Below are 115343 nucleotides of genomic sequence, written 5' to 3'. Positions count from 1 at the left end.
TCGCCGCGATCGCGTTCGCGGCGTCCTTCGGCTGGGGGGTGGCCGCCAGCGCGCTGACGGTCGTCACCGTGCAGGGCGGGCTCACCGTGCTGGGCCTGCTGCTCGGCGACGTCCTGCCTCCGCCGCACCTAGCGGCGCTGACCGCCACCGGTGGTCTCCTGCTGGTGGGTGTCGCGCTGCGGCTGCTGCGGGTCCGGGAGATCCCCGTCGCGGACCTGCTGCCCGCACTGGTGCTCGCCCCGCTGCTGACCCAGCTGGCGGCGTGGCTTCATTGACGTAACGGTTCGGTCACGACAGCGTGCGCTGTGACCCTGCTCACCAGTGCCGGTCCTACCGTGACAGGGCCAGCCCACCCCTCGGGGGACAGGGGGGCGGTGAAGTGCACCCTCCACGCGAGAAGAAAGGTTCACCAGAGTGAATCGATCAACAACCGCCACGTGGGCGAGGCTGGCGGCAGGAACCGCTGCCCTCGGCCTGGCCCTGACCGCCTGCGGGTCCAGCGACTCCAACAACAACGCCTCCGCGAAGTCCTCGGACACCCCGGCGGCCGGGTCGACCTCCGGCAGCGAGAATTTCACGAACGACAAGTGCTCCGGCAGCCAGACCAGCGCCGACTCGCTGCGCGTCGGTGGCATCCTGCCGCTGACCGGCAACCTGGCCTACCTCGGTCCCCCGGAGATCGCGGGCGTCGGCCTGGCCGTCTCCGACATCAACGCCGCGGGCGGCGTGGACGGAGCCAAGGCCTGCCACGACATCCAGGACTCCGGCGACTCCACCGACATGTCGGTCTCGACCGCCTCCGCCGGCAGCCTCGTGGCCAGCAACCCGTCGGTGGTCATCGGCGCGGCCTCGTCGTCGGTGTCGCTGAACGTCGTCGACACCTTCGCCTCGAACAAGATCGTCGAGGTCTCCCCCGCCAACACCGCGGTCGACCTCAGCGGCTACTCGCCGTACTACTTCCGCACCGCTCCCCCGGACGGCATCCAGGGCAACGCGCTCGGCACGCTGATCAGCACCGACGGCTACCAGAAGGTCGCCTTCATCGTGTTCAACGACACCTACGGCACCGGCCTGCGCAACGCCGTCCAGCAGACCATCGAGAGCTCCGGCGGCCAGTGCACCTACGGGTGCAAGGGCCAGGGCGACGAGTTCCCGGCCGGCCAGACGACGTTCTCCTCCGAGGTCGGCGCCGCGCTGGCGACCAAGCCGGACGCGATCGTGGTCCTCGCCTTCGACGAGACCAAGCAGATCATCCCCGAGCTGAAGTCGCAGGGCTGGGACATGTCGAAGGTCTACCTGTCCGACGGCAACACCGCCGACTACAGCAAGGACTTCGAGAAGGGCACCATGGAGGGCGCCCAGGGCACCATCCCCGGCGCCGACCCGGACCAGTCCTTCAAGGACCGGCTCTCCGGCTGGGCCGAGGTGGGTGAGGGCAAGCCGCTCGCCGACTACGCCTACGGCGCAGAGTCCTACGACGCCACCATCCTCGCCGCGCTCGCGGCGGTGAAGGGCGGCGCCACCGACCCGCAGACCATCCAGAAGAACTTCGCGGCGGTCTCCGGCGCGACCGGCGGCGAGGAGTGCAAGACCTACGCCGACTGCGTCAAGCTGCTCAAGGACGGCAAGGAGATCCGCTACGCCGGCCCGTCGGGCATCGGGCCGATCAACAAGCAGAACGACCCGTCCTCGGCGTTCATCGGCATCTTCAAGTACAACGCCGACAACAAGAACGAGCTGAGCACCACCGTCCAGGGCTCCTCGTCCTGACCGCACGGCTCCGCTGACGACGATCCCCCCTGCCCATGGGCAGGGGGGATCGTCGTCAGTGCTGCGGGTGCTCCGACTCGACGTCCTTGGCCAGCGTGCCGAGGTAGAGCTCGATCACCTTGGGGTCGTCGGCCAGCTCGCGGCCGGTGCCCGTGTAGGCGTCGCGTCCCTGGTCCAGGACGTAGCCGCGGTCGCAGATCTGCAGGCAGCGGCGGGCGTTCTGCTCCACCATGACCACGCACACGCCGGTCTTGTTGATCCGGCGGGTCCGGATGAACGTCTCGTCCTGGCGCACCGGCGACAGGCCGGCCGACGGCTCGTCGAGCAGCAGCACCGAGGGCTCCATCATCAGCGCCCGGGCCATGGCGAGGGACTGCCGCTCCCCGCCGGACAGCGCGCCGGCGCGCTGGTTGCGGCGGTCGTGGAGCACCGGGAAGAGGTCCCACATCGCGGCGAGCCGCTCGCCGACCTTCTTCGGCCGCATGAACAACCCCATGCGGAGGTTCTCCTCGATCGTCAGCGTCGGGAAGACGTTGTTGGTCTGCGGCACGAAGCCGACGCCCATCTCCACGAGACGGTTCGTCTTGGCGTTCGTGATGTCCCGGTCGCCCAGGACCACGCTGCCGGAGTGCACCTTCACCAGACCGAAGATGGCCTTCAGCAACGTCGACTTGCCGGCACCGTTCGGGCCGATGATGCCGATCATCTCGCCGGGGTAGGCCACCAGGCTGCACCCGTTCAGGATGTTCACTCCGGGCAGGTAGCCGGCGACGACGTCCCTGGCCTCGATGACGGCGTCGCGGGCTCCCGGGCCCGTCCCCGACTGTGTGCTGGTCTGGGTCTGGGCGCTCACGACTGCTCCTCCTCGCGGTGGGCCTGTTCCTCGGCCGCTTCCTCCGACAGCTGGTCCATGGTGTCGTCGCTCAGCAACCGGTCGTCCCCGAGGTCGGTGTCGTGGTGGGCGCCGAGGTAGGCGTCGATCACCGCGGTGTCCGACATGACGGTGTCGGCCGGGCCCTCCGCGACCAGCCGGCCCTCGGCCATCACCGCGACCCAGTCGGAGATGTGGCGCACGACGTGCATGTCGTGCTCGACGAACAGCACGGTCATGCCGTCGTCGCGCAGGCTCTGGACGTGGCCGAGCAGCGACTGCGTGAGGGCCGGGTTCACCCCGGCCATCGGCTCGTCGAGCATGATCATCTTCGGGTCGCTCATCAGCGCACGCGCCATCTCCAGCAGCTTGCGCTGGCCGCCGGAGAGGCTGCCGGCGTAGTCGTCCTTCTTCTCGAGCAGCTTGAACCGCTGGAGCAGCTCCTTGGCCTTCTCCTCGATCTCGCGCTCCTGGTTGCGCCACAGCGGCTTGAACACGCACTTGAGGAGGTTCTCCCCGGTCTGCCCCTGGGCGCCCAGCAGCATGTTCTCCATGACCGTCATCCGGCTCAGCGCCTTGGTGAGCTGGAAGGTGCGGACCATGCCGGCCCTGGCGACGCTCGAGGCCGAGGTCTTGTTCAGCTTCGCGCCGTCGAAGGACCAGTTCGCCCCCGTCCGCGCCGAGGTGGGCCGGTCGAAGCCGGTGATCAGGTTGAAGAACGTCGTCTTGCCGGCACCGTTGGGCCCGATCAGCGCGGTGATCACCCCCCGCTGGACCTCGAGGTGGCCGACGTCGACGGCGGTCATGCCGCCGAACGCGCGGACGATGTTGTCGACGACGAGGATCGGGTCGGGCTTGGCCGAGCCGGGGGTCGTGGCCACGCCGGCCATCAGCGCCCGCCGGGCGGCGGGGTCCGCGAGACCGGCGGTCGTCGTACTGGTGTCAGACATTGAACCGGAGCTCCCTCTTGTTGCCGAGAATCCCCTGCGGACGGAAGATCACGATCAGCATCAGTGCGACGCCGACGACGATGTAGGAGAACTGCTCGGTCTGCTGGCCGTTCATGATGCTGTCGGGCACGTAGGCGCCGGCGGCGACCTTGATCACGATCCGCGCGCCGTAGAAGATCACGGCGCCGAGCACCGGGCCGAAGATCGACGCCGCACCACCGATCAGCAGGGCGGTGTAGCAGAAGAACGTCAGCGAGCGGCCCATCGAGTCCGGCTGCACCGAGGAGGCCAGCACGTAGACCATGCCGCCCAGGGCGCCGAAGACGCCGCCGATGATCAGCGCCTGCATCTTGATCGCGAAGACGTTCTTGCCGAGGCTGCGGATCGCGTCCTCGTCCTCGCGGATGCCGCGCAGCAGGCGACCCCAGGGGCTGCGGACCAGCAGCCAGACCACGACCACCGAGACCGCGACCAGCACCCAGGCGGCGAAGCGCACCCACCAGCCGCTGACGCCGGTGTTCTGGTAGGTGGTCGGCACCAGGAAGAAGACCACCAGCACGCCCAGCACGCCGAGCAGCACGATGGCCGCGCCGCGCACCGCCGGGGAGAGCCCCGCGGGGGCAGCGGCGTCGGCGCCGAGGTCGACGCGCTCCTCGGTCGTCGCGGTGACCTCGGGCCGCCGGCCGGGCCCGCGGACCGCCCGGCGCACGCGGGGAGGACGCTTGGCGCTGCGGACCAGCACCACGATGCCCGCGACACACGCGATGACGAGCAGCCAGCCGAGGAGGCGGACCCACACCGCACCGCCGGCCACGTCGTGGTAGCTGAACGGGCTCAGCGTCGTGGTGCCGTCCCCGAAGAACGACAGGTTGACGAACGGGCCTCGGAAGGTCGCGCCGCTCAGGCCCTGGGCCGCGCCGGTGAAGTCGGTCAGCAGGGCTGAGCGCCCGACGTACCGCAGGATCTCCGCGGCCGAGATGGTCACGATCGCGAGGTAGTCGCCGCGCAGCTTCAGGGTCGGCGCTCCGAGCACCAGCGCGAAGACCAGGGCGGCCGCGAAGCCGATGAGCACGCCGACGATCAGCGGCAGCCCGTGGCCGACCGAGATCGCCAGGCCGTAGGCGCCGAGCAGCATGAAGCCGGACTGGCCGATGTTGATCAGGCCGGTGTAGCCGAAGTGGATGTTCAGGCCGATGGCGGCGATGGCCACGGCCGCGGTCTGCGGCGAGATGGCCTCGCGCACCATGGCGTTGAGGATCGCCTGGATGGTGTCCATGCCCGTTCCTTCCTTAACCGACCCGCTCGGGGCGGCCGAGCAGACCCTGCGGCCGCACCAGCAGCAGCAGGATCAGGATCAGCAGCGCGGTGGCGTACTTGAAGTCGCCGGGCATCCCGAGGACCGGCGAGAGCTCCACGACGAGGCCGATGATGATCGACCCGACGAGTGCCCCGAAGGCCGTACCGAGGCCGCCGAGGGTGACCGCGGCGAAGAGCAGCAGCAGGATCTGCATGCCGGAGTCCCACTTGATGCCGTTGGTGACCAGCGCGTAGAGCAGGCCCGACAGGCCGGCGAGCGCCATCGAGACGGTCCAGACCAGCCGGATCACCTTGTCGACGTCGATGCCGGAGGCCGCCGCCAGCGCGGGGTTGTCGGACACCGCCCGGGTCGCCCGGCCGACGCGGGTCCGCAGCAGCGCGTAGCCGACCGCCGCGAGGACCAGGATCGAGATGCCCATCGCGATGAACGACTGGTTGGTCATCGTGATCGGACCGACGGTGCTGACCGTCGGGTTGTCCTTCACGACCCGCACGGTGCGGGCCCCGACGAAGTACTGGAAGCAGTACTGCATGGCCAGCGAGAGGCCGATGGTGACGATCATCAGCTGCGTCAGGCCGAGCCCCCGACGCCGCAAGGGCTGCCACATCACCCGGTCCTGGAACCAGCCGGTGAAGCCGCACAGCACCATCACCAGCAGACCGCCCACCCACAGGTTCAGGCCGTGCACGTTGATCAGGAAGTAGCCCAGGATGCCGCCAAGGCCGACCTGCTCGGCGTGCGCGAAGTTCGACAGGCCGGTGGTGCCGTAGATCAGCGACAGCCCGACCGAGGCCAGCGCGAGCAGCAGGCCGAGCCGCAGGCCGTTGGCGCTGCTCTGCAGCAGGTGGTCCCAGTAGCTCTCGCTGGCCTGGTAGTCCGCGGTGCGGATCGGGATCAGCGCCGGAGCGGTCGCCTTGAACTTGGCGTCCACGGTGACCTCACCGGAGGTGGCCAGGTTCTTGGGGAGCGTGGTGTCGTCGATCTTGACGGTGTACTCGCCCTCCTTGGTCACCTGGACGTTCCATCGCCCGTCGTCCCCCGTCGTGGCTTCGGTCGCCTGCCCGTCCGGGCCGGTGACCGTGATCTTCACGCCCGGCAGGACGTCCTTCTCGGTGCGCAGCGTGCCCGCGATGCAGGCGGTGGTGTCCGACGGCAGGCACAGCGTGCCGACGGCACTCGCCGGCTGGGCGGAGAACAGGAGCGCGAGCGGCGCCAGGAGCAGGAGCACGAGGACGCCGGCGATCCCGGCTCGTGGTCCCACTCCCGGCCTGCTCGCTCGGCATTCGGGTCGCGACGTCAAGGCGGTCCTCCCTCTAGGCCCCCGGGCGATTGCTGCCCGGCAGTCTAGGGGTCAGAGACGTGACCCGGGCCACAACGCCGGGCCGCTCCGCGTCCAGTGAGCCAGGCTTTATCGAGTCGTGACCTGAGCGAGACGGAGTCGTGTCGCGATCAACCGGCGAGCCCGGGACCGTGGGTCACCACGCCCTCGGCCACCTGCCGCATCGACAGCCGCAGGTCCATGGCGGTCTTCTGGATCCAGCGGAACGCCTCGGGCTCGGAGAGCTCCAGCTGCTTCTGCAGGATGCTCTTGGCCCGGTCGACGGCCTTGCGGGTCTCGAGGCGGTCGTGCAGGTCGGCCACCTCCTGCTCGAGGACGGCGAGCTCGGAGAACCGGCTCACGGCCATCTCGATCGCCGGCACCAGGTCGCTCTTGGAGAACGGCTTGACCAGGTAGGCCATCGCCCCCGCCTCGCGCGCCCGGTCGACCAGGTCGCGCTGGGAGAACGCGGTCAGGATCACCACGGGGGCGATCCGTTGGCCCGCGATCCGCTCCGCCGCGGCGATCCCGTCGAGGACCGGCATCTTCACGTCCAGGATGACCAGGTCCGGCCGGAGCTCCTCGGCGAGCTCGACGGCCCTGGCGCCGTCGCCGGCCTGGCCCACCACGTCGTAGCCCTCCTCGGTCAGCATCTCGGCGAGGTCCATCCGGATCAGGGCCTCGTCCTCGGCGATGACGACGGTGCGCGTGGGCGCGGCGGTGGGATCGGTCACGCGGCCTAGGGTATCGAGCGTGCTGATCGGGGGCCGCGGGACATCGGCTAGGCTCGACGCCCGCCGGCCCCGATATTCCAACCGGTAGAGAAAATCGGCTCAAACCCGATCCAGTGTGGGTTCGAATCCCACTCGGGGCACTGTCGGCGCGTCCTACGAGGGTGTACTCATGTACCCCGAGCGCGTGCGACGAGAGGCCCTCACCCGGTTGGCGCGCGGTCAGACACTCTCGGAGGTCAGCAGGGGACTCCGGATCAGCCGTGCGGCGCTGCGCGATTGGCGAACGAATCCACGGAGCGCTCCGGCGGACAGGTGCCCTCGGTGCCACGACGGCGACCTCGAGCCCAAGGTGTACGCAGCCCTGCTCGGGTACTACCTGGGCGACGGCTGCCTCAGCGTGGTCAAGAGGTACGCCGTGCTCAGGATCTCCTGCGACACCGCGTGGCGGCTCGACGAGCTGATCGGCCTGAAGTCCTGACCGTCCGCGCTCGGCTCAGTCCCGCCGGTAGGCGGGCGCGACCTCGTTGATCGCGTCGCCCATCCGGTGGATACGCAGCGCGTTGGTGGAGCCGGGGATGCCGGGCGGGCTGCCGGCGATGAGCACCACGAGGTCACCGACCTCGACGCGGCCGATGCGCAGCAGCTGCTCGTCGACCTGGCGGACCATCTCGTCGGTGTGGTTGACCGGCTCGGTGCGGAACGTCTCCACGCCCCAGCTCAGAGCGAGCTGCGAGCGCACCACGTTCTCCGGGGTGAACGCGAGGATCGGGATCGGACCACGCAGCCGGGACATCCGGCGCGCGGAGTCACCGCTCTGGGTGAAGGCCACGACGTACTTCGCGCCCACCCGCTCGGCGACCTCCTCGGCGGCCTTGGCGATCACGCCGCCGCGGGTGTGCGGGTCCCAGTCGATCTCGGCCACCTGACCGAGGTGGTCGCCGTCCACCGCATGCGTCTCGGTGGCGGTGATGATCCGGGCCATGGTCTCGACCGTGTGGACGGGGTACTCCCCCACGCTGGTCTCGCCCGAGAGCATCACCGCGTCCGCGCCGTCGAGCACCGCGTTGGCCACGTCGGAGGCCTCGGCGCGCGTCGGGGCCGGGTTCGAGATCATCGACTCCAGCATCTGGGTGGCCACGATGACCGGCTTGGCGTTCAGCCGGGCCTTCTCGATGACCTGCTTCTGGAGGAACGGCACGTCCTCGAGCGGACACTCCACGCCCAGGTCCCCGCGGGCGACCATGAAGCCGTCGAACGCGGCCATCACCTCGTCGAGGTTCTCGATCGCCTGCGGCTTCTCGATCTTGGCGATCACCGGGAGGTGCACGCCCTCCTCGTCCATGATCTTCCGCACGTCGTCGGCGTCCTTGGCGTCGCGCACGAAGCTCAGCGCGATGAAGTCGACCGTCAGGTGCAGCGCGAAGCGCAGGTCCTCGATGTCCTTCTCCGACAGCGCCGGCACCGACACCGCCACGCCGGGCAGGTTGATGCCCTTGTGGTTGGAGACCTTGCCGCCGACCTGCACCTCGCAGTGCACGTCGGTGTCCTCCACCGCGGTCACCCGCAGTCGCACCTTGCCGTCGTCGATGAGGATCGGGTCGCCGGCCTGCACGTCGCCCGGCAGCCCGGCGTACGTCGTGCCCGCCACCTTGTCGTCCCCGGGGACGTCGCGGGTGGTGATCGTCCACTCCTGGCCGCGACGCAGGGTCACCGGGCCGTCCGCGAACGTCGACAGGCGGATCTTCGGACCCTGCAGGTCGGCGAAGATCCCCACGCCGTGCCCGCTCGCGTCCGAGGCCTGCCGGACCAGCCGGTAGGACTCGGCGTGATCGGCATGGCTGCCGTGGCTCATGTTCAGCCGGGCGACGTCCATGCCGGCGTACACCAGCTCACGGATGCGCCGTGCGGATGAGGTTGCCGGGCCGAGGGTGCAGATGATCTTGGCTCTACGCACGCGCCTACCCTAGCGGCTCTTTGAACGATCCAACACTCGCACCACGCCCCGATCGCCCAGGTGGGTCACACGACCAGGGGACGCTCGGTCGGCAGGATCGGCGCGGGCAGCGTCGTGGAGCCGGCGAGGTGGCGGTCCACCGACGCGGCTGCGGAGCGGCCCTCGGCGATCGCCCAGACGATCAGCGACTGGCCGCGACCGGCGTCACCGGCGACGAAGACGCCCGGCACCGAGGTCATGTACGACGCGTCGCGCGCGACGTTGCCGCGCTCGTCGAGATCGACCCCGAGCTGCTCGACCAGGCCGGACCGCTGCGGGCCGGTGAAGCCCATCGCGAAGAGGACCAGCTGAGCCGGGATCTCCCGCTCGGTGCCCTCGATCTCGACCAGCTTGCCGTCCTCGAACTTCACGTCGACCAGGCGCAGCGCCCGCACGGCACCGTCCTCGTCGCCGAGGAACTCCTTGGTCGAGACGGCGTAGACCCGACTCCCGACCTCGGTCTCGTCGGCCTCCTCGTGCGCGGAGGAGACCCGGAAGACCATCGGATAGGTGGGCCACGGCTGGCCCGCCGGCCGCTCGACCGGCGGCTCGGGCATGATCTCCAGCTGCGTGACCGACAGCGCGCCCTGGCGGGTGGAGGTGCCCAGGCAGTCCGCGCCGGTGTCGCCGCCGCCGATGATCACGACGTGCTTGCCCTCGGCGGTGATCTGCTGCTGGCCCTCGGGCAGCGGCACGTCCTCGCCGAGCGAGCTGCGGTTGGCCTGCGGCAGGAACTCCATGGCCTGGTGGATGCCGGAGAGCTCGCGCCCGGCGATCGGCAGGTCGCGGGCCTCGGTGGCCCCGATGGCCAGCACGACCGCGTCGTAGCGGTCCTTGAGGTCCCGGCCGGCGAGGTCCGCGCCCACGTCGACGCCGGCCCGGAACACCGTGCCCTCGCGCCGCATCTGGTCCAGGCGCCGGTCGAGGTGCTGCTTCTCCATCTTGAACTCGGGGATGCCGTAGCGCAGCAGCCCGCCGATCTTGTCGGCGCGCTCGTAGACCGCGACGGTGTGGCCGGCGCGGGTCAACTGCTGGGCGGCCGCGAGGCCCGCCGGGCCGGAGCCCACCACCGCGACGGTGCGGCCCGAGAGCCACTCCGGCGGCTGGGGCCGGACGAACCCGGACTCCCACGCCTTGTCGATGATCGAGACCTCGACGTTCTTGATCGTCACCGGGTCCTGGTTGATGCCGAGCACGCAGGCGGTCTCGCAGGGCGCCGGGCAGAGGCGACCGGTGAACTCCGGGAAGTTGTTGGTCGCGTGCAGGCGCTCGATCGCGCCCTCCCAGTCGTCACGCCACACCAGGTCGTTCCACTCGGGGATGATGTTGCCCAGTGGACAGCCCTGGTGGCAGAACGGGATGCCGCAGTCCATGCAGCGCCCGGCCTGCTCGGTGATGATGGGCAGCAGCGCCCGGCCGGCGGACCCGGGGTAGACCTCGTTCCAGTCGTGGACCCGCTCCTGGACCGGCCGCCGCTCGGCGACCTTCCGGCCGCTCTTGAGGAATCCCTTCGGGTCAGCCATGAAGCACCTCCATGATGCGCGCGTCGGCCTCGTCGTCGCCGAGACCGTCCTCGACAGCCTCGGCGCGGGCCTCCAGGACCCGCTTGTAGTCACTGGGCATGACCTCGGTGAACCGGGCCACGGCGGCGGGCCAGTCGGCCAGCAGCTGCTCGGCCACCGTCGAGCCGGTCTCCTCGAGGTGCCGGGACACCAGGGCGTGCAGCTCCTCGGCGGCGTCGCCCTCGACCTTGTTCAGGTCCACCAGGTCGTGGTTGACCCGGCGCTCGTCGAGGTCGAGCACGAAGGCGTAGCCGCCGGACATGCCCGCGGCGAAGTTGCGCCCGGTCCGGCCGAGCACGACCACGATGCCGCCGGTCATGTACTCACAGCCGTGGTCGCCGACACCCTCGACGACCGCGTGGGCACCGGAGTTGCGGACGCAGAAGCGCTCGCCGACGATCCCTCGCAGGAAGATCTCCCCCGAGGTCGCGCCGTAGCCGATCACGTTGCCGGCGATGATCTGCTCGTGGGCGTCGAACGAGGCGGCCCGGTCGGGGCGCACCACGATCCGGCCGCCGGAGAGGCCCTTGCCGACGTAGTCGTTGGCGTCGCCCTCGAGCCGCAGCGTCATGCCCCGCGGCACGAACGCGCCGAAGGACTGGCCGGCCGACCCGGTGAAGGTCAGGTCGATGGTGCCGTCGGGCAACCCCTCCGCGCCGTACCGCTTGGTGACCTCGTGGCCGAGGATCGTGCCGACGGTGCGGTTGACGTTGCGGATCTCGACCTGTCCGCGCACCGGCTCGCCCCGCTCGAGGGCGGCCGCCGCCAGCGGGACAAGGGTGGTCACGTCGAGCGCCTTGGCGAGGCCGTGGTCCTGGGCGCGGACATTGCGCAGCGCCGCGCTCGTCCCGTCCTGGCTGGGCAGCTCGGGCTTGTGCAGGATCGGCGAGAGGTCCAGCCCGGCGGCCTTCCAGTGGTCCACCGCCTCCGCCACGTCGAGCACGTCGGCCTGGCCGACCGCCTCGTCGATGCTGCGGAACCCGAGCTGGGCGAGCAGCTCGCGGACCTCCTCGGCGATGTACTCGAAGAAGTTGATCACGAACTCCGGCTTGCCCGAGAAGCGCTCGCGCAGCACCGGGTTCTGCGTCGCGACGCCGACCGGGCAGGTGTCCAGGTGGCAGACCCGCATCATGATGCAGCCCGAGACCACCAGCGGCGCGGTGGCGAAGCCGAACTCCTCCGCACCCAGCAGCGCGGCGATCACGACGTCACGGCCGGTCTTGAGCTGGCCGTCGGTCTGCACGACGATCCGGTCGCGCAGCCCGTTGAGCAGCAGCGTCTGCTGGGTCTCGGCCAGACCGAGCTCCCACGGACCACCGGCGTGCTTGAGCGAGGTCAGCGGCGAGGCGCCGGTGCCGCCGTCGTGCCCGGAGATCAGCACCACGTCGGCGTGCGCCTTGGAGACACCGGTCGCGACCGTGCCGACGCCGACCTCGGAGACCAGCTTCACGTGCACGCGGGCCGCCGGGTTGGCGTTCTTCAGGTCGTGGATCAGCTGCGCCAGGTCCTCGATCGAGTAGATGTCGTGGTGCGGCGGCGGGCTGATCAGGCCCACGCCCGGCGTGGAGTGCCGGGTCTTGGCCACCCACGGGTAGACCTTGTGGCCGGGCAGCTGACCGCCCTCGCCGGGCTTGGCGCCCTGGGCCATCTTGATCTGGATGTCGTCGGCGTTGGTGAGGTACTCCGCGGTGACGCCGAAGCGGCCCGACGCGACCTGCTTGATCGCGCTGCGGCGCTCGGGGTCCAGGAGCCGGTCGGAGTCCTCCCCGCCCTCACCGGTGTTGGACTTCGCGCCCAGCCGGTTCATCGCGATCGCGAGGGTCTCGTGCGCCTCCTGGCTGATCGACCCGTAGGACATGGCGCCGGTCGAGAACCGCTTGACGATCTCGGAGACCGGCTCGACCTCCTCGATCGGGACCGGACGGCGTCCGCTGGCCTCCCCGTCCTTGAACCGGAACAGCCCACGCAGCGTCATCAGCCGCATCGACTGCTCGTCGACGCGGGCGGTGTACTGCTTGAACACGTCGTAGCGCCCGGTGCGGGTGGCGTGCTGAAGCCGGAAGACCGTCTCGGGGTCGAACAGGTGTGGCTCGCCCTCGCGACGCCACTGGTACTCCCCGCCGATGGCCAGCTCGCGGTGGGCCGGGGCGATGCCGCGGGAGGGGTACGCCGTGGCGTGCCGGCGAGCCACCTCCTCGGCGATCGTGTCGAGCTCGATCCCGCCCAGCTTGGAGGTGGTGCCGGTGAAGTACCGGTCGACGACCGCCTGCGAGAGGCCGAGCGCCTCGAAGATCTGGGCGCCGGTGTAGGAGGCCACGGTGGAGACGCCCATCTTGGACATCACCTTCAGCACGCCCTTGCCGAGCGCCTTGACCAGGTTGGCCACCGCCTGCTCCGGCTCGGCCTTGACGTAGTAGCCCTCGCGGGCGAGGTCCTCGACGGACTCCATCGCGAGGTAGGGGTTGACCGCGGCCGCGCCGTAGCCGACCAGCAGCGCCACGTGGTGGACCTCGCGCACGTCGCCGGCCTCGACCAGCAGCCCGACCTGGGTGCGGGTCTTCTCGCGCACCAGGTGGTGGTGGACCGCGCCGGTGAGCAGCAGCGACGGGATCGGCGCCAGCTCGGCGGTGGCGTGCCGGTCGGACAGCACGATGATCCGGGCGCCGTCCGCGATCGCCTCGCTGACCTCGGCGCAGATCTCGTCGAGGCGCGCGGCCATCGCGGCGCCGCCCCCCTCGACGTCGTAGAGGCCTCGGGAGACGTGGGTGATGAAGCCCGGCATGTCGCCGTCGCGGTTGACGTGGCGGATCTTGGCCAGGTCGTCGTTGGAGATCACCGGGAACGGCAGCACCACCTGGCGGCAGGAGGCCGGCGCCGGCTCCAGCAGGTTGGACTCCGGGCCGATGGTGCCGTTCAGCGAGGTGACGAGCTCCTCGCGGATGGCGTCCAGCGGCGGGTTGGTGACCTGCGCGAACAGCTGGGTGAAGTAGTCGAAGATCAGCCGCGGCTTGTCGCTCAGCACCGCGAGCGGGGTGTCGGTGCCCATCGAGCCGATCGGCTCGGCACCCGTGTTGGCCATCGGGGTCAGCAGGACCCGCAGCTCCTCCTCGGTGTACCCGAAGACCTGCTGGCGCCGGGACACCGAGGCGTGGGTGTGCACGACGTGCTCGCGCTCGGGGATGTCGTCGAGGTGGATCAGGCCGGCGTGCAGCCACTCGTCGTACGGGTGCTCGGCGGCGAGCTCGTCCTTGACCTCCTCGTCCTCGATGATGCGGTGCTCGTCGGTGTCCACGAGGAACATCCGGCCCGGCTGGAGCCGGCCCTTGCGGACGACCTTCGCGGGGTCGATGTCGAGCACGCCGACCTCGGAGGCCAGCACCACGAGTCCGTCGTCGGTCACCCAGTAGCGCGAGGGGCGCAGGCCGTTGCGGTCCAGGACCGCACCGATCTGGGAGCCGTCGGTGAACACCACGCAGGCCGGGCCGTCCCAGGGCTCCATCATGGTGGAGTGGAACTCGTAGAACGCGCGGCGGGCCGAGTCCATCTCGGCGTGGTTCTCCCACGCCTCGGGGATCATCATCAGCACCGAGTGCGGCAGTGAGCGGCCGCCCATGTGCAGCAGCTCGAGCACCTCGTCGAACGACGCCGAGTCCGACGCGCCCGGGGTGCAGACCGGGTAGAGCCGCTCGAGGTCGCCCGGGATCAGGTCGGAGGCCAGCAGCGCCTCGCGGGCGCGCATCCAGTTGCGGTTGCCCATGACCGTGTTGATCTCGCCGTTGTGGGCGATGAACCGGAACGGGTGGGCCAGCGGCCAGCTGGGGAAGGTGTTGGTGGAGAAGCGCGAGTGCACCACCGCGATCGCCGAGGCCATCCGCTCGTCACGCAGGTCCGGGAAGACCTCGTCGAGCTGGGCGGGCGTCAGCATGCCCTTGTAGACCAGGGTGCGGGAGGACATCGACGGGAAGTAGGCGTCGGTCTCCCGCTCGGCCCGCTTGCGCAGGCAGAACGCCAGCCGCTCCAGCGCCATCCCGGTCACCCGCGAGCCGGCTCCGGCCACGAACAGCTGGCTGAAGCTCGGCATCACCTCGAGCGCGGTGCGGCCCAGGGAGGAGGGGTCGACCGGCACGTCGCGCCACCCGAGGACCGCGAGGCCCTCCTCGGCGGCGATCTCCTCGATCCGGCGGCGGGCCTTGGTGACGGTCTCGGCGTCGCCGGGCAGGAAGGCGGTGCCGACCGCGTAGGAGTGCTGCGGCGGGAGGTCGAACCCCGCGTCCTTGGCCACGTCGCGCAGGAACGCGTCGGGGACCTGGATCAGGATGCCCGCGCCGTCACCGGAGTTCGGCTCAGCGCCCGCGGCGCCGCGGTGGTCGAGGTTCAGCAGGGCGGTGAGGCCCTGCTGGACGATGTCGTGACTGGCAACGCCGGTCAGGGTCGCGACGAACGCCACGCCACACGCGTCGTGCTCGTGGCGAGGGTCGTAGAGCCCCTGGGGCGGCGGGAATGCGTGCGAACGAGGCACCGGGCATTCTCCCGTCGTCGTCGTGCCGGCCGCCCCGGCCGGACCGGGTGCGCGCCGACGGATCGGCCATGCAATGTGAGTCGGCGTGGGAGCCGACCGAGTTGTCAGTCGGCTACCGCCGACCAGGCAGGGGACGACATTGGCCCTAGCGGAGAGCTCAGGCTACCACCCGGTCGGGGTCCTCCTCCGAGCCGTCCGGCCCGTGACCGGGGCGGTAGACCTCCTCCTCGCGACCGGGTCGACGCCGGCTGCTCACCACGAAGTACACCGCAGCGGCGACGAACATGACCATCGAGGTCCACACGTTGAAACGCAGCCCGCCGACGTCCTTGAGCTCGACGTTGTCGATGCGCAGCATCTCGATCCAGCCGCGTCCGGCGGTGTAGGCCATCACGTAGATCGCGACCACCCGCCCGTGGCCCAGGCGCAGCCGGCGGTCCAGCCAGATCACCAGCGCGAACGCCCCGAGATCCCAGAGGCACTCGTAGAGGAAGGTCGGGTGGAACAACGTCCCCGGGGGGTAGCCCACGTCGGCCGCGGTCGACGGGCTCACGCTCAGGCCCCAGGGCAGGTCGGTGGGCTTGCCGAACAGCTCCTGGTTGAACCAGTTCCCCCACCGGCCGAGTGCCTGCGCGACCAGCACCCCGGGCGCCAGCGCGTCGAGCATGGGAGGCACCCGGATGCCCATCCGCCGGGCGCCGATCCAGACGCCGACCCCGCCGAGCGCGATCGCCCCCCAGATGCCGAGGCCACCGCGCCAGATGTAGAGCGCCTCGATCGGGTGCTTGCCCGCGCCGAAGTAGAGGTCGTGGTCGGTCAGAACGTGGTAGAGCCGGCCGCCGACCAGCCCGAACGGCACCGCCCACACCGCCAGGTCGCTGACCTCGCCGGGCCGGCCGCCGCGCGCCACCCAGCGCCGCTCACCGATCCAGATCGCGAGCACGATCCCGGCGATGATGCACAGCGCGTAGCCGCGGATCGGCAGCGGCCCGAGGTGCCAGACCCCCTGCGAAGGGCTCGGGATGGACAGCAGGGTGAGGCTCATGGGTCAGCTCGACTTCTGCAGGAGGGTGTGGATGTCATCGGCGAACTCTGCCGGCGAGGTGTCCCTCGTCCACAGCACGTGCGACAGGTCGTCGCTGCCGATCGCGGTGACCTGGGTGCTGTGGCTGTTCAGGTCGTAGCCGCCGGTGGGCAGCTTCTGGCCCTGGGCGACGTAGACCGCCAGCGACTTGCCGATCGCCGCGATCGTCTTCAGGTCGCCGGTCAGGCCGATGAACGAGGGGTCGTAGCGGTCGAGGTAGCGGCGCAGCGCGGCGGGCGTGTCCCGGGCCGGGTCGGTGGTGACGAAGACGACGTCGACCGCGGCGCGATCGTCGTCGTCGAGGCGCTGCATGGCCACCGCCAGGGAGCTCATCACGGTCTGGCAGATGTCCGGGCAGTGCGAGTAGCCGAAGAACACCAGCGTCAGCGGCTTGTCGGTGTCGCGCACCAGTGAGAACGGCTGGCCGTCGGTGTCGGTCAGGGGCGTGGCCGGGACCCGGTAGGCGGCATGGGTGACCCCGTGCAGCCCGCCCCCGCTGCCCGACGCGTCGCCGCCGCAGCCGGCCAGCACCCCGGCCGCCAGCACCCCGGCCGCCAACCGCCCGGCGAGCCCGACCCGCTCACGCACGCCGGACACCGCCGGCGAGGTCCTCCGTCAGCACCGTCAGGGCCCGCAGGCCGGCCGCCCGGTCGTCGGGGTGGTCGAGCAGGCAGCGCACGAACGCCGAGCCCACGATCACGCCGTCGGCGTACGACGCCACCTCGGCGGCCTGGTCCCCGTTGCTCACGCCGAGGCCGACCCCGATCGGCAGCCCGCTGCCCTGCTGCCGCACCGCGGCGCGGACCCGGCCGACCAGCGGCCCGGCCAGGTCGCTGGTGGTGGCTCGGGCACCGGTGACGCCCATGACCGCGGTGGCGTAGACGAACCCGCGGCAGGCGGCGGTGGTCATCGCGATCCGCTCCTCGGTCGAGGAGGGCGCGACCAGGAAGACCTTGTCGAGGTCGTGCTCGTCCGCCGCGGCGATCCACGCCCCGGCGACGTCCGGGTCGGGCGTCAGGTCGGGGGTGATCAGCCCCGCTCCCCCGGCGTCGGCGAGCTCCGCCGCGAAGCGGGCGACGCCGTGGCGCTCCACCGGGTTCCAGTAGGTCATCACCACGGTGGGCGTGCCGGTGGCCGCGACCGCCTCGACGGTGCGCAGCACGTCGCTGGTGCGCACCCCGCGCTCGAGGGCCTGCTGGGCGGCGGCCTGGATGGTGGGCCCGTCCATGACCGGGTCGCTGTAGGGCAGCCCGACCTCGATCACGTCACAGCCGGCGTCGACCATGGCCCGCAGCGCCTCGATCCCGCCCGCGACGTCGGGGAAGCCGGCGGGGAGGTAGCCGACGAGCGCGGCGCGCTGCTCGCCCCGCGCCTTGTCGAACGCGACCGAGACGCTCATCCGCGCTCTCCCTGCAGGTCCTCGCCGGGCTCGCCGACCGGTTCCTCGGTCACCTTGTCGGGGTCGCCCAGGCCGAAGTACTCGATGGCGGTGCCCATGTCCTTGTCGCCGCGGCCCGAGAGGTTGATCAGCACCGTCGCCTCCGGTCCGCGCTCCTCGCCCAGCCGCCGCGCGACCTCGAGGGCCCCAGCGACGGCATGGGCGGACTCGATGGCCGGGATGATGCCCTCGGTCCGGCTCAGCAGCGCCATCGCCGCCATCGCCTCGTCGTCGGTGACGGGCAGGTAGGTCGCCCGCCCGGTCGCGGCGAGGTGGGCGTGCTGCGGGCCGACGCCGGGGTAATCCAGGCCGGCCGAGATCGAGTGCGACTCGATCGTCTGCCCGTCCGCGTCCTGCAGCACGTAGGTGCGGGCGCCGTGCAGCACGCCCTTGGCACCGGCGTGGATGGTGGCGGCGTGCCGGGGGGTGTCGACCCCCTCGCCGCCGGGCTCGAAGCCGTAGACGGCGACCTCGGCGTCGTCGAGGAACGCGGTGAACAGCCCGATGGCGTTCGAGCCGCCGCCCACGCACGCGGCGATCGCGTCGGGCAATCGGCCCCAGCGCTCCAGGCACTGCTGGCGCGCCTCGTCACCGATGCCGCGGGTGAAGTCGCGGACCATGCTGGGGAACGGGTGCGGCCCCGCCGCGGTGCCGAACAGGTAGGCGGTCCGGTCGACCGAGGCGACCCAGTCGCGCATCGCCTCGTTGATCGCGTCCTTGAGGGTGGCGCTGCCGGACGCCACCGGCACCACCTTGGCGCCCAGCAGGTGCATGCGGGCGACGTTGAGGGCCTGGCGACGGGTGTCGACCGCGCCCATGTAGACGGTGCAGTCGAGACCGAAGTACGCCGCGGCCGTCGCGCTGGCCACGCCGTGCTGGCCGGCCCCGGTCTCGGCGATGACCCGCGTCTTGCCCATCCGCTTGGTCAGCAGCGCCTGGCCGAGCACGTTGCGGATCTTGTGGGCCCCGGTGTGGTTGAGGTCCTCGCGCTTGAGCAGGATCCGGGCGCCGACCTTCTGCGAGAGCCGTTCGGCGTGGTAGAGCGGGCTCGGCATGCCGGCGTACTCGCGCAGGATCGTGTCGAACTCGGCCACGAACGAGGGATCGGCCATCGCGTCCTGCCACGCGGCCGTGAGCTCGTCGAGCGCGGCGACCAGCGCCTCCGGCATGAACCGGCCGCCCCAGCCCGTCTCGGGGCCGCCGAACCAGCCCCGCTCGTCGGCGTCGTAGGAGGTGGGGCGCTCGACGTGGGTGCTCATCCGTGGACTCCTGTCAGGCTGCGGACGGCCCGCTGCGGGTCCCCGTCCTTGACGAGGGCCTCGCCGACCAGCACCGCCCGGGCGCCCTGCGCGACGAAGCGGCGGACGTCGTCGGGACCGAAGATGCCGGACTCGGCGACCTTGACCCGGTCGTCGGGGACCAGCGGGGCGAGGCGACCGAAGGTGTCGCCATCGACGGCGAGGGTCTTCAGGTTGCGGGCGTTGACACCCACCAGCTCGGCACCGAGCTCGACGGCCCGCTCGGTCTCGGCCTCGTCGTGGACCTCGACCAGCACGGTCAGGCCGAGCTCACCGGCGACGTCGTGGAGCCGTCGCAGCTGGTCGTCGTCGAGGGCGGCGACGATGAGCAGGGCCAGGTCGGCGCCCGCGGCCCGGGCCTCGAGCAGCTGGTACTCGGTGACGATGAAGTCCTTGCGCAGGATCGGCGTGTCCACCGCCGCGCGGACCGCGCGCAGGTCGGCCAGGCTCCCGCCGAAGCGGCGCTGCTCGGTCAGCACGCTGATCGCGGCGGCCCCGCCGGCGGCGTACTCCCGGGCGAGGACCGCGGGGTCCGGGATCTCGGCCAGGTCGCCCTTGCTGGGGCTGCGGCGCTTGACCTCGGCGATGACGCTGGAGCCGGGGGCCCGGAAGTGCGGCATCGGGTCGCGCGGCGGCTCGACGTCGGCCAGCGCGGCGCGCAGGTCGGCCGCGGTCATGGCGGCCTCGCGGACCTCGAGGTCGGCCCGCACGCCGGCGACGATGTCGTCGAGCACGGACATGACGGACCTCCTGGGCCAGCGGGGTGGGTTCGAGGCCAAGCCTCTCATCCGGTCGGTGAGGCCCGGTGCGCGGCTCCGACTGCCGGACGGGGCGTCAGTGGGACGAGCCCATGCCCATCTTGCCCATGACGGCGTAGACGAGGCCCGCGGCCACGACCAGCGCGATGCCGACCCAGAAGACGGTGTAGTTGATCGGCGAGAGCATGAGGCCAACGGCACCGACCACGAAGCCGACCAGCCCGAGCGTGACCGCGCTCCAGGCCGCGGGGGTGTTGCCGTGGTTGTCAGACATGCATGGCTCCTTGCCGAACAGGGGTGTACGTCGCACGCCGCGCGCGCCGGTGCGGGCACCAGTCTATTCAGCCGGGCCGGACGTGGGGTCACGGCCCTCGTCCATCGCCTTCCAGAGGTCCAGGCTCGACCGGTCCGCGGGGTCCACCAGGTCGGCCGCCGCGGCGCCCCCGCCGGCCGTCGGCGCGTCGTACCTGCTGCCCATCTCCGGCCAGCCCGGCGCCCACCGGACCGCGAGCACGGTGGCGGCCAGCGACGCCAGCGCGCCGAGCCCCGCCAGCCAGAGCCACACCGTGTGGTCGACGGCGCCGACCGTCCCGACCTCGGTGAGGTCGGCACGCAGCCCGGTGACCGCCGAGGACCAGCCGGTGACGACCACCACGAGGACGCCCAGCGAGGCGACCACGCCGAGGGCGGCCACGGCCCGGCGGACCCGCCCACGGGTCACCAGCACCACCCCCCAGCACGCCAGCACCACCAGCGCGATCGCGCCGGCGGCGGGGACCTTGCCGGCCTCGTCCGCCAACGGCATGCCCGCGAGGCGGTCGGCCGCCTGGCCGTGGCCCTGGGCCCACGGCTGGTTGCCGGCGACGGCCGTCAGCGTGGCGGCGGCGAGCCCGAGCAGCACCACCGGCCCGAAGGTCCGGCGCCGGGGGTCCCGCCCGGGAGCCGCGGGGTCAGCCACGACGCGCAGACAGCGGGTCGGCGTCGAAGCAGGTGCGGTCGCCGGTGTGGCAGGCCACCCCCTCCTGGTCGACCTTGACCAGGAGGGTGTCGCCGTCGCAGTCCAGCCGGACCTCCTTGACCCACTGGGGGTTGCCAGAGGTCTCGCCCTTGACCCAGTACTCCTGCCGCGACCGGCTCCAGTACGTCGCGCGGCCGCTGCTCAGCGTGCGGGCCAGCGCCTCGTCGTCCATCCAGCCGAGCATCAGCACCTCGCCGGTGTCGTGCTGCTGGACCACCGCCGGCACCAAGCCGTCGGCGGTGCGCCGGAGCCGGGCGGCCACGGCCGGGTCGAGGTCGCTGCTGGTCACACGGTCGCTGGCACTCACGGCTCGATTGTCTCAGCCCCCTGGGGGGAGACCACCCAGCGGTCGGGGGTGGGCAGGCTGCGGACCTCCCGGCTGGTGACCAGCGGAACGACCGAGAGCAGGATCAGCGCCGCCGCGGCCAGGATCGCGTCCCGTCCTCCGAACGCGGCCAGCGCCGCGCCGCCGGCAACCCCGGTGAGCGGGGTGAACAGCGTGACGGAGAACTGCATGGCCGCGGTGGCCCGGCCCTGCAGGTGGTCGGGGGTGGTCGCGACCCGGTAGGCGCCGATGCTGGCGTTGCTGGCCGGGTTGAGGAACAGCGCGAGCGCGAACAGGCCGCCCACGACGAGGGGGCTGTCGGTGAACGCGATCGGCAGCACGGCCAGCGTGAGCACGACCCCGGCCAGGATCGTGAGCCGACCGGTCGGGATCCGCTTCACCAGGGCCGGCGCCGCGAGTGAGCCCAGGAGGCCGGAGACCGCGCCCATCGTGTCGATCAGACCGATGGTCGCGGGATGCACGCCGCTGCGCAGCAGCTTGAGGTTGACCACCAAGAAGAGCATGTTGACCGCGAAGTTCACGATGCACGCCCACATCAGGATCGCCCGCAGGAACCCGTGGCCCCGGATGAAGCGCAGCCCCTCCCGAGTGCCGGCGAGGACGCCGCGCAGGCCGGTGCCGGAGCCGCCGGGTGGCGCGGCCAGCGGCGTGCGGAGCCGGGTGAGCGCGACCGCGGAGACCAGGTAGGTCACGCCGTCCGCGGCGAACGGCAGCCAGGTCCGCAGCGACAGCAGCGCGCCGCCCAGCGGCGGCCCGACCAGGGTCGCCACGTGCCGTCGGGCCTGGTTCTGGCTCAGCGCGGAGGGCATCTGCTCGCCGGGCACCACCTCGCGCAGCGCCGCGGTCTCGGCCGGGCTGAAGAAGCAGCCGACGACACCGCTGCCGAGCGCGACCAGGACGAGATGGGTCATCGTGAGCGCGTGCAGCAGCCCGGCCACGCCGAGGCTGAGGTAGAGGGCGCCGCCCACGGCGTTGCTCGTCACCAGCACGCGTCGCCGGCTCCAGCGGTCCACCAGCACGCCGGCGGGCAGCCGCATCAGCAGCGCGCCGAGCGCGTACGCGCTCCCGGCGAGCGCGGCCCGCGTGGTGGACCCGGTGAGCGCGTAGCCGACGAGCGGGAAGACGAAGAAGCTCATCGAGCTGCCGAGGCTCGACACGGTCTCCCCGGTCCACAGCAGCATGAAGTCATGGCTGCGCCACAGCGACCTGTGCTGCGCCGTACCCGTATCGGCACGTCCCCCGAGCTCGTGCATGGGCGAACTGTCGCACTTATGGCGGCCCCAGGGCCACCATGCGGCGGGCGTGGCGCGTCAGCTGTGAGCCTGCTGTGCGACCCACGAGGCGTGCAGCCCGGCGTACACGCTGTCCTCGTGCGCCACCAGCTCGCGGTGCGGTCCGCGCTGGACGATCCTGCCCCGGTCCACCACCACGACCTCGTCGGCGTTCTCCGCCGTGGAGAGGCGGTGGGCGATCGTGACCGAGGTGCGACCGCGCATCAGCCGCTCGAGCGCCCGGCCGATGCGCATCTCCAGGGCCGGGTCGACCGCGCTGGTGGCCTCGTCGAGCACGAGCAGGTCGGGATCGGCGAGGTGGGCGCGAAGCAGCGCGACGAGCTGGCGCTCCCCCGCCGAGAGCGACTCGCCGCGCTGGCCCACCTGGGTGGCCAGGCCGTGCGGCAGGCCGGCCAGCCAGTCGCCGAGGCCGAGCGCCACCGCGCTCGCGGTCACGTCGGCCTCGGTGGCGTCGAGCCGGCCGTATCGCGCGTTGGCCAGGAGGGAGTCGTCGAAGAGGAAGCCCTCCTGCGGCACCAGGACCACGCTCCTGCGCAGCGAGGCGTGGGAGATCGTGCTGACGTCGAGGCCGTCCAGCAGGACCCGGCCCTCGCTCGGGTCCATCAGCCGGGTGAGCAGCTTGGCGAAGGTCGACTTGCCCGACCCCGTCTCCCCCACGATCGCGACCCGGGTGCCGGGCGCGATGTCCAGCGTGACCTCCCGCAGCACCGGGGGGCCGCCGGGGTAGGCGAAGGTCACGTCCTCGAACCGGACGTCGATCGGGCCCCGGGGCAGCGCGGCGCCGTCCGGACCGGGGTCGACGAGGTCGGCCGGGGTGTCCAGGATGCCGATCACCCGGCGCCAGCCGGCGATGGCGTTCTGGGCGTCGGTCAGGACCTGGGTCCCGATCTGCACCGGCCCGACGAAGAGCGAGACCAGGAACGCGAAGGCCAGCACCTTGCCCGCGGTGATGTCGCCGGCGAAGCCGAGCTCCACCCCGACGATGAGCACGCCCGCGTTCGCGAGGCCGGCGGAGACGCCGCCCAGGGAGAACGAGAACGCGGTGAAGCCCTGGGCGCGGGTGCTGGCGGACTTGTACTCGTCGATCGCCTGGTCGATGCGCTGCTGGGTGCGGGCCTCGATGGCATAGGAGCGGACGACGGCCGCCCCCACGACCGGCTCGGCGATCGCGGACAGCAGCAGGCCGACCTGGCGGCGGACCACGCCGTACGCCGCCGAGAGCTTGCGCTGGAAGTAGCGCAGGGACAAGAACAGCGGCGCGAAGCAGACCCAGACCACGATCGCGAGCTGCCAGCTGTAGACGAGCATCAAGATGGTGGCGACCAGGATCTGGCCGATGCTGACGACGAAGATCAGCCCGCCGAAGACCAGGAACTGGCTGACCTGGTCGACGTCGCTGGTCACCCGGGAGACCAGCGCCCCGCGACGCTCGGTGCTCTGGGTCAGCAGCGGCAGGTCGTGGACGTGGCGGAACGCCTTGATCCGCAGCGTGGCCAGCCCCTTCTCCGAGGCCGTGAACAGCCGGCTGGTCATGGCGTACGACGCCCAGCTGGTCACCCCGATCGCCAGCGCGGCGACCACGCCCATGAGCGCGGTGAACCGGACGTCCGGCCCCCCGGGGCCGCCCAGGCCGTGGTCGAGGGTCTGCTGCACCGCGATCGGCACCACCACCTGGCCGACGGCGGCGAGCACGGCGAGGAGCAGGGTCCGGCCGATGCCCTCCTTCAGCTCCGGGGAGAAGCGGACACCGCGGCGGATGGTCTCGAGGGCGGGGATCTCCTCGCCGGTGTCCATCCGGGTGCCGCTGCTGCGCCCCGGCGTCCGGTCGGCGGTGGAGTCGGCGGTGGTCGCGGTCACGAGGCCTCCCCCTGCTCGTAGGCGTTGACCAGGGAGGCGTACGACGGGCTCCGCGAGAGCAGCTCGGCATGGGTGCCACGGGCGGCGATCCGCCCGTCCTCGAGGTGGACCACCTCGTCGGCCAGCCCGATGGTCGCCTTGCGGTAGGCGACCACGACCAGGGTCGGTGCGGCCGCGCCGTCGGCGGAGGCCGAGCGGAGCGCCCGGAGGATGCGGGCCTCGACCTCCGGGTCGACCGCGGAGGTGGCGTCGTCGAGGATCAGCAGGCGGGGCCGCCGGACCAGGGCCCGGGCCAGCGAGATCCGTTGCCGCTGGCCGCCGGACAGCGAGGTGCCGCGCTCGCCCAGCCGGGTGTCGAGCCCCTGCGGCAGGGCGGCGACGAACCCGTCCGCCTGGGCGGCCCGGAGCGCGGCCCACACCTCGTCGTCGGGGATCTCGGCACCGAGCGTGACGTTGCCCCGCACGGTGTCGTCGAAGAGGAAGGCGCTCTGGGGCACGATCGCGACCGAGCCGGCCAGCTCGCCCCGGGCCAGGTCGCGCAGGTCGAGGCCGTCGAGCAGGATGCGGCCGCCGTCGGGGTCCAGGAGGCGGGTCATCAGCGTGGTCAGCGTGCTCTTGCCGGACGCGGTGGCGCCGACCAGGGCGACGGTGCGGCCGGGGGCGACGTCGAAGGTGACGTCGTCGAGCAGCGGCCGGCCGGCGTCGTGGGCGTAGGACAGCTGCTCCACCTCCAGCCGGGCGCCCGGACCGGTGGCGGGCAGCGAGCGCTCGCCGTACCGCATCTCGCCGGTCGCGGTGAGGACCGCGGAGACCCGGCGGAAGCCGACCACGCTGCGCGGGAACTCCCCCAGCAGCCAGCCGATCGAGCGGATCGGGAACGCCACGATCGTGAGCAGGTAGGCGATCGTCACCACGTCGCCGGCGTCGGTGCCGCCGCTGAGCACCCGCGAGACGCCGACGGCCAGGACCACCAGGACGCCGAGGTTGGGCAGCGCCGCCAGCACCGGGTCGAAGGCCGCCCGCACCCGGCCCGCCCGGATGTTGACGTCGCGCAGCTCGTGGGCGCGCGCGGCGAAGCGCTGCATCTCCTCCTCCTCGCGGCCCAGGGTCTTCACGACCAGGGCGCCGTCGAAGGACTCGTGCGCGATCTCGCTGACCTCGGCGCGCAGCTGCTGGGCCCGGGTCATCAGCGGCGAGGCGAGCCGCTGGTAGGCCAGGTTGGCGACCACCACCGCGGGGAAGACCAGCAGGCCCACCACGGCCAGGACCACGTCGGCGAGGAACATCTGCACGATCGCGATCGCCATCATCGCCAGCGTGCCGACGGCCATCGGCAGCGGCGCGATCGGCCCCCAGGCCGCCTCGACGTCGGCGTTGGCGTTGGAGAGCAGCTGGCCGGTCGGGTGCCGCTGGTGCCACTCCATCGGCAGCGAGAGGTACTGCCGGGTGACCTCGCGGCGGCTGTGGGCCTGCATGCGGTACTGCATGACGCCGGCGCCGAGTCGGCGCGCCACGATGCCGACCGCGCGCAGGATCGCCACGCCCAGGAACAGGGCGAGGACCGCCCAGAGCAGCCGGGGGCTGATGGTGCCGGTCCGGAAGGCCGGGAGCACGACGTGGTCGGTCGACCAGCCCAGCACCCAGGCGTCGGCGACGGTCAGCGCTCCGAAGAGCAGGCTGCCGATCGTGGAGAGCGTGAAGATCCACGGCTCGCGCCGGATGGCCACGCCGAGGACGGCGAAGCCCTCCCGGGTCGTCGACCGTCGCTGCTGCTCGCTCACCGGCGCCGTGCCCTCCCGTCCACCACGAGGGTTCAGGCTATGCCGTGGCGCCGACCCCGCCCCAATCGCGCAGGCTCGGCCGAGGTGCATGTTCCCGTTGAGCGGGTGTCATTCCTGCCGGATGAGGTCTGCTGAGATCCGCGGGCTGGACGCGATCACCGTCAGCCCGCCGACCAGCGCCGAGCCGAGGGTGGCCAGTCCAGCGAGCACCAGCGCTTGCGCCCAGGGGCCGGGACGACTCGCGCTGTCAAGGCTCAGGTAGGTCTCGCCGGCGAGCAGCCCCAAGCCGATCGCCAGGCAGCAGCCGAGCGCGAGTGGGACCGCGGCCTCCACCCATTGGGTGCGGCGCAACACCGACCGCGGCACGCCGACCACCTGCAGGGCGGTCACCTCGCGGCGCCGGTTCACCGCGCGGTCGACGGCGGCCACGGCGAAGGCCAGGAGCCCGATGCTCAGGATCACCGCGGCGATCGACCAGACCAGCGCGCGCAGCCGGGCCACGAAGTCGTACGTGTCGAAATCGGCGCCCGAGCTCACGTCGACACCAGCGGCCGCCAACCGGTCGGCGAGATCGCGTCCCGGTGCACCGATGGCGACGAGCATGCTCTGCGACGTGCTCGCCAGCTCTCGCACACCCGGCGCGTCCGGTGGCACGATCAGGTCGGCGGACAACGCCTGGAGTGCCTGCTCGTCGGCCCCGCTCCACGGGTGGGTGGGGCGTGCCGGCGCCGTGAGCGCGACCGGGGAAGAGGGCCGGTGGCCGCGGGCACGGTTCACCGCCCGCAAGCCGGGCAGCGGCGACCCTGGCGCGATCCCGTACTGGGCGAGGTCGAGCAGCGCGAAGGGCTGGCCCTCTCGACAGCCTCTGAGGGCGGGCGAGACGGCGTGCAGCTCGGCACACGTCCCGACCAGGGCGTTGACACACGGGTCGGTGCCCCTGCACGACGAGGACAGGCGTGCGAAGGAGACGACGCGGCGCACACCCTCGGTGTGCCGGGCCAGTCGCACCTGGTCGGCGAGGTCGTGAGGCGACGCTTCGACGGTCACCACTTGCTGTCCATGGATCTGCCTGTCAGCGGTCTCGTACTGCGGCGTGCTCTCGAAGGCGACGACCACCGAGCGCGCCCCGACGACGAGGAACAGCCCGATCAGCAGGCCGCTGATCACCCGGGACACCCCGGCCGGCTGCGCCTGCAGCCGACGGGCGGCGATGGTGAACGTCGGCCGTCGGGTGACACGCATCGTCAGGTCGGCCACCAACCGCACGAAGACGGGCACGACCAGGATCAGGCCGACACCCAGCAGGATGATGCCGCCGAAGAGGACAGCGATCATGCCGCCCGACGCCTGGTCGGCATCCGAGAGGTGGCTCTCGATGAGGTAGCTGCACAGCGCCACCCCGATCGCCAGCGGCACGACCCGCCACCATGCCGGCCGTCGGGAGTCGGCGCGGCGCGCCCGCGCGAGTGCGTCGGCCATCTTCAGCCGTTGCGGCACGGCGGCGACCGCCATCACCACCGCAGGCAGCAGCAGGACGACGGCGACGTAGGTCCACGCCGGCGGCCAGAGTGTGGGCGCCGGCCAGCCGTGCCCGGCGACCCGCACGTGGGACATCGGCTGTCGCACCGCCAGGAAGCCGGGGATTCCCAGCAGCGCGCCGGCGAACGCCGCCGCGCCGGTCTCCACGGCGGCGACCAGCCGGACCGAGAGCCTGCCCATGCCGAGCAGCCGCAGGTTCGCCATCCGCCGGTCGCGCAGCCCCGCCGAGAGCCGCCCGACGGTCGCGGCGAGCACCAGTACCGGGAACAGGATCGAGGCGATCACCGCGGCCAGCAGCCGCTGATTGTCCGCTTCCTGGTAGGCGAACGGCTGCTGCACCCGCTGGGAGTGTGTGATCGCCGCGGTCGACAGCAGCACCACCGCACCGACGAAGACCGCAACGAGCACCGAGGCCGCCCGCAGCCGCTGGTCTCGCGCGGAGCCCAGCGCGAGCCGCAGCCCCAGCCGGACGGCCGCCGTCACGCACCCACCCCCGCAGGTTGCGTGACCCGGCCGTCCCGCATCGTCACCAGCCGGTCGAGGTGGGCAGCGACCTGGTGGTCGTGGGTCACCACGACCAGGGCCGCTCCCGAACGTCCGGTCAGATCGACCAGCGCGTCGAGCACCAGCTCGGCGTTGACGGTGTCCAAGGATCCGGTGGGCTCGTCCGCGTAGACGACCGCCGGCTCGTGCACGATCGCGCGTGCCACCGCGGCCCGCTGCGCCTGGCCACCGGAGACCGTGCCCGCGCGCCGGTGCGCGACGTCTGCGACACCGAGCTCGTCCAGCAGGGCCAGCGCCCGCGATCGGGCCCGAGCGGAGGACATGCCGAGGAGCTGCGCCGGGAGCATCACGTTCTCGGCCAGCGACAGCTCGGGCACCAGGTCGCCGAACTGGAAGACCACGCCCATCCGCTCCAGCCGCAACCGGCTGCGCCGGGACTCCGAGAGCGGCACCACGTCGACCCCGTCGAACATCACGGTGCCCGCGTCCGGGCGCAGCACGCCGGCCAGGCAGTGCAGCAGCGTCGACTTCCCGGACCCCGACGGGCCCATCATCGCCACCCGTTCCCCCGCCTCGACGCTCAGCGAGCAGCCGTCCAGCGCGGGGGTGTCGCCGTAGGACAACCGCAGGTCGTGCGCCGCGACCAGGCTCATGACTTCCCCTTCTCCGCGGCCGGCCGCCGGCCGGCCTGCTCGATCCACTTCAGGTCCGCGTCGAGGTGGGCCAGCTCGTAGGTGACCGCGAGCAGGTCACTGCCGCGCGCCGTACGCCTTTGCGCCTGCAGCTCACGCATCCGCTCCAAGTGCGACTCGCGCTGAGTGTCCAGCACCTGCTGCGGGTCGCGGCCGGACAGCAGTGCGACCGTCACGCGCGCGAACAGTGTGCTGGTGGAGAACACCCCCGGCTCTTGCGCGGTGTAGACCCAGTCGGTCACCAGCTGTGCCCCCTCCGGCGTGATCCGGTAGCGCTTGCGCTCCGGCCCCTCCCCCGTCTCGACGTCGACCATCTCGGCCAGGCCCTGCCTCTCGAACCGGGCCAGCGAGGCGTACACCTGCCCGAAGGCCAGCGGTCGCTTCTGGGCGAACCGCCCGTCGTACTTCTGCTTCAGCGTGTAGCCGTGCGCGGGCTCCTGCTCCAGCAGCGCGAGCAGCACCGTCGAGGTGGACATGGCGCAACTATACACACGATGTATATAGCCGGTGAGCACTTCTCCGGGCCTGTCACCCGATGCCTGGCCGGAGAGCCTCGCCGCTGTGACGCAGACCGCTGGGTCGGGACGGACCGCCCGGGCCGCTCGCCGGGACGGGGGTGGCTGCGGGAAGGTGTCCCCATGACAGCAGCAGACGGTGCGCCGGCCGACCCGTCGAAGGCCGAGCTCGGCGAGCGCCTGGCGACGTGGCTGGAAGGGCTCGGACTGGAGTCGCACCTGGCCACCGCCGGACTGCCCACCTACGTCCGTGACGAGCAGGGCCGAGCCCGATGGACCGACCCGGGGACCGGTGAGCCGCTGACCAGGGCCCAGCTCGGGCAGCTCGACCAGCTGCTGCACGGGGAGGGCTCGGAGCCGGAGCACGCCGTACCGGTGTCGCTGGTGCTGATCGCCCGGCACGCGCGGCTGCGCACGGAGCTGCTGGCCGGCCCCTGGTTCAGCTACGAGACGCTGGCCGAGCTCCGGGGGGCCTCGGTCGAGGCGACCCGCTTCTCGGTGCACAAGGCCGGCAACGAGCGCCGGCTGCTGGTCGTGCCGTCGGGCGACCGGAGCATCGTGCCGGCGTTCCAGATCGACGCCGACGGCGAGCCGAGGGCGGACCTGGCCGCCGTCCTCGAACCGCTGCTGGCCGCCGGCATGGACCCCTGGCGGGCCTGGGCCTGGCTGACCCAGCCGGCGGCGCTGCTCGGCGGCGAGGTGCCCGAGCGGGCCGCTGCGGACCCCGCGAGCGCCGGCCTCGTGGCCCTCGCCGCGGCCCGGCTGGCGGAGCGGGTCGCCGACCGCGGCTGAGCCACCGCCCGCCCGGCCCCCTGTCTCAGCGCACCGGGTGGCCGGCCGCGGCGAGGGACGCCTTGACGTCGGCGATCCGCAGCGTGCCGAAGTGGAAGACCGTGGCGGCGAGCACCGCATCGGCCCCGGCGTCGACCGCGGGCGGGAAGTGCTCGACCCTCCCCGCGCCACCGGAGGCGATGACGGGGATCGTGACCTCGCGGCGCACGGCGCGGATCAGCTCGAGGTCGAAGCCGTCCTGGGTGCCGTCGGCGTCCATGGCGTTGAGCAGGATCTCCCCCGCCCCGAGCTCGGCGGCCCGCGCGGCCCACTCGACCGCGTCCAGCCCGGCCGACTTCCGGCCGCCGTGCGTGGTGACCTCGAACCCGGAGGGACACTCGCCGGTCGAGCCCGGCGGGACCCGCCGGGCGTCGACCGACAGCACGAGCACCTGGTTGCCGAACCGGTCGGCGATCTCGGCGACCAGCTCGGGCCGGTTGATCGCCGCCGTGTTCACCGCGACCTTGTCGGCGCCGGCGCGCAGCAGCCGGTCGACGTCGGCGACGCTGGAGACGCCCCCGCCGACGGTCAGCGGGATGAAGACCTCCTCGGCGGTGCGCGAGACGATCTCCATCGTCGTCGCCCGGCCCTCGTGGGAGGCGGAGATGTCGAGGAAGGTCAGCTCATCGGCGCCCTCGGCGTCGTAGGTGCGGGCCAGCTCGACCGGGTCACCGGCGTCGCGGAGCTCCTTGAAGTTGATCCCCTTGACCACCCGGCCGCCGTCGACGTCCAGGCACGGGATCACGCGGACGGCGAGGCTCACGCCCCACCGCCGCGGGTGAGCGCCAGCGCGTCCTCCAGGGTGAACCGGCCCTCGTAGAGCGCCGTGCCGGCGATCGCCCCCTCGACGCCGCCCGGCGACCCGGCGGGACGCACCAGCGTCATCAGCGCCTCGATGTCGGCCAGCGTGGTCACGCCCCCGGACGCCACCACGGGTCGGTCGGTGGCCGCGCAGACGTCGCGGAGCAGCTCCAGGTTCGGGCCCTGCAGCATGCCGTCCTTGTTGACGTCGGTGACCACGTAGCGCGTGCACCCCTCGGCGTCGAGCCGGGCCAGCACCTCGTAGAGGTCCCCGCCGTCGCGGGTCCAGCCGCGGGCGGCCAGGGTGCGGCCGCGGACGTCGAGACCGATCGCGATCCGGTCGCCGTGCTCGGCGATCACCTTCGCGCACCACTCCGGCTGCTCGAGCGCGGCGGTGCCGATGTTGACGCGGGTGCAGCCGGTGGCCAGCGCCGCCGCGAGCGACTCGTCGTCGCGGATGCCGCCGCTCATCTCGACCTTGATGTCGAGGGCGCCGACGATCTCGGCCTGCAGCTCGCGGTTGGTGCCGCGGCCGAACGCCGCGTCGAGGTCGACGAGGTGCAGCCACTCCGCGCCGGCGTCCTGCCAGCGGCGCGCGGCGGCCACCGGGTCGCCGTACACCCGCTCGGAGCCCGCGACGCCCTGCGCGAGCTGGACGGCGCGGCCCTCGGTGATGTCGACGGCGGGCAGCAGCTCGAGGTACTCAGGCATGGGGACGATCCTAGGTTCGCAGAACGGGTACGACGGACCGGGTCTCAGCGGCGGCGGAACAGCAGCGTGTGCACCACCGGGGCCACCAGCAGGGTGACCAGCAGCGCCAGGATCCGCAGCCCCCACTCCGGCCGGGTGACCCAGACCAGCAGGTTGACGGCCAGCAGCAGGCAGACGGTCACGGTGGTCTCGCGGCGGCGCCGCTGCGCCAGCAGCCCGGGAGCGCGCCGCGGGGCCGGCAGCCAGCGGGTCACCGCCTGCCGGCGCGCGGCCGACCGGCGGCGGCGCTCCGCCGCGCGGGCGCGGGCCGCGGCCCGGACCGCCGCCTCGCGCTCACGCTCGGCGCGGCGGACCTGCCGCTGCTTGCTCACAGCCCGGTGACCCAGTTGCGCAGCAGCGCGGCACCGGCGTCGCCGGACTTCTCGGGGTGGAACTGGGTGGCGCTCAGCGGGCCGTTCTCCACCGCCGCCACGAACCGGTCCCCGCCGCGGTCGGCGTCGCCGGTCTCGGCCCAGGTGACCAGCGGCGCCCGGGTGCGGTTGTTGGTGCGCAGCGTCCAGTCGCGCACGCCGTAGGAGTGCACGAAGTAGAACCGCTCGTCCTCGACGCCGGCGAACAGCCGCGACCCCTCGGGCACCTCCACGGTGTTCCAGCCCATGTGCGGGACCACCGGCGCCTGCAGCCGCTCCACGACCCCCGGCCACTCGTCGCAGCCCTCGGTCTCCACGCCGTGCTCGACGCCGCGGGCGAAGAGCACCTGCATGCCCACGCAGATCCCGAGGACCGGACGCCCACCGGCGAGCCGGCGGCCGATGATCCGGTCGCCCTTGATCGCGCGCAGCCCGGCCATGCAGGCGGCGTAGGCGCCCACCCCGGGCACGACCAGGCCGTCGGCCGCGAGCGCGGTGTCGAAGTCGCCGGTGAGGGTGACCTCGGCGCCGGCGCGCTCCACGGCGCGCACGGCCGAGCGGAGGTTGCCCGAGCCGTAGTCGAGGACGACGACGCGCGGACTCCCCCCGGCGGTCAGAGGGTCCCCTTGGTGGACGGGACCCCGGTCTCCCGCGGGTCCAGGGCCACCGCGTCGCGGAAGGCCCGGGCGAACGCCTTGAACTGGGTCTCCACCAGGTGGTGCGGGTCGCGTCCCGCCAGCACCCGCACGTGCAGCGCGAGGTGGGCGTGGAACGCGATGGTCTCGAAGACGTGGCGGGTCAGCGAGCCCTGGTACGCCGGCCCGTGGTCGCCGCCGATGGCGACGTAGGCCTGGGCGTCCGGCTCGCCTGTGTGCACGCAGTAGGGCCGGCCGGAGACGTCGACGACCGCCTGCACCAGCGCCTCGTCCAGCGGCACCGTGGCGTCGCCGAAGCGACGGATCCCCGCCTTGTCGCCGAGCGCCTCGCGCAGCGCCTGGCCGAGCACGATCGCGGTGTCCTCGACGGTGTGGTGGGCGTCGATGTGGGTGTCGCCCTCGGTCTGGACGGTCAGGTCCACCAGGGAGTGCCTCGCGAACGCGGTGAGCATGTGGTCGTAGAAGCCGACCCCGGTGGAGATGTCGTGGCGGCCGGAGCCGTCGAGGTCGACCTCGACGAGCACCTTCGACTCGCTGGTCTGCCGCTTGATGCAGGCTGTCCTGCTCATGACTGACTCGCTTCCTGTGCCAGCACCGCGGTGAGTGCCTGCCTGAATGCTGCCATCTCGCCGGCGGTGCCGATGGAGACGCGCAGCCAGCCGTCGGGACCGACCTCGCGGATCAGCACGCCCTGGTCCAGCAGCCCCTGCCAGACGGCGTGCCGGTCGGGGAAGGTGCCGAACAGCACGAAGTTCGCGTCGCTGTCGGCCACCTGGTGGCCCCGCTCACGCAGCCAGGCCACCGTGGCGTCCCGCTCGACGCGCAGCTCGTCGACCCGGCCGAGCAGCTCGGGGGCGTGCCGCAGCGCGGCGAGCGCGACCGCCTGGGTCACCGCCGAGAGGTGGTAGGGCAGCCGCACGACCCGGATCGCGTCGCAGATCTCCGGCGCCGCGGCCAGGTAGCCCAGCCGGGCCCCGGCCAGCGCGAAGGCCTTGCTCATGGTCCGGGAGACCACCAGGTTGCGGTGCCGCGGCAGCAGCTCCAGCGCGCTGGGCGTCCCCGCGCGCCGGAACTCGCCGTACGCCTCGTCGACGACCACCACGCCGTCGTCGCCGACCGCCTCGCACAGCGCGGTGACGGCCTCGGGGGGCAGGGCGGTGCCGGTGGGGTTGTTCGGCGAGGGCAGCAGCACCACGCTCGGCCGCTCCTTCTCGACCAGCTCGCGCGCGTGGTCGAGGTCGAGGCCGAAGTCGGTCTCCCGGCGCCCGGCGACCCAGGCGGTCATCGAGTCGCGGGCGTACTCGGGATACATCGAGTACGTCGGGGCGAAGCTGACCGCGGTGCGCCCGGGACCGCCGAAGGCCTGGAGCAGCTGCAGCATCACCTCGTTGGAGCCGTTGGCCGCCCAGACCTGGTCCGGCGTGATCGCGAAGCCGCGCGTCGGCTCGGTGTCCCGGGAGAGGTAGGCCGCCAGGGCCGTGCGCAGCTCGGTGAACTCGCGGTCGGGGTAGCGGTTCAGCGAGCCGGCGGCCGAGGCGACCGCCTCGGCGATGTCGGCGACGCAGGCGGGAGAGGGTCCGTAGGGGTTCTCGTTGACGTTGAGCTGGACGGGCACGTCGAGCTGCGGCGCGCCGTAGGGCTCGAGGCCGCGGAGCTCCTCGCGGAGCGGCGGGGTGTAGGTCATCGGCTCAGGCCTCGCCGTCGGCGAAGCGCACGCGCACCGAGTCGCCGTGGCCGGGCAGGTCCTCGGCCTCGGCGAGGGTCACGACGTGGCCGGCGACCGCCGCCAGGCCCTCGCGGGAGTAGTCCACGACGTGCACCGACTTGGTGAACGACCGCACCGAGAGGCCGCTGCTGTGGCAGGCGCAGCCGCCCGTCGGCAGCACGTGGTTGGACCCCGCGCAGTAGTCGCCCAGCGCCGTGGGCGCGTAGGGCCCGACGAAGATCGCGCCGGCGTTGCGGATCCGGGCGGCGACGGCGGCCGCCTCCCGCGTGTGCACCTCGAGGTGCTCGGCGGCGTAGGCGTCGGCGACCTCGACGCCCTGGTCGAGGTCGTCGACCAGGACGATCCCGGACTGCGCCCCGCCCAGCGCGACCCGCACCCGCTCGGCGTGGCCGGTCGCCGCGACCTGCTTGTCCAGCTGGGCCTCCACCTCGGCGGCCAGCGCCTCGGAGTCGGTGATCAGCACCGCCGCGGCGAGCGGATCGTGCTCGGCCTCGGCGATGAGGTCGGCGGCGACGAAGCCGGCGTCGGCGGAGTCGTCGGCCAGGACCGCGACCTCGGTCGGACCGGCCTCGGAGTCGATGCCGACCTCCCCCTTGACCAGCCGCTTGGCGGTGGCGACGTAGATGTTGCCGGGGCCGGTGACCATGTCGACGCGGCGGCACGGGCCGGTGCCGTAGGCGAACATCGCGATCGCCTGCGCACCGCCGACGGCGTACACCTCCTCGACACCGAGCAGCGCGCACGCCGCCAGGATGGACGGGTGCGGCAGCCCGTCGAACTCCGCCTGCGGCGGGCTCGCCAGCGCCAGCGAGCGGACCCCGGCCACCTGGGCGGGGACGACGTTCATCAGCACCGTGGAGACCAGCGGGGCCAGGCCACCGGGCACGTAGAGGCCCACGCGGTCCACCGGCACCTTGCGCTGGACCACCCGGGCGCCCGGGCCGAGCTGGGTGACCACGTCGGCCTCGAGCTCCTGCTCGCTGGCCGCGCGCAGCCGCGCGATCGACTCCTCGAGGCCGGCCCGGATCGCCGGGTCGAGCTCCTCCAGCGCCTGCCGGCACGCCGCGGGCGGCACGACGACGTCGGTCTGCGTGACGCCGTCGAACCGGGCGGAGAGCTCCAGGATCGCCTCGAGGCCCCGCTCGCGCACGGCGTCGAGGATGGGGCGGACGGCATGCGTCGCGGCCTCGACGTCGAACTCGGCGCGCGGCACCACCGCGCGGTAGTCGAGCGGCGTCGCGCTCTGCGCTGCGACGCCTCTCAGGTCGATCCGGCGAATCATGGGCCGATTCTACGAGTGATGGACCGGCCGGCCCGAACCCGCGACGCCGGCCGGACGGCTGGCCCGGCGCGGGACCCCGGCCGCGTCCACCTAGCCACTAGGGTCGAGCCGTGACGTCCACGCTGCCGATGTTCCCGCTCAACGCGGTGCTGTTCCCCGGCGTGAGCGTCCCCCTGACGATCTTCGAGGACCGCTACCGCGCGCTGGTCCACCACCTGCTGCGGGTCGAGGACCCCGCCGAGCGGGTCTTCGGCTCGGTGGGGATCCGCGAGGGCTACGAGATCGGCGACCACGGGGCGCAGTCGCTCTACCGCGTGGGGTGCAAGGTGCAGCTGACCGAGGTCGACGCGCACGCCGACGGCACCTTCGACGTCGTGGCGGTCGGCCTGGACCGCATCGAGCTCGAGCGGCTGGACGCCAGCGGCCCGTTCCCCGTCGGCCACGTCCACGACCGCCCCGAGCCCGACCTGCCGGTCCCCGAGCAGGTCCTCGAGACCGCCCGGGCGACGTTCACGGCCTACCGGATGGCGCTGGCCGGCATCCGCAGCGACCCCTACGAGGGCGCGCTCCCCCGCGACCCGTCGTACCTCTCCTGGACGCTGGCCGCGGTGGCGCCGCTGCCGATGCCCGACCGGCAGGCGCTGCTCGAGGCCGCCGACGCCGCCGAGCGGCTGATCATGGTCACCGACCTGCTGCGCACCGAGCTGCGGGCGATGAACGTGATCCCGTCCCTGCCCGCCACCGAGGTGGCGCGCACCCGCTGGTCGCCGAACTGAGGAGAAGTCATTGGCCAGGAAGAGTGCCGGCGGCACGCCGGCGACCGCGACCCTGACCGGGGCGGGGGTGCCGTTCTCCCTGCACGAGTACGAGCACGACCCGCGCGCCGAGAGCTTCGGGCTCGAGGCGGCCGACGCCCTGGGAGTCGACCCGGACCGGGTCTTCAAGACCCTGCTCGCGTCGGTGGACGGCCGGCTCGCGGTCGCCGTCGTGCCGGTGTCGGGCCAGCTCGACCTGAAGGCGCTGGCCCGCGCCCTGGGCGGGAGCAGGGCGGTGATGGCCGACCCGGCGGACGCGGAGCGCGCGACCGGCTACGTCGTCGGCGGCATCTCGCCGATCGGCCAGAAGCGGCTGCACCCCACGGTCGTCGACGACACCGCGCTCGGCCACGAGACGGTGTTCGTCTCCGGGGGCCGCCGCGGCCTCGACCTCGAGCTCACGCCCGACGACCTGGTCCGCGTCACCGAGGCGGTCGTCGCCCCCGTGGGCCGGGCCGCGGCGGACCGCCGCGCCACCTGACGACCGGCTCCCTTTCAGTCGGTCGTCAGCTTCACCAGCAGGCGGGAGACCCCGCCGTCCACCCAGGCGCTGACGCCGAGGGACCGGAGGGGCTTGACGTTGGCGACGAGCTCCGGGCTGTCCGCCCCGAGCTTGGAGACCAGGCCGTCGAAGGCGTCGAAGCTGACGTAGTAGACGACGCTGGCCTTGGCGGCCTCGGGGACCACGTCCTTGAAGGCCGCGGTGTCGCCGAGGCCCCCGTGCTCCAGCACCTGGGACCGGTAGTCGGCGTCGGGTCCGATCGCGATCATGTCGCCGGACCGGTCGGACTCCAGCGCGCTCGCCGCGCTCCCCATCCTGGGTGCGAGCTTCCCGAGGACGCCGTCGATCGCGTCGGGGTCGCCCTTGATCTTCACCGCCACCGGGAGGTTGCTGCCGTCGGAGGAGTTCATGATGGTCTCCGGGTCGATGTTGCCGCCCACCGCCAGCGCCATCGAGTCGCCGGCGAGCGTCTCGGCGTCCGCGGGCAGGTCGAGGCCGCTGCTCTGCGACATCTGGTCCATCAGGTCCGAGCCGGTCATCCCGGAGTACGACGCGAACCGGTCGACCAGCTTGGCGAACCATCCGTCCTCGAAGCCGAACCCCATCGCGGCTGCCGTGTCCGACGGCAGCGTGGCCAGCACGTCGTCCCCGCCCTCGCCGGTGCCGAGCTGGCCGGAGGTCGCGGTCTCGCCCGGGTCGGCGGCACCTTCGAGCTCGAGGGCACCGTCGTTGAAGCGGACCGTGGCGGCCATGCCCTTGAACTGCTTCAGGGCGTCGGCGACGTCGCTGGGGACGCTGCCGTTGCTGCTCATGCCGGTGTCGCCGCAGAACGAGCCGCCGGAGGAGTCCGAGAACGGGTCGGCGGAGGCGACGCACGAGCCCGACGACCCGCCGAACATGTTCTCCATCTGCGAGAGGTTGTCGGCCATCCAGCCGCCGGCCGCCGGGGCGGCGTACATGCTGAGCACGCCCGGGTCGCCGAGCTCGCCGGTCCACCTCTGGTAGGACTCGTCGTCGGCGAGCGAGTCGGCGGCCGCCGCGTCGGCGACCTTCTTCGCGGTGGCGTCGGACTCGGCGACGACGGCCCAGTCGCCGTCGATCGACCAGCCGCCGGTGCCCGTGTCACTGCCCGGGTCGCTACCCGTGTCACTGCCGGAGCTGGTGTCGGCCCCGGAGTCGCAGGCCTGCAGCTTCGCGAGCCCGGCGTCGGCCGCGGCCTCGTCCGTGACCTGGAGCACGACGACGGGCTGCGGCTGCTTCTCGCCGGTGTCGACGGCTGCGACCGCCATCCGGTCGCCGAGCCACGGCGCGATGTCCTTGTCGTAGTCGAGGCTCTTGCAGTCCCCGCTCTTCTGGATCTCCTCGAAGATCCGCCGGCGGATGTCGTCGTCGGCGTTGAGGTGGAGCTGGTCCTTGATCGCCGGGAACTTGTTGAGCGTCTTCAGTGCCTCGATCTTCTGCTGGCCGCTGGGATCGAGGTCGATCGAGACGTAGCCGAGGGTCGAGGCGGGGAGCGCCTCGGCAGGCTGCGGCCCGCTGCCGAGGTACCAGGTGGCGGCCCAGACACCACCACCCACCACCAGCAGCGCCGCGATGGCGCCACCGGCGACCAGCGTGGGCCGGCGGCTACGGGAGCGGCGCCGTGGCGGCCGGGGCGGGAGCGGGGCGCCGCCGCCCTGCTCGAGGTACTCGGGGCCCTGCGGCCCACCGGGCGGGAAGGAGCTGGACACGGGGTACCCCCAGACGGTGCCGCCGGACGACCGCCGCCCGATCCTGCGCGGCGAGATCCTAGCTGCTCGGGCGGGGGTTTCGGGCGCGCTTCGACGCAAGTCCGAGCCAGACCACCACGAGGCCCGCCAGCGCGCCCCCCGGGAACACCCGCCAGACGCTCGCGCCGGAGACCACCAGCCGGCCGGGCAGCTCGGTGCCGTCGGTCGTCGTGGCGGCGAGCTTGTGGGGATCGGCCGGCCCGAGGGCCACGCCGACCCGGTGCATCAGCCAGCCGGCCAGCACCGACCCGACGAGCACGGCGACGAGCGTGACCAGCTCCGCCCCGTCGAGGACGGCCGCGAGGACGGCGGCGACCACGGCCCCGGCGATCAGCGCGACCACGACGTAGGTCCCGGTCCCGGAGAAGTCCCCCCGCAGGCCCGTCTCGTCCTGCAGCCACTGGTGGTGGGCCACGATGCCCGGCGGCGGCGTCCACCACCACTCCCACACCACGCCCGCCAGGGCGCCCGCGGCGGCGAACACGGCGATCACCAGGAGCGCGCGGACCAGGAGGCGCACGGGGGTGCGCCGGTCTGCGGCGGCGCCCTCGGGGCCGCTCGTGGTGGGCTCGGTCAGTTGTTGCTCAGACATCCAGGTCCCAGGAGGTGCTTGAGGTCGGCGAACAGGGCGGAGCTCGGCGTGACCCGCAGGCGGTCGTCGAGCTTCATCAGCGTGGTCGACCCGCGGGTGAGCAGGCGCAGCCGCACCTCGGTGAGGCCCGGGTGGGCGCCCAGCACGTCGCGCAGCTGCTCCACGACCGGGGCGGTGCACCGGGTGGACGGCATGCTGATCACCACCGGCCCGGACGGGCCGTCGGAGAGGTCGGGCAGCGTCACCTCCTGGCCCATGATCTCGGGCTGGTCCTTGCTGCGCGAGAGCCGGCCCTTGACCATGACGATCGCGTCCTCGGAGATCAGGTGCCCGCACAGCTGCCAGGAGCTCGGGAACAGCAGCACGTCGATGGCGCCGTCGAGGTCCTCCACGGTGACCAGCGCCCACGCGTCGCCGCGCTTGGTGATCTTGCGCTGCACCGAGGTGACCAGGCCGCTGATCGTGATCGGGGTCCCGTCGGGCCGGTCCTCGTCGAGCATGAGCTGGCCGATGGTGCAGTCGGTGCCGTTGGAGAGCACGTGCTCGAGGCCGAGCAGCGGGTGGTCGGAGACGTAGAGCCCGAGCATCTCCCGCTCGTGGCCCAGCAGGGTGGTCTTGTCCCACTCCTCGATGTCGGGGATCGTCACCGAGATCCCGAACCCGCCGCCGGCCTCCTCGTCGAGGCCGCCGAACAGGGAGTCCTGGCCGATCGCCTCGTTCCGCTTGATGTCGACGTACTGGTCGACCGCGGTCTCGTGGATGGCCACCAGCGCCCGCCGCCGGTGCTTCATGTCGTCGAAGGCGCCGGCCTTGACCAGCGACTCGATCACCCGCTTGTTGCACACGTGGGCGGGGACCTTCTCCATGAAGTCGTTGAAGTCGGCGTACCGGCCCTTCTCCTCGCGGCCGGCGACGATGCCGTCCACGACGTTGCCGCCGACGTTGCGCACGGCGGTGAGGCCGAACCGGATGTCGCGGCCCACCGGGGTGAAGTTCGACGCGGACTCGTTGACGTCGGGGGGCAGCACCTGGATCTTCATGCGGCGACACTCGTTGAGGTAGATCGCCATCTTGTCCTTGTCGTCCTTGACCGAGGTCAGGAGCGCCGCCATGTACTCGGCCGGGTAGTTGGCCTTGAGGTAGGCCGTCCAGTAGGAGACCAGGCCGTACGCCGCGGAGTGGGCCTTGTTGAAGGCGTAGTCGGAGAAGGGCAGCAGGATGTCCCAGAGCGTCTTGACCGCGGCGTCGGAGTAGCCGCGCTCCTTCATGCCGCCCGAGAAGCCGGCGAACTGCTTGTCCAGCTCCTCCTTCTTCTTCTTGCCCATCGCCCGGCGCAGGATGTCGGCCTGGCCCAGCGTGTAGCCCGCGAGCTTCTGGGCGATCGCCATGACCTGTTCCTGGTAGACGATCAGGCCGTAGGTCTCGCCGAGCACGTCCTCGAGGGCCTCGGCGAGCTCGGGGTGGATGGGCTCCACGGGCTCGCGGCCGGTCTTGCGGCGGGCGTACTTGTTGTGGGAGTCCGCACCCATCGGCCCGGGCCGGTAGAGCGCACCGACCGCGGAGATGTCGGCGAAGGTGTCGGGGCGCATGCTGCGCAGCAGCGCGCGCATCGGCCCGCCGTCGAGCTGGAAGACGCCGAGAGTGTCGCCGCGCTGCAGGAGGCCGTAGGTCGTCTCGTCGGTGAGCGGCAGCTCCTCGAGGACGATCTCCTCGTCGCGGTTGGCCTTGATGTTCTTGACCGCGTCGTCGAGGACCGTGAGGTTGCGAAGCCCCAGGAAGTCCATCTTGATCAGGCCGAGGGTCTCGCAGGTGGGGTAGTCGAACTGCGTGATCATCGCGCCGTCGGCGGGCCGCTTGAGCATCGGGATGATGTCGAGCAGCGGCTCGCTCGACATGATGACGCCGGCCGCGTGCACGCCCCACTGGCGCTTGAGGCCCTCGATGCCGATCGCGGTGTCCACCACGCGCTTGACGTCGTTGTCGCCGTCGTAGAGCGCCCGGAACTCGCCGCCCTCGCCGTACCGCTTGTGGTCGGCGTCGAAGATGTCCTGCAGCGGGACGTCCTTGCCCATCACCGCCGCCGGCATCGCCTTGGTGATCCGGTCGCCCATCGCGAAGGGGTAGCCGAGGATCCGAGAGGAGTCCTTGACCGCCTGCTTGGCCTTGATGGTGCCGTAGGTGACGATGTAGGAGACCCGGTCGTCGCCGTACTTCTCGGTGACGTACCTGATCACCTCGCTGCGCCGGCGCTCGTCGAAGTCGATGTCGAAGTCGGGCATCGACACGCGGTCGGGGTTGAGGAACCGCTCGAAGATCAGGCCGTGCTCGAGCGGGTCGAGGTCGGTGATCCGCATCGCGTAGGCCACCATCGAGCCGGCGCCGGACCCGCGCCCGGGGCCGACGCGGATGCCGTTGTCCTTGGCCCAGTTGATGAAGTCGGCGACCACGAGGAAGTAGCCGGAGAAGCCCATCTGGGTGATCACGCCGAGCTCGTACTCGGCCTGCTTGCGCACGTGGTCGGGCACGCTGCCCCGATAGCGGAAGTCGAGGCCCTGCTCGACCTCCTTGACCAGCCAGGAGTCCTCGTTCTCGCCCTCGGGGCAGGGGTACTTCGGCATGTACTTGCCGACGCCCTCGGAGAACTGCACGTCGCAGCGCTCGGCGATCAGCAGCGTGTTGTCGCAGGCCTCGCGCAGGGAGTACTTGTCGGCCCACAGGGCCCGCATCTCCTCGGCGGACTTCAGGTAGTAGCCGTCACCGCTGAACGCGAAGCGCTGGCCCGGCCCGTCGCCGGCGGGGATGTCCATCGTCGAGCCGGAGTTGATGCACAGCAGGTGCTCCTGGGAGGGGGCGTCCTCGCGCATGACGTAGTGGGAGTCGTTGGTGGCCAGCAGCGGGATCTGCAGGTCCTTGCCGAGGCGGAGCAGCCCGTCACGCACCCGGCTCTCGATCGACAGGCCGTGGTCCATGAGCTCGAGGAAGTAGTTCTCCCGGCCCAGGATGTCCTGGAACTCCCCCGCGACCTGCCGGGCCGCGTCGTAGTTGCCGTAGCGCAGGTGGACCTGCACCTCACCGGACGGGCAGCCGGTGGTGCCGATGATGCCCTTGCCGTGCTGGGCCAGCAGCTCGCGGTCCATGCGGGGCTGCTTGAAGAACCCGTCGCGCCAGGCGCCGGTGGAGAGCCGGAACAGGTTGTGCATGCCCTCGGTGGACTCCGAGAGCAGGGTCATGTGCGTGTAGGCGCCGCGGGCGGAGACGTCGTCGGAGCCGCCGTCGTAGAAGTTGACGCCCTTGCGCTCGAACCGGGAGATGTTCGGGGTGAAGTAGGCCTCGATGCCGATGATCGGCTTGACCCCGGCGGCCCTCGCCTTCTTGTAGAACTCATAGGCCCCGAACACGTTGCCGTGGTCGGTCATCGCGACCGCCGGCATGCCCAGCTCCGCCGCCCGCTCGGTCAGCGCTCCCAGCCGAGCCGCACCGTCGAGCATGGAGTACTCGGTGTGGACGTGCAGGTGGACGAAGGAGTCGGAGGTCGGCATGGTCTCGGGGGTGCTCCTCGCCGGTTGTTCGGACATGCGCCACCCGGCCTCGGCGGGTCGCCGGGCAGCAGGTGGGGGAAGGACGCCAGACTACGCGACCCGCCGAGCTCAGCGTGGCAGCACGCACCGACAGCCCGTACCGACGGCCCGCACCGAGAGCCCGCTCAGCCGGTCGCGCCGGGCCAGGCCATGTGGATGTCCGGCTCGCGCTCCTCGTTGCCCGCGCCGTCGGTGCGGGTGACCTCGACCAGTCCGTGGTGCCGGTAGAAGCCGATGGCGCGGGTGTTGCTGACGAAGACCCACAGCCCGAACCCACCGGGACGACGCGCCCTGACCAGGTCCAGCAGCGCGCTGCCGACGCCCTGGCCGGCCGCGTCGGGGTCGACGTAGAGGTCCTCGAGCCAGTCCTCGTGGATCCGGGCGTACCCGACCGGCGCCCGGGCCGCCTCGGCGACCCACACCTCACTGTGGAGGAGGTCCCAGCCGGCCACCCACGCGGTCACGTCGGCGTCGTCGTGCACCCGGCGGGGCATGAGCGGGTACGCCGCGTCGCGGACCCGCAGGTGCAGGGCGGCGAGCGCGGGCAGGTCCTCGGCCGTGCCCGGCCTCAGCAGCAGGTCCTGCGGCATCAGTGTGCGCCGCGGACGACCTCGAGGGCGTGCGCGAGGTCGTCGGGGTAGCTCGAGTCGTACTGGACCTGCTCCCCGGTGCCGGGGTGCTCGAAGCCGAGGCGGACGGCGTGCAGCCACTGCCGCTCGAGCCCGACCCGCCGGGCCAGCGCCGGGTCGGCGCCGTAGGTGAGGTCCCCGACGCACGGGTGCTTCAGCGCCGCCATGTGCACCCGGATCTGGTGGGTCCGCCCGGTCTCGAGATGGATCTCGAGCAGGCTCGCGAACCGGTGCGCCTCGAGGGTCTCGTAGTGGGTGATGCTGTGCCGACCGTCGGCCATCACCGCGAACTTGTAGTCGGCCTTCGGGTGCCGTCCGATCGGCGCGTCCACGGTGCCCTCGAGCGGGTCGGGATGGCCCTGCACGAGCGCGTGGTAGGTCTTGTCGACCGTGCGCTGCCGGAAGGCGTCCTTGAGCACCGAGTAGGCCCGCTCGGACTTGGCGATGACCATCACCCCCGAGGTGCCGACGTCGAGCCGCTGGACGATCCCCTGTCGCTCGGACGCACCGCTGGTGGCGATCCGGAACCCGGCGCCGACGAGGTGGCCCACGACCGTCGGCCCGGACCATCCCGGGGAGGGGTGGACGGCCACACCGACGGGCTTGTCGATCACCACGATCTCGTCGTCGTCGTGGATGATCTTGATGCCCTCGACGACCTCCGGCACGACGGTCAGCGGGTTGACGACGGGGGGAAGGCTCACCTCGAGCAGCGACCCGGGCAGCACCCGGTGGCTCTTGCCGACCCCGGCGCCGTCCACGAGGACGTGGCCCTCGGCGATCAGCTCGGCGGACCGGGTCCGGGACAGGCCGAACATCCGGGCCAGCGCCGCGTCCACCCGCTCCCCCGCCAGCCCCTCGGGGACCGGGAGCGTGCGGTGCTCGGCCGCCGCCATCAGGCGGTCTTCCGGCGGTCGTCGGTCGGAGCGCCGGAGATCCGAACCCCCCGGAAGGCCTGCACCAGGATCAGCGCGGCGGCGACGTTGATGCACATGTCGGCGACGTTGAAGACCGGCCAGTGCGGGAGCATCAAGAAGTCGATGACGTGGCCGTGCAGCGGGCCCGGCTCGCGGAAGAGCCGGTCGGTGAGGTTGCCGCAGATCCCCGCCAGCAGCAGGCCGAGGGCGAGCGCCCACAACAGGCTGCCCACGCGCCGGCTGAGGTAGACCACGACCAGGGCCGCCGCCACGGCCAGGCACGAGAGCAGCACGGTGTACTCGGTGCCGGTGCTGAACGCCGCGCCGGGGTTGCGCGTGAGGTGGAGGACCAGCAGGTCTCCGACCACGCGGACGTCGTGTCCGTCGCTGAGGTGGGAGACCGCCCAGAGCTTGCTCAGCAGGTCGACGGCGTAGGCCGCCACTGCGACACCTGCGAAGAGCAGGAGGCACCGGCCTCGTCGGCGGCCGGTGGGACGGGTCGGTCCGGGGGCTTCGGCGTCGCTCAGCGACGTTCCTCGCGCTGCTTGCATGTCAGGCACAGTGTGGCACGCGGGAAAGCCATCAACCGCATCTTGCCGATGGGGTTGCCGCAGGACTCGCACTGTCCGTAGCTGCCGTCGTCGATGCGCAGCAGCGCGCGCTCGATCTGGGCGAGCTTGTCGCGCTCGATGTTGAGCACGGTGAGCTCGTGGTCGCGCTCGAAGCTGGTGGCCCCGAGGTCCGCCTGGTCGTGGCCGGCGCCGTCGCCGGCGTCGCGCATCAGCCCGGAGAGCTCGGCCTCCTGGGCGGCGACGATCCCGGCGCTGTGCGCCTGCTGCTCATGCAGCTCGGTCAGCACCTCGGCGAGCTCGGCCTTGGTCCACGCCTCCTCGTCGGCCTTGACGACCAGGGAGCTCACGGGCGCCTTCTTGGTCGGAGCCGCCTTCTTGGCCGGAGCCGCCTTCTTCGCGGCCGCGGTGGCCTTCTTGGCCGGAGCCGCCTTCTTCGCGGCGGGGGCGGCCTTCTTGGCCGGAGCCGCCTTCTTCGCGGCGGGGGCGGCCTTCTTGGCCGGAGCCGCCTTCTTCGCGGCGGGGGCGGCCTTCTTGGCGGGAGCCTTCTTCACGGGAGCCTTCTTCGCGGTGGTCCGGCGGGCCGGAGGCGTGGTCTCCTCGGGGTCGTCGGCGGCCGGCCGGCGCCCGACGATCTTGCGGGCCGCGGACGCAGCCTGCCCGGCGAGCGACGTGCGAGTGCTGCGTGCCATGTCGGGCCTCCCTCGGGCCAAGGAACCTGTGGTGAGAGCCACAGTGTGGACGGAGGGTAGCCGGTGGGTCGGTCGGTCTCAAACCGCCACACCGGGGAGAAGCGGCACGGCCGGCCCCCGTGGCGGGGGCCGGCCGTGACGATTCGGTCAGGATGCCGGGTGGCGGCGGAGGGTCAGCCCTCGTCCTCGCCCAGGATCGAGCGCAGCCGCTTGGGCGCGGGGTGCGACTCGGTGGGCGCGGCGGTCTCGGCGGAGCCGTTGAGCGCCTCGAGCTGCTGGGTGAAGTAGCTCTTCAGGCGAGAGCGGTACTCCCGCTCGAAGGACCGGAGGTTCTCCACCTCGGAGTTGAGCTTGTCGCGCTCCTTCTCCAGGTCGCCGAACATCTGCTGGCGGCGCTCGGCGGTCTCCGAGTCCAGCATCTGGGCGCGGGTGCGGGCGTCGGCCTCCATCCGGTCGGCCTTGCCCTTCGACTCCGACTCGAGCCGCTCGGCCTTGGTGCGGGCCTCGCCGACGATCTTGTCGGCCTCGTTCTTGGCCTCGTCGACCAGCTCGTCGGCGTTGCGGGTCGCGATCTCCAGGAGGCGCGCGGCCGCGTTCGACGCCTGCGGCACCGTCTCGACCCGGATCGTCTCCAGCGGACCGGTGGTCGCGGCGGCGGCCGGGGCGGGCGCGGGTGCCGGCGCCGGGGCGGGGGTCGGCTCGGGGGCCTTCTCCACCTTCGCCGGCTCGGGCGCACGCTCGACGGGAGCGGGGCCACCCTGCTGGGCCGCGGAGAGCTTGGACCGGAGGTCCTCGTTCTCCTTCGTGAGCCGCGCGAGCTCGGCCTCCACCTCGTCGAGGAACTGGTCGACCTCCCCCATGTCGTAGCCCTCACGGAGCCGGACGGGAGTAAAGCGCTTGTTGCTCACGTCCTCAGGCGTCAGCGGCATGACCTCACCCATTCTTGTCGCAGTAGAAGAAAACTCATCGGTCGAACAATAGCGCCCTGCAGGATCACAGAAGGATCCTGTCATTGATGGTCAGCAGCACGTAGGCAGCGATCATCACGATCAGGAAGCTCAGATCCAGGGCGACGCTACCGAGTCGCAGCGGCGGGATCACCCGCCGCAACGCCCGGATCGGCGGATCGGTGACGGAATAGACCGCTTCGAGCAGCACGAGCAGCGGTCCGCGCGGCGTCCAGGAGCGCGCGAAGACCTGCACCCAGTCCACAACGAACCGGATCCACAGCAGCGCGAGGAACAGCCACAGCAGGACATGGATGACCAGGCCGACGACATGCACGTAGGGAGTGTCCTAGCTCTGGTTGAAGAAGCCGCCCTCGGCGATCCGCTGCTTGTCCTCGGCGGCCACCGTCACGTTCGGCGGGGAGAGCAGGAACACCTTGTTGGTCACCCGCTCGATGGTGCCACGCGTGGCGAAGACCAGGCCGGCGGCGAAGTCGACCAGGCGCTTGGCGTCGTTGTCGTCCATCTCCGAGAGGTTCATGATCACCGGGGTGCCGTCGCGGAAGTTCTCCCCGACGGTGCGCGCCTCGTTGTAGGTGCGCGGGTGCAGGGTGGTGATCCGGGAGAGCTCGGCCACCACCCCGGCCGGGGCGGGGGCCGGGCGCCGACGCTCGGCGAGGTCGGCCACCGGGGCAGGACGAGGCTCGCGCACCTTGGCCGCGCGGGCCGGCGGCACGGTCGGGACGTCCTGGGTCTCGTACTCGCCGTCGTACTCGTCGTACCGACCGGTGTCCTCGAGCAGGCCGAGGTACTCGCCGATCTTGCGCATCGCGCCGCTCATGACTGTTGTCCTCCGCTCACAAGCCCCCGGGGACCGGGGGCTGTCCTGATGTTGGTGACACTACTTGACACGCGACCTCGATCCGAGGACCGCACTGCCGACACGCACGTGTGTCGCACCGGCCCGGACGGCCTCTTCCAGGTCGCCGCTCATGCCCGCCGAGAGCCACCCCGCGTCGGGGTGGTCGGCGAGGAAGTCCCGCCTGAGGGCGGCGAGCCGACCGAAGGCCGCGGCCGGGTCCTCCCCCAACGGCGCCACGGCCATCAGCCCCCGCAGCCGCAGCGGCGCGGCCTGCTCGACCTCGCGGGCGAGGGCCTCGAGGTCCTCGGGGTCGGCTCCGGCGCGCCCGGCCCGGTCCGGAGGGTCCAGGCTGACCTGCAGCAGGCAGTCCAGCGGCCCGGACCGCTCGTGGGCGCCCCGGGCGAGGGGCGCGACCAGCCTGCGTCGGTCCAGCGACTGCACGACGTCGGCGTAGGAGGCCACCGCGGCCGCCTTGTTGCTCTGGAGCGCACCGATGAAGTGCCACCGCAGCGGCAGGTCCGCGCACTGGGCGATCTTGTCGCGGGCCTCCTGGTGGCGGTTCTCCCCCACGTCGGTCACCCCGAGGTCGGCGAGCAGCCGCACGTCGGAGGCCCCGAAGTTCTTGGTGACCACGACCAGCCGCACCTCGTCGGGGTCCCGGCCGGCCTCGCCGCAGGCGGACGCGATCCTGGCCCGGACCCGGGCCAGCCCGGCCGCCACCTCGTCGCTGCGGCTCACCGCACGACTCCCGGAACGACTCCCGGGGCGACTCCCGGGGCGTGCAGCCGGACCAGGCCGGCGAGACGTCCGGATCCGGCCCCGTCGCGGCGGTAGGAGTAGAGGTCCTCGGACTCGCGGGTGCAGCGGGCGACGTCGACGACCTCGACGCCGCTGCGCGCCAGCTGGGCGCGCACGCCGGCACCGATGTCGAGCGCGGGGGTGCCCCACGAGGTGGTGGCCCGGCTCGCCGGCTCCAGGGCGACGACCTGCTCCCGCATCGCCTCCGGCACCTCGTAGCAGGAGCCGCACACGTGCGGGCCCACCCACGCGGTGAGGCTCCTCGCGCCCAGGTCCCGCATCGCCTGCACGGTGCGCAGCACGACTCCTGCCGCGAGCCCCGGACGGCCGGCGTGGGCGGCCCCCACGACACCGGCCACCGGGTCGGCGAGCAGCACCGGCACACAGTCGGCCGCGCGCACCATGAGCACCAGGTCCGGCTGGTCGGTCACGAGCCCGTCCGCCTCCGGCGGAGAGCCGGCCGGCGGCTCCTCCACGACGACCACCCGGTCGCCGTGCACCTGCTGCAGGCCGGCCAGGCCGGCGCCCGGCGCGAAGTCGTCCAGCACCCGGCGCAGGTTCTCGGCGCGGGAGCCGTCGTCGTCGGGCCCGGTGCTCGCCAGGTTCAGCGAGTCGAACGGCGCCGCGCTGACCCCGCCGTACCTGTCGGTGAAGGCCAGCTCGACGGGGCCGACCCGCTCGCGGTGGAGGTACACGCCGCCTTACTTCAGGAAGTCCGGGACGTCCAGGTCGTCGTCGTCGAACTGGACGGGACGGGGCTGGCGGGCCGGGGCGGGGGCCGACGGACGCGGGTCCTGACGCGGGTCCTGACGCGGCTCGGCCGGCCGGGACTGCTCGGGAGCGGCGGCCGGGGCGGGCTCGGCGGGACGGCTCGGCGCCGCGACCTGCTCGGGCTCGCGCCGGGTGGCCAGCTGCTGGGCGGTCGCCCGCGTCTGCTCCTGGGTCTGCTGCGGGCGGGGCTCGCGGCGCAGGACCGTGCCCTCGTCACGCTTCTTGGGCTGTCCGCCGTCGAAGCCGGCGGCGATCACGGTCACCCGGACCTCGTCGCCGAGGGCGTCGTCGATGGTGGCGCCGAAGATGATGTTGGCCTCCTCGTGGGCCGCCTGGGCGACCAGCGCGGCGGCCTCGTTGATCTCGAACAGGCCGAGGTCGGAGCCTCCGGCGATCGAGAGCAGCACGCCGTACGCACCGTCGATGGAGGCCTCCAGCAGCGGGCTCGAGACCGCCATCTCGGCGGCTGCGACCGCACGGTCCTCGCCGCGAGCCGAGCCGATGCCCATCAGCGCGGAGCCGGCGTTGGCCATCACCGACTTCACGTCGGCGAAGTCGAGGTTGATCAGGCCGGGCGTGGTGATCAGGTCGGTGATGCCGGAGACACCCTGGAGGAGCACCTGGTCGGCCTGCTTGAACGCGTCGAGCACCGAGACGTTGCGGTCGCTGATCGAGAGCAGCCGGTCGTTGGGGATGACGATGAGGGTGTCGACCTCCTCGCGCAGCCGGGCGATGCCCTCCTCGGCGGAGTTGGCCCGGCGGCGGCCCTCGAAGGCGAACGGCCGGGTCACCACACCGATGGTCAGCGCTCCCAGGGAGCGGGCGATCCGGGCCACGACCGGCGCGCCACCGGTGCCGGTGCCGCCGCCCTCGCCGGCGGTCACGAAGACCATGTCGGCGCCCTTGATGACCTCTTCGATCTCGTCGGAGTGGTCCTCGGCGGCCTGGGCCCCGACGTCGGGGTTGGCGCCGGCTCCCAGCCCGCGGGTGAGCTCGCGCCCGATGTCGAGCTTGACGTCGGCGTCGCTCATGAGGAGTGCCTGGGCGTCGGTGTTGATGGCGATGAACTCGACGCCCTTGAGGCCGACCTCGATCATCCGGTTGACGGCGTTGACACCGCCACCACCGATGCCCACGACCTTGATGATGGCCAGGTAGTTCTGCGCTGCTGCCACGGCGGACTCGCCTCTCGCTGATCGTGTCCGGTTCCTCGGACGAAGGTGTGCTGTCGGTGGGGAAGCGACGAGGTTGCCTGACCCTCAACCCTGACCCTCAGGCTGAGGGTTATAGTTATGTCAACCTCGTCGTTGCGACGACACTAGGCGCCCGGCTCGCGCGTGCCGCGCAGACACGCCGTCGATCCGGACTTCTTGCTCGCGTCGTCGCCGGTCGGGAGGCGGGGCGGTTGGGGAATGGCGCCATTCCGCAGCTCCTGGCGCCGGACTCCTGCGGTTGGTCGCCAATCCGCAGATCACCGGGGCTCCTCGTCCTCACGCGTGAGCCTCAAGCGCCGACCATCCGGGCAGCACCGAATGGCGACAGACCGCAATCCAGGGCCCCGGTTTTCTGCGGTCTGTCGCCATTCCGCAGCCGCCCGCGCCCGCAACCGGCCGCGGCCAGCCCCGCCCGGCTCCCCCCGCCCGGCTCCCCCGGCCCGGGTCAGGTCAGGTCAGGTCAGGCCGGGTCAGCGCACGGTCGGCTGGCCCGGCACGGTCACGTCGTACTCCTGCCCGGGCTGGTGCAGCAGGGCGGCGACCACCTCGGCCTTGAGGTCGGACTGCTCGGCGCTGCCCCACTTGACCACGCGCCCGTCGCGCAGCACGAGGGTGATCTGGTCCACGGTCTCGACCTCGACGTGGTCGACCTTCGCGGCGAGGTCGGAGGGCAGGGCGGCGACCACCTTGGCGCCCTCGGCGAGTGCCTCGGCCCGGGTGCCGGCCGAGGTCTGGATGTGCGGGAGCTGCGGGGGCGCGTGCCGGTAGCTCCGGAACACCACGCCGTCGGCGTCCATGCCGCGCAGCTGGCCGCCGATCTCCACGACCGCCACGGCGGTGCGTTCGCGGACCTTGATCAGCACCTGGTCGGGCCACTGCCGCGAGACGTCGGCGGAGCGCACCGCGGCCAGCGCCTGCACCCGGGAGCGGATCTGGGCCAGGTCGACCTTGGCCAGCGGCTCCCCGGTGGGCACCGCGGCGGCGGCGCGGATCCGCGCCGCGCCGACGGTGTCGGCGCCGGTGACCTCCACGCCGCTGACCGCGAGGAACGAGGAGAAGTAGACGGCCCAGACACCGGCGAGGACCAGGCCGAGCAGCAGCAGGACGGCGAGCACGGCCTTCCACCGCAGCCAGCGGCGCGCCCACTGGCGGCGCGCGAACCGGCTGCGGGTGCGGCGCAGGCTCTGCTCGGTGTCGGTCACCGACGGCTGGTCGCGGCGGTTCCTACGCATCGCCGCCCCGGGCGGCCAGCAGCTCGAGGACCCGGGGGCCGAGGTCGGTGACGCTCCCGGCTCCGAGCGTGAGCACGAGGTCGCCGGGGCGGGCCCGGGCCACCAGCTCGGCGGGCGCGTCGGCGAGGTCGGGCACGTAGGCGACCCGCCCGGACGGCAGCGGCACCGCCTCGGCGACCACGGCCCCGGTCACCTCGGGGTCGGCGTCCTCGCGGGCCAGGTAGACGTCGAGCACGACGACCTCGTCCGCAGCCCCGAGCGCCTCGCCCATCGCGGTCCCGAACAGCCGGGTGCGCGAGACCAGGTGCGGCTGGAACGCGACCAGCACCCGCCCCTCCCCCGCGACCGCCCGGGCGGCCTGCAGGTCGCCGGCGATCTCGACGGGGTGGTGGGCGTAGCTGTCGTAGACGCGTACGCCGGCGACCTCGCCCTTGGCCTCCATCCGGCGGCGCGAGCCGGTGAAGCCCGCCAGCCCGGTCCGCAGCCCCTCGAAGGGCAGGCCGAGCCGCAGCCCGGCGGCCAGCGCCGCCAGCGCGTCGAGCACGTAGTGCCGCCCCGGGATCTGCAGGGCCACCTCCCCGAGCCGCTCGCGGCCCCGCACCACGGTGAAGCGCGAGCTGGCGCCCTCGAAGCGCAGGTCGGTCGCGCGGACGTCGGCGTCCGCGCCCTCCCCCACCGCGACGACCTCGAGCCCCCGCTCGCGCGCCGTCCGCGCGAGCTCGGCGGCGCCGGCGTCGTCGGTGCAGCAGACGAGGAACCCGCTCGGGTCGATCCGGTCGAGGAAGTCCACGAAGGCCTGTCGGTAGGCCTCCTCCGTGCCCCACACGTCGAGGTGGTCGGCCTCCACGTTGGTGACCACGGCCGCGTGCGGCGTGTAGACGAGGAAGGCGCCGTCGCTCTCGTCGGCCTCGGCGACGAACAGCTCCCCCTCGCCGGCGTCGGCGTTGCGCCCGGTCGCCGACAGCACTCCCCCGACGGCGTACGACGGGTCCGCGTCACAGGCGAGCAGCGCGCTGGTGAGCAGCGAGGTGGTGGTGGTCTTGCCGTGGGTGCCCGCGACCGCGACGACCCGGCGGCCGAGCATCACCGACTGCAGGCCCGCCGAGCGGGGCAGCAGCCGCAGCCCGCGGCGCCGGGCCTCGAGCACCTCGGGGTTGTCCTCGCGGGCCGCGGTGGTGACGACCACGGTGTCGGCGTCGGCGACGTGCTCGGCGGCGTACCCGAGGTGGCAGGGCACGCCCAGCTCGCGCAGCGACGGCAGGAACGGCGTGTCCTGGTCGTCGCTGCCGGTCACCGGGACACCTCGCGCGGCCATGATCCGCGCGATCGCCGAGAGCCCGGCGCCGCCGATGCCCACGAAGTGCACGCGGCCCAGCCGCTCGGCCGGCAGGATCTCGTCGGGGACGGGCAGCTTCACCGGGCGCCTCCTGCGGCGGTCTCGAGGACGAGCCGGGCCAGTCTCTCGTCGGCGTCGCGCGGGATCAGCCCGGCTGCGGCGGCCCCCATCGCGGCCAGCCGCGGCCCGTCGGTGACGAGCCCGGGGACGGTCGCGGCCACCCACTCCGGGGTCACCGCCGCATCGGCCACCAGCAGCGCTCCGCCCGCGTCGACCACGGGTCGCGCGTTGAGCTCCTGCTCGCCGTTGCCGATCGGCAGCGGCACGAAGATCGCCGGCAGCCCGGTCGCCGCGGCCTCGGTCACGGTGTTCGCGCCGGCACGGCACACCACCAGGTCGGAGGCGGCGTAGGCGAGGTCCATGCGGTCGCAGTAGTCCAGGACGACGTACGGCGTGCGCGTGGCCTCCGGCTCGGCCCCGCCGTGCTTGCCCTGGACGTGCAGCACCTGCACGCCGGCGTCGCTCAGCGTGCGGGCCGCCGCCGAGACGGCGCGGTTGAGCTTCTGGGCCCCCTGCGAGCCCCCGGTGACCAGCAGCGTCGGGAGGTCGGGGTCGAGCCCGAAGAACGCGCGCGCCTCGGCCCGGACCGCCTGGCGGTCCAGCGTCGAGATCATCCGGCGGATCGGCAGCCCGATGTACTCCGCCTTGGGCAGCGGCGTGTCGGGGAAGGAGACCGCGACCCGGGTCGCGAGACGGGCGCCGGCCCGGTTGGCCAGCCCGGGCAGCGCGTTCTGCTCGTGGACGACGACCGGCAGGCGGCGCCGGCGGGCCGCGAGGTAGGCCGGCATCGAGACGTAGCCCCCGTAGCCCACGACCACGTCGGGCCGGACCCGGTCGAGCACCGCCGAGGTCGCCCGGACCGCGGCCCGCAGCCGGGCGGGCACCTTGAGCAGGTCGGCGCCGGGGCGGCGCGGCAGCGGCACCGGCGGGACCAGCTCCAGCGGGTAGCCCGCCTCCGGGACGACCCGGGTCTCCAGGCCGCGGGGGGTGCCCAGGCAGGTGATCTCGACGTCGGGGTCCAGCCGGCGCAGGGCGTCGGCGGTGGCGAGCAGGGGCGAGGTGTGGCCGGCGGTGCCACCGCCGGCGAGGAGTACGCGCATCGCAGGAGAACCTAGCGCCGACCTCAGCGGCCCTGCCCCGGGACCCGTCCGGCGGCGAGCCCGGCGGAGCGCGCACGGCGCTTCTGGGCCAGCGCGCGGGCGGCCTCGGGCTCCCGGCGGGCGAACCCGATGACCAGGCCGAGCGCGGCCAGGGTCGGCACCAGGGAGGAGCCGCCGTAGGACACCAGGGGAAGAGGGATGCCGATGACGGGGAGCAGCGCGAGCACCATGCCGATGTTGATCATCATCTGGCCCATCAGCCACACCACGATGCCGAAGGTCGCGTAGCGCACGAACGGATCCTTGGTGTCCCGCGCGACCCGGATCGCGGCGAACGCGATCGTGAGGAACAGCGCGATCACCAGCAGCGTGCCCACCAGGCCCAGCTCCTCCCCCAGCACGGCGAAGATGAAGTCGGTGTGCGCCTCGGGCAGGTCCCCCCACTTCTGCTGGCTGGCGCCGATGCCCTGCCCGAACCAGCCGCCGGTGGAGAGCGCGTAGAGGCCGTGGGCGGGCTGCCAGCCGGTGTCGTGGAAGTCCTTGAAGGGGTCGGCGAAGTTCGTGATGCGGGCCAGCCGCTCGGGGCTCGTGGAGGCCAGGAAGATCACGACCACGCCCACGATCGAGAGGCACAGCCCGAAGAACCGCGCCGGGGCGCCGACCACCCACAGCATGCCGAGCATGATCGCGAACAGCACGAGCGCGGTGCCCAGGTCGTGGCCCAGCACGACGAGGCCGGTGGCCAGGAGCATGCCCGGCACCACCGGCATCAGCACGTGGTGCAGGTCGCCGAGGCGGCGGTCCTTGCGGGCGTAGACGTGGGCGGCCCACAGGATCAGCGCCACCTTGGCGATCTCCGCGGGCTGGATCACGACCGGCCCGAGCGGCAGCCAGTTCTTGTTGCCGTTGATGTCCACGCCGAACTTCGCGGTGAGCACCAGCAGCACGAGCGAGACGACGTAGCCGGGCCACACCAGCCGCCGGAAGAAGCGCTGGGGCAGCCGGCTGACCAGCCACGCGGTCGGGAGCCCGATCGCGACCCACAGCAGCTGGCGCTTGACCACGGTGTAGGAGTCGCCGGTGTTCTCGAACGAGTACACGCTGGAGGCGCTGAGCACCATGATCAGGCCGATGGTCAGCAGCAGCGCCGAGGCGCCCAGCAGCAGGTAGTACGACGTCAGCGGGCGGTCCAGGGCCTCCCGGAGCACGGTGAACCAACCCGGGGCCGTGCTGCGTCCGGCGGTGCGGGACTGCTCGGGGTTCGCGGTGGTCATCGCTCGCCCCTCCCTCTGCTAGTGCTGCCGTCGGTGGACCGCCGCGGCGAACGCGTCGCCCCGCTCGGCATAGTTGGTGAACATGTCCATGGAGGCGCATCCCGGAGCCAGCAGGACCGTGTCGCCCGGACGGGCCAACGTGGCCGCCGCCTCCACGACGCGCTCCATGGAGCCATGTTGTCGATCAGTACCGTCGGGACCAGTCTCGTCGTCGTCGACGACGATGACCGGCACATCCGGCGCGTGTCGTGAAAGCGCCTGCCGGATGAGGTCACGGTCACGTCCGAGCAGCACCACGCCGCGCAGCCGGGACCGCACGGCCCGCACCAGCTCGTCGAACGACGCACCCTTGGCGAGCCCGCCCGCGACCCAGACGACCGGGTCGTAGGCCTGCAACGAGGACTGCGCGGCGTGCGGGTTGGTGGCCTTGGAGTCGTCGACCCAGGTGACCCCGCCGACCTCCGCGACGGTCGCGATCCGGTGCCCGTCGGGACGGAAGGCGCGCAGCCCGTCGCGGACCGCCGCCTGGGAGACGCCGTGGGAGCGCGCCAGCGCGGCCGCGGCAAGGGCGTTGGCGACGAAGTGGGGCGCGGGCGAGGCCAGGTCGGCGATCGTGCACAGCTCGGCGGCACTGGTCTCGCGCTGCTCGATGAAGGCCCGGTCGGCGAGGATGTCCTCCACCACGCCCACCATCCCGACGCCCGGCATGCCGAGGGTGAAGCCGATCGCGCGGGCGCCCTCGACGACGTCGGCCTCGCGCACCAGCCGCTCGGTCTCCGGGTCGGCCGCGTTGTAGACGCAGGCGCGCCGGACCCGCTCGTAGATCCGGCCCTTGTCCGCGGCGTAGTCGGCCATGCCGGTGGGGCCGGCGTACCAGTCGAGGTGGTCCTCGGCGATGTTGAGCACCGCGGCGGACTCCGCGCTCATCGAGTCGGTGTAGTGCAGCTGGAAGCTGGAGAGCTCGACCGCGAGCACGTCGTACGGCTCGGGGTCCATGACCGCCTCGACCAGCGGCAGGCCGACGTTGCCCGCCGCCACCGAGCGCAGGCCCGCGGCGCGCAGGATCGCGTCCAGCATCTGCACGGTCGTGGTCTTGCCGTTGGTGCCGGTGACCGCGAGCCAGGGGGGCCGGTGGTTCGGGTCGCGCAGCCGCCACGCGAGCTCCACCTCGCCCCAGACCGGGATCCCACGGTCGCGGGCCTGGGCGAGCAGCGGCGCCGAGGGCTTCCAGCCCGGGGACGCGATAACCAGGTCGACGTCACCGGGGAGCGCCGCGGTCGCGCCCTCGCCCAGACGGACGGTGGCGCCGAGCACCTCGAGCAGCTCGGCCTTCTCCCGGCGGTCGCTGTCCGCCCCGCCGTCGGACTCGTCGAGGGCCGTCACGGAGGCGCCGAGGTGGTTGAGGTTGTCGGCGGCGGCGAAGCCGGACACGCCGAAGCCGGCGACGACCGCGCGGACGCCCTCCCAGGAGTCGTGCCGCCCGAGGCTCTGGGGGTCCCTCACGATCCGGCCACCCACTCCGCGTAGAAGACGCCCAGGCCGGCGGCCACGCACAGGCCGGTGATGATCCAGAAGCGGATCACGACGGTGACCTGCTCCCAGCCGAGCATCTCGAAGTGGTGGTGGATCGGCGCGATGCGGAAGAGCCTCCGGCCGGTGCCGGTCAACCTCTTGGTGACCTTGAAGCAGGTGACCTGGAGCATCACCGACACCGTCTCCATCAAGAAGAGCCCACCGAGGATGATCAGCAGCAGCTCGGTGCGGGTCATGATCGCCAGCCCGCCCACCGCGGCACCCAGCGAGAGCGACCCGGTGTCGCCCATGAAGATCGCCGCCGGCGAGGCGTTCCACCACAGGAAGCCGAAGCACGCCCCGGTGATCGCCGCGGCGACCACCGCCAGGTCGAGCGGGTCGCGCACCTCGTAGCAGCTCGGGCCGGGGCTGAGCTGGCAGGACTGGTTGTTCTGCCAGATGTTCACCAGCGTGTAGGCCGCGAACACCATCGCCGACGCGCCCGTCGCCAGCCCGTCGAGCCCGTCGGTGAGGTTCACCGCGTTGCTGGTGCCGGTGATGATCAGCCAGATCAGCAGGATCAGCAGGATCGCGGGCAGCGTGAAAGCCCCGTAGTCACGGATGAAGGAGATGTGCGGCGAGGCCGGTGTCTCGCCCCGGAAGTCCGCGAGCGAGTGCGAGATCGCGAGCACGCCGAAGACCACGCCGACCACGGTCTGGCCGACCATCTTGGCCTTGCTGCGCAGCCCGAGGCTGCGCTGCTTGGAGATCTTGATGAAGTCGTCGAGGAAGCCCACCACGCCCATCCCCACGAAGAGGAACAGCAGCAGCAGCGCCGACGCCGAGGGCATGGTCTGGGTGATCAGCTTCGCGGCGAAGTAGCCGATGACCGTGGCCAGGATGATGACCACCCCGCCCATCGTGGGGGTGCCCCGCTTCGTGTGGTGGCTGGTCGGCCCGTCGTCGCGGATCTCCTGGCCGTAGCCCCACTGCGTGAAGTAGTTGATCGCCACCCGGGTCCCGAGCAGGGAGATGAGCAGCGCCAGCCCGCCGCCGAGAAGGACTGCTCTCATGGCTGCTGCACCTCGGGCTTCACCTCTGGGTTCTCAGGGGGGTTCTTCACGGCGGGGTTCTGCTCGGGGGGCTGCTGCTCGGGAGCGGGACCGGGTCCCTGGAGCAGGGACTCGGCGACGACCTCGAGCGCGGCGCCACGGGACGCCTTGACCAGCACGACGTCGCGGGCCGAGACATTCTGTCGCACCCACGCCAGCGCCTCGTCGCGCCCCGCCGTGCGGACCACCAGGCCCGGCCAGCCGGGCACGTCCTCGGCCCCCTCGGCGATGCCGACGGCCTCCTCGCCCACCGTCACCAGCACGTCGACGCCGGCGCCGGCGGCCGCGCGGCCGACCCCCCGGTGGTCCTCGAGCGCGCCGCTGCCGAGCTCCCTCATCTCGCCCAGGACCGCGACGGTACGGCGTCCGCCGCGCTCCCCGATCGCCACCAGCGAGTCCAGCGCGGCCACCATCGAGGCCGGGTTGGCGTTGTAGGCGTCGTTGACCACGACGAGCCCGTCGGCGCGCTCGGTCAGCTCCATCCGCCAGCGTGAGGCCGGCCGGGCGGCGGTGAGCCCTTCGGCCACCCGGTCCAGCGGGACGCCCACCGCCAGCGCCATGGCCGCGGCGGCGGCCGCGTTCGCGACCTGGTGCTCCCCCGGCAGCGCCAGGCGGACCGGGTGCCAGGACCCGGCGTACCCGAGCTCGAAGGACGGGCGTCCGAGGTCGTCGAGCCCGACGGCTCGCCAGGCGACGTCGCCGGCCCGGCCGAACGTGAGCGTCCGCGCGCGGGTGCGTGCCGCCATCGCGGCGACGAGCTCGTCGTCGGCGTTGAGCACCGCGGTCCCGCCGCCGGACAGGGACTCGACGATCTCGCCCTTCGCCTGCGCGATCGCCTCCCGGCTCCCGAACTCGCCGATGTGGGCGGTGCCCACGTTGAGCACGGCCGCGACCGACGGCGGCGCGATGCCACACAGGTAGGCGATGTGACCGAGCCCGCGGGCGCCCATCTCGACCACGAGGTAGGCCGTGCCCGCGTCGGCTCGCAGCACGGTCATCGGCACGCCGAGCTCGTTGTTGTTGTTGCCGGCCGTGGCCACGGTCGGGCCGGCCGCCCCCAGCACCTGGGCGAGGTAGTCCTTGGTGCCGGTCTTGCCCTGGGAGCCGGTGAGGGCGAGCACGGTCACGTCGAGCCGGGTGAGCACGTGCCGGGCGAGCCGGCCGAGCGCGTCGACCGGGTCCTCGACCAGCACCGAGGGCGCGCCCGTCGGGCGGCTCGCGAGCACCGCGGCGGCACCGGCCTCGTGGGCGCGCAGCGCGAAGTCGTGCCCGTCGACGCGGTCGCCCGCGACGGCCACGAACAGCCCGCCGGGGACGATCTGGCGGCTGTCGAAGGTGGCCGGGCCGGTGACGAGGACCGCCGGGTCCCCCGCGACGGCTCCGTCGACGGCCGTCGCGACCTCCTGCAGCGTCATGGGGATCATCGGACGGCCCGCCCCTCCCCCAGGCACGCCTCGACGACCTCGCGGTCGACGAACGGGTGCACCACCCCGGCGACCTCCTGGCCGGTCTCGTGGCCCTTGCCGGCGACCAGCACGATGTCGCCGGGCCGGGCCAGGCCCAGCGCCTCGCGGATCGCGGAGCGCCGGTCGCCGATCTCCAGCACGTCCGCCGGCCCGCCGGAGGCGCCGGCGAGCAGGGCGGCCCGGATCGCGGCCGGGTCCTCCGAGCGCGGGTTGTCGTCGGTCACGACCAGCACGTCGGCGAGCCGGGCGGCGATCTCGCCCATGATCGGCCGCTTGCCGGGGTCGCGGTCGCCGCCGGCTCCCAGGACGACCAGCAGCCGGCCCTCGGTCAGTGGCCGCAGGGTCTGCAGTGCGGCCTCGACGGCGTCCGGCTTGTGGGCGTAGTCGACGATGACGGTGAAGTCCTGTCCGGCGTCGACCCGCTCCAGTCGTCCGGGCACGCCGCCCCCGGCGGCCAGGGCGCGGGCGACCCGGTCGGGGGCGAAGCCGGCCTCGGCGCAGGCCGCGACGGCCGCGAGGGCGTTCGCGACGTTGAAGTCACCGGGCAGCGGGACGCCTGCCGCGACGGCCCGGCCGTCGGGGCCGACGACCGTGAACCGCGAGCCGGTCGGGCCCATCTCGACGTCCACGGCCCGCCAGTCCGCATCCCGGCCGCCGGCCGAGAAGGTCCGGACCGGGACCCCGGCCTCCGCGACCAGGCGTCGGCCGTGCTCGTCGTCCACGTTGACCAGGCCCCGCCGCGAGCGCTGCGGAGTGAACAGCGACGCCTTCGCGGCGAAGTAGTCCTCGACCGTCTCGTGGAAGTCCAGGTGGTCACGGCCGAGGTTGGTGAACACCGCCACGTCGAACACCACGCCGTCGACGCGGCCCATGACGAGCGCGTGGCTGGAGACCTCCATCGCACACGCGACCACGTGCTGCTCGCGCATCCTCGCGAAGAGTCCGTGCAGGTCCGGCGCCTCGGGCGTGGTGAGCGCGGTGCGCACGTCCGTGCCGGCCACGCGGGTGCCGACGGTGCCGATGACCGCCGAGCGCACCCCGGCCCGCTCCAGCGCCCCCTCGGCCAGCCGGGTGGTGGTGGTCTTGCCCTGGGTGCCGGTCACGCCGATCATCCGCAGCCCGGTCGCCGGGTCGCCGTAGACGTGCGCGGCGAGCCGGCCGAGCAGCTCGCGCGGGCGCTCGACGACCAGCTGCGGGACACCGCAGGCCGCGGCCTCGCGGTCGGCACCGGCCGGGTCGGTGAGGAGCGCCACCGCACCCGCGGCGACGGCTGCGGCCGCGAAGTCGACTCCGTGGGCGCGGGCCCCGGGCAGGGCGGCGTACAGGTCGCCGGGCCGGATCCGCTGCGAGCTGAGCGAGACGCCGGTCACGCCCACACCGTCCAGGTCACCGCGGGTGCTCGAGGTGCCCGCGGACGCGGACTCGAGCCAGGCGGCGAGCTCCGCGAGCGGGGTCGTCCGGGGGTGGCGGGGACGGGTGGCCAGCACGAGGTCGTCGCTCACGTCGCGAGGCTATCGCCCTGTCGCCCCGGGCTCCGGCGCCCCTGCAGCCGGGAGGAGACGTTCACCACGTGGTGGGCAGCTTCGAGGGGTGGGTCCCGGTCGGGGGGACGCCGTACCGGCGCAGCGCGTAGCCCATGATCTTGGAGAACGCCGGGCCGCCGACCGAGCCGCCACCGCCCCCGTTGCCGGGGTTCTGGACGACGACGTAGATCGTGAAGCGCGGGTCGTCGGCCGGGGCGAACCCCGCGAACGAGACCGTGAAGGTGCCGTCGTAGCAGCCGCAGTCGGGGTTGACCCGCTGGGCGGTCCCGGTCTTGCCGGCCACCCGGTAGCCCGGCACCGCGGCGGCCGGCGCGACGCCGACGCCGGGGGCGACCACCCGCTCCATCATGTGCATCGTGCCGCGGGCCGCCTTCGCGCTGACGACGCGGTGGGTCGTGGTGTGGTCGGTGCCGACCACGGAGCCGTCGTCGGTGGTCGCCGAGCCCTCGATGATGCTCGGGTCGACGCGCACGCCCCCGTTGGCGATGGTGTTGACCGCGGCCGCCATCTGCACGGCGTTGACCGAGAGGGACTGGCCGAAGGCGATCCGGTCCTGCAGCGGGCTGGTCCAGGTGTCCTTGTCCGGCAGGATGCCCGGCGACTCGCCCCGGATCCCGATGTCGGTGCTGCTGCCCAGGCCGAACCTGCGCAGGTAGTCGTAGAGCTGGCCGGGGGCGAACTTCTCCGACGCGAGCACCGTGCCGATGTTGGAGGACTGCGCGATCACCCCGGCGAGGGTCAGGTGGATCAGGCCGTGGGTGAACCAGTCGTGGATCGGGTGGCCCGCGCCGTCCTCGAGGACGCCGGGCACCTTGAGCCGGGTGTGCGGGGTGACCTTGCCGAGGTCGATGAGGGAGCTGATCGTCAGCACCTTCTCGACCGAGCCCGGCTCGTAGGGATCGCTCATCGCCCGGGACCCGAGGTCCTCCTTCGGCGACTGGAGCGGCTTGTTGGCGTCGAAGGTCGGGTCGTCGGCCAGCGCCAGCAGCTCGCCGGTCCGGCTGTCCATGACCACCGCGAACCCGGACTCCGCCCTCGCGTCCTCGACGGTCTGGCGCAGCACCCGCTGGGTGTACCACTGCAGGTCCTGGTCGATGGTCGTGTGCAGGTCGGAGCCGTCGACCGCCGGGGTGATCGTGCTCTCCCCCAGCGGGATGCGGGTGCCACCGCCGATCTCGTAGCGGGCCTCCCCGTCCTTGCCGGAGAGCAGGCCGTCGAACGTGCGCTCGAAGCCGGCGAGCGGCTCGTCGGTGCCCATGAAGCCGACCAGGTTGGCGGCCACGTCCCCGCCGGGGTACTGGCGGATCGGGTCGCGGCGGGTGTCCAGTCCCTTGAAGCCCCGGTTCTCGGCGGCGTCCACCACGTGCGTGGCGATGGTCGCCGGCACCCGGCGCGCGATGTACTCGAAGCGGCTGCCCGACGCGCGCAGCTTGGTCAGCGTCGAGAAGTAGTCCAGGTGGAGGTGGCGGGCCAGGAAGCGCGCGAGCTCCGGCGCCTGGTCGGAGGTCAGGTAGGGGTCGGCGACGATCATCATCCCGTCGACGGACTCCGCCAGCGGCTGGCCGTTGCGGTCGAGGATGTCGCCCCGCTCGGCCGGCAGCACGACCTGGACCATGCCCTCCTTCGCGGCCATCTCGGCGTAGGAGTTCGGGTCGATGCCCTGCAGCTGCACCAGCCGGCCCCCGAAGACCGAGAGCACCATCGCGATGAACACGAACCCGAGGCGCAGCCGCAGGTGGGCCTGCCCGCGCAGGCTGCCCCGGGGGCGCCGCGGGGGACGGGTGGGTCGCACGGGTGCCTCCGTCTGTCAGGACCGTCGCTCGGCGCAGGTGCTACTGGTTCGCCCGGGACTGGTGGTGCTTGTGTGACTGCTGGTCAGTTCTACCCCCGTGACCGCCCCCGTGCGTCGTGGACGCGCCGTCGTTCGCGGAGGAGTCCGTGGCCGGGGCGTCGACGTACTTCGGCGCGGGGTCCAGCACCGCGGGCAGCTTGGGCGCCGGCGGGAAGATCCGGACGTTCTGGGCGGGGTCGGGGACCGTGGGCTGTCCGAGCACCTTGCCGTCGGAGAGGCGCAGGAAGACCGGCGCGCCGGCGGTGACCATGCCCATCTTCCGTGCCTGCACGGCCACGTGCTGGGGGTCGCGCAGCGTCTCCAGCTCCATCTGCAGGCTCTGCTCCCGGGCCGACAGGGCGGTGGCCTGCTCCTCCAGCGCGGTGGCCGCGAACGAGCCCTGCTGCATCGAGGTGTTGACCAGCAGCAGCCCGACCACGCCGCCGAGGAGCACCACGGTGACGAGGAGCACGAAGGGCATCCGCGCCGCACGCACGCGTCGTCGCGGGACGACGGTGAGCCGGGCGCGCTCGACCGCCGCCTCCGCGACACGTGGCATCCGGCTGCGGAACTGGACGGCGGGGCTGCTCACGATGCTGCTCCTCGGGTGGTGGGGGTGACTCGTTCCAGCGCGCGCAGGCGGACCGACGCGGCGCGGGGGTTCTCGGCGGTCTCCGCGGGCGAGGCCTTCTCGGCCCCCCGGGTGACCAGGCGGAAGGCGGGCTCGGAGCCCTCCGGCACGAACGGCAGGTCCTCGGGCACCTCGCTGCGGGTGACCCGGGTGAAGGCCTGCTTGACCAGGCGGTCCTCGAGGGAGTGGTAGGACTCCACGACGACCCGGCCGCCCGGCCCGATCGCCTCGATCGCGGACGGGATCGCCCGGCGGAGCACGCCCAGCTCGTCGTTGACCTCCATCCGCAGCGCCTGGAAGGTGCGCTTGGCGGGATGGCCGCCGGTGCGCCGGGCCGGCGCCGGGATCTCGGCGTAGAGCAGCTCGACCAGGCGGCCGGACGTGGTGAACGGCTCGACCTGGCGCTCGCGGACGATGGCCGCGGCGATCTTGCGGGCGAACCGCTCCTCGCCGTACTCCTTGAGGATCCGGGCCAGCTCGGCCGCGGAGTAGCTGTTGAGCACGTCGGCGGCGGTGGGACCGGTGGTGGCGTCCATCCGCATGTCCAGCGGCGCGTCCTCGGCGTAGGCGAAGCCGCGCTCGCGCACGTCGAGCTGCATGGAGGAGACGCCGAGGTCGAACAGCACCGCGTCGACCTGCTCGAGGCCGAGGTCGGCCACCACCTCCGGGATCTCGTCGTAGACCGCGTGCACGCCGGTGAACCGATCCCCGAACTCCGCCAGGCGTCCGGAGGCCAGCTCCAGGGCGGTGGGGTCGCGGTCGATGCCGACCACCCGGGCACCGGGCAGCCGCTGCAGGACGGCCTCGGAGTGGCCGCCGAGGCCGAGCGTGGCGTCGACGAGCACGGCGCCGGGACGCTCCAGCGGCGGCGCGAGGAGGGCGACGACCCGGTCCACCAGGACCGGGACGTGGCGAGGGCTGGCCATGGTCCCTGCGCCTACCGACCCAGGGTCGCGACGAGGAGGAAGGTGAGGGCGACCGCCACCGAGGTCGCGGCCGAGAACGCCATCACGGCGGCCGCGTCGCGGGCCTGGTGCCGAACCCGGCGTACCGGTGCGGCAGGCGTGCTGCTCATCATCCTCGACCCCCTCCCGTGCTGTGGTGCGTGCGGTGGTGCCGCTGCGGCTGCAGCGGGTCGGGCGACCCTCGTCGCCCCTGGGATCCACCGGGCCAGGCCCCTGCCCGCTTCCTGCTGGGAAGTCGCCCTCTGGAACCGGGGAAGGTGCCCCAGATGGCGATGGACAAGAAGCGGGCTCGAGACCTCGCCCTGCGGATCCGCTGTGTTGTTGTCGTCGGTGTTGCGGGGGGCTGCGGGGGCGGGGTCAGACCCCGGGGAAGACCTCCTCGCTGAGCTCGGAGAACTTCTCCTCCTGCTCCGCGGAGTAGGCCTGCCAGCGCTGCGGGTCCCAGATCTCGATCCGGTTCATCACGCCGATGACCACGACCTCGCGGTCGAGCCCGGCGTACTCGCGCAGCATCGGCGTCACGTTGATCCGACCCTGCTTGTCGGGGGTCTCCTCCGAGGCGCCCGCGAAGAGGAACCGCGTGTAGTCACGCGCCCCCTTGACGGTGACCGGAGCCTCCTGGGCGCGGCGGGTGAGCTCGACGAACTCGGCCATGGGCCACACCGTCAAGCAGCGCTCCTGCCCTCGAGTCACCACGAGTCCCTCCGCGAGCTGGTCCCTGAACTTGGCCGGGAGGAACAGCCGCCCCTTGTCGTCGAGCTTGGGGGTGTAGGTGCCCATGAAGAACATCGAGCACCTCCACTCCCCGTCCTTCGGTGGGCGGTTCCTCCACTGCGCACCACTTTACTCCACTTCCCTCCACCGTCAACCATTCCACGCGTGTTTCGCGGGCGTTCTGGACCGGATCGCGCCGGCGGACCACGATCGGCGCGCCCGCCGGCCGGCCCCCGCCGCTCCTCGCGTCTGCGCAGGTCAGCGCGGGGATCCGGGGCGGGCCGGCCCCGGGGTGGGGGCCGGGTGGAGCGCCAGTGGGGGACGCGGGAGCCCGGAGGTGGGGGAAAGTGGGGTGGCCGGTGGGGCGCACGGGCGCCTGGGAGACGGCTGGGAGGCGACTGGTGCCCCTGTTCGGCCGCCCCGCGCCGCCGCCGTGGCCCGTCTGGGCGAAATCCGCAACCAAACCGTGACCCCGGGCGTCCGACCCCGAGACGATGGCGCCACGTATGTTTCCGCAGACGCCTACGGTTGACTGTGTCGCCCGCCACTTCGCGGAGCGCATGGAAGGGAAGGACCGGACGTGGGATCTCCGAGCACGGGAGGAGCCGACCTCGACACCCTCGCCCGGGTCGTCGGTCGGGTGCGGAGCAACATCGAGCGGGTGATCGAGGGCAAGCCCGACGTGGTGACCTCCGCCCTGGTGGTGATGCTCGCCGAGGGCCACCTGCTGCTCGAGGACGTCCCGGGCGTCGGCAAGACCATGCTCAGCAAGGCGCTGGCCCGCAGCATCGACTGCACCGTCCGCCGCATCCAGTTCACCCCGGACCTGCTGCCCTCGGACGTCACGGGCGTCTCGGTGTTCAACCAGAACACCCGCGAGTTCGAGTTCCGCCCCGGCGGGGTCTTCGCCAACATCGTGGTCGGTGACGAGATCAACCGCGCCTCCCCCAAGACCCAGTCGGCGCTGCTGGAGTGCATGGAGGAGCGGCAGGTCACCGTCGACAGCGCGACGTACCAGCTCGACGCCCCCTTCATGGTCATCGCGACCCAGAACCCGATCGAGATGGAGGGCACCTACACCCTTCCCGAGGCCCAGCGGGACCGGTTCATGGCGCGGGTGTCGGTGGGCTACCCGGTGGAGGCCGCGGAGCTCGCGATGCTCGACACCCACACCACGAGCTCGCCGCTCGACGACCTCGAGCCGGTCACGAACGCCGCGGAGGTTCGCAAGATGCTCGGGATCGTCGGGTCGGTCTACGTCTCGCCCGCGGTCCAGCGCTACACGGTCGCGCTGACCTCGGCCACCCGGCGCTCCGAGGAGCTGACCCTGGGCGCCTCGCCGCGGGCGACCCTGCACCTGGTCCGCGCGGCCAAGGCGCTGGCGGCGATCCAGGGCCGTGACTACGTGCTGCCCGACGACGTGCGGACCCTCGCCCGGCCGGTGCTCGCGCACCGGCTGCTGCCGAGCGTGGAGGCGGCGATGAGCGGGCGCTCGCCCACGGCGATCCTCGACGGCGTGCTGACCGGCGTGCCGGTGCCCGAGGGGAACCGTGCGTGAGGCACTGGCCGGGCTGACCGTTCGCGGACGGTCGTTCGTGGCCGCCGGCCTCACCGCGATCGTGTGCGCGGTGGTGCTGGGCCAGGAGTCGCTGACCCGCGTCGGGGTGCTGGTGCTGGCGCTCCCGCTGGTCACCGCGGCGCTGCTCTCGCGCAGCAGGTACCGCCTCGCCTTGGTGCGCACCGTGACCCCGCGGCTGGTCGCGGCCGGTCAGCCCGCCCGGGTGAACCTCACGCTCACCAACGAGGGCCGCACCCCGAGCGGCGTCCTGCTGCTGGAGGACCACGTGCCCTACGTGCTCGGCACCCGCCCCCGGTTCGTGCTCGACGGCATCGGCCAGGGCTGGCGTCGGCACGTGACCTACCAGGTGCGCTCCGACGTGCGGGGCCGCTTCGAGATCGGTCCGATGACGGTCCGGGTCGGCGACCCCTTCGGGCTCGTCGAGCTCGGCCGGTCCTTCCACACCACGGTGCCGCTCACGGTCACCCCGCGCACGGTCCCGCTCCCCTCGATCCCGCTCGGCGGCGCCTGGGACGGGACCGGCGACAACCGTCCCCGGGCGTTCGCCACCGGCAGCGCGGAGGACGTGACCGTGCGCGAGTACCGCCTCGGTGACGACCTGCGCCGGGTGCACTGGCGCAGCTCGGCCCGGGTCGGCGAGCTGATGGTGCGTCGCGAGGAGCAGCCCTGGCAGTCGCGCGCCACGCTCTTCCTGGACACCCGGCTGCGTGCCCACCGCGGCCAGGGCGTCGCCTCCTCGCTCGAGGCCGCGGTGTCGACCGCCGCCTCGGTCGCCGTGCACCTGAGCCAGCGCGGCTACAGCGTGCGGCTGGTGACGGCGACCGGCGAGGACCCCAGCAGCGCGTGGCACCTGCGCGAGGCCGGGGTGAACACGGCGCCGCTGCTGGAGGCGCTGGCGGTCGTCCAGCCGGTGCACCAGCCGCTGCTGGACACCAGCTGGCTCACCGACGCCGGCCACGGCGGGCTGACCATCGGGGTGTTCGGCAGCATCGAGGCCACCGACGTCCCCGTCGTACGCCGGATGCAGCTGCACGCCGGGTCGGCCCTGGCCGTCGCGCTGGACGTCGACGCCTGGTCGGCCCCCGGACGCGCCGACGGCGGTTCGGCCCCGGTCCTCGCCCAGCAGGGCTGGCGTGCGGCCTCGCTCGGCCCGCGCGACCGGCTGGACAACGTGTGGCAGGAGCTGGGCCGCAGCAGCGCGACGCTCCCCCGCTCCTCAGCATCCGTGGTGTCGTCCACACCGCGACGGGTCGTGCGATGACCGGGCGGCGCGGGGCGCTGGCCCCGGGACTGCGGCTGGCCGGGGTCGCGGCCGCGACCACCTGGGTCGCGATGTGGTCGTGGGCCGGCTTCAGCGAGCTGCCCGGAAGGTTCCTGGGCCCGCTGCTGGTGCTGGCCGCCGTGATCGCGGGGGTCGGGGCGGTGGCCCGCTGGCAGCGTCTGCCGTCCGCCGCGGTCGTCGGGCTCCAGCTGCTCGGCTCGACGCTGCTGTGCAGCACCATGCTCTGCGGGTCGCCGCTGCCGGTCGGCAGCGCCTGGCTCCGGCTCCACCAGCAGCTCGCGGCGGCCATGGACTCCGCCCAGCGGTACGCCGCACCGGTGCCCGTCCAAGCCCCGGGCGTGCATCCCCTGCTCATCATCGGCGGCCTGGTCTGCCTGCTCCTGGTCGACGTGCTGGCCTGCACGCTGCGACGCGCGCCCCTGGCCGGGCTGCCGCTGCTGACCGTCTACAGCGTCCCGGTCAGCCTCGTGGGCGGCAGCGTCTCCTGGTGGGTCTTCGCGCTCACCGCGGCGGGGTTCCTGGCGATGCTGTTCCTCCAGGAGAGCGAGCAGGTGTCCCGCTGGGGCCGGCCGCTGGGGCAGGACCCCGCCCAGGCGGATCCGAGCGGCTTCGGGGTCAGCACCGGCGCGGTGCGGACCAGCGCCGGGACCATCGGCTCCGTCGCCACCGCGCTCGCGCTCGTGGTCCCGGTGCTGATCCCCACCTGGGGCCTGCACCTGCTCGACGGCGGCCGCGGTCCCGGAGACGGCCAGGACATCGCGATCAGCAACCCGATCACCGACCTGCGGCGCGACCTCCACCGCGGGGAGGACGTCCCCCTGCTGCGGGTGACCACCGACGACCCGAGCCCCAGCTACCTGCGGATCGCGGTGCTCAACCACTACGACGACGAGGAGTGGAGCGCCGGCACCCGCGACGTGCCGGCCAACAACCTGCCCGACGGCGACATGCCCGACCTGGTCGGGGTGGCCCCCACCGTCCCCCGCACCGAGTACCACTTCAACGTGTCGGTGCTGCCGTCGTTCCAATCCACCTGGCTGCCGACCCAGGCGCCGATCTCCCGCATCGTCGCCGACGGCGACTGGCGCTACGACCCCTCGACGATGGACTTCCTGGCCGGACAGCCCGGCCTGACCACGGCAGGGCTGCACTACTCGATGTCGGCGGTGAAGCTCGACCTCAGCGCCACCGACATGGCGCGCGCGGCGTCCTCGTCGGGCCTGGTGAGCCGTCACTACACCGACCTGCCGTCCGGGATCCCGACGATCGTGCGCACGCTGGCCAACCAGGTGACCCGGGACGCCCCCAGCCGCTACGAGAAGGCGGTCGCCCTGCAGAACTGGTTCCGCGAGGGATGGTGGCTTCACCTACTCGCTGGCCCAGGGGCCGTCGGGCAGCAGCACCAGCGACCTGGTCACCTTCCTGACCCCCGGCAACGGCGGACGGACCGGCTACTGCGAGCAGTTCGCGTCGGCGATGGCCGTCATGGCCCGGATGCTCGGCATCCCGGCGCGGGTCGCGGTCGGCTTCCTCGAGCCCCGCCCGGTCGTCGGGAAGACGTGGGAGTACAGCGCCTACGACCTGCACGCCTGGCCGGAGCTGTTCTTCCCCGGCGCGGGGTGGGTCGCCTTCGAGCCGACCCCGGCCGGTGGGCACGACGGCCAGGCCACCCGCGCCCCGGCGTACACCCGGCAGCACGTGCCGGTCGTCAACCCGACGCAGCAGCCCAGCGCCCAGCCCGGCAACGACCTCCCGAACCGCGGCCGCCGCAGCGGCAGCTCGGCCGATGCCGCGCCGCAGGAGAACAAGCACTCCGCGCACCGGGACCCGTCGTTCCCCTGGGGCGCCGCGGCAGGCGGGCTCGGCGGCGTCCTGCTGCTGGCCCTGCTCGGCCTGGTCCCCCGGGCGGTGCGCCGGCTGCGCCGCGAGCGCGCGCTCACGGGAGGGCCCGAGGAGGCCTGGGCGGAGCTGCGGGCCACGACGCTCGACCTCGGCCTGCCCTGGCCCGAGGCCCGCTCACCGCGGGAGACGCGGGACCGGCTGGTGCCGTTCCTCGGCGCGCCGGTGGACGCCGGCACCGCGGAGCGGCCGGCGCACGGCGCCCGGGTGGCGCCGGAGGGGGTGGCCGCGCTCGGCCGGCTGGTCCGCGCCGTGGAGCTCTCGCGCTACGCGCGGCGGTCGGAGGAGTCCGGCTCGCTGCGCCAGGACCTCGAGGCCTGCCTGGCCGCGCTCGCCGGGGGCGCCTCGCGAGCAGCCCGCCGCCGGGCCGAGTGGTGGCCCCGGTCGGTGCTCACCCGCGAGGGCCGGGGGACGTCCGGAGACCTCGACGCCACGACGGTGCAGGCGACGTACGGCGGGGTGGTCGACCACGTCGGGTGACCCCGCCGGGGGTCACCAGCCGCCGTTCTCCTCGCGGCGTCGGCGCCAGCGGTCCTCGACGCGCTCCATGAACGTGCCGCCGGCGCGGGCGCGTCTGCTGCGGCGCAGCCGGCTGGACCGGCCGCCGTCGATGACGGTGAAGCCGTGGGCGGGGTGGCCGGCGGAGCGGGGCTCGGCGTGACCGGCCCGGCGACCCCGGAGCGCGGTGACCGCGATCGTGGCCGAGCCGAGCATGACCACGAAGCCGGCGATGCCGACCGGGGTGATCCGGGCGATGGCACCGGTCATCAGCACGACGATGCCGATGACGAAGCAGACGCCGGCGACGATGGCCCGGCGACGAGCCGAGCGCCTCAGCGAGGTGCCGCGCAGCGTGGAGGCGAGCTTGGGATCCTCCTCGACCAGCGCGCGCTCCATCTGCTCGAGCAGTCGGAGCTCCTCTTCCGAGAGCGGCACCGGTTCCTCCACGGTCGACTCAAGCCAGAGCAGTGGCGCTGGTAGGGGGTGGCATCAGCCTGACTCAAGTCTAGGCAGCGGCTGGTGATCCCGGTAGCCGGGAGGGGAAATTCATGACGGATCGGTGTCCGGGGACGTCCGGCGGGTCACCGGGGGCTCACGAGAGCAGGCTGGCCGGGCGCACCGCCGCGGAGCCGAACCGGCGCGCCGCCCGGTCCACGGCCCGGTCCGCCTCCGACCAGCCGTGCTCGCGCTCCCCGAGGACCAGTTGCCGCTGGACCGTCTCCCGCGGCACCAGGCCCTCGACCCGCACCCCCACCAGCCGGAGCCGGGCCCGCTGCAGGCCCAGGGCGTCGTACAGCCGGACGGCGGTGCGGTAGACCTCCTGCGTCACGTCGGTGCCCTCCGGCAGGGTCCTGGACCGGGTGATCGTGGTGAAGTCGGCGAAGCGCAGCTTGAGGGTGACCGTGCGGCCGGCCACCCCCGCCACCCGCATCCGGCCGGTCACCCTGGCCGAGAGCCGCAGCAGCTCGCGCAACACCACCTCCCGGTCGTCGGTGTCCCGATCGAAGGTCTCGTCGGCCCCCATCGACCGGTCCGGCTCGTCCGGGCCCCGGCGCGCGGTGACCACCCGGCGATCGGTGCCCCAGGCGAGCTCGTGGAGGTGGCTGCCCAGCCCGGCGCCCACCGCGCGCTGGAGGGTGCGCAGGGGGATGTGGGCGACGTCGCCGACGGTGACCAGGCCCAGCCGGTGCAGCATCGCCCGGGTCTTCTCCCCCACCCCCCACAGCTCCCCCACGTCGAGGGGGTGCAGGAAGGAGGTGATCTCCTCCGGCGGGACCACCAGCACGCCGTCGGGCTTCGCACGCCGGCTGGCGAGCTTGGCCACCGACACCACGGCCGCCACCCCGACCGAGCAGGTGATGCCCTGCTCGTCGTGGATGGTCGCCCGCAGCTGCTCGGCGATCTCCAGCGGAGTCCCGAGCCGGCGCGCCGCGCCGCGCACGTCGAGGAACGCCTCGTCCAGCGACAGCGCCTCCACCAGCGGGGTGACCCGGCGGAAGCACTCCATCACTGCCGCGGAGACCTGGCCGAGGAGCTCGAAGTCGGGCGCGAGCACCACGGCGTGGGGACACATCCGCCGGGCCCGGGTCATCGGCATCGCCGAGCGCACCCCGTGCAGGCGGGCGGCGTAGCTGGCCGAGAGCACCACCCCCCGGCTGCCGCCCCCGACGATCACGGGCCGGTCGTGCAGGTCGGGCCGATCGCGCGTGGCCACGGACGCGTAGAAGGCGTCCATGTCGACGTGGAGGATCGGGCACCGCAGGGACGGGTCGGTCATCCGAGCCTCCCGCAGCAGGATCCCCCGCGGCAGAGCCGAGTCGGCGGAAATGTTCGGAGGAGCGAAGCGGGGGAGGACATTTGCGCCGACTCGGCGAGGTGTCCACGGCCTGCGAGCCGGGAACGGGCCTTCAGCAGAGGGGGTCTGCCTGAACCGCAACCACCGCGGCTGCAGACAACTCCCCCGAGTCGGCTCCGCTCATCGCTGCGCGATGAGGTGCACCTGGGTCGCGAGCGGGAGGTACTCGGGTCGCTCGGCGACGGCGCGCTCGAGCTCGACCAGCGCCGCGGTGGCACCGGGCTCGAGGTCGAGCAGCGAGCCGGGCACCAGGTCGGCGAAGATCCGGATCCCGTGGGCCGACACCGGCTCGAAGCCGGCGTCGCCGAGCAGGGTGTCGAGCTCCTCGCGGGTGAAGCGGCGCCCCGACCGGCCGGCGGCGGTGGGGTCGTCGAGCAGCGCCAGGGCCTGACCGAAGTGGCCGGCCATCGCCCGGGCGACCACGGCGGCGTGCCGCTGGGCGACCAGCAGGCTGAGAGCGCCACCGGGTCGCAGCACCCGGTGGATCGACGCCAGCGCGGCGGCGGGGTCGTCGACGACCTCGAGCACCCCGTGACAGAGCACCATGTCGGCGCTGTCGGGGCCGACGAGGTCCAGCAGCGTGGAGAGGTCGCCCTGCTGGCCGGTGACGGTGACCCCGCGCTCGCGGGCGCGGCGGTCCAGCGAGGCCAGCGCATCGGGGCTGGGGTCGACCACCGAGACCCGGTGGCCGAGCTCGGCCACCCGGACGGCGAACCCCCCGGTGCCACCGCCGATGTCGACGACGTCGCGGGGCTCGTCCCCGAGGACGGGCAGCAAAGCCTCCCAGACGACGGCGGTACGGGCAGCGCCCCTGCGTTCGCTGGGTCGTTCGCCGGGTCGTTCGTTGGGTCGTTCGCCGGGTCGCTCGCTGGATCGGACGCTCTCGGGCATGCCCCACACCCTAGGGCCTCGGCCGGGAGGGACGCGGGGACGGGACGGCTCATCCGGGGCTCCCGGAGCTGCGATGCCACAGCTTGCGCGCAACATCCTTCGTGGACTCCCCCGCCGGCTTGACGTCGGCGTACGGCGAGAGCTTGAACCCGCTGGAGTGCACCAGCACCCGGCGCCGGCCCATGCCGCCGGCCGCGCTGGGGTGGTGCTCGGAGTCCTCGCCTGCCCCCTCGCCCGCGCCGGTCCCCGGGAACGACTGCGGCCGAGCCATCACCGGCCGGGTGGCCCGGCTCTCGGCGGCACCGGCGACGGCTTCCTCGATCCCGACACCGGTGAACCCCTCCGGCACCACGGCCATCACCTCGTGGACCGCGGCCAGCCCCTCAGGGCCGCCGCCGTGGGCGCGCCACAGCGCGAACAGCTCGGGCAGCTCCCAGCAGCCGGTGGCACGCAGCGAGACCCCGCGCCGGCCGGTCCGTCGCAGCACGCCGCGGACCACCAGCAGCCAGGAGTGGAACACGGTGGCGGCGTACGGGCCCTGGGCGTCCTCGAAGAAGGTCGCGTCGACCGGGCCGGTGGCGTCGTCGAGGGTCAGGAAGACGACCCGTCGCCCCGACCGGATCGGCGGGGTCTGGGTGGCGACCTTGACCCCGGCGACCAGCAGCTCGGAACGGCTGCGCCGGAGGAGCAGGTCGCGGCTGCGGGTCACCCCGAGCTCGTCGAGGAACCGGCCGTAGGTCTCCATCACGTGCCGGCTGGCGTCGAGGCCGAGGATCTCCAGCTCCGCGCGCATCTTCTCCTCCGCGGTCATCTCCGGCAGGCCGCCGGCGATCCCGTCGGAGCCCGGCTCGTCGCCGAGGTCGAGGGTGAGCTGCACCGAGGTGACCGGGGGCGGCGGCGGGGTGGCGCGCGACTGCGCCGACGCGCGCGCCCACACCCCCGCTCGGGTGGTTCCTGAGGAGGCGAGGGACGAGCCGTCTCGAAGGGCGAGCGGGTGCCGCTCCAGCGCCGGGGCGGCCTCCCGGGTCGCCGGGTCGGTGCTGTTGCGGGCCGCGGCGTCCAGCGCGCGCGCCCGGGCCGGGTCGACCGCGGCGGCGACCCGGCGTCCGGCCAGCCCGCGCCCCCGGCCGGCCCGCTCGACCGCGCGGGTGTGCCGGTCGAGCTCGGCGACCTGCAGCAACAGGTCGCGCCGGGTCACCCGGCCACGCCGGCGGACCTCGCCCTCGGGGCCGGCGGGGCCGCCGCCGATGCCGTGCACGGAGTCGAGGCCGCCGGCGAGCACCAGCCGCTCCACGATCGGCCGGGACACCCGGGCGCGGTGCCAGAAGTCGGTCAGCGAGTGGTAGGGCCGGGCGGCGACGATGCGCTCCACCTCGGCCTCGCTGATGCCCTTCACCTCGGCCAGAGAGAGGCGGATCCCGTAGTCCCACTCCTGCCCACGAGCGGCGCCGGAGCGCCCGTCGAGCGACGACACCGCCGCGAGAGGCCGCGGCTGGAGTCGCTCGACGGCGTACTCCTTCTCGCTGGCGTTCACGTCGAGCCCGAGCACGGCGATGCCGAGCTGGCGAGCGTCCTCGAGGATCAGCCGCTTGGGGTACATGCCCGGGTCGTGGGTGAGCACGCCGGCCAGGAAGTGGGCCGGCCAGTGCGCCTTGAGCCAGGCCGACTGGAAGGTCGGCAGCGCGAACGCCGCGGCGTGGGCCTTGCAGAAGCCGAACGACGCGAACGCCTCCAGGATCCGCCAGATCCCCTCGACCACGGGCAGGGAGTAGCCCTGGGCCAGCACCCGGGGGAAGAACCACAGCTTGGTCTGGGCCATCCCGTCGGCGTCACCGAGCGCCCGCCGGGCCTCGTCGGCCTCGGCGTAGGAGAGCCGGGCGAAGCGCGCGATGATCTCGATGACCTGTTCGTGGAAGACCACCACGCCGTGGGTCTGGCCGAGGATCGGTCGCAGGTCCTCGTGGAGGTACGACGGAGCCCGCCAGCCCTGCTTGGCGTCGAGGTACGGCGTGATCATGTCGCTCTTGACCGGCCCGGGCCGGAACAGCGAGATGTCGGTGATGATGTCCTCGAAGGACTCGATGCCGGACCTGCCGACCAGCTCCCGCTGGCCGGGCGACTCGATCTGGAAGACGCCCAGGGTCCGGGCGCTCGAGATCATCGCGTAGGTCTCGGCGTCGTCGAAGGGCACCTGCTCCTCGTCGTCGAGGTCGATCTCCACGCCGTCGACGCGCCGGATCTCGGTGAGGGCGTGGGCCATCGAGGACTGCATCCGGATGCCGAGCACGTCGAGCTTGAGCAGGCCGAGGTCCTCGACGTCGTCCTTGTCGAACTGGCTCATGGGGAAGCCGGCGTAGGACGCCTCCACCGGGGTGCGGTCGAGCAGGGTGGCGTCGGAGAGCAGCACCCCGCACGGGTGCACGGCGATGTGGCGGGGCAGCCCGTCGAGCCGCTCGACCAGCCGGAACATCAGGTCGAGCCGCTGCTCCCCCAGCCCGCTGGCGCGCAGCTCGGGCAGCTCGCGCAGCGCCACCCGGGCGTCGCGGGCCCGGATGTGCGGGAACGCCTTGGCGATCGCGTCGATCTCACCGGGCGGCATGCCCAGCGCGGCGCCGACGTCCCGCACGGCGTGGCGGACCCGGTAGGTGTCCATCATCGAGACGCACACGCACCGCTCCCCGCCGTAGCGGTCGAGGATCCGCTCGTAGACCTCCAGCCGGCGGGCGGACTCGACGTCGACGTCGATGTCGGGCAGCGCCTGGCGCAGCGGTGAGAGGAACCGCTCCATGAGCAGGCCGTGGCGGATCGGGTCGACCCCGGATATGCCGAGCAGGTAGTTGACCAGGCTGCCGGCGCCCGAGCCGCGGGCCGCGCAGCGCACGCCCATCTCGCGGATCAGGTCGGTGACGTCGCCGACGGTGAGGAAGTACGACGCGTAGCCGAGCCCGCGGATCATCTCCAGCTCGTCGTCGAGCCGCTTCCAGACCACCTGCCTCGGCGCGGAGCCGTAGCGGTCGCCCAATGCGCTCTCGCACCGGGCCCGCAGCAGCGCGTCGGCCGGGCTCGCCCCCGGGGTGGGCCGGCGCGTGGCCTCGCCGCCGGCGAGCCGGAACTCCGGGAAGTGCACCTCCCCCAGCCCCAGGTCGGCACGGGGGTCCAGCGCGCACCGGTCGGCCACCGCGCGGGTGCGGGCGAGCAGCCGCCGGGCCTCTGCGGCCGGGTCGGCGGCCAGGCCGGCGAGCCGGCAGACCTCCTCGGCGACCTCGGTCATCTCCTTGCCGGACTTCAGGTAGCCCTCGGCGTTGCCCCGGTCGACGTGGCGCCGGTCCAGCGCGACCAGGCGCCGGGCGGCGTCGAGGACGTCGACGGTCGGGGCGTCGGCGCGGTCGGCGTAGCGGACCGCGTTGGTGAGCACCGTCTGCAGGCCGGCCTCCCGCGCCTGCACCGCCATCCGGGCCGCGTGGGGCGCGCTCCCCGGCCCCCAGCCCCCGCCCGTGGCGCCGCGCCGGTGGGAGACCAGCTCGACGAGCAGGTCCTCCGCGGGCACCAGCGCGCGCCACGGGGCCAGGGCGGCCCGGGCCAGGTCGTCGCGGCGACGCGCCGCGGCGGTCCCCAGCTCCGAGGCCGGCCCCAGCAGCACCAGCAGGTCACCGGAGCCGAGCAGCTCGGCCACCTCCGGCAGCCCGGGGTCGAGCACGGGGGCCCCGCGCTCGCCGGCCAGGTGCGTGGCCGAGACCAGCCGGCACAGGGCCGCCCACCCGGCCCGGCCGGCGGCCAGCAACGTCACCCGGGGCAGCCGGGGGTCGCGGAAGGCGCCGCCCCGGACCGGGGTCCGCGGTCGCCCGGCCGGTTGCCCGTCCGGTCGCTCGCCGGGCAGGACCGGCCGGTGGGCGAGGTCCACGCCGAGCACCGGGCGGACCCCGGCGGCCAGGCACGCCTTGGCGAACTTCACCGCGCCGTAGGTGCCGTCGCGATCGGTGAGCGCGAGCGTGTCCATCTCGTGCTCGACCGCACGCTCGACCAGCGTGTGCGGGTGTGACGCGCCGTACTGCAGGGAGTAGCCGGAGGCCACGTGGAGGTGGGGGAACGGGTCGGTCACGGCTCGCCTCAACTCACGTGCCGGACCAGCTGGACCGCCGCCGGGGCGTGCGGGACCAGCCCGAGGCACTGCTCGACCACCGCGAGGAAGCGGTCCGCGTCACGGACCAGGTCGTCGGCCTCGCGCTCGCTCACCGCCCGGGTGGAGCCCGCCTCCGCGGCCGCCCGCTTGGCGGCGCCGGCGGCGAAGAAGTGGGCCCACTCGGCCAGCTCGGGGGCCACCTCGGCCAGCAGCACCCAAGCATTCTTCTGGGAGGCGCTCCTCTGCGGACGCCGGCGCGGGGCCGGCTGGGCGCGCGCCGCCAGCAACGCGGCCGTGGCCCGCAGCGCCGCCACGTGGGCGCAGGCGTAGCGGGTCGGCACCTCGGTGGCGGCCATCGCCTCGCTCAGCGACTCCGCGGCCCGCGCCAGGTAGGAGTGGGTCGTGGCCGGCAGGGCGTAGGGGTTGGGGTTGGGGGTGGGATTGGGGGTGAGGACGTCCATGGCTCCTCCCCTCAGTCCACGCAGCCGACGAGCTGCCAGCGCCCGTCGGACCAGTCGAAGGAGAGGTCGAAGACCCCGCCGCCCCCGGAGATCCCGTCACCGGCGGCCGGCCCGGCACCGCGGCCGGCCTCGACCCGCCAGAGCTCGCGCTCGACCAGCAGGTCCCCCGCCGGCCCCACGGCCCGGTCCCCCTCCCGGGCGTCGTCGGAGCCGACCACCGCACGCACGCCGGAGGACTGCCACCACGGCGCCGTCTCCACCCAGTGCGCGAGCACGGCGCGCACCTTCCACAACCGTCCGCGCCAGAGGAACTGCTCGGGTCCCTCCACGCCTGTCACCAGTCCCCGTCGTACCTCCACGGGGTCGTCGTACCGCCTCATCCGTGCCGCCTCCTGCGCCCGATCTCGACCCCGGACACCGACCCGGGGCCCGCAGGCCCGACCGCCGGCCGGCCCGGGCCTGCCCGGGCCGGCCCGGTGGGGACGGGGTCGAGGTCGCCCCCACCAGGCGGAGTCGAACGTTTGTTCGAACTACTCCGAACGGTACACCTCGCCACGGACAGCCCGTCAACACCGATCGGGGACTGGGGACTGGGACTGGGCGCGGGGACCGAGGATCGGCGTCGGGCACGCCGAGGACCCCGTCCTCCCGGGCGGGGTCAGGTGGTCGGGACAGGCCTAGGCGGAGGGCCGCGTCGGCGCCGGGTCGGACTCCCAGGAGCCGTTGACGTAGGCGCTGGTCGCGGGCAGCCAGAGGCAGACCAGCAGGGCGAGGTCGAGCGCCACCCACACCACGGGGAGCACCAGGAACAGCGTGGGCGGGTCCGAGCGGAGCCCCGCCAGCGACACCACGGCCATGAAGATGCTCAGCCCGCTGAGCGCCAGCCGCGCCCAGGGATGCCCGCCGCGCAGGAAGCTGACCAGCACCCCCGCGAGCAGCGCGAAGACGCAGAAGAGGACGATCGCGACCGGCACGAACGCCGGTGGCTGCAGCGCGCCGCCGACGTCGGGGTGGCCGGTCTCCCAGGACCGGACGAGCCGGTCGCGGTAGACCACGGTCAGCAGCGCGGTCAGGCCACTGAGCACCACCATCGCGGCCAGGACCCCGATCGCACCGCTGATCGAGCGCGGCTGCTGCCGTCTCATGCACTCTCCTCTCCCGCACGACCGGTGACGGCGCGTGCGGAACTCGTGACCGGAACTCATGACTGGAACTCGTGGGCCGGAACCCGCGGATCGGCGGCCCCGCTTCTCGCTAGGGTCGCAGTATGACCACCGAGCACCCCGCGATCACCCGATTTCGAGACGAGCACCGCGCGCGGGGCGGCACCGGTGAGATCGTCATTCTCCCCGACTCGGTCCACACCGCCGCACTGGCGGCCGCCGCGCTGGGCTGCGAGACGGGTGCGATCGCCAACAGCCTGCTCTTCGACGCCGCCGGCTCCCCCGTGCTGATCCTCACCTCGGGCGCCCACCGCGTCGACACCGTGCGGGTGGCCGAGCGCCTCGGGCTCCCCGCGCTGGAGCGGGCCACGCCGGAGTTCGTCCGCGAGCACACCGGGCAGGTGATCGGCGGGGTCTCCCCCCTCGCCCACCCCGCACCGGTCCCGACGTACCTCGACTCCTGGCTGCAGAAGTACGACGTGGTCTGGGCCGCCGCCGGACACCCCGCGGCGGTGTTCTCCACGTCGTACGACGAGCTCCTCGCGCTCACCGGCGCGACCGTGGTCGAGGTCGAGTGAGCCGGGGCCGACCATGGAGATCTGGCTGAACCCCGCCTGCTCGAAGTGCCGCACGGCGGTCTCGGAGCTGGAGGCCGCCGGCGTCGGATACACCGTCCGTCGCTACCTGGAGGAGACCCCGACCGCCGGCGAGCTCGGCGAGGTGGTGACCCGGCTCGGGCTCGAGCCGTGGGACATCGCCCGCGAGAAGGAGGCCCGGGAGGCGGGCATCGACCTGCCGCGCGACGCGTCCGCCCGCGAGGCCTGGCTGGCCGCGCTCGCCGAGCACCCGCGCGCGATCCAGCGTCCGATCCTCACCGCCGACGACGGCACCACCGTGGTCGGCCGCGACGCCGGCTCCCTGGCCCGGGTGATCGACGCCGAGCGGCCCGGCTGAGCCACCGCGCCGTAGGGTGCACGCCATGGCGCGGGTCGTGGTGCTCGGAGGCGGCTTCGGCGGCATGGCGGCGGCGGCACGACTCGCCAAGCTCGGCCACCAGGTGACGCTGCTGGAGCGCGCCGGACAGCTCGGCGGTGCCCTCGCCGAGGTCCGCGCGGACGGCTTCGCCTGGGACGGCGGGCCCACCAGCGCGCTGCTGCCGGCCGTGGTGCGTGACCTGTTCCGCAAGTCCGGGCGGCCCCTGGAGCGCGAGCTGGAGCTGGTCCCCCTCGAGATCATCCGCGAGCACCGCTTCGAGGACGGCACCTCGCTCGCGCTCCCCGGTGGGTCCCGGGGGGCGCAGCTCCGCGCCTTCGACGCCCTCGGCGAGGGGCTGGGCCGGCGCTGGACCGATCACGTCCGCGCGCACGCCGAGGTCTGGGACGTGCTGCGCCGCAACTACCTGGAGCACCCCTGGGACCGCGACGACCTGTCCCCGGAGCTGGCACCGGTCCTCGCGAGCCGGCAGTCCCTGCGCCGCAGCCTGCGCAAGGCGTTCCGCGACGAGCGGCTGCGGCTGGTCGCCGGCCACCCGTTCGTCGCCGAGGGGCACGACCTGCGCGACGTGCCGGCCTGGCTCGGCGTCACCTCCTACGTCGAGCAGCGCTTCGGCGGCTGGACGCTCGTCGGCGGCATGACGGCGCTCGCGGCCGCCCTCGAGCGGCGGCTGGCGACCCGCAGGGTCGAGGTGCACACCGGGACCGAGGTCCGCGACCTGGTGGTCCGGGACGGCCGGGTGGTCGCGGTGGTCACCCCCGACGGCGAGCTGGACGCGGAGGTCGTGGTCTGCGCGGTGGACCCGAGACGGCTTCCGACGCTGGCGCCGTACGTCGAGCGGACCATGCCGGCGATCCCGCCGTCCGTCAGCCACGTCGGCCTCGAGGGGCCGGTCCCCGACCTGCCGCCGGAGCTGGTGCTGCACGGGGACCCGCTGCTGGTGGTGCGGCCCGGCGGCCGGGCCCCCGCGGGCCACACCGGGTGGACGATCCACGCCCGCGGCACGCTGCTCGAGGACGTGCTGGTGGCGCTGGCACGCCACGGCATCGACGTCCGCCGCCAGTTGGTCACCAGGCTCGACCGGTCCCCCCGGGAGCTGGTCGAGCAGTGGGGCGGCTCGCCGCTCGGGGTGCGGTGGCAGGGGCGCGCGACGGTGCGCCGCCGTCTCGGTCCGACCACCCCCGTGCCCGGGGTCTACGCCGCCGGGGCGCACGCCACCCCCGGCTCGGGCCTGCCCTTCGTCGGCCTCTCCGCCGCCCTGGTCGCCGAGGCCGTGGGCCCCGCCTGACCCCGGCTCCCCCGGGCCGGGCACCCGACGCCCGATAAGTCTCGGATCCGAGACGGTTCTTGCGGGATCCGCTCTCCAACCACCCACCACAGGGTGTGTCGTTGGTCACCGTCACGGCCCGACTCCCGGGCCACTGGACCGAAGGACCACCATGGCAGCACATGCGCCCCGGATCGAGCGCCGCTCGATCGATGCCATCCCGGCCGCCGAGCGGCAGGGCACCCCCGCCAACCAGTTCACGCTGTGGCTGGGCGCCAACCTGCAGATCACCGCCGTCGTCGACGGCGCCCTGGCCGTCGTCTTCGGCGCCCACGCCCTGTGGGCGATCGTGGGGCTGCTCCTGGGCAACGTGCTCGGGGGCGCCGTGATGGCGCTGCACTCCGCGCAGGGCCCACGACTGGGACTGCCCCAGATGATCTCCAGCCGCGCCCAGTTCGGCGTCTTCGGCGCCGTCGTCCCCCTGGTCCTGGTGATCGTGATGTACCTCGGCTTCACCGCGACCGGGACCGTGCTCTCGGGGCAGGCGATCAACGCGTTCCTCGGCGTGGACGCGCCCGCGGTCGGGATCTGCCTGTTCATCGCGCTGGTCGCGGTGATCGCGATCGTGGGCCACGACCTGATCCACTCCGTGGGCCGGGTCGCCTCGGTCCTCGGCATCATCGGCTTCGGCTACCTCGCCGTCCGCCTGTTCACCCAGCACGACGTCGGCGCGGCCTTCGCCCACCCCACCTTCGACTTCGCCACGTTCCTGCTGGCGGTCTCCCTCGGCGCGGGATGGCAGCTGACCTACGGACCCTACGTCGCCGACTACTCGCGCTACCTGCCCGCCGACACCCCGCCCCGGCACACGTTCTGGGGCACCTTCGCCGGCAGCGTGCTCGGCTCGCAGGTGTCGATGACCTTCGGTGCCGTCGTGGCCGCGGTCGCCGGGGACGCGTTCCTCTCCGGCCAGGTGGCGTGGCTGGGCGACCTCGCCGGCCCGGCTGCCGTGGCGGCCCTGATCTACCTGCTGATCGTGGTGGGCAAGCTGACGGTCACCTGCCTCAACGCCTACGGCAGCTTCATGTGCGCCGCCACCTCCGTCACGGCCTTCACCGGTCAGCGCCGGATGGGACAGGGGGCCCGTGCGGCCTTCATCGTGGTGATGCTGCTGGCGTCGATGGCGATCGCGCTGTGGGCCAGCGCGGACTTCCTGAGCAACTTCAAGAACTTCGTGCTGCTGCTGCTGATGGTCTTCACCCCGTGGAGCGCGATCAACCTCACCGACTACTACCTGGTGTCGAAGGAGAAGGTGGACCTCCCGGCGCTCTACGACCCCGAGGGGCGCTACGGCCGCTGGAACGCCGCGGCGCTGGTGACCTACGCGGTCGGCATCGTGGTGCAGGTGCCCTTCCTGGCCCAGACCCTCTACACCGGTCCGGTGACCAAGGCGCTCGGGGGCGCGGACATCTCCTGGCTGGTCGGGCTGGCCGTGCCGGCGCTCGTCTACTACGTGTGGGCGGGCCGGCAGCACCGGGCGCCGGAGCAGATGATCGGCTTCCCCGAGGTGGCGGCGCTCGACGGCGCGGACGGCACGGCGGAGCCCGCCGGCTCCCGGTGAGGCTCAGACGGTGACGTTGAGCGCCTCGAAGATCTCCAGCGTGGCCCGCGAGCGGTTCAGCGTGTAGAAGTGCAGGCCGGGAGCGCCACCCGCCAGCAGCTCCTCGCACAGCTCGACCGCGATCTTGACCCCCTCGTTCCGGACCGCGGCCGGGTCGCCGTCGTGGGCGGCGATCCGGCCGACGACCGACGCCGGCACGTCGGCGCCGATCAGCTCGCCCTGCCGGCGGATCGCGCTGAGGTTCAGGATCGGCATGATCCCGGGCAGGATCGGGAGGTCGACGCCACGGGCGCGCACCCGCTCGACCAGGCCGAAGTAGTCCTCCGCGCGGAAGAACATCTGGGTGACCGCGAACTCCGCCCCGGCGCGGGCCTTGGCGGCGAGCACGTCGGCGTCGGCGTCCAGGGACGCGGCCGTGGGGTGCCCCTCGGGGAAGGCCGCCACCCCGATGCGGAAGTCGCCGCGCGAGCGGGCGAGCTCGACCAGCTCGGTGGCGTAGGTCAGTCCCCCCGTGGTCGGGGTCCACGGCGCCCGTGGCCCGTCGCTCGGGTCCCCGCGCAGCGCCATCACGTGGTGGACACCGGCCTCGGCGTACCGGTCGAGGATGGTCTCGAGCTCGGCGCGGGTGTGGCCGACGCAGGTGAGGTGGGCCATCGGCGTGAGCGAGGTCTCGCGCGCGATGCGACCCGTGATCCGGACCGTGGAGTCGCGCGTCGACCCGCCCGCGCCGTAGGTGACCGAGACGAACGTCGGCCGGTAGGGCTCGAGGTCGCTGATCGCGCGCCAGAGCTGCTCCTCCCCCGCGGCGTCCTTCGGCGGGAAGAACTCGAAGGAGAACGAGCGCTCCCCGCCCCCGATCAGGTCGGCCATGCTGCGCCCGCGTCCGCTCTCCATGGGGCGAAGTCTAGGTTCGCCGCGAGCTCTGGACCGGCGATGTCCAAGTCCGAGCGCCGGTCCACCTGCCGGTCCGGGCCGGTGCCGCACCCTCTAGTGTCGTCGCCGTGACGAGCAGCGGGTGCGACAGCGGCTGGGACAGCGCCGGGTTCCGCGACCGGGTCCAGGCCGCGCTGACGGCGTTCCTCGACGAGCAGGCCGAGCGGCTCGCGCCGCTCGGGCCGGACGCCGCCCGTCTCGTCGACGAGGCCCGCGCCTCGGTCTCAGGGGGCAAGCGCTTCCGCGCGGCGTTCTGCTACTGGGGCCACCTCGCCGTCGACCCCGGCGCCGTCGAGCGCCCCGAGGACGAGGCCGCGCTGGTGCGGGCCTGCGCGTCGCTGGAGCTGCTGCACGCGAGCGCGCTCGTCCACGACGACCTGATGGACGCCTCCGACACCCGGCGCGGCCGCCCGGCGACGCACCGGCAGTTCGAGTCCGCCCACCGGCAGGCGGGCTGGCGCGGCGACCACGAGCAGTACGGCGCGGCCGCGGCGATCCTGCTCGGCGACCTGCTGCTCACGTGGGCCGACGAGCTGCTGCGCCACTGCGGGCTGCCGGCCGCCCGGGTCGCTCCGGCGCTCGACGTCTTCGACCACTGCCGCTCGGAGGTGATCGCCGGGCAGTTCCTCGACGTGTCCGTGCAGGCGCGCGGCGCCGCGGACGTCGACGCGGCGATGACCGTGCTGCGCTACAAGTCGGCGAAGTACTCCATCGAGCGCCCGCTCCACATCGGGGCCGCGCTGGCGGGCGCGGGGACGCGCACGATGGCCGAGCTCACGGCCTTCGGGCTGCCGCTGGGCGAGGCGTTCCAGCTGCGCGACGACCTCCTGGGGGTCTTCGGCGACCCCGCCACGACCGGGAAGCCGGCCGGCGACGACCTGATCGAGGGCAAGCGCACGGTGCTGGTCGCCCTGGCGCTGGACGCGGCCGACTCGGAGGACGCCCGGCTGCTGCACGAGTCGCTCGGCACCGACCTGGCCCCCGACGAGGTCGACCGGTTGCGGCAGGTGATCGACGGGTCCGGGGCGCACGCCCAGGTCGAGGGCGTGATCGCCGAGCTCGCCGGCCGCGCGGTCGCGGCCCTGGAGCGGGCCGAGCTGGACCGTCGCGCGTGCGGCGTGCTGCGCGAGCTCGCCTCGGCCGCCACCGACCGCGCGGTCTGAATCGCCGTCCGAGCCGCGGTCCGAGCCGTCAGAACGCCATCGCCTGGGCCCGGCGCTTGACCTCCGACCCGCGGTTCTCCCGCAGCGCGTCGATCGGGCGGCCCGGCAGGTCGAGGTCGGAGAAGATCCACGCGATGCACTCGCGGTCGTCGTAGCGGCCGTCGTGCAGCACGGTGAGCAGGCCCGGCAGGCCCTTGACGACGAGTCCGTCCTGGACGAACAGGGCCGGGACCTGCTGGCCGGCGCCCGGTGAGGGCACCGCGGCGGCAAGCTCGTGGTCGCGGATCATCGTGCGCACCTTGCCCACGGTGACCCCGAGCCGACGGGCGGTCTCCGCCCAGTCGATCCACTCCTCCACCAGCGCGGCGAGGTCGGCGTCGGCGAGTCTCGGTTCGGTCATGGCACCACTCTCCCACCTGCCCCGGGGCCCACGCGAAACCGGCTCCGGGGAGCGCCACCCATGACCACAGGAGTCACCTGGGTCCCTTGAGCACCAGCGCCGGGGTCACGTACGGTCGAGCGACGTCCCCCGGCGTCCCCACCGGGCCGCTCGGGACCCGGGTGCCGCGCGGGACGCCGAAGGGAGAGCCTCCATGGCCTCGACCACCCCCCGACCCCGGACGTCTCGTCACCCCGACTCAGGCCTGAGCCCACGCCTGAGCCCGCGAGCCCTCGTGCGCCCGGTGCCGGCCGTCGCCGGCCTGTTCGCCCTGTTCGCCGGCCTGCTCGCGACCACGGTGCTGGCCGTCCCGGCGGCGGTCGCCGACGAGGCCGGGCCCTCCGGGCGCAGGATCGTGGAGCACCGGGTGCGCCCCGGCGAGACGGTGACCGGCCTGGCCGTCCGCTACCACGCCTGGACCGCCGAGCTCGTCGCCCGCAACCACCTCGGTGCGGGCGCCGCGATCCGGGTCGGGCAGCGCCTGGAGATCCCGGTGGTGCTCGCCGCGGTCCCCCACACCGGCCACCACCCCGGTCACCACACCGGTCACCGCACCGGCCACTCCGCCGCTCCCGCTCGGCCCGCCGTACGCCGGGCCGTGGCCCGCACCGCCGCCCGCCACGGCGTGGACCCCCAGCTGGCACTGGCCGTGGCGTGGCAGGAGTCCGGCTGGCGGATGGACCGGCGCTCGGGGGCCGGAGCGATCGGCACCATGCAGGTGCTGCCGGCCACCGGACGCTGGATGTCGCAGTACGCCGACCACCGGCTGCGACTGCACCGGCTCGCCGACAACGCCACCGCGGGCGTCCGACTGCTGCGCGTGCTCGACGAGCAGACCCGCACGCGGCGACGCGCCGTCGCGGCCTACTACCAGGGCCTCGGGGCGGTGCGGCAGCACGGCCTCTACGACGAGACCCGGCACTACGTCGACAACGTGCTCGCGATCCGGCACCGCCTCGAGCAGGGCCGGCCCCCGGCCTGAGCGAGCGCCGACCCGGCGTCCGAACGCCACGCCGGGGGCGCTCCCACCGCCGCCGCCGGGGCCGGCGTCCGTACCATGGGGCCACCGGATCCTTCCCCGTCCGGCCGCAGGAGGGTCGTCGTGCAGCCACGCCAGCAGACGGGTCGGCATGCCCCCACGGGTGCCGACGGCGCCGCCGGCGACCCCATGATCGGCCGACTCCTCGACCGGCGCTACCGCATCCTCGGCCGGATCGCCCGCGGCGGCATGGCCAGCGTCTACGAGGCCACCGACATCCGGCTCGACCGCACCGTCGCGGTGAAGGTCATGCACGCCGGCCTCGGCGACGACGGCGAGTTCGCCGACCGGTTCGTCCGGGAGGCACGCGCCGCGGCCCGGCTCTCCCACCCCAACGTCGTGGCGGTCTACGACCAGGGCGAGGAGGACGGCACCGTCTACCTCGCGATGGAGCTGGTCTCGGGCCACACGCTGCGCGATGTCATCCGCAAGGAGAGCCCGATGGCGCCGGCGAAGGCGCTGGCGCTGCTGGACCCCGTGCTCTCGGCGCTGGCCGCCGCGCACCGGGCCGGCCTGATCCACCGCGACGTGAAGCCCGAGAACGTGCTCATCGCCACCGAGCCCGGGACCGGCGCCAGCCGGATCAAGGTCGCCGACTTCGGCCTGGCCAAGGCGGTCAGCGCCGACACCCAGCACACCGCCACCTCGGGCGTGCTGATCGGCACGGTCTCCTACCTCGCCCCCGAGCTGGTCGTCGACGGCCGGGCCGACCCGCGCGCCGACGTCTACGCCGCCGGGGTGGTGCTCTACGAGCTGCTCACCGGCAACAAGCCCCATGAGGGCGAGTCGCCCATCCAGGTCGCCTACAAGCACGTGCACGAGGACGTCCCCCCGCCGTCGCGCAGCGTGCCGGGGATCCCGGCGTACGTCGACGCCCTGGTCGCCCGCGCGACCGCGCGCCAGCGGGAGCTGCGCCCCGCCGACGCGAGGGTGCTGCTGCACCAGGTCCACCGGGTGAGCCACGCCCTCGCCGACGGCGTGCGGGACGACCCCGAGCTCACCGCCGACCTCGCCCCGCTGCTGCTGCGCGCCGGCGACGTGGAAGGCGACGGGGAAGGCGACGGGGAGGCCGGCACCGCCGACGGTCCCGGCCGGCACGACACCGCGCCCGACCCCTTCGACGACGCGGAGCTGGCCGGCCTGCTGGCCCCGGCCCGTCCCTCGGCCCCCGGCCCCGACGGCGGGGAGGAGCGGACCAGCCTGATCCCGCGCTCCCACGCGGCTCCGCCGGCCCTACCCGCTGCGTCGACCCGCCCCCCGTCCACCGCGGGCGGCGGCCGCCGTCCGCGGCGACGCCGGGGTCCGCTGCTGCTCGCGCTCCTCCTGGTGCTCGCGGTCGCCGCCGGTGCCGGCGCCTGGTGGTTCGGGTGGGCCCGCTACACCTCCACACCGGGGGTGATCGGGCTGACCCGGCCGGCCGCCCTGGACCGGCTCCGCGCCGCCGGCCTCGACCCCCGGCTCGACGACCCGGCGTACTCCGAGACCGTGCCGGCCGGGCACGTGATCGACACCGACCCGAACGCCGGCTCGCGGGTGCTCGACGGCGGCACCGTGAGCGTGGTGATCTCGCTGGGCAAGGAGAGGTACGACGTCCCGAAGCTCAAGGGCCAGACCCTCGACCAGGCGAAGGCCGCGCTGGAGGCCACCCACCTGTCCTTCGCCCGCGAGGTCGACCGGTTCTCCGAGACCGTGCCCGAGGGGATCGTGCTCGGCAGCAGTCCGAAGGCCGGCACGACCGAACGGCCCGGCACCGCGGTCACGCTGTTCGTGAGCAAGGGCAGGAAGCCGATCCACCTGCGGGACTGGACCGGCAAGGACGCCGACAAGGCGCAGGCCGCCCTCGAGGGCAAGGGGCTGGTGGTCGATCGCAGCTCCGAGGAGTACTCCGACAGCTACGACCGGGGCGAGGTGATCTCCCAGGAGCCGCCGGGCGGCACCGTCTACCGCGGGGACACGGTGCGCCTGGTCGTGTCCAAGGGGCCCGAGCTGGTCCGCGTCCCCGACGGGATCCGGGCGTCCGGCGTGGACGCCGCCACCGCCGAGCTGGAGGCGCTCGGCTTCAAGGTGGTCGTGGACAACTCCGCGGAGTACCTCGGCCTCGGCTACGTCCTCAAGCTCTCCCCCGGGTCCGGCGAGATGGTGCCCAAGGGGTCCACCATCACGCTCTACCTGATCTAGACCTGATCCGGATCTGATCCAGACCTGATCCGGCCGCCGGTCCGGCCCGCCCGGCGACCGTCCCCCGGCGCCGGCCACCTAGCCTTCTGTCATGCCCTGCGACCCCGCCACGGACGACGCTGTCCGGAACCCGATCGGCACCCACGTCCTGGTGGGGAAGGGCCTGACCGACGGCGCCCTGGCCAACGCCGACCTGCTGCGCTGCGAGACCATCCAGCTGTTCGTGGGCAACCCCCGCGGCTGGGCGCTCTCGGCCGGCAGGCCCGCCGACGACCGGCGCTTCCGCGCCGAGATCGAGCGGCGCGGGATGCGGGCGTTCATCCACTCCCCCTACCTGGTGAACCTCGGCTCGCCGACCGCCTCGACCTACGAGCGCTCGGTCGCGGCCGTCGCCCACAACCTGCGCCGCGCCGCCGAGATCGGCGCCGAGGGCGTGGTCGTGCACACCGGCTCCTACGTCGACTCCGCGACCGACACCGCCGAGCAGGAGGCCCGCCACGCGGCCGCGCTGCGGCAGGTGCGCGAGGGCCTCCTGCCGCTGCTGGAGGTCGTCGCCGGCGACGCGGCCCCGTGGCTGCTGCTCGAGCCGACCGCGGGCCAGGGCCGGTCGCTGTGCGCCGGCGTGGACGACCTCGCGGGCTACCTCGACGCCCTCGACCACCACCCGAAGGCCGGGATCTGCCTCGACACCTGCCACGTCTTCGCCGCCGGCGCCCCGCTCGACGAGCCCGGCGGCGCGACCGCGACCGTGGACCGGATCGTCGAGATCGGCGGCCCCGGTCGGCTCCGCCTGGTGCACGCCAACGACTCGATGGACGTCCGCGGCGCCTTCAAGGACCGCCACCAGCTCATCGGCCAGGGCCACATCGGCACCGCCGCGTTCACCGAGCTGTTCGCCCATCCCGCGACGCAGGGGGTGCCGTTCGTGCTCGAGACCCCAGGCTCGCGGGGTGCGGACAACGTGGACATCCCGCTGCTCAAGCGGCTGCGGGCGCAGGCGCGCGCAGGGCTCCGGGCGGCGAGCACGTGACCGAGGCACGTCGTACGACCCTGCTGGCGACCGGGAGCCTGCTCGCGGTCACCGCGATGTGGGGCTCGACGTTCTTCCTCATCCACGACCTGCTGGAGCGGATGCCGACGCTGGACTTCCTCGCGGTCCGCTTCGCGATCGCCAGCGTCGCGCTCTTCCTCGTCGCCCCCCGAGCGGTCGGCCGACTCTCCCCCTCCGCCCGTCGCTCGGCGCTCGCGCTCGGCCTGCTGTACGGCGTGGCGCAGATCCTCCAGACGGCGGGGCTCGCGCACACCGCGGCCAGCGTGTCCGGCTTCATCACCGGCATGTACGTCGTGCTCACGCCGGTCCTTGCCGCCGCCCTGCTGCGCACCCGCATCACGGCGGGCACCTGGGGCGCGGTGCTGCTGGCGACCGCCGGGCTCGGGGTGCTGACCCTCGACGGGCTCTCGATCGGGTACGGCGAGGCGCTGACGCTGGTCTCCGCGCTGCTCTACGCGCTGCACATCGTCGGGCTGGGTGCCTGGTCCACCCCGCACGAGGCGCTCGGCATGTCGATCCTGCAGCTGGTCGTGATCACGCTGGTGTGCCTGGTGGCGACCCTGCCGGACGGGATCGTGCTCCCGCAGAGCGGCGCGGACTGGCTCTCGGTGATCTACATGGCGCTGTTCGCCGGGGCGCTCGCGCTGGTCGCGCAGACCTGGGCGCAGGCCCACCTGCCGCCCACGCGCAGCGCGATCATCATGAGCATGGAGCCGGTCTTCGCGGCGTTCTTCGCGGTGCTGGCCGGCGGGGAGTCGCTCACGGTGCGGATGCTGGTCGGCGGCGCCATGGTGCTCACCGCGATGCTCGTCGTCGAGCTGGTCCCGCGCCGCCGGGTCGAGGCCGAGGTGCAGCACCTCACGGTCTGATCACGATCCGGTTCCACATCCCGGTCGTCACCGCGCGGCCGCGGCCGGGTCACCTACCGTCGTGACGTCGTTCCCGGACCCCGACGGCGTGGTCCCCCTGCTGCGAAGAGGAACCGTCATGGTCGTCGTGATGGCCCCCGGGGCCACGCCCGAGGACGTGGCCCGGGTGGTGGCCCGGGTCGAGGCGGCCGGCGGCGAGACCTTCGTGTCCACCGGGGTCAGCCGCACGATCATCGGTCTGGTCGGCGACGTCGACGCCTTCTGGCAGCTGGATCTGCGCGCGCTGCCCGGGGTCGCCGCCGTGCACCGCATCTCCGACCCCTACAAGCTGGTGAGCCGCCAGCACCACCCCGAGCGATCCACCGTCTGGGTGGGCTCGGGTGAGCGCCGGGTGCCGCTGGGGCCCGGCCGGTTCACGCTGATCGCCGGGCCGTGCGCGGTCGAGTCGGCCGAGCAGGCGCTCGAGGCCGCGCACATCGCGCGCTCGGCGGGGGCCTCGCTGCTGCGCGCGGGCGCGTGGAAGCAGCGGACCTCGCCGTACGCCTTCCCAGGGCTCGGCGTGACCGGCCTGGAGATCCTCGCCCGCGCGGGCGAGGCGACCGGGATGCCGGTGGTGACCGAGGTCGTCGACCCCCGCGACGTGCCGGTCGCCGCCGAGCACGCGGACATGCTGCAGGTCGGCTCCGCCAGCATGGCCAGCGTCGGGCTGCTGCAGGCGGTCGCCGAGACCGGGCGGCCGGTGCTCCTCGAGCGCGGCCACACCGCGACCGTCGAGGAGTGGCTGATGGCCGCCGAGCACATCGCCCAGCGCGGGAACCTCGACATCGTGCTCTGCGAGCGCGGCATCCGCACCTTTGAGCCGACCACCCGCACCACCCCCGACCTGGTCGCGGTGCCGGTTGCGCAGGCCGCCAGCCACCTCCCCGTGGTGGTGGACCCCTCGCACGCCGCCGGCCGGCGCGACCTGGTGGTGCCGCTGGCGCGGGCCGCGATCGCGGTGGGCGCCGACGGGGTCGCCGTCGACGTGCACCCGCACCCCGAGGACGCGCTGTGCCACGGCCCGCAGGCGCTGCACGGCGCGGAGCTGCGCGAGCTCGCCCGGGCGGTGCGCCGGCTGCCCGCCGCGCTGGGCCGCCAGGACACGCCCGCGGCGTACCCCCGCTCCTGACCCGCCTCCGGCCCGGGCCCGCTCGACCGGGGCCCGCTCAGGCGGGAGCCGCGCTCACCAGCGGGCCGGCGACGAGAACGGGTCCGAGCCGGGTGGGAGTGCGTTGTACATCCGCAGCGACGCCCGCTGCTCGGTGCCGTCCGGGCCGCCACGGAAGAACGACAGCACCGTCACCGAGGCCGGCGAGAGCTCCATCCGGAACACCGCCTCGAGCGGCGCCTCGACGGCGTGGGCGACCAGGGTCTTGATCGGCGTCACGTGGCTGACCACCACGATCGTGCGGCCGGGGTGGTGGTCGAGCAGCCGCTGCAGGCCGGCGAGGACGCGCTTCTCGACCACCCGGAACGACTCGCCCCCGCTCGGCGCGACGTCGAGCGAGCCGAGCCAGCTGTCGAGCTCCTCCGGGTGCCGGGCCGCCACCTCGTCGAAGGTGAGGCCGTCCCAGGCCCCGAACTCCATCTCGGCGAAGCCGTGCTCGACGTCGACGGCGTGCCCCAGCGCCTCGGCGAGGATGTCCGCGGACTCGCGGGTGCGCCGCACCGGCGAGGACACGACCCCGTCCACCCGGTCCGCGATCGGCGAGAGCCACTCGGCGACGGCCCGCACCTGGGCGCGCCCGTCGTCGCTCAGGCCCGGGTCGGCGCTGGCCAGGCCCCCGGAGAACCGCTTCTCCACGGTGTGGTCGGTGACGCCGTGCCGGACGAGAACCAGCGTCGTGGGCTCACCCGCCGGGGCCGACCAGCCGCGCGCGGGCGCGGCGACGTGCTCGGGGGTCTCCTCGGGGCTCTCGAGCTCCTCGATGAGCGAGTCCGCGTCGGGGTTGCTCCCGAGCACGGTCACGCCGTGCCGGGTGCCGTCCAGCGCCTCGTTGGCCAACCGGTCGGCGTAGCTGTTCTGCTCCCGCGGCACCCAGGTGTAGGTCGTGCCGAACGGCGCGAGCCGGCTCGCCTCCATGGCCAGCGGCTTCATGTCGGGGTGCTTGATCTTCCAGCGGCCCGACATCTGCTCGACCACCAGCTTGGAGTCCATCCGGACCTCGACCTCGGCCTCGGGCGCGTAGGCCCCGGCGAGCCGGAGCCCGGCGACCAGCCCGGAGTACTCCGCCACGTTGTTGGTGGCCCGCCCGATGGTGGTGCCCTCCTCGGCGATCACCGCGCCGGTCTCGGCGTCCCGCAGGACCGCGCCGTACGCCGCGGGGCCGGGGTTGCCGCGCGAGCCGCCGTCGGCCTCGACGATGACCGCGCGGTAGGTCACGCCGGCCTCGCTCACAACCCGGACTCGGCGGTGCGCACCAGGATCCGGGAGCACTCCTCGCAGCGCACCACCTCGTCGGTCGCGGCGCCCTTGATCCGGGCCAGCTCGGAGGCGTCGATGCTGAGCTGGCAACCGGTGCAGCGGCGCTGGTGCAGGGCGGCGGCACCGATGCCGGCCTTCTGCGCGCGCAGCTTCTCGTAGAGCGCCGCCAGGTCCTCGGGCAGGCCCTCGGCCGCGGCCGCGCGCTCGACCGCCACCTGCGCGAGGGTGGTGTCGATCTCGGCGAGCTTCTCGTCCCGGGCGACCGCGAGCGCGGCGAGCCGCTGGTCGGCGGACGCGACCTGCTCGGTGAACGCCGCCAGGTCCTTCTGGGCGTCCTCGAGCCGCGCCATGACCTCCAGCTCGTCGTCCTCGAGCGAGGTGATCCGGCGCTCGAGGGAGGCGAGCTCGTGCTGCATCCGCTCGAGGTCCTTGGGGTTGGTGATCGCCCCGGAGTCCATCCGGTCCCGGTCGCGGACGCGGCGCGCGCGCACCTGCTCCACGTCGGCGTCGACGCGGCGCTGCTCGGCGCCGAGGTCGTCGGCCACGATCCGTGCGTCCCGGGCCCGGTTCTCCAGGGCCGTCCGGTCCGCCTGCAGCGCGGCGATCTCGGCCAGCTCGGGCAGGTTCTTCCGCTGGTGGCGCAGCTGGTCGGCGCGCAGGTCGAGCGCCTGGACGTCCAGCAGCTTCAGCTGGGCGTGGGGGTCGGCTTTCAGCGTGATCTCCTCGGTCGTGGCCGGTCGTGGCCGGTCGTGTGGGGCGGGCTGGCCCTCACGGGCGGAAGCTCCAGGGGTCCGTGCACCGCGTGCTGACCCGGGTCTCCACCGTATCGCCCACCGCGTCGACCAGCCGCGCCCGCACCATCGGCAGCCAGGTCCACTCCGCCGCCCAGTGCGCCACGTCCACCAGCGCGGGCCCGTCCTTCTCCAGGAACTCCGCCGCCGGGTGGTGCCGCAGGTCACTGGTGACGTAGACGTCGGCGTCGCTGCGCAGCACCGCCTCGAGCAGGAAGTCGCCGGCACCCCCGCACACCGCGACCCGTCGTACGACGCGGTCGGGGTCACCGGCGACGCGCACGCCGTGCGCCGTCCCGGGCAGGGCCGCGGCGACGCTCGCCGCGAACTCGCGCAGCGTGGTGCGCCCCACCGTGCCGATCCGGCCCGCGCCGGTCGGGGCCGCGCCGGGGTCGGCGAGCTCGACCACGTCGTACGCCGGCTCCTCGTAGGGGTGGGCGGCCAGCATCGCCACCACCACGGCCGTGCGCCGGCCGCGGGGCAGCACCACCTCGACCCGGACCTCCTCGACGACCTCGGGGCGGCCGACCTCCCCGATCGCCGGCGCGGCCCCGGCGAGCGGCCGGAAGCGACCCTCGCCCGGGCTGGAGAACGACGCCCGGTCGTAGTCGCCGATCCGGCCCGCACCCGCGTCCGCCAGCGCGGCGCGCACCCGGTCGGCGTCGGCGCGCGGGACGTAGGTCGTGAGCTTGTCCAGCGGCCCGTCCCAGTCGGCGGTGACCGGTCGCAGGTCGCTGAGCCCGAGCGCGGTGGCCAGCGCCTCCGAGACGCCGCCGACCGCCCGGTCGGCGTTGGTGTGCGCGGTGAGCAGCGCACAGCGGGCGTCCGCGAGCGCAGCCAGGGTCTGCCCCTTGGGGGTCGTGGCCGCGAAGCCGTGCACCGGCCGCAGGAAGAGCGGGTGGTGCACCACCAGCAGGTCCGCGCCCCAGTCGGCGGCCTCCCGGGCGACCTCGAGCGTCGGGTCCACGGCGAACATCACCTTGGAGACCGGCGCGTCGGGGTCGCCGTGGACCAGGCCGACCGCGTCCCAGGAGTCCGCGGTGGACGGCGGGTACCAGCCATGGACCAGGTCGACGAGGTCCTTCAGCGTGGGCATGCCCGGAGGCTACCGGGCGGTCCGCCCGCCCGGTCCAGCCCTCGGTCCAGCCGTCAGTTGACCTGGCGGTCCATGCCCTCCCAGTAGGGCGCCCGCAGCTTGAACTTCTGGAGCTTGCCGGTGGCGGTGCGGGCGAGCACCTCGCGGAACTCGATCGAGGTCGGCGCCTTGTAGCCCGCCGCCTTCTGCTTGCACCAGGCGATCAGCTCCTCCTCGCTCACCGTCGACCCCTCCGCGCGCACCACCAGCGCCTTGATGGTCTCGCCCCACTTCTCGCTGGGCACGCCGATCACCGCGACCTCCGCGACCTCGGGGTGGGAGAAGAGCACGTCCTCGACCTCGATCGAGGAGACGTTCTCGCCGCCGGTGATGATCACGTCCTTCTTGCGGTCGCTGATCGTGAGGTAGCCGTCGTCGCCGATCGTGCCGCCGTCACCGGTGTGGAACCAGCCGTCCGCCAGCGCCCGAGCGCTCTCCTCCGGCTGCGCCCAGTAGCCCTCGAGGACCACGTTGGAGCGGGCCAGCACCTCGCCGTCGTGCTCGCCGGGACCGCCGATGTCCAGGCGTACGCCGAGGGCGGGCACGCCGGCGCGGGTCAGCTTGGCGGCGCGCTCCTCCGCGGACAGGTGGTCCCACTCGGCCCTGGAGCGGTTGACCGTGAGCAGCGGGGAGGTCTCGGTCAACCCGTAGATCTGGATGAACTCCCAGCCGAGCTCCTCCTCGACCCGGGCGACGGTCTTGGTCGGCGGCGGGGCGCCGGCCATGATGATCCGGACCCGGTCGCGGCCGGGGATCTCGCCCTCCCAGGTCCGGGCGGCGTCGAGCACCGCCGCGGCCACGGCCGGGGCGGCGCACATGACCGTCACGCCGTGCTCCTCGACGCGGCGCAGGATCTCGGCGCCGTCGACCTTGCGCAGCACCACCTGCTTGACCCCGAGCCCGGTCATCGCGAACGGCATGCCCCAGCCGTTGGCGTGGAACATCGGCAGCGTGTGCAGGTAGACGTCGCGGTCGGTCACGCCCGCGTGCAAGCCGAAGGTCACCGCGTTGACCCAGATGTTGCGGTGGGTGATCTGCACGCCCTTGGGCCGCGCGGTGGTGCCGGAGGTGTAGTTGATGCAGGCGGTGGCGTTCTCGTCCGGCTCCCAGGGCCGGGGCTCGACGCCCGCGGCGGCGTACAGGTCCTCGTCCTCGCCGAGCACGAAGCGGTGCTCGCACTCGACGTCCTTCAGCTCGTCCTGCAGCTCGGGGTCGACCAGCAGCACCCGGGCGCCCGAGTGGGCGACGATGTAGCGCACCTCGTCGGGCCGCAGCCGGAAGTTCACCGGCACCAGGACGCGCCCGAAGCCGGCGACGCCGAAGAACGAGGTGAGCAGCCGGGCGCTGTTGTGGCTCACGATCGCGACCCGGTCCCCGAAGCCGATCCCCAGCTCGTCCAGCTTCGCCGCCTGACGCCGCGCGAGCGCCCCGATCTCGGCGTACGTCAGGTCGCCCAGCGAGGGCGCCGGCTGCTGTGGCTCGTCGACGACGCCGATCCGCTCGCCGTAGACCTGCACGGCGCGATCGATGAAGTCGGAAACACTGAACGGGACGATCATGTGCGCCTCCTGCGCGTCTCGCCTGTGATCGCGGCCACTCTAGCGGCGGCACGTCGGTCCGAGGTTGGTGCCCGCCCGACCCGTTTCCCCGGCGGCCCGTTCGGGCACGCGCACCCATGGACTCCACGACCTTCCACACCGTGTACGCCGCCCCGGGACCGTTCGCGACCGTGCTCGTGGACGTGAGCCACGACGACACCGGCGAGCGGGCGCACGACCTCCGGGTCCGCGCCGCCTGCGAGGAGCTCGGCGCCCAGGGCGCCGACCCCGCCGTCGTCCGGACCGTCTCGGAGCACCTCGGGGAGCTCGTGCACCGGCCCTCCCCCGTCTCCCGTCTCGTGATCGCGAACGCCCAAGGGGTGCAGCACGACGAGATCGTCGGCGCCCAGGTCGACCGGACCGTGGCGACCTGGGCGCCGCTGCCGGACCTGGCCCACTGGGTCGAGCGCGTGGACGGCCGGGTCACGTTCGTGCTGGCCCTGGTCGACCACGAGGGCGGTGACGTCGCGGTGATGCACTCCGACGTCCCCGAGCCGATCGACGAGCGCAGCATCGAGGGCGAGACGCAGTACGTCCAGAAGGTCCCGGCCGGGGGCTGGTCGGCGATGCGCTACCAGAACGTCACCGAGAACGTCTGGGCCCAGAACGCGCGGATGGTCGCCGAGGAGATCACCCGGCGGGTCCGCGAGGGGCACCGCCTGGTGCTGCTCGCCGGCGACGCGCACTCCAAGGCCCTGGTGCGCGAGGCCCTCGGCGACCAGCCGATGGACCTGGTGGAGCTGGACAGCGGCAGCCGGGGCGAGGACGGCGGCGGCGAGGCGATGCAGCAGGCCGTGCGGGAGGCGCTGATGGACGAGGTCGTCGCCCGTCGCCTGGACCTGGTGAACGAGCTGCGCGGGCGGATGGGCCGGGGCGAGGCGGTCGCCACGGGCGTGCGCGACGTGGCCGACGCCTTCGTCCAGGGGCAGGTCGAGACGCTGCTGGTCGACCCCGCCGCGTTGGCGGACCTGTCGCTCGACCCGGCCGCGCACCCCGGCCTCCCGCTCGGCCCGTCGCCGGCGGAGCGGCCGGTGCGCGCGGACCTCGCGCTGATGGCGGCCGCGTCCCACACCGACGCGGACGTCTCGGTGCTCCCCCACGGGGTGATGGGCGGCGCGCCGGTCACCGCGCTGCTGCGCTGGCACCAGCAGGCCGGCTGACCCGCCGACCGGTCACGCGAGGCGCTTGAGCGCCTCGCGGCGGGAGAGTCCGGAGATCCTGCCGTCGAGGCGCGCCACCTCGGCCCGCACCCACTCCGGGTCGAGGCGGGCGTACTCGCGCAGGGCCCACCCGATCGCCTTGCGCAGCCAGAACGACGGGTCGTCCACGTTGCACTCGACCGCGTGCCTCAGCAGCTCGAGATCGGTGTCCCGACGGCTCTTCAGCTGGCACAGCACCACCGTCCGCCGCACCCAGGGGTCCTCGTCGCTCGCCCACGCCCGCAGCAGCGGGGTCGCCCGCTCGCGGTCCGCCACGAGCGCCGGGCCGACGAGGTTCGCCGCGACGTCGTCGACGTAGTCCCACCACGCTCCGGTGACCACGAGATGGTGGACCAGCGGGAGCACCGCGGCGTCGAGCCATCCGCGGGCGGACCGATGCTTGGCCAGCGCGAGGGCGGCATACCGCTCCTCGCGGTGCGAGGCTACGTCCCACAGCGCCCGGACGGTGGCCTCCCACTCCTCCCGGCTCGCGGGGCGGTAGGCCGCGAGCAGCGGCCGCAGGAGCGCGCTGAGCTCGACGTGGGTGCCCCCGCCGGCGGGGTGGTGGGCGCAGAGGGGATCGAACCCCCGACCGCTGGTTTGTAAGACCAGAGCTCTACCGCTGAGCTATACGCCCGTGAAGCCCGCACAGAGTAGCGAGCGGTGACGGGGCCGCGAACCCCGGACCGGGGGGCCGGGGCCGGCCAAGGCGACAGGCGCCGAAATAGGCCGAACCGCTGGTGTCTCGGGTCACCAGCGGTTCGACAAGGACAACCCTAGCCCGGCGGTTCAAGGGCTGTCCCCTGAAGCCCGTCGACCCGCCGACCGGTCTAGCCCTGCGACCGTGGTCGCGTGCTACCAGGTCTCAGGCGACCGCGAAGAGCTGCTCGAGGTGCTCGTCGAGGTCGCGCCCCTCGGGCATGGCGTTGTGCACGGACCACCGCACCCGCCCCTGCTTGTCGATGACGTACGACGAGCGCCGGGGGCAGCCCTTGCGCTCGTCGAAGACGTCGTAGGCCGTGGCGACCGCCCCGTGCGGCCAGAAGTCGGAGAGCAGCGGGAAGTTGAGCCCGTCCTGGTCGGCGAACGCCCGCAGCGAGTAGATCGGGTCGCAGGAGATCGCCAGCACCTCGGTGTCGAAGGTCATGAACTCCGCCAGCCGGTCGCGGATCCCGGCCATCTCCCCGGTGCACACCCCCGAGAAGGCGTAGGGGTAGAAGAAGATCGCCACGGCCTTCTTGCCCTGGTAGGACGACAGCGTCACGTCCTGCCCGAACTGGTCGCGCAGGGTGAAGTCGGGCGCCGGGCCGCCCAGGGTGAGTCCGCTCATGATGGCGACATCCTTGCACCAGCCGGCGACGGGTCGGCGACCGGAGCGTCAGTCCTTCTCGACGAGGTCCTTCTTGAGCACCTTGCCGGTCGCGTTGCGCGGCAGCTCGTCGAGGAACACGATCTCGCGCGGCACCTTGTAGCGGGCCAGGTTCTGCTTGACCCAGTCCTTCAGCTCGTCCTCGGTGGCGCTCGAACCGCCCCGGATCGCGACGTACGCCCGGAGCCTCTTGCCGTAGTCCGGGTCGTCGACGCCGACGGCGGCGACCTCCTCGACGGCGTCGTGGCGGGCGAGGCAGTCCTCGACCTCCTTCGGGAAGACGTTCTCGCCCCCGGAGACGATCATCTCGTCGTCGCGGCCCTCGACGTAGAGCCGTCCGTCCTCGCCGATCCGGCCGACGTCGCCACTGGACATCAGCCCGTCGACGACCTCCTTGTGGCCGCCGCCGGAGTAGCCCTCGAAGAGCAGCGAGTTGCCGACGAAGATCCGCCCGGCCTCGCCCCGGGGCACCTCCTCGCCCTGGGGGTCGAGGATCCTCACCACCGTGGCGTACGGCGGCCGCCCGGCCGAGGACGGCGCCTCCCGCAGGTCCTCGGGGGTGGCGACGGAGGCGTAGGCGACCTCCGTCGAGCCGTAGATGTTGTAGAGGTTGTCCCCGAAGTGGTCCATCCACGACAGGGCGAGGTCTCCGGGCAGCGCGGACCCGGAGGCCGCCACCACCTTGAGCCGGCCCAGGTCGTACTGGTCCAGCGTCTCCTCCGGGAGCGCCAGCATCCGCTGCAGCATCACCGGGATCACCGCCAACGAGTCACAGCGCTCCTCCTCCGTGACCCGCAGGCACTCCTCGGGGTCGAACCTGCGGCGGAGCACGACCGTGGAGCCGAGCAGCATCGCCATGGCCAGGTGGGCGAAACCCCAGGTGTGGAACAACGGCGCCGCGATGTGGGTCCGCCACCCGTGGCGCAGGGGCATCCGGGAGAGCAGCGAGACCGCGGCCTCGATGCCGGCCTCGCTGCGCGGGGCGCCCTTGGGCGTCCCGGTGGTGCCGGAGGTCAGGATCACCACGCGCGAATGGTGCTCGGGCGGGTCCAGGTCGCCGCCGGGATGCTGCTCGATGAGCGACTCCACGGTGTCCCCGTCGCCGACCTCGTCCCCGTCGACCCAGGCCACGACCCGGTTGTCCACCTCGGTGCCGGACAGCAGCTCGGTGAACTCCTCGTCGTGGATGACCGCCGCCGGCCGCTCCCGGTCCAGCACCTCGACGAGCTGGGGGCCGGCGAACGCGGTGTTGAGGTAGAGGATGTCCGCGCCCAGCTTGGCGATCGCGACGGTCGCGTCCACGAAGCCGCGGTGGTTGCGGCACATCACCGCCACGGAGTCGCCCTCCGAGACGCCCCGGGCCGCCAGGCCGCGGGCCAGGCTGTTGGAGCGGCGGTGCAGCTCGGCGAAGGTGAGCGCGCCCAGCTCGTCGACCAGCCCCACCTGCCGCGGCGCGCGGACGGCGAGCGCGGCGAACCCGCCGGCTGGTCCGGTCCCCCAGTCCCGGAGCGCCTTCGCGATGCCGGCCAGCACCAGTGGCGAGTAGGGCCGGATCACCCCGGCCTCGGTCAGGACCTTCAGGCCGGTGCCGGCAGCGGCCGCGCGGCCGAGAGCTCGTCGGATCACGCTGCTCCTAACTGCGCGGCTGCCCCGGCGTTACGGACGCCGGTCAGGCCGGCGTCTTGGGGGCGACCAGCCGGGTCGCCGACCAGTCCTTGCTCACGGCAGCGGTGGTCGTCTGGGCGAGCCCGGCGATCGGCGCGGCCTCGGCGATGTCGGCGGGATCCACCGAACCGGGCCGGCCCACCTTCGGGGTGAGCAACCAGATCGCGCCGCCGCCGACGAGGTCGGTCAGGGCGTCGACCAGGCCGTCGACCAGGTCCCCGTCGTCCTCGCGCCACCACAGCAGGACGGCGTCGACCACGTTGCCGTAGTCGCCGTCGACCATGTCCGAGTCGATCCTGTCCTCGATGGCGACGCGCAGCTCGTCGTCGGTGTCGTTGTCCCAGCCCAGCTCCTGGATGACCATGCCGGGCTTGAAGCCCAGCCGGCCCGCAGGACCGGCAGCAGGTCCGTCTGTCTGGGTGGACCCGCCACCCGCGGTCGCACTCACTGGTTCCTCCAGTCACGTCGGGTTCGCCGTCCGTCTCGGGGCGGCAAGGTGTGGAGTAGTCCAGCGGAAGTCCCGCGGGGGCGCAACCCGTCTCGACCAGCAGGTGGGGAGGAGGGTGCCCGCGGCCCGGCTCCGCGGGCTCCGGAGAGGACCGCCTGATGGACCTACCGCCGGGTAGATTTGGTCCCTTCAGGGGTCGTGCGACGATGAGACCGTGACCGAAGACTCCACCAACGTTTCTGGCACCGGCTCCGACAACCCCCGGAGCGCATCGATCCCCTCGGTCATCCACGAGGGACTGCCGACCCAGCTGCCCGACATCGACCCGGACGAGACCCAGGACTGGATCGCGTCGTTCGATGCCCTGGTCGGCGAGCGCGGCCGTGAGCGCGCCCGGTACGTCATGCTGCGCCTGCTCGAGCGAGCGCGGCAGACCCAGGTCGGTGTCCCTGCCCTGCGGAGCACCGACTACATCAACACGATCCCGCCGGAGCGGGAGCCCTGGTTCCCCGGCGACGAGGAGACCGAGCGCCGGATCCGGGCGTTCATCCGCTGGAACGCCGCGGTCATGGTCTCCGCCGCCAACCGCAAGGGGCTCGAGGTCGGCGGCCACATCGCGACGTACCAGTCCTCCGCCAGCCTCTACGAGGTCGGTTTCAACCACTTCTTCCGCGGCAAGGACCACCCGGGCGGCGGCGACCAGATCTACATCCAGGGGCACGCCTCCCCCGGCATCTACTCCCGCGCGTTCCTCGAGGGCCGCCTGAGCGAGAAGCAGCTCTACCGCTTCCGACAGGAGGTCCAGCACGGCCCGCACGCCGGGCTGTCCTCCTACCCGCACCCCCGGCTGATGCCGGAGTTCTGGGAGTTCCCGACCGTCTCGATGGGGCTGACCGGGATCAACTCGATCTACCAGGCGCGGTTCAACCGCTACCTGCAGAACCGCGGGCTCAAGGACACCAGCCAGCAGCGCGTCTGGGCCTTCCTCGGCGACGGCGAGATGGCCGAGCCCGAGTCGCTCGGCGCGATCGGCGTGGCCGCCCGCGAGGAGCTGGACAACCTCACCTGGGTCATCAACTGCAACCTGCAGCAGCTCGACGGCCCGGTGCGCGGCAACGGCAAGATCATCCAGGAGCTGGAGTCCACCTTCCGGGGCGCCGGCTGGAACGTCATCAAGGTCGTCTGGGGCCGCGAGTGGGACGACCTGCTGGCCCGCGACGTGGACGGCGTGCTGGTCAACCAGATGAACACCACGCCCGACGGCGCGTTCCAGACCTACTCCGTCGAGACCGGCGAGTACATCCGCGACAGCTTCTTCGGCGGCGACCCGCGGCTGCGCAAGATGGTCGAGCACATGTCCGACGAGCAGATCCGCAAGCTGCCCCGCGGCGGCCACGACTACCGCAAGGTGTACGCCGCGTTCGAGGCCGCCACCAAGCACGTCGGCCAGCCGACGGTGATCCTGGCCAAGACCATCAAGGGCTGGACGATCGACGCCCTCGAGGGCAAGAACGCCACCCACCAGATGAAGAAGCTGACCCAGGACGACGTCAAGAAGTTCCGGGACCGGCTCTACCTGCCGATCTCCGACCGCGACCTGGAGCGGTCCTACGAGGAGACCGGCGCCGCGCCGTTCTTCCACCCCGGGGAGAACGCTCCCGAGATCGAGTACATGAAGGAGCGGCGCAACGCCCTGGGTGGCTCGATCCCGCGCCGGGTGCTGCGCGCGAAGCCGCTCAAGCTCCCCGGCGACGAGGTCTACAAGGAGCTCAAGCAGGGCTCGGGCAAGAACTCCATCGCGACCACGATGGCGATCGTGCGCCTGCTGCGCGACTGGATGAAGGACCCCGAGATCGGCCAGCGCCTCGTGCCGATCGCCCCGGACGAGTACCGCACGTTCGGCATGGACTCGATGTTCCCGAGCGCCAAGGTCTACAACCCGGGCGGCCAGCGCTACGAGTCGGTCGACCGGAAGTTGTTGCTGTCCTACAAGGAGTCCACCCAGGGCCAGATGCTGCACGAGGGCATCTCGGAGGCGGGCGCGATGGCCTCGGCCACGGCCGCCGGCTCGGCGTACTCCACGCACGGCGAGTTCATGATCCCGTTCTACATCTTCTACTCGATGTTCGGCTTCCAGCGCACCGGCGACTCGATCTGGGCGATGGCCGACCAGCTCGCGCGCGGCTTCCTGGTCGGGGCGACGGCCGGCCGCACCACGCTGACCGGTGAGGGCCTGCAGCACGCCGACGGGCACTCGCCGCTGATCGCGGCGACCAACCCGGCGATCGTGCACTACGACCCCGCCTTCGCCTACGAGGTCAGCCACATCATGCAGAACGGCCTCGAGCGGATGTACGGCTCGAGCGAGCAGCACCCCGACGGCGAGAACGTCATCTTCTACCTCACGGTCTACAACGAGCCGGTCTCCCAGCCGGCCGAGCCGGAGGACGTCGACGTCGAGGGCATCCTCAAGGGCATCCACAAGGTCTCGACCGCCGACGGCGAGGGCCCCCGGGTCCAGCTGCTGGCCTCGGGCATCGGCTTTCCCTGGGTCCGCGACGCCGTCCGCATCCTCGCCGAGGAGTGGGGCGTGCAGGCCGACACCTGGTCGGTGACCTCGTGGAACGAGCTGGCCCGCGACGCGGTCGCCGCCGAGCAGTGGAACCTGCTGCACCCGGGCGAGCCGGCGCGTACGGCCTACGTCGCCGACAAGCTGGCCGGGGCGCAGGGCCCCGTGGTCGCGGTCTCCGACTACATGCGGGCGGTGCCGCTGCAGATCGCCCGCTGGGTCCCCGGCGACTACCGGGTGCTGGGCGCCGACGGCTTCGGCTTCGCCGACACCCGCCCCGCGGCCCGGCGCTTCTTCCACATCGACGCCCAGTCCGTCGTCGTGCAGGCGCTCCAGGCCCTGGCCGACGCCGGCCAGATCGACCGCGAGCAGGTCGAGAAGGCGTTCGCGCAGTACCGCATCGACGACCCGACCGCCGTCTCCGGCGTCAAGCAGGAGGGCGGAGACGCCTGACGAGGTGAGGCGTGCACGAGGCAGGGCGGTGACCGCAGCGGTCACCGCCCTGCCTCATGTTCCAGGCCACCCGGCTCAGCAGGGTCGGCCGCACGCCACACCGGCCCCACACGCACCAGTGGAGGGCCCGTTCCTACGGTTGTCAGCCGTTGCAACGCCCCCCAACCGAGGGAATCCCCGGCCGGCCGGGGATTCCTGCGGCGCAGCCGCCGCCCGACCTAAGCGCTCGGCAGCGCCGTGACTGTCGCGATCTCAGCGGTTTCAGCGGCTTCCGCGGCTTCACCGGCCCCACCGGCGTGGCCGTCGCGGAGCAGTCGGCGGAAGCGGTCCCGGCTGTAGGTCGCGGGCTGGGTGGAGCGGATGAACTCGTTGACGATCCGCACGAACCGCTGCGGGTGGTCCTTGTGCGGGAAGTGACCGGCGTTCGGGATCACCTCGACGCGGGCGTACGGCGCGAACGAGCCGGCGTTGCCTGCGTGCCGCACGGGGATGACCCGGTCCTGCTCCCCCCACACGACAGCCATCGGCATCGCCTCGGTCAGGTAGGCACGGTCGGCCATCGTCACGATCTGGCCGCGCCAGTCGACCACGGCGCGCACCACGTGGCGGATGGCGTGCCGGGCCGAGGAGTCCTTGAAGGAGTCGTAGATCTCGGCGACCTCGTCGAGGTCGCGGGTGTAGCTGCACGGCGCGTGCGAGAGGGCACGCAGGCCGACCTTGCCGGCGTGGCGTACGCCGGGCAGCGTGAGCAGGCCCATCACCTGGTGGAAGCCGGGCGTGGTGATCGCCCGGATCGCGGGCGTCACCTCGGGACCCAGGCCGCCCGAGGCGACGAGCATCAGCCGCTCGGTCCGCTCGGGGAACTGGTAGGCGAACTGCATCGCCACGCCGCCGCCGAAGCTGTGCCCGACGACGGTCGCGCGGTCGATGCCGAGGACCGTGAGCAGGTCACGCATCGCGTTGGCGTAGCCGCCGACGCTGTAGTCGGCCCGCGGCTTGGCCGACCGGCCGTGACCCAGCAGGTCAGGGGCGATGACGGTGTAGCGGCGGGCCAGCGTGTCGATCACCGGCGCCCAGGTCGTGTGGTCGCACCCGAGGCCGTGCAGCAGCAGCACGACCGGCCCCTCGCCCACCTTGACGTAGGCGCGCCGGTGGCCGTGGAGCGTGACGTACTGGACGTCCTGCCTGTTGCTGGGCCTGTTGCTGGGCTGCGTGCGGGACACCGATCCTCCTGGCTGCCGCAAGCAGCGCGGCGTCGGTGACGGGATTCAAGCAGACTGCCCGCTGTTCCGGGCCGCGAAACCCTTGTCCGACCGTGGTTTTCCGGTTCCGAGCCGTCGACTAGCCTCTTTTCGTGTCCCCCGCCTCGCCGGTCGTGCCCAGCCTCCGCGCCGCTGACGTGCTCCAGCGGTCGACCGGCGCGTTGAGCACCTCGGCGATGGCGCGGATGGAGACCGACCTTCCCTGGTTCCGCGACCTCAGCGCCGAGGACCGCTCGTGGGTGGGGGTGATCGTTCAGGCCGGCATCCGCGGCTTCGTCGACTGGTACCGCCGCGAGGGCGGCCGCCCCGGGCCCGGCAGCAGCGCGGTCGCCACCTCGGTGTTCGGCGCGGCCCCCCGGGCGCTGGCCGGGGTCATCAACCTGCAGCAGACCGTCGACCTGGTCCGGCTCTCGATCGAGGTCGTCGAGAGCAACATCGACGCGATCGTCGAGCCCGACGACGCCCCCGACGTGCACGCCGGCGTGCTGCGCTACGCCCGCGAGGTCGCGTTCGCCACCGCCGAGGTCTACGCCCGCGCCGCGGAGCTGCGGGGCGCCTGGGACGCCCGCCTCGAGGCGCTCGTCGTCGACGCGGTGCTGCGCTCGGAGGCCGACGAGACCCTGCTGTCCCGCGCGAGCGCGCTCGGCTGGACCGCGCGCGGGGACGTGGCGGTGGTCCTGGGCGACGTGCCGGCCCAGCGCACCGAGACCGACCTGTTCGACGAGGTACGCCGCTGCGCGCGCGCCGCGGGGATGGACGCCCTGTGCGCGGTGCAGGGCGAGCGCCTCGTGGTGGTCCTGGGCGGCGTCGACGACCCCCGGGTGGCCGCGGAATCGGTGGCCGCGCTGTTCGGCGACGGACCGGTCATCGTCGGGCCGGTGGCCGTGGACCTCGGACGTGCCCACCTCTCGGCCCGGGCCGCCTCGGCCGCCCACCGGGCCGCGTCCGGATGGCCCCAGGCCCCCCGACCGGTGCGCAGCATCGAGCTCCTCCCGGAGCGGGCGCTGGCCGGCGACGGCCACGCCCGCCGGCACCTGGTCGACGAGGTCTACCTGCCGCTGGTCCGGGCCCGGGGCACGCTGATCGAGACCCTCTCGGCCTACTTCGAGCGCGGGGCCTCCATCGAGGCCACCGGGCGGGCGCTCTTCGTGCATGCCAACACCGTCCGCTACCGCCTGCGCCAGGTCGCCGAGCTCACCGGCTACGCGCCCGCCCAGCCGCGGGACGCCTTCATCCTCGAGATCGCGTTGATCCTGGGCCGTCAGTCCGGCCGCGGTGAGCCGCCCGCCACCCAGACCGATTTGTAGGAACCCCACAAAGAATCGCCGCCGATCTTCGTGCGTGCCGGAGGGTCGACCCCACCCCCCGGCACGGCAGAGTGGGGGGGTGCTCGTGATCGTCGCTCCCGGCCAAGGCGCCCAGACGCCCGGATTCCTCTCCCCCTGGCTGGAGGACCAGACGTTCGCCTCGCGCTTCGCCTGGCTCGCCACCGTCGCCGGGGTCGACCTCGCCCACTACGGCACCGAGGCCGACGCCGAGACCATCCGTGACACCCGGATCGCCCAGCCGCTGCTGGTCGCGACCGGCCTCGTGGCCGCCCTCGAGCTCTTCCCGCACCCCGCGGACGCGTTCGACCAGATCGGCGCGGTCGCCGGCCACAGCGTCGGTGAGCTGACCGCGGCCGCCGGTGCCCGCGCGATCACCGCCGAGCAGGCGATGGTGCTGGTGCGCGAGCGCGGCATCGCCATGGCCGAGGCGGCGGCCGCGACCCCGACCGGCATGACGGCGATCCTCGGCGGCGACCGCGAGGAGATCCTCGCGGCGCTCGAGCGGCACGGCCTCACACCGGCCAACGACAACGGCCCCGGGCAGATCGTCGCCGCCGGCACCCGCGAGCAGCTCGAGGCGCTCGCCGCCGACCCGCCGGCGAAGGCCCGGCTGATGCCGCTCAGCGTCGCCGGCGCCTTCCACACCGAGCACATGGCCCCGGCCGTCGGCCACCTGTCCCGGCTGGCGGTGTCGGTCTCGGTGCACGACCCGCGGATCCCGGTCATCTCGAACAAGGACGGCCAGATCGTCCACCACGGACCCGCCGTGCTGCGCCGCATGGTCGGCCAGATCGCCAGTCCGGTGCGCTGGGACCTCTGCCTGGAGACCATGTCCGATCTCGGCGTCACCGGCATCTTGGAGATGCCGCCCGCAGGCACGCTGACCGGCATCGCCAAGCGCGCGCTCAAGGGCGTCGAGACCTTCGCGCTGAAGACCCCCGACCAGCTCGACGCCGCCCGCGCCTTCTGCCAGAAGCACGGCGAGGGGTCGGTGATCGACACCGCGCCCACCTGGCGCATGGTGGTCTCCCCCGCCAAGGGCACCTTCCATCTCGACAGCACCGCCGCCGCGCTCGACATGCTGGCGCCCGGCGCCCCGATCGGCGACGTGGCGAGCCTGCGTGACCGGATCAGCGTGACCGCCTCCCACGGCGGCCAGGTGGTCGAGTGGCTGGTCGAGGACGGCGACCTGGTCTCGCCGGGCCAGCCCCTGATCCGCCTGCACCCCGAAGGAGCCCAGTGATGACCGCCCTGAAGACCGCCTCCGGCGCCCAGCACGCCGCCCTCCTCGGGGTCGGCTCCTACCGACCCTCGCGGGTGGTCCCCAACGCCGAGATCGTCGAGGCCATCGACTCCAGCGACGAGTGGATCCAGCAGCGCTCCGGGATCAAGCAGCGCCGGTGGGCCACGCCCGAGGAGACGGTGCGGATGATGGCCGTGGAGGCCTCCCGCAAGGCGCTCGACGCCGCCGGGATCGACGCCCGGCAGATCGAGTGCGTCATCGTCGCCACCGTCAGCCACATGCTGCAGACCCCCGCCGTCGCCACCCTGGTCGCGCACGACCTCGGCACCGACAACGCGGCCGCGTTCGACATCTCCGCGGCGTGCGCGGGCTTCTGCCACGGTGTCGGCATGGCCGCCGACCTGGTCCGCGGCGGCAGTGCGGGGCACGTGCTCGTGATCGGCGTGGAGCGGCTCTCCGACCTCACCGACGTCGGCGACCGCGGGACCGCCTTCATCTTCGCCGACGGCGCGGGCGCCGCGGTGGTCGGCCCGAGCGAGACGCCCGGGATCGGCCCCGTCGTGTGGGGCAGCCAGGGCGAGCACTTCGACCACATCCGGCAGCGCGAGGACTGGCGGGACGTGATCGCCTCCGAGAAGCCGCGGATGCCCCACCTGGTGATGCTCGGCAACCCGGTCTTCCGCTGGGCCGCCTACGCCATGGCCAAGGTCGGCCAGGAGGCGCTCGACCGGGCCGGGATCACCGCGGACCAGCTGGACGTGTTCGTGCCCCACCAGGCCAACATGCGCATCATCGACGCGCTCGCCCGCTCGATGAAGCTGCCGGCGACCGTGAAGATCGCTCGCGACATCGCCGAGATGGGCAACACCTCCGCGGCCTCGGTCCCGCTGGCCCTGGACCGCATGATCGCCGAGGGCCAGGCCAGGAGCGGCGAGACCGCGCTCCTGATCGCCTTCGGCGCCGGCCTCGCCTACGCCGCGCAGGTCGTCACCGTTCCCTGATCCGCCCCCGCGGGCCGGACCAGCCACGTTCGCAGCACCCAATCACAACGAGAGGAACCACCCCAGATGGCCACCACCGAAGAGATCCGTGCCGACCTCGCCGACATCGTCAACGAGGTCGCCGGCATCGACGCCGACGAGGTCCAGCTCGACAAGTCCTTCGTGGACGACCTCGACGTCGACTCCCTGTCCATGGTCGAGGTCGTCGTCGCCGCCGAGGAGAAGTTCGGCGTCTCCATCCCCGACGACGAGGTGAAGAACCTCAAGACCGTCGGTGACGCCGTCGCGTTCATCGAGCGCGCCCAGGGCTGAGGCGCCCGTACGCCCTCGCGGGCGTCGCCGCTGAGCAGCACGTCGCACGTACCCCTCGCACGTTCCCAGCGTCGGCGCCCGCGCCCGCTCCACCAGATCTGAGGAAGAGATGAGCCGCACAAGAGTCGTGGTGACCGGTCTCGGCACCACCAGCCCCCTCGGCGGAGACGTCGCCAGCACCTGGGACGGGCTCGTGAACGGGCGTTCCGGGGTCCGGCACCTGACCGAGGAGTGGGCCGAGGCCCTGCCGGTGAAGATCGCCGCCCGCGTCGCGGTCGAGCCGACCGAGGTGCTCGAGCGCGTGAAGGCGCGTCGGCTGGACCGCTCCTCGCAGTTCGCGATGGTCGCGACCATGGAGGCCTGGCACGACGCCGGCCTCGACGCACTGCAGGAGTCCGGCGACCTCGACGGCGACCGGGTGGGCGTCGCGATGGCCTCGGGCATCGGTGGCGTGAACACGCTGCTGGACAACTACGACCTGCTCCGGGAGAAGGGCCCCCGCCGGGTCTCCCCGCTGGCCGTGCCGATGCTGATGCCGAATGCTCCCGCGGCCAACATCAGCCTCTACGTCGGCGCCCGCGCCGCCGTGAACACGCCCGTCTCCGCGTGCGCGTCCGGCAACGAGGGCATCGCCCTGGCCGTCGACCAGATCCGCCTCGGCCGCGCCGACGTGGTCGTCGCGGGCGGCACCGAGGCCGCGATCCACCCGCTGCCGATGGCGGCGTTCGCGAACATGATGGCGCTGTCGAAGAACACCGCCGACCCGACGACGGTCTCCCGTCCCTGGGACACCGGTCGGGACGGCTTCGTGCTCGGCGAGGGCGCCGGCGTGCTCGTCCTGGAGTCCGAGGAGCACGCCCGGGCCCGCGGGGCGCGGATCTACGCCGAGGTGCTCGGCGCCGGCATCACCGCCGACTCCCACGACATCGCGCAGCCCGACCCGGCCGGTCGCGGCGGCGCCCGGGCCATCGTCCGGGCGTTGCAGGAGGCCCAGATCGAGCCGAAGGACATCGTCCACATCAACGCCCACGCCACGTCCACCCCGCAGGGCGACATCGCCGAGGGCCTGATGATCCACGCGACCCTCGGCCAGCACGCCGACAACGTCGTGGTGACCAGCACCAAGTCGATGACCGGCCACCTGCTCGGTGGCGCCGGCGCGTTGGAGTCGATCGCGACGATCCTGGCGATCCAGCACCGGGTGGTGCCTCCGACCATCAACCTGGACAACCTCGACCCGCAGGTCGAGCTCGACATCCCGACCAGTCCCCGCAAGCTGCCGGACGGCGACATCGCGGCGCTGAACAACTCCTTCGGCTTCGGCGGCGCCAACGTCGCGGTCGCCTTCGGGAGCTTCTCGTGACCTCGACCACCGAGAAGACCCCGGCCAGGCCGGTCAAGCTGCCGCGCGAGCAGGACCCCCGCAACCCGGTCGCCCGGCTCACCGCGTTGCTCGACGAGGGCACGCTCGAGCTGATCACGCCCGACGACGACTCCGGCATGCTGGCCGCCGTCGGCCAGGTCGACGGCACCCGCGTCGTGGCGTTCTGCTCCGACGCGACCGTGATGGGCGGCGCCATGGGTGACGTCGGCTGCCGGGTCGTGGTGGACGCCTACCACCGCGCCATGACCGACAACATCCCGATCATCGGGCTGTGGCACTCCGGTGGTGCCCGGCTGGCCGAGGGCGTGCTGTCGCTGCACGCCGTCGGGCGGATCTTCCACGTCATGACCCAGGCCTCCGGGAAGATCCCGCAGGTCTCGGTGGTGCTCGGTCCCGCCGCCGGTGGTGCGGCCTACGGTCCCGCCCTCACCGACGTGGTGATCCTGGGCCCCGAGGGCCGGATCTTCGTCACGGGCCCCGACGTCGTGCGCTCGGTCACCGGCGAGGACGTCGACATGCTCCGCCTGGGCGGTCCCGAGCCGCACGGCCGGCGCTCCGGCGTCGTGCACATCCTCACCGAGTCCGAGCGGGAGGCGCTCGACCGCGCTCGCCGCGTGGCCTCGCTGCTGGGCTCCCAGGGCAGCCTGGTCCTCGACCAGGTCGAGGACCGGGACCTCGCGGCCCTGCTGCCGGAGTCCAGGAAGCGCGCCTACGACGTCCACCCGCTGGTGGAGTCCCTGCTCGACGAGGGCACGATGCAGGAGCTGCACGCGCGCTGGGCGCCCAACATCGTCACCGCGCTCGGTCGCTTCGGCGGCCGCACCGTCGGCGTGGTCGCCAACAACCCGCTCCGCCTCGGCGGCTGCCTGGACTCGCTGTCCGCGGAGAAGGCGTCCCGGTTCGTCCGGATGTGTGACGCGCTGGGGGTGCCGCTGATCGTGGTGGTGGACGTTCCCGGCTACCTGCCGGGCGTGGGCCAGGAGTGGGACGGCGTCGTACGACGCGGCGCCAAGCTGCTCCACGCCTTCGGCGAGTGCGTCGTGCCCCGAGTCACGCTGGTCACCCGCAAGACGTACGGCGGCGCCTACATCGCGATGAACGCGCGGTCCCTCGGGGCGACCAAGGTGTTCGCCTGGCCGGGCGCCGAGGTGGCCGTCATGGGCGCGATCGCCGCCATCCGCATCCTGCACCGGCGCAAGCTGGCCGAGGTCTCCCCCGACATCCGCCCGCGGGTGGAGGCCGAGCTGGCCGCCGAGCACGAGAGCATCGCCGGCGGCGTCGACAAGGCCGTCGAGATCGGCGTCGTCGACCAGGTGGTGGAGCCCGCGGCGACCCGGTCGGCCATCGCGCGGGCGATCGACGACGCGGTCCAGTCCGGCGGAGTGCGCCGCGGCATCCACGGGAACATCCCGCTCTGACCCGAGCCGGTGGCCGGGAAGCGCCCGCCACCGCTCCCCGCCACTGCTTCTCGCCTCTGCGCCCGGGTGGGAGGCCTCCTCGAGGCCTCCCGCCCGGGCGTAACGCTGTGCCGGAAGCTGCGTTGAACCCTGGTGACGCCCCTCACACCGTCCCCGGAGGTTCACATGCCGCGCCTGGCGCTCCCGTCCCTGCTCATCGCACTGCTGTGCGGCCTCCTGGGCCCGGTGGCGCCCGCGGTCGCCCGCGACTCCTACGGACGCACCGACGCCCCGAACGGCGTGCTGCGGGCCGGCTGCCACGGCTATCGCTACCACTGGCGGATCACGCCGCCCACGCACGACTGGCTGCTCGAGACGTTCCTGCGCGGACCGGGCGGCAAGCGCCTCGCCTCGGGGATGTTCGACTCCGACAGTGAGCACGAGCGGGACCACAGCCGCTTCCGCTTCTGCCGCTACAGCACCCGGCCCGGCCGCTTCACGATCCGGGCCAAGCTGACCTGGTACAAGGGCTACGAGCAGCGCACCGTCCGGCTGCGCCCCTCACACTTCCGGCTGCACCGCCGCTGACGGCGGCGGCCGGAGCGCGCTGAGCGCCGGGGCCTGCGGCCGGTGGGTCACACCACCTGGTGCAGCCACCGGACCGGGGCGCCCTCGCCCGCGTGCCGGAAGGTCTCGAGCTCGTCGTCCCACGGCTTGCCGAGCAGCTTGTCGATCTCGAGGAGCACCGTGGTGTCGCCCAGGGCCGCCTTGACCACGGCGGCCTTGAGACGGTCCTCGGGGATCATGATGTCGCCGTGCAGACCCGTGACGGCGTGGAACACACCGAGCTCCGGGGTGTAGGAGTATCGCGCGCCCTCGGAGGACGACGTCGGCTCCTCGGTGATCTCGAAGCGCAGGTGGTTCCAGCCACGCAGCGCGGACGCGACGGCGGCAGCAGACCCGGCCGAGCCTGTCCAGGACAGCTCGGCGCGGTAGGTGCCCCCCTGGGCAGGCTGCGGTGTCCAGTCCAGGCTGACGGGCATGCCCAGGACACCGCCGACAGCCCACTCCACGTGCGGGCACAACGCGGACGGCGCCGAGTGGACATACATGATGCCCCTGGTCGCGACACCGTTCGGGCGGGTGGCAGTGCTTGTGGTCACCATGACCTCCTTCATCTCCGGCGTTGAGATACGCCTTCCCCAGCGGTCTCGACGGAGTGTGAAGGGAGTCGAGTGACACGTATGTAAGTTGTGGTCCCATTGTGGCCCATGTTGCCGCTGAGCACCAGCGGAACGCCACCAACGGCGAGAATTCTTCCGACGGCGGCCCCGAGGCCCGGGCGGCCGGCCGGGATGGCCCCGGGGCGCCGGCGCGTCCGGGGCAACCAGCAACAGGGGCAGCGAGCTAGGGGCCAAATGTGCCAAATGTGCAGGAGGGCCACCCCTGTTGCGGGGTGGCCCTCCTGGAATGTTTGTCCGGCGGCGTCCTACTCTCCCACAGCCTCGCGACTGCAGTACCATCGGCGCTGAAAGGCTTAACTTCCGGGTTCGGGATGGGACCGGGTGTTTCCCTTTCGCTATGGCCGCCGTAACTCTGGCGGAGACACACACACCCCACACACACGGTGTCAGGGGGTGTCTCCAAGCTGGAGTGTTCGACTCATATATTGAGTTCTCATGACCAACGGCTTGTTGGTTGGGAACTGCGTAGTGGACGCGTAGCACACACCGCATGCGGTGTCTCGTGGTGTTGTGGTGATGTGGTTGTGGGACAAGCCCTCGGCCTATTAGTACCGGTCGGCTGGGCATTACTGCTGTACACCTCCGGCCTATCAACCCAGTGTTCTGCTGGGGGCCTTACCCCATCGAGTGGGTGGGAAACCTCATCTTGAAACGTGCTTCCCGCTTAGATGCATTCAGCGGTTATCACTTCCGAACGTAGCTAACCAGCCGTGCCCCTGGCGGGACAACTGGCACACCAGAGGTTCGTCCATCCCGGTCCTCTCGTACTAGGGACAGCCTTTCTCAAGTTTCCTGCGCGCGCGGCGGATAGGGACCGAACTGTCTCACGACGTTCTAAACCCAGCTCGCGTGCCGCTTTAATGGGCGAACAGCCCAACCCTTGGGACCTACTCCAGCCCCAGGATGCGACGAGCCGACATCGAGGTGCCAAACCATCCCGTCGATATGGACTCTTGGGGAAGATCAGCCTGTTATCCCCGGGGTACCTTTTATCCGTTGAGCGACGTCGCTTCCACATGCCGACGCCGGATCACTAGTTCCGACTTTCGTCCCTGCTCGACATGTCTGTCTCACAGTCAAGCTCCCTTGTGCACTTACACTCAACACCTGATTGCCAACCAGGCTGAGGGAACCTTTGAGCGCCTCCGTTACATTTTAGGAGGCAACCGCCCCAGTTAAACTACCCATCAGGCACTGTCCCTGATCCGGATTACGGACCTAGGTTAGACATCTAGTACGACCAGAGTGGTATTTCAACGTTGACTCCACCCCGACTGGCGTCGAGGTTTCACAGTCTCCCACCTATCCTACACAAGCCGAACCAAACACCAATACCAAACTATAGTAAAGGTCCCGGGGTCTTTCCGTCCTGCCGCGCGTAACGAGCATCTTTACTCGTAGTGCAATTTCGCCGAGTCCACGGTTGAGACAGCGCCCAAGTCGTTACTCCATTCGTGCAGGTCGGAACTTACCCGACAAGGAATTTCGCTACCTTAGGATGGTTATAGTTACCACCGCCGTTTACTGGGGCTTAAGTTCTGAGCTTCGCAGTTACCTGCTGACCCGTCCCCTTAACCTTCCAGCACCGGGCAGGAGTCAGTCCGTATACATCGTCTTACAACTTCGCACGGACCTGTGTTTTTAGTAAACAGTCGCTTGGGCCTGGTCTCTGCGGCCATCACCGCTCCCACCGCTAGGGCGTTCACGGATCCGGCCCCCCTTCTCCCGAAGTTACGGGGGCATTTTGCCGAGTTCCTTAACCATGGTTCGCTCGATCGCCTTGGTATTCTCTACCTGATCACCTGAGTCGGTTTGGGGTACGGGCGGCGCGTAGCTCGCTAGAGGTTTTTCTCGACAGCATAGGATCATCCACTTCCCCCCAACGGGGTCCCCATCACATCTCAAGCTCGACATCAAAGTCAGGGAACCGGATTTACCTGGATCCCGCCCTACATGCTTAGCCGTACACAACCATCGGTACGGTTGGACTACCTTCCTGCGTCACCCCATCGCTTGACTACTACCAGTTCGGGTCCCACGCTACGCTCACCAGCCTCGCCCCGAAGGGTCCGGTCCGATGAGTTTCGGATGGTTAGCATCACCAGGTTCGTCATGGGCGCTACTTTGCCGGTACGGGAATATCAACCCGTTGTCCATCGACTACGCCTGTC

102 protein-coding genes, 2 tRNA genes, 2 rRNA genes and 1 pseudogene (2 of these 107 cut by a window edge) are annotated in these 115343 nt (G+C 72.8%); 30 read left to right on the top strand and 77 right to left on the bottom strand.

Annotated features, from left to right (window positions below):
* Together BJZ21_RS08070 and BJZ21_RS08065 are read left to right on the top strand one after the other, a co-directional pair.
* Positions 1 to 275, top strand: partial view of a DUF554 family protein gene (locus BJZ21_RS08070; RefSeq protein WP_179663263.1) — the 3' end only. It extends 472 nt beyond the left edge of the window; the window shows 275 of its 747 coding nt (coding positions 473-747); the start codon falls outside the window, past its left edge; the stop codon is at positions 273 to 275.
* Positions 276 to 414: 139 nt separating this feature from the next.
* Positions 415 to 1770 (top strand): ABC transporter substrate-binding protein, encoded by a 1356-nt coding sequence (locus tag BJZ21_RS08065; protein WP_218851377.1) that lies wholly within the window; start codon positions 415 to 417, stop codon positions 1768 to 1770.
* A 55-nt stretch (positions 1771 to 1825) separates the two neighbouring features.
* Here BJZ21_RS08065 and BJZ21_RS08060 read toward each other — a convergent pair whose 3' ends face one another.
* The 5 genes from BJZ21_RS08060 to BJZ21_RS08035 all read right to left on the bottom strand — a co-directional run bounded on the left by BJZ21_RS08060 (position 1826) and on the right by BJZ21_RS08035 (position 6961).
* Complete coding sequence (locus tag BJZ21_RS08060) at positions 1826 to 2623, bottom strand: ATP-binding cassette domain-containing protein (RefSeq protein ID WP_179663262.1); 798 nt, start codon at positions 2621 to 2623, stop codon at positions 1826 to 1828.
* Positions 2620 to 3591, bottom strand: coding sequence for an ABC transporter ATP-binding protein (locus BJZ21_RS08055; RefSeq protein WP_179663261.1), 972 nt, complete (start codon positions 3589 to 3591; stop codon positions 2620 to 2622). The genes BJZ21_RS08060 and BJZ21_RS08055 overlap by 4 nt, the downstream gene beginning before the upstream one ends.
* Positions 3584 to 4867: a branched-chain amino acid ABC transporter permease gene (locus BJZ21_RS08050; RefSeq protein WP_218851375.1), complete on the bottom strand. Its 1284-nt coding sequence runs from the start codon at positions 4865 to 4867 to the stop codon at positions 3584 to 3586. The genes BJZ21_RS08055 and BJZ21_RS08050 overlap by 8 nt, the downstream gene beginning before the upstream one ends.
* Before the next feature lie 13 nt (positions 4868 to 4880).
* Positions 4881 to 6170 (bottom strand): ABC transporter permease subunit, encoded by a 1290-nt coding sequence (locus tag BJZ21_RS08040; protein WP_218851373.1) that lies wholly within the window; start codon positions 6168 to 6170, stop codon positions 4881 to 4883.
* Positions 6171 to 6358: 188 nt separating this feature from the next.
* On the bottom strand, positions 6359 to 6961 hold the full coding sequence (locus BJZ21_RS08035; protein WP_179663259.1) for a response regulator: 603 nt from the start codon (positions 6959 to 6961) through the stop codon (positions 6359 to 6361).
* Positions 6962 to 7027: 66 nt separating this feature from the next.
* Here BJZ21_RS08035 and BJZ21_RS08030 point away from each other — a divergent pair.
* Together BJZ21_RS08030 and BJZ21_RS21370 are read left to right on the top strand one after the other, a co-directional pair.
* Positions 7028 to 7101, top strand: a tRNA-Leu gene (locus BJZ21_RS08030).
* A gap of 209 nt (positions 7102 to 7310) precedes the next feature.
* A complete protein-coding gene (locus tag BJZ21_RS21370; RefSeq protein WP_281380834.1) occupies positions 7311 to 7439 on the top strand; it encodes a hypothetical protein in 129 nt (42 codons plus the stop codon).
* Positions 7440 to 7454: 15 nt separating this feature from the next.
* Here BJZ21_RS21370 and pyk read toward each other — a convergent pair whose 3' ends face one another.
* The 17 genes from pyk to BJZ21_RS07945 all read right to left on the bottom strand — a co-directional run bounded on the left by pyk (position 7455) and on the right by BJZ21_RS07945 (position 29118).
* Complete coding sequence (gene pyk / locus BJZ21_RS08025; RefSeq protein ID WP_179663258.1) at positions 7455 to 8915, bottom strand: pyruvate kinase; 1461 nt, start codon at positions 8913 to 8915, stop codon at positions 7455 to 7457.
* A gap of 65 nt (positions 8916 to 8980) precedes the next feature.
* The gene (locus BJZ21_RS08020; protein WP_179663257.1) at positions 8981 to 10477 is read right to left on the bottom strand and encodes a glutamate synthase subunit beta; all 1497 of its coding nucleotides are present in this window, start codon (positions 10475 to 10477) and stop codon (positions 8981 to 8983) included.
* Positions 10470 to 15035, bottom strand: a complete 4566-nt coding sequence (gene gltB, locus BJZ21_RS08015) for a glutamate synthase large subunit (RefSeq protein ID WP_179663256.1) — start codon at positions 15033 to 15035, stop codon at positions 10470 to 10472. Before gltB ends, BJZ21_RS08020 begins: the two co-directional genes overlap by 8 nt.
* A gap of 157 nt (positions 15036 to 15192) precedes the next feature.
* Positions 15193 to 16080 carry a prolipoprotein diacylglyceryl transferase gene (lgt, locus tag BJZ21_RS08010; RefSeq protein ID WP_179663255.1) on the bottom strand — a complete coding sequence of 296 codons (888 nt, stop codon included), beginning with the start codon at positions 16078 to 16080 and terminating at the stop codon, positions 15193 to 15195.
* 3 nt (positions 16081 to 16083) lie between these two features.
* A complete protein-coding gene (locus BJZ21_RS08005; protein WP_343052029.1) occupies positions 16084 to 16707 on the bottom strand; it encodes an SCO family protein in 624 nt (207 codons plus the stop codon).
* Positions 16700 to 17518, bottom strand: a complete 819-nt coding sequence (gene trpA, locus BJZ21_RS08000) for a tryptophan synthase subunit alpha (protein WP_179663253.1) — start codon at positions 17516 to 17518, stop codon at positions 16700 to 16702. Before trpA ends, BJZ21_RS08005 begins: the two co-directional genes overlap by 8 nt.
* Positions 17515 to 18816 (bottom strand): tryptophan synthase subunit beta, encoded by a 1302-nt coding sequence (trpB, locus tag BJZ21_RS07995; protein WP_179663252.1) that lies wholly within the window; start codon positions 18814 to 18816, stop codon positions 17515 to 17517. The genes trpA and trpB overlap by 4 nt, the downstream gene beginning before the upstream one ends.
* Positions 18813 to 19595, bottom strand: a complete 783-nt coding sequence (trpC, locus tag BJZ21_RS07990; RefSeq protein ID WP_179663251.1) for an indole-3-glycerol phosphate synthase TrpC — start codon at positions 19593 to 19595, stop codon at positions 18813 to 18815. Before trpC ends, trpB begins: the two co-directional genes overlap by 4 nt.
* 94 nt (positions 19596 to 19689) lie before the next feature.
* A complete protein-coding gene (locus tag BJZ21_RS07985; RefSeq protein ID WP_179663250.1) occupies positions 19690 to 19887 on the bottom strand; it encodes an HGxxPAAW family protein in 198 nt (65 codons plus the stop codon).
* A gap of 63 nt (positions 19888 to 19950) precedes the next feature.
* Positions 19951 to 20571 (bottom strand): Trp biosynthesis-associated membrane protein, encoded by a 621-nt coding sequence (locus BJZ21_RS07980; RefSeq protein WP_179663249.1) that lies wholly within the window; start codon positions 20569 to 20571, stop codon positions 19951 to 19953.
* On the bottom strand, positions 20564 to 20938 hold the full coding sequence (gene hisI / locus BJZ21_RS07975; RefSeq protein ID WP_343052028.1) for a phosphoribosyl-AMP cyclohydrolase: 375 nt from the start codon (positions 20936 to 20938) through the stop codon (positions 20564 to 20566). The genes BJZ21_RS07980 and hisI overlap by 8 nt, the downstream gene beginning before the upstream one ends.
* Entirely contained in the window at positions 20935 to 22230 is a 1296-nt protein-coding gene (locus tag BJZ21_RS07970) for an MFS transporter (RefSeq protein ID WP_179663248.1), read from the bottom strand. The genes hisI and BJZ21_RS07970 overlap by 4 nt, the downstream gene beginning before the upstream one ends.
* Before the next feature lie 57 nt (positions 22231 to 22287).
* Positions 22288 to 24126, bottom strand: coding sequence for an ABC transporter ATP-binding protein (locus BJZ21_RS07965; RefSeq protein ID WP_343052027.1), 1839 nt, complete (start codon positions 24124 to 24126; stop codon positions 22288 to 22290).
* Complete coding sequence (locus BJZ21_RS07960; RefSeq protein ID WP_343052026.1) at positions 24123 to 25907, bottom strand: ABC transporter ATP-binding protein; 1785 nt, start codon at positions 25905 to 25907, stop codon at positions 24123 to 24125. The genes BJZ21_RS07965 and BJZ21_RS07960 overlap by 4 nt, the downstream gene beginning before the upstream one ends.
* Positions 25908 to 26015: 108 nt before the next feature.
* Positions 26016 to 27929 (bottom strand): FtsX-like permease family protein, encoded by a 1914-nt coding sequence (locus tag BJZ21_RS07955; protein WP_179663246.1) that lies wholly within the window; start codon positions 27927 to 27929, stop codon positions 26016 to 26018.
* Positions 27926 to 28603, bottom strand: coding sequence for an ABC transporter ATP-binding protein (locus BJZ21_RS07950; protein WP_179663245.1), 678 nt, complete (start codon positions 28601 to 28603; stop codon positions 27926 to 27928). Before BJZ21_RS07950 ends, BJZ21_RS07955 begins: the two co-directional genes overlap by 4 nt.
* Entirely contained in the window at positions 28600 to 29118 is a 519-nt protein-coding gene (locus BJZ21_RS07945; RefSeq protein ID WP_179663244.1) for a PadR family transcriptional regulator, read from the bottom strand. Before BJZ21_RS07945 ends, BJZ21_RS07950 begins: the two co-directional genes overlap by 4 nt.
* A 162-nt stretch (positions 29119 to 29280) precedes the next feature.
* Between BJZ21_RS07945 and BJZ21_RS07940 the strand changes: the two genes are divergently transcribed.
* On the top strand, positions 29281 to 29949 hold the full coding sequence (locus tag BJZ21_RS07940) for a hypothetical protein (RefSeq protein ID WP_179663243.1): 669 nt from the start codon (positions 29281 to 29283) through the stop codon (positions 29947 to 29949).
* Between the two features lie 25 nt (positions 29950 to 29974).
* On the opposite strand, the gene hisF is transcribed toward BJZ21_RS07940, so the two are convergent.
* The 7 genes from hisF to hisD are packed head-to-tail and all read right to left on the bottom strand — an operon-like array spanning position 29975 to position 35574.
* Positions 29975 to 30751, bottom strand: coding sequence for an imidazole glycerol phosphate synthase subunit HisF (gene hisF / locus BJZ21_RS07935; RefSeq protein ID WP_179663242.1), 777 nt, complete (start codon positions 30749 to 30751; stop codon positions 29975 to 29977).
* On the bottom strand, positions 30748 to 31500 hold the full coding sequence (gene priA, locus BJZ21_RS07930) for a bifunctional 1-(5-phosphoribosyl)-5-((5-phosphoribosylamino)methylideneamino)imidazole-4-carboxamide isomerase/phosphoribosylanthranilate isomerase PriA (RefSeq protein WP_179663241.1): 753 nt from the start codon (positions 31498 to 31500) through the stop codon (positions 30748 to 30750). Before priA ends, hisF begins: the two co-directional genes overlap by 4 nt.
* Before the next feature lie 44 nt (positions 31501 to 31544).
* Positions 31545 to 31871 carry a hypothetical protein gene (locus BJZ21_RS07925; protein ID WP_179663240.1) on the bottom strand — a complete coding sequence of 109 codons (327 nt, stop codon included), beginning with the start codon at positions 31869 to 31871 and terminating at the stop codon, positions 31545 to 31547.
* A complete protein-coding gene (gene hisH, locus BJZ21_RS07920; protein ID WP_179665579.1) occupies positions 31868 to 32527 on the bottom strand; it encodes an imidazole glycerol phosphate synthase subunit HisH in 660 nt (219 codons plus the stop codon). The genes BJZ21_RS07925 and hisH overlap by 4 nt, the downstream gene beginning before the upstream one ends.
* Positions 32524 to 33135 (bottom strand): imidazoleglycerol-phosphate dehydratase HisB, encoded by a 612-nt coding sequence (hisB, locus tag BJZ21_RS07915; RefSeq protein ID WP_179663239.1) that lies wholly within the window; start codon positions 33133 to 33135, stop codon positions 32524 to 32526. The genes hisH and hisB overlap by 4 nt, the downstream gene beginning before the upstream one ends.
* On the bottom strand, positions 33132 to 34250 hold the full coding sequence (locus tag BJZ21_RS07910) for a histidinol-phosphate transaminase (RefSeq protein ID WP_179663238.1): 1119 nt from the start codon (positions 34248 to 34250) through the stop codon (positions 33132 to 33134). Before BJZ21_RS07910 ends, hisB begins: the two co-directional genes overlap by 4 nt.
* Positions 34251 to 34254: 4 nt before the next feature.
* A complete protein-coding gene (hisD, locus tag BJZ21_RS07905; RefSeq protein WP_179663237.1) occupies positions 34255 to 35574 on the bottom strand; it encodes a histidinol dehydrogenase in 1320 nt (439 codons plus the stop codon).
* A 110-nt stretch (positions 35575 to 35684) separates the two neighbouring features.
* Between hisD and BJZ21_RS07900 the strand changes: the two genes are divergently transcribed.
* Together BJZ21_RS07900 and ybaK are read left to right on the top strand one after the other, a co-directional pair.
* Positions 35685 to 36350 (top strand): LON peptidase substrate-binding domain-containing protein, encoded by a 666-nt coding sequence (locus BJZ21_RS07900; RefSeq protein ID WP_179663236.1) that lies wholly within the window; start codon positions 35685 to 35687, stop codon positions 36348 to 36350.
* Positions 36351 to 36360: 10 nt separating this feature from the next.
* Positions 36361 to 36870, top strand: coding sequence for a Cys-tRNA(Pro) deacylase (gene ybaK, locus BJZ21_RS07895; RefSeq protein ID WP_179663235.1), 510 nt, complete (start codon positions 36361 to 36363; stop codon positions 36868 to 36870).
* Between the two features lie 14 nt (positions 36871 to 36884).
* Here the strand turns inward: ybaK and BJZ21_RS07890 are convergent, their stop codons facing one another.
* The 26 genes from BJZ21_RS07890 to mraZ form a co-directional block, all read right to left on the bottom strand.
* Positions 36885 to 38621 carry a DUF3352 domain-containing protein gene (locus tag BJZ21_RS07890; RefSeq protein ID WP_179663234.1) on the bottom strand — a complete coding sequence of 579 codons (1737 nt, stop codon included), beginning with the start codon at positions 38619 to 38621 and terminating at the stop codon, positions 36885 to 36887.
* 58 nt (positions 38622 to 38679) lie between these two features.
* Positions 38680 to 39252: a hypothetical protein gene (locus BJZ21_RS07885; protein WP_179663233.1), complete on the bottom strand. Its 573-nt coding sequence runs from the start codon at positions 39250 to 39252 to the stop codon at positions 38680 to 38682.
* Positions 39234 to 42827 (bottom strand): DNA polymerase III subunit alpha, encoded by a 3594-nt coding sequence (dnaE, locus tag BJZ21_RS07880; RefSeq protein WP_246298470.1) that lies wholly within the window; start codon positions 42825 to 42827, stop codon positions 39234 to 39236. Before dnaE ends, BJZ21_RS07885 begins: the two co-directional genes overlap by 19 nt.
* A gap of 128 nt (positions 42828 to 42955) precedes the next feature.
* Positions 42956 to 43420: a GNAT family N-acetyltransferase gene (locus BJZ21_RS07875; RefSeq protein ID WP_246298469.1), complete on the bottom strand. Its 465-nt coding sequence runs from the start codon at positions 43418 to 43420 to the stop codon at positions 42956 to 42958.
* Positions 43420 to 44355: an RluA family pseudouridine synthase gene (locus BJZ21_RS07870; protein ID WP_179663232.1), complete on the bottom strand. Its 936-nt coding sequence runs from the start codon at positions 44353 to 44355 to the stop codon at positions 43420 to 43422. Before BJZ21_RS07870 ends, BJZ21_RS07875 begins: the two co-directional genes overlap by 1 nt.
* Positions 44355 to 44927, bottom strand: coding sequence for a signal peptidase II (lspA, locus tag BJZ21_RS07865; RefSeq protein ID WP_179663231.1), 573 nt, complete (start codon positions 44925 to 44927; stop codon positions 44355 to 44357). The genes BJZ21_RS07870 and lspA overlap by 1 nt, the downstream gene beginning before the upstream one ends.
* Positions 44900 to 45637, bottom strand: coding sequence for a TraR/DksA family transcriptional regulator (locus BJZ21_RS07860; RefSeq protein WP_179663230.1), 738 nt, complete (start codon positions 45635 to 45637; stop codon positions 44900 to 44902). The genes lspA and BJZ21_RS07860 overlap by 28 nt, the downstream gene beginning before the upstream one ends.
* Before the next feature lie 173 nt (positions 45638 to 45810).
* Positions 45811 to 46566 carry a DivIVA domain-containing protein gene (locus tag BJZ21_RS07855; RefSeq protein ID WP_179663229.1) on the bottom strand — a complete coding sequence of 252 codons (756 nt, stop codon included), beginning with the start codon at positions 46564 to 46566 and terminating at the stop codon, positions 45811 to 45813.
* Between the two features lie 64 nt (positions 46567 to 46630).
* Complete coding sequence (locus BJZ21_RS07850; RefSeq protein WP_179663228.1) at positions 46631 to 46921, bottom strand: YggT family protein; 291 nt, start codon at positions 46919 to 46921, stop codon at positions 46631 to 46633.
* A gap of 12 nt (positions 46922 to 46933) precedes the next feature.
* Entirely contained in the window at positions 46934 to 47425 is a 492-nt protein-coding gene (locus BJZ21_RS07845; RefSeq protein WP_179663227.1) for a cell division protein SepF, read from the bottom strand.
* Between the two features lie 60 nt (positions 47426 to 47485).
* Positions 47486 to 48184: a YggS family pyridoxal phosphate-dependent enzyme gene (locus BJZ21_RS07840; protein WP_179663226.1), complete on the bottom strand. Its 699-nt coding sequence runs from the start codon at positions 48182 to 48184 to the stop codon at positions 47486 to 47488.
* Positions 48181 to 48939 carry a peptidoglycan editing factor PgeF gene (gene pgeF / locus BJZ21_RS07835; protein ID WP_179663225.1) on the bottom strand — a complete coding sequence of 253 codons (759 nt, stop codon included), beginning with the start codon at positions 48937 to 48939 and terminating at the stop codon, positions 48181 to 48183. Before pgeF ends, BJZ21_RS07840 begins: the two co-directional genes overlap by 4 nt.
* Before the next feature lie 6 nt (positions 48940 to 48945).
* The gene (ftsZ, locus tag BJZ21_RS07830) at positions 48946 to 50190 is read right to left on the bottom strand and encodes a cell division protein FtsZ (protein ID WP_179663224.1); all 1245 of its coding nucleotides are present in this window, start codon (positions 50188 to 50190) and stop codon (positions 48946 to 48948) included.
* 509 nt (positions 50191 to 50699) lie between these two features.
* Positions 50700 to 51431, bottom strand: a complete 732-nt coding sequence (locus BJZ21_RS07825; RefSeq protein ID WP_343052024.1) for a cell division protein FtsQ/DivIB — start codon at positions 51429 to 51431, stop codon at positions 50700 to 50702.
* Positions 51432 to 51453: 22 nt separating this feature from the next.
* Complete coding sequence (gene murC, locus BJZ21_RS07820) at positions 51454 to 52878, bottom strand: UDP-N-acetylmuramate--L-alanine ligase (protein WP_179663222.1); 1425 nt, start codon at positions 52876 to 52878, stop codon at positions 51454 to 51456.
* On the bottom strand, positions 52875 to 53957 hold the full coding sequence (murG, locus tag BJZ21_RS07815; RefSeq protein ID WP_179663221.1) for an undecaprenyldiphospho-muramoylpentapeptide beta-N-acetylglucosaminyltransferase: 1083 nt from the start codon (positions 53955 to 53957) through the stop codon (positions 52875 to 52877). The genes murC and murG overlap by 4 nt, the downstream gene beginning before the upstream one ends.
* A 23-nt stretch (positions 53958 to 53980) precedes the next feature.
* Positions 53981 to 55231, bottom strand: coding sequence for a putative lipid II flippase FtsW (gene ftsW, locus BJZ21_RS07810; protein WP_179663220.1), 1251 nt, complete (start codon positions 55229 to 55231; stop codon positions 53981 to 53983).
* An 18-nt stretch (positions 55232 to 55249) separates the two neighbouring features.
* Positions 55250 to 56749 carry a UDP-N-acetylmuramoyl-L-alanine--D-glutamate ligase gene (gene murD, locus BJZ21_RS07805; protein ID WP_425490504.1) on the bottom strand — a complete coding sequence of 500 codons (1500 nt, stop codon included), beginning with the start codon at positions 56747 to 56749 and terminating at the stop codon, positions 55250 to 55252.
* Positions 56731 to 57816 carry a phospho-N-acetylmuramoyl-pentapeptide-transferase gene (gene mraY / locus BJZ21_RS07800; RefSeq protein WP_179663218.1) on the bottom strand — a complete coding sequence of 362 codons (1086 nt, stop codon included), beginning with the start codon at positions 57814 to 57816 and terminating at the stop codon, positions 56731 to 56733. Before mraY ends, murD begins: the two co-directional genes overlap by 19 nt.
* Entirely contained in the window at positions 57813 to 59270 is a 1458-nt protein-coding gene (locus BJZ21_RS07795) for a UDP-N-acetylmuramoyl-tripeptide--D-alanyl-D-alanine ligase (RefSeq protein WP_343052022.1), read from the bottom strand. The genes mraY and BJZ21_RS07795 overlap by 4 nt, the downstream gene beginning before the upstream one ends.
* A gap of 5 nt (positions 59271 to 59275) precedes the next feature.
* The gene (locus tag BJZ21_RS07790; RefSeq protein WP_343052021.1) at positions 59276 to 60823 is read right to left on the bottom strand and encodes a UDP-N-acetylmuramoyl-L-alanyl-D-glutamate--2,6-diaminopimelate ligase; all 1548 of its coding nucleotides are present in this window, start codon (positions 60821 to 60823) and stop codon (positions 59276 to 59278) included.
* A gap of 61 nt (positions 60824 to 60884) precedes the next feature.
* Positions 60885 to 62657 (bottom strand): peptidoglycan D,D-transpeptidase FtsI family protein, encoded by a 1773-nt coding sequence (locus BJZ21_RS07785; RefSeq protein WP_343052020.1) that lies wholly within the window; start codon positions 62655 to 62657, stop codon positions 60885 to 60887.
* A gap of 40 nt (positions 62658 to 62697) precedes the next feature.
* Positions 62698 to 63288 carry a cell division protein FtsL gene (gene ftsL, locus BJZ21_RS07780; protein ID WP_179663216.1) on the bottom strand — a complete coding sequence of 197 codons (591 nt, stop codon included), beginning with the start codon at positions 63286 to 63288 and terminating at the stop codon, positions 62698 to 62700.
* Positions 63285 to 64253, bottom strand: coding sequence for a 16S rRNA (cytosine(1402)-N(4))-methyltransferase RsmH (gene rsmH, locus BJZ21_RS07775; RefSeq protein WP_179663215.1), 969 nt, complete (start codon positions 64251 to 64253; stop codon positions 63285 to 63287). The genes ftsL and rsmH overlap by 4 nt, the downstream gene beginning before the upstream one ends.
* Positions 64254 to 64264: 11 nt before the next feature.
* Positions 64265 to 64402, bottom strand: a complete 138-nt coding sequence (locus BJZ21_RS07770; protein ID WP_179663214.1) for a hypothetical protein — start codon at positions 64400 to 64402, stop codon at positions 64265 to 64267.
* Between the two features lie 247 nt (positions 64403 to 64649).
* Positions 64650 to 65081 (bottom strand): division/cell wall cluster transcriptional repressor MraZ, encoded by a 432-nt coding sequence (gene mraZ / locus BJZ21_RS07765; RefSeq protein ID WP_179663213.1) that lies wholly within the window; start codon positions 65079 to 65081, stop codon positions 64650 to 64652.
* Positions 65082 to 65586: 505 nt separating this feature from the next.
* Between mraZ and BJZ21_RS07760 the strand changes: the two genes are divergently transcribed.
* The 4 genes and pseudogenes from BJZ21_RS07760 (at position 65587) to BJZ21_RS20585 (ending at position 70246) form a co-directional block, all read left to right on the top strand.
* Positions 65587 to 66564, top strand: a complete 978-nt coding sequence (locus tag BJZ21_RS07760) for an AAA family ATPase (RefSeq protein ID WP_179663212.1) — start codon at positions 65587 to 65589, stop codon at positions 66562 to 66564.
* Complete coding sequence (locus BJZ21_RS07755; protein WP_179663211.1) at positions 66557 to 67846, top strand: DUF58 domain-containing protein; 1290 nt, start codon at positions 66557 to 66559, stop codon at positions 67844 to 67846. The genes BJZ21_RS07760 and BJZ21_RS07755 overlap by 8 nt, the downstream gene beginning before the upstream one ends.
* Positions 67843 to 68985: pseudogene (locus tag BJZ21_RS21935) on the top strand (TgpA N-terminal domain-containing protein); the annotation flags it as partial. The gene BJZ21_RS07755 and the pseudogene BJZ21_RS21935, both read left to right, overlap by 4 nt.
* Positions 68986 to 69241: 256 nt before the next feature.
* Positions 69242 to 70246 (top strand): transglutaminase-like domain-containing protein, encoded by a 1005-nt coding sequence (locus tag BJZ21_RS20585; protein ID WP_218851792.1) that lies wholly within the window; start codon positions 69242 to 69244, stop codon positions 70244 to 70246.
* Between the two features lie 12 nt (positions 70247 to 70258).
* Here the strand turns inward: BJZ21_RS20585 and BJZ21_RS07740 are convergent, their stop codons facing one another.
* The 7 genes from BJZ21_RS07740 to BJZ21_RS07710 form a co-directional block, all read right to left on the bottom strand.
* The gene (locus BJZ21_RS07740; RefSeq protein ID WP_179663209.1) at positions 70259 to 70702 is read right to left on the bottom strand and encodes a DUF3040 domain-containing protein; all 444 of its coding nucleotides are present in this window, start codon (positions 70700 to 70702) and stop codon (positions 70259 to 70261) included.
* A gap of 157 nt (positions 70703 to 70859) precedes the next feature.
* Entirely contained in the window at positions 70860 to 72044 is a 1185-nt protein-coding gene (dinB, locus tag BJZ21_RS07735) for a DNA polymerase IV (protein ID WP_179663208.1), read from the bottom strand.
* Between the two features lie 198 nt (positions 72045 to 72242).
* Positions 72243 to 73013 carry a methyltransferase domain-containing protein gene (locus tag BJZ21_RS07730; protein ID WP_179663207.1) on the bottom strand — a complete coding sequence of 257 codons (771 nt, stop codon included), beginning with the start codon at positions 73011 to 73013 and terminating at the stop codon, positions 72243 to 72245.
* A 49-nt stretch (positions 73014 to 73062) separates the two neighbouring features.
* Positions 73063 to 77112 carry a DNA polymerase III subunit alpha gene (locus BJZ21_RS07725; RefSeq protein ID WP_179663206.1) on the bottom strand — a complete coding sequence of 1350 codons (4050 nt, stop codon included), beginning with the start codon at positions 77110 to 77112 and terminating at the stop codon, positions 73063 to 73065.
* An 8-nt stretch (positions 77113 to 77120) separates the two neighbouring features.
* Positions 77121 to 77594 carry an SAV_6107 family HEPN domain-containing protein gene (locus tag BJZ21_RS07720; RefSeq protein ID WP_179663205.1) on the bottom strand — a complete coding sequence of 158 codons (474 nt, stop codon included), beginning with the start codon at positions 77592 to 77594 and terminating at the stop codon, positions 77121 to 77123.
* Positions 77595 to 77605: 11 nt separating this feature from the next.
* On the bottom strand, positions 77606 to 77974 hold the full coding sequence (locus tag BJZ21_RS07715; protein ID WP_179663204.1) for a DUF6504 family protein: 369 nt from the start codon (positions 77972 to 77974) through the stop codon (positions 77606 to 77608).
* Between the two features lie 297 nt (positions 77975 to 78271).
* Positions 78272 to 78739 carry a hypothetical protein gene (locus BJZ21_RS07710; RefSeq protein ID WP_179663203.1) on the bottom strand — a complete coding sequence of 156 codons (468 nt, stop codon included), beginning with the start codon at positions 78737 to 78739 and terminating at the stop codon, positions 78272 to 78274.
* A 122-nt stretch (positions 78740 to 78861) separates the two neighbouring features.
* On the opposite strand from BJZ21_RS07710, the gene BJZ21_RS07705 reads away from it, so the two are divergent.
* From BJZ21_RS07705 to BJZ21_RS07690, 4 genes are all read left to right on the top strand, one after another.
* Positions 78862 to 79335, top strand: coding sequence for a YbaK/EbsC family protein (locus BJZ21_RS07705; protein WP_179663202.1), 474 nt, complete (start codon positions 78862 to 78864; stop codon positions 79333 to 79335).
* Positions 79336 to 79348: 13 nt separating this feature from the next.
* Entirely contained in the window at positions 79349 to 79711 is a 363-nt protein-coding gene (locus tag BJZ21_RS07700) for an ArsC/Spx/MgsR family protein (RefSeq protein ID WP_179663201.1), read from the top strand.
* Positions 79712 to 79736: 25 nt separating this feature from the next.
* Positions 79737 to 81038, top strand: a complete 1302-nt coding sequence (locus BJZ21_RS07695; RefSeq protein ID WP_179663200.1) for a phytoene desaturase family protein — start codon at positions 79737 to 79739, stop codon at positions 81036 to 81038.
* Positions 81039 to 81189: 151 nt separating this feature from the next.
* Positions 81190 to 82638 carry a purine-cytosine permease family protein gene (locus BJZ21_RS07690; RefSeq protein WP_179663199.1) on the top strand — a complete coding sequence of 483 codons (1449 nt, stop codon included), beginning with the start codon at positions 81190 to 81192 and terminating at the stop codon, positions 82636 to 82638.
* 3 nt (positions 82639 to 82641) lie between these two features.
* On the opposite strand, the gene metF is transcribed toward BJZ21_RS07690, so the two are convergent.
* Entirely contained in the window at positions 82642 to 83532 is an 891-nt protein-coding gene (gene metF / locus BJZ21_RS07685; RefSeq protein WP_179663198.1) for a methylenetetrahydrofolate reductase [NAD(P)H], read from the bottom strand.
* Between the two features lie 107 nt (positions 83533 to 83639).
* Here metF and BJZ21_RS07680 point away from each other — a divergent pair, with 107 nt between their 5' ends.
* Complete coding sequence (locus BJZ21_RS07680) at positions 83640 to 84734, top strand: polyprenyl synthetase family protein (RefSeq protein WP_179663197.1); 1095 nt, start codon at positions 83640 to 83642, stop codon at positions 84732 to 84734.
* Between the two features lie 28 nt (positions 84735 to 84762).
* Here the strand turns inward: BJZ21_RS07680 and BJZ21_RS07675 are convergent, their stop codons facing one another.
* On the bottom strand, positions 84763 to 85134 hold the full coding sequence (locus BJZ21_RS07675; RefSeq protein WP_179663196.1) for an Rv2175c family DNA-binding protein: 372 nt from the start codon (positions 85132 to 85134) through the stop codon (positions 84763 to 84765).
* A 283-nt stretch (positions 85135 to 85417) separates the two neighbouring features.
* Here BJZ21_RS07675 and BJZ21_RS07670 point away from each other — a divergent pair, with 283 nt between their 5' ends.
* The 5 genes from BJZ21_RS07670 to aroF all read left to right on the top strand — a co-directional run bounded on the left by BJZ21_RS07670 (position 85418) and on the right by aroF (position 91478).
* Complete coding sequence (locus BJZ21_RS07670) at positions 85418 to 86155, top strand: transglycosylase SLT domain-containing protein (RefSeq protein ID WP_179663195.1); 738 nt, start codon at positions 85418 to 85420, stop codon at positions 86153 to 86155.
* Between the two features lie 120 nt (positions 86156 to 86275).
* A complete protein-coding gene (locus BJZ21_RS07665; RefSeq protein ID WP_343052019.1) occupies positions 86276 to 88390 on the top strand; it encodes a PASTA domain-containing protein in 2115 nt (704 codons plus the stop codon).
* A gap of 91 nt (positions 88391 to 88481) precedes the next feature.
* Positions 88482 to 89420 (top strand): deoxyribonuclease IV, encoded by a 939-nt coding sequence (locus BJZ21_RS07660; protein WP_179663193.1) that lies wholly within the window; start codon positions 88482 to 88484, stop codon positions 89418 to 89420.
* Positions 89417 to 90310 (top strand): EamA family transporter, encoded by an 894-nt coding sequence (locus tag BJZ21_RS07655; RefSeq protein WP_179663192.1) that lies wholly within the window; start codon positions 89417 to 89419, stop codon positions 90308 to 90310. The genes BJZ21_RS07660 and BJZ21_RS07655 overlap by 4 nt, the downstream gene beginning before the upstream one ends.
* 61 nt (positions 90311 to 90371) lie before the next feature.
* Positions 90372 to 91478 carry a 3-deoxy-7-phosphoheptulonate synthase gene (gene aroF, locus BJZ21_RS07650; protein WP_343052018.1) on the top strand — a complete coding sequence of 369 codons (1107 nt, stop codon included), beginning with the start codon at positions 90372 to 90374 and terminating at the stop codon, positions 91476 to 91478.
* A gap of 54 nt (positions 91479 to 91532) precedes the next feature.
* Here the strand turns inward: aroF and BJZ21_RS07645 are convergent, their stop codons facing one another.
* The 4 genes from BJZ21_RS07645 to BJZ21_RS07630 all read right to left on the bottom strand — a co-directional run bounded on the left by BJZ21_RS07645 (position 91533) and on the right by BJZ21_RS07630 (position 96259).
* A complete protein-coding gene (locus BJZ21_RS07645) occupies positions 91533 to 92747 on the bottom strand; it encodes a bifunctional RNase H/acid phosphatase (protein ID WP_343052017.1) in 1215 nt (404 codons plus the stop codon).
* A complete protein-coding gene (locus tag BJZ21_RS07640; protein ID WP_425490535.1) occupies positions 92744 to 93454 on the bottom strand; it encodes a zinc ribbon domain-containing protein in 711 nt (236 codons plus the stop codon). Before BJZ21_RS07640 ends, BJZ21_RS07645 begins: the two co-directional genes overlap by 4 nt.
* A gap of 88 nt (positions 93455 to 93542) precedes the next feature.
* Positions 93543 to 94661 carry a Nif3-like dinuclear metal center hexameric protein gene (locus BJZ21_RS07635; protein WP_179663191.1) on the bottom strand — a complete coding sequence of 373 codons (1119 nt, stop codon included), beginning with the start codon at positions 94659 to 94661 and terminating at the stop codon, positions 93543 to 93545.
* A gap of 53 nt (positions 94662 to 94714) precedes the next feature.
* Positions 94715 to 96259, bottom strand: coding sequence for an AMP-binding protein (locus BJZ21_RS07630; RefSeq protein ID WP_179663190.1), 1545 nt, complete (start codon positions 96257 to 96259; stop codon positions 94715 to 94717).
* Between the two features lie 116 nt (positions 96260 to 96375).
* On the opposite strand from BJZ21_RS07630, the gene BJZ21_RS07625 reads away from it, so the two are divergent.
* A complete protein-coding gene (locus BJZ21_RS07625) occupies positions 96376 to 97458 on the top strand; it encodes a baeRF2 domain-containing protein (RefSeq protein WP_179663189.1) in 1083 nt (360 codons plus the stop codon).
* A 12-nt stretch (positions 97459 to 97470) separates the two neighbouring features.
* Here the strand turns inward: BJZ21_RS07625 and BJZ21_RS07620 are convergent, their stop codons facing one another.
* The 5 genes from BJZ21_RS07620 to BJZ21_RS07600 form a co-directional block, all read right to left on the bottom strand.
* Positions 97471 to 98109 (bottom strand): DNA alkylation repair protein, encoded by a 639-nt coding sequence (locus BJZ21_RS07620; protein WP_179665571.1) that lies wholly within the window; start codon positions 98107 to 98109, stop codon positions 97471 to 97473.
* Positions 98060 to 98134, bottom strand: a tRNA-Val gene (locus BJZ21_RS07615). The genes BJZ21_RS07620 and BJZ21_RS07615 overlap by 50 nt, the downstream gene beginning before the upstream one ends.
* Positions 98135 to 98362: 228 nt before the next feature.
* Positions 98363 to 98827 carry a peroxiredoxin gene (locus BJZ21_RS07610; protein ID WP_179663188.1) on the bottom strand — a complete coding sequence of 155 codons (465 nt, stop codon included), beginning with the start codon at positions 98825 to 98827 and terminating at the stop codon, positions 98363 to 98365.
* A 48-nt stretch (positions 98828 to 98875) separates the two neighbouring features.
* Positions 98876 to 100492, bottom strand: a complete 1617-nt coding sequence (locus BJZ21_RS07605; protein ID WP_179663187.1) for an AMP-binding protein — start codon at positions 100490 to 100492, stop codon at positions 98876 to 98878.
* A 43-nt stretch (positions 100493 to 100535) separates the two neighbouring features.
* On the bottom strand, positions 100536 to 100979 hold the full coding sequence (locus BJZ21_RS07600; RefSeq protein WP_179663186.1) for a DUF3052 family protein: 444 nt from the start codon (positions 100977 to 100979) through the stop codon (positions 100536 to 100538).
* Positions 100980 to 101193: 214 nt separating this feature from the next.
* Between BJZ21_RS07600 and aceE the strand changes: the two genes are divergently transcribed.
* The gene (gene aceE, locus BJZ21_RS07595; protein WP_179663185.1) at positions 101194 to 104001 is read left to right on the top strand and encodes a pyruvate dehydrogenase (acetyl-transferring), homodimeric type; all 2808 of its coding nucleotides are present in this window, start codon (positions 101194 to 101196) and stop codon (positions 103999 to 104001) included.
* A 218-nt stretch (positions 104002 to 104219) separates the two neighbouring features.
* Here aceE and BJZ21_RS07590 read toward each other — a convergent pair whose 3' ends face one another.
* Positions 104220 to 105224, bottom strand: a complete 1005-nt coding sequence (locus BJZ21_RS07590; protein ID WP_179663184.1) for an alpha/beta fold hydrolase — start codon at positions 105222 to 105224, stop codon at positions 104220 to 104222.
* Between the two features lie 131 nt (positions 105225 to 105355).
* Here BJZ21_RS07590 and BJZ21_RS07585 point away from each other — a divergent pair, with 131 nt between their 5' ends.
* The 7 genes from BJZ21_RS07585 (at position 105356) to BJZ21_RS07555 (ending at position 112516) form a co-directional block, all read left to right on the top strand.
* Positions 105356 to 106570 carry a PucR family transcriptional regulator gene (locus BJZ21_RS07585; RefSeq protein WP_343052014.1) on the top strand — a complete coding sequence of 405 codons (1215 nt, stop codon included), beginning with the start codon at positions 105356 to 105358 and terminating at the stop codon, positions 106568 to 106570.
* Between the two features lie 79 nt (positions 106571 to 106649).
* Entirely contained in the window at positions 106650 to 107834 is a 1185-nt protein-coding gene (locus BJZ21_RS07580) for an acyltransferase domain-containing protein (protein WP_179663183.1), read from the top strand.
* Positions 107834 to 108835 carry a beta-ketoacyl-ACP synthase III gene (locus tag BJZ21_RS07575; RefSeq protein ID WP_179663182.1) on the top strand — a complete coding sequence of 334 codons (1002 nt, stop codon included), beginning with the start codon at positions 107834 to 107836 and terminating at the stop codon, positions 108833 to 108835. Before BJZ21_RS07580 ends, BJZ21_RS07575 begins: the two co-directional genes overlap by 1 nt.
* 66 nt (positions 108836 to 108901) lie before the next feature.
* Complete coding sequence (locus tag BJZ21_RS07570; protein ID WP_179663181.1) at positions 108902 to 109147, top strand: acyl carrier protein; 246 nt, start codon at positions 108902 to 108904, stop codon at positions 109145 to 109147.
* A gap of 109 nt (positions 109148 to 109256) precedes the next feature.
* Complete coding sequence (fabF, locus tag BJZ21_RS07565; RefSeq protein ID WP_179663180.1) at positions 109257 to 110510, top strand: beta-ketoacyl-ACP synthase II; 1254 nt, start codon at positions 109257 to 109259, stop codon at positions 110508 to 110510.
* Positions 110507 to 111949, top strand: coding sequence for a carboxyl transferase domain-containing protein (locus tag BJZ21_RS07560; RefSeq protein ID WP_179663179.1), 1443 nt, complete (start codon positions 110507 to 110509; stop codon positions 111947 to 111949). The genes fabF and BJZ21_RS07560 overlap by 4 nt, the downstream gene beginning before the upstream one ends.
* A 165-nt stretch (positions 111950 to 112114) precedes the next feature.
* Positions 112115 to 112516: a hypothetical protein gene (locus BJZ21_RS07555; protein WP_179663178.1), complete on the top strand. Its 402-nt coding sequence runs from the start codon at positions 112115 to 112117 to the stop codon at positions 112514 to 112516.
* A 47-nt stretch (positions 112517 to 112563) separates the two neighbouring features.
* Here the strand turns inward: BJZ21_RS07555 and BJZ21_RS07550 are convergent, their stop codons facing one another.
* From BJZ21_RS07550 to BJZ21_RS07540, 3 genes are all read right to left on the bottom strand, one after another.
* The gene (locus BJZ21_RS07550) at positions 112564 to 113094 is read right to left on the bottom strand and encodes a DUF3145 domain-containing protein (protein WP_179663177.1); all 531 of its coding nucleotides are present in this window, start codon (positions 113092 to 113094) and stop codon (positions 112564 to 112566) included.
* Positions 113095 to 113404: 310 nt separating this feature from the next.
* A 5S ribosomal RNA gene (gene rrf, locus BJZ21_RS07545) occupies positions 113405 to 113521 on the bottom strand.
* Positions 113522 to 113697: 176 nt separating this feature from the next.
* Positions 113698 to 115343 (bottom strand): 23S ribosomal RNA (locus tag BJZ21_RS07540) (it continues 1483 nt past the right edge of the window).

This window comes from Nocardioides panaciterrulae (assembly GCF_013409645.1).
In the GTDB taxonomy this organism is placed as follows: Bacteria; Actinomycetota; Actinomycetes; order Propionibacteriales; family Nocardioidaceae; genus Nocardioides; species Nocardioides panaciterrulae.
Note: the sequence above shows the minus strand (reverse complement) of the source record. Positions and strands in the feature narration are given on the sequence as shown.

Excerpts from the sequence above, each read along its gene's own strand:
- BJZ21_RS08055 (WP_179663261.1), bottom strand. The coding sequence starts at position 3,591 with ATGTCTGACACCAGTACGACGACCGCCGGTCTCGCGGACCCCGCCGCC.
- BJZ21_RS08050 (WP_218851375.1), bottom strand. The coding sequence starts at position 4,867 with ATGGACACCATCCAGGCGATCCTCAACGCCATGGTGCGCGAGGCCATC.
- BJZ21_RS08020 (WP_179663257.1), bottom strand. The coding sequence starts at position 10,477 with ATGGCTGACCCGAAGGGATTCCTCAAGAGCGGCCGGAAGGTCGCCGAG.
- lgt (WP_179663255.1), bottom strand. The coding sequence starts at position 16,080 with ATGAGCCTCACCCTGCTGTCCATCCCGAGCCCTTCGCAGGGGGTCTGG.
- trpA (WP_179663253.1), bottom strand. The coding sequence starts at position 17,518 with ATGAGCGTCTCGGTCGCGTTCGACAAGGCGCGGGGCGAGCAGCGCGCC.
- trpB (WP_179663252.1), bottom strand. The coding sequence starts at position 18,816 with ATGAGCACCCACGTCGAGCGCCCCACCTCCTACGACGCCGACGAGCGG.
- trpC (WP_179663251.1), bottom strand. The coding sequence starts at position 19,595 with ATGTCCGTGCTCGACGACATCGTCGCCGGCGTGCGGGCCGACCTCGAG.
- BJZ21_RS07985 (WP_179663250.1), bottom strand. The coding sequence starts at position 19,887 with ATGTCTGACAACCACGGCAACACCCCCGCGGCCTGGAGCGCGGTCACG.
- BJZ21_RS07970 (WP_179663248.1), bottom strand. The coding sequence starts at position 22,230 with ATGCACGAGCTCGGGGGACGTGCCGATACGGGTACGGCGCAGCACAGG.
- BJZ21_RS07950 (WP_179663245.1), bottom strand. The coding sequence starts at position 28,603 with ATGAGCCTGGTCGCGGCGCACGACCTGCGGTTGTCCTACGGCGACACC.
- BJZ21_RS07945 (WP_179663244.1), bottom strand. The coding sequence starts at position 29,118 with ATGTCCACCTCGACGGTGCTGCTCGCGCTGCTGGAGCAGGAGCCCGCG.
- BJZ21_RS07940 (WP_179663243.1), top strand. The coding sequence starts at position 29,281 with ATGACAGCAGCAGACGGTGCGCCGGCCGACCCGTCGAAGGCCGAGCTC.
- priA (WP_179663241.1), bottom strand. The coding sequence starts at position 31,500 with ATGCCTGAGTACCTCGAGCTGCTGCCCGCCGTCGACATCACCGAGGGC.
- hisB (WP_179663239.1), bottom strand. The coding sequence starts at position 33,135 with ATGAGCAGGACAGCCTGCATCAAGCGGCAGACCAGCGAGTCGAAGGTG.
- BJZ21_RS07910 (WP_179663238.1), bottom strand. The coding sequence starts at position 34,250 with ATGACCTACACCCCGCCGCTCCGCGAGGAGCTCCGCGGCCTCGAGCCC.
- hisD (WP_179663237.1), bottom strand. The coding sequence starts at position 35,574 with ATGATTCGCCGGATCGACCTGAGAGGCGTCGCAGCGCAGAGCGCGACG.
- BJZ21_RS07885 (WP_179663233.1), bottom strand. The coding sequence starts at position 39,252 with ATGTCTGAGCAACAACTGACCGAGCCCACCACGAGCGGCCCCGAGGGC.
- dnaE (WP_246298470.1), bottom strand. The coding sequence starts at position 42,827 with ATGTCCGAACAACCGGCGAGGAGCACCCCCGAGACCATGCCGACCTCC.
- BJZ21_RS07875 (WP_246298469.1), bottom strand. The coding sequence starts at position 43,420 with ATGCCGCAGGACCTGCTGCTGAGGCCGGGCACGGCCGAGGACCTGCCC.
- BJZ21_RS07870 (WP_179663232.1), bottom strand. The coding sequence starts at position 44,355 with ATGGCGGCGGCCGAGCACCGCACGCTCCCGGTCCCCGAGGGGCTGGCG.
- lspA (WP_179663231.1), bottom strand. The coding sequence starts at position 44,927 with ATGCAAGCAGCGCGAGGAACGTCGCTGAGCGACGCCGAAGCCCCCGGA.
- BJZ21_RS07860 (WP_179663230.1), bottom strand. The coding sequence starts at position 45,637 with ATGGCACGCAGCACTCGCACGTCGCTCGCCGGGCAGGCTGCGTCCGCG.
- BJZ21_RS07855 (WP_179663229.1), bottom strand. The coding sequence starts at position 46,566 with ATGCCGCTGACGCCTGAGGACGTGAGCAACAAGCGCTTTACTCCCGTC.
- BJZ21_RS07845 (WP_179663227.1), bottom strand. The coding sequence starts at position 47,425 with ATGAGCGGCGCGATGCGCAAGATCGGCGAGTACCTCGGCCTGCTCGAG.
- murG (WP_179663221.1), bottom strand. The coding sequence starts at position 53,957 with ATGCGCGTACTCCTCGCCGGCGGTGGCACCGCCGGCCACACCTCGCCC.
- ftsW (WP_179663220.1), bottom strand. The coding sequence starts at position 55,231 with ATGACCACCGCGAACCCCGAGCAGTCCCGCACCGCCGGACGCAGCACG.
- mraY (WP_179663218.1), bottom strand. The coding sequence starts at position 57,816 with ATGAGAGCAGTCCTTCTCGGCGGCGGGCTGGCGCTGCTCATCTCCCTG.
- BJZ21_RS07795 (WP_343052022.1), bottom strand. The coding sequence starts at position 59,270 with ATGACGCTGCAGGAGGTCGCGACGGCCGTCGACGGAGCCGTCGCGGGG.
- rsmH (WP_179663215.1), bottom strand. The coding sequence starts at position 64,253 with ATGGCCAGCCCTCGCCACGTCCCGGTCCTGGTGGACCGGGTCGTCGCC.
- BJZ21_RS07770 (WP_179663214.1), bottom strand. The coding sequence starts at position 64,402 with ATGAGCAGCACGCCTGCCGCACCGGTACGCCGGGTTCGGCACCAGGCC.
- mraZ (WP_179663213.1), bottom strand. The coding sequence starts at position 65,081 with ATGTTCTTCATGGGCACCTACACCCCCAAGCTCGACGACAAGGGGCGG.
- dinB (WP_179663208.1), bottom strand. The coding sequence starts at position 72,044 with ATGACCGACCCGTCCCTGCGGTGCCCGATCCTCCACGTCGACATGGAC.
- BJZ21_RS07730 (WP_179663207.1), bottom strand. The coding sequence starts at position 73,013 with ATGCCCGAGAGCGTCCGATCCAGCGAGCGACCCGGCGAACGACCCAAC.
- BJZ21_RS07720 (WP_179663205.1), bottom strand. The coding sequence starts at position 77,594 with ATGGACGTCCTCACCCCCAATCCCACCCCCAACCCCAACCCCTACGCC.
- BJZ21_RS07715 (WP_179663204.1), bottom strand. The coding sequence starts at position 77,974 with ATGAGGCGGTACGACGACCCCGTGGAGGTACGACGGGGACTGGTGACA.
- BJZ21_RS07710 (WP_179663203.1), bottom strand. The coding sequence starts at position 78,739 with ATGAGACGGCAGCAGCCGCGCTCGATCAGCGGTGCGATCGGGGTCCTG.
- BJZ21_RS07705 (WP_179663202.1), top strand. The coding sequence starts at position 78,862 with ATGACCACCGAGCACCCCGCGATCACCCGATTTCGAGACGAGCACCGC.
- BJZ21_RS07700 (WP_179663201.1), top strand. The coding sequence starts at position 79,349 with ATGGAGATCTGGCTGAACCCCGCCTGCTCGAAGTGCCGCACGGCGGTC.
- BJZ21_RS07695 (WP_179663200.1), top strand. The coding sequence starts at position 79,737 with ATGGCGCGGGTCGTGGTGCTCGGAGGCGGCTTCGGCGGCATGGCGGCG.
- BJZ21_RS07690 (WP_179663199.1), top strand. The coding sequence starts at position 81,190 with ATGGCAGCACATGCGCCCCGGATCGAGCGCCGCTCGATCGATGCCATC.
- metF (WP_179663198.1), bottom strand. The coding sequence starts at position 83,532 with ATGGAGAGCGGACGCGGGCGCAGCATGGCCGACCTGATCGGGGGCGGG.
- BJZ21_RS07675 (WP_179663196.1), bottom strand. The coding sequence starts at position 85,134 with ATGACCGAACCGAGACTCGCCGACGCCGACCTCGCCGCGCTGGTGGAG.
- BJZ21_RS07660 (WP_179663193.1), top strand. The coding sequence starts at position 88,482 with ATGCCCTGCGACCCCGCCACGGACGACGCTGTCCGGAACCCGATCGGC.
- BJZ21_RS07635 (WP_179663191.1), bottom strand. The coding sequence starts at position 94,661 with ATGCCCACGCTGAAGGACCTCGTCGACCTGGTCCATGGCTGGTACCCG.
- BJZ21_RS07630 (WP_179663190.1), bottom strand. The coding sequence starts at position 96,259 with ATGATCGTCCCGTTCAGTGTTTCCGACTTCATCGATCGCGCCGTGCAG.
- BJZ21_RS07625 (WP_179663189.1), top strand. The coding sequence starts at position 96,376 with ATGGACTCCACGACCTTCCACACCGTGTACGCCGCCCCGGGACCGTTC.
- BJZ21_RS07610 (WP_179663188.1), bottom strand. The coding sequence starts at position 98,827 with ATGAGCGGACTCACCCTGGGCGGCCCGGCGCCCGACTTCACCCTGCGC.
- BJZ21_RS07575 (WP_179663182.1), top strand. The coding sequence starts at position 107,834 with ATGACCGCCCTGAAGACCGCCTCCGGCGCCCAGCACGCCGCCCTCCTC.
- BJZ21_RS07570 (WP_179663181.1), top strand. The coding sequence starts at position 108,902 with ATGGCCACCACCGAAGAGATCCGTGCCGACCTCGCCGACATCGTCAAC.
- fabF (WP_179663180.1), top strand. The coding sequence starts at position 109,257 with ATGAGCCGCACAAGAGTCGTGGTGACCGGTCTCGGCACCACCAGCCCC.
- BJZ21_RS07555 (WP_179663178.1), top strand. The coding sequence starts at position 112,115 with ATGCCGCGCCTGGCGCTCCCGTCCCTGCTCATCGCACTGCTGTGCGGC.
- BJZ21_RS07550 (WP_179663177.1), bottom strand. The coding sequence starts at position 113,094 with ATGGTGACCACAAGCACTGCCACCCGCCCGAACGGTGTCGCGACCAGG.